Genomic DNA, 115,343 nt, shown 5'->3' on the forward strand with positions numbered 1-115,343 from the left:
CCTTTTGACTGGTTTCGAGTTACCAGGCTGCCGTCGAGTAAGCCTTCAAAACCATTAAACAAAATACCCCCCAACTCTAAACGCCCCTCACCCCTTCCCTGACGCAATCAATCAACGCTCTGGCCTGTTCCAGCTGCACACGCAGTTCATGCACGGCGTCATTATCGGGAATCAACACAATGCAGCCTTTCGAAATCTGCACCGTGACATGTACGCCGGTTTCAAAGCCTGTTTCGCGCAGCCATTTGCCTTTCAGTTGCAGGGCGGGTGTGCTGGTGTCGCCGCGGTTCGGGCGATAGCCGAGAATACAGTGGCGCTGGGTTTTGATAAAGAATTGGTTTTAACGGAACGAATAGACATAAGAGCGATCTCCACTAAGCGAGGTAATTTCGCCAGGCGAGAGGCTAATCGCGCGGGTGGCGGAACCGGAAGGGTTAGCCTTACCGGCCTTAGTGGCAACCGGCGCATCAAAGATGCTCCCGCCCGGCCCACCATTGAGATGCGCCGAACATACGACAAAGAATCCTGCCGTCACTAAGGTTTCCAGGAGGCTAATCCCGACGCCTGCTGTGGCAGGTGTGCCGGAACAATAAAAAGAAAATCCTACAGTCGACAAGGGAAAACCGCTCTACAGTAGCGCGTCGTTTCGAAACTGGAACCCTTCTCGCAAAACTTCAGGGAACCCGTCCGGCGTTACACTTCGTTCTCTTCGCTCCCCAGCAGCCGCTTAATATGCTCCAGCTTGGCCGTCATCCTGCGGATCTCCAACACTTTAATGAATTTAAGTATCTCCATTACTGTTGTCCTGTCCGGGTTATTCACTTCACCCAGATGGTCTCCTTTACCTAAAATCAACGGTATTACCTGTTTCTCTGCCAGTTTTGACATAGGCGTGTAGTAGGGATCACTGGCTCCCACCCAAAATAATTTAGGTGTGCTTCGGGTCAGTAAATCGCCATCATCGTTGCAGTGTTTACTGAGTTCATTAAAAAAGCACTCCGCACTTCTCTCATCCGCAGCTGACAGAGAATGGGTGAGCTCGGGTGCAGTCTCGCGAGCGAAGTCCATAAACATTTCAAAACTGAGTTTGCCGAAAGGTGTTTCCGGAATCCCGTTTAAGCAGTCCCAACCACCTAAAACAACGGAAGCCACCCGTTCAGGATACAAATCCAGCAGTCCCATTGCCAACCAGGCTCCGGCTGAGTAGCCGATCACATTCGCTTTGTCATAGCCCAGCGCATCCATTAGTTTCACAAGAGACAGAGCCTGATTTTCTCTTGTATAACCATCCTGTACCTCTGATTTGGCGCTAGCGCCGTGTCCAGGCAAATCTGGGGCTACCACTTTGAATGACGAGCTAAAAGCGGATACAAAACCGTTATCTACCCAGCACTGCCCGTCCATCAGAAGGCCATGAAGCATTATGACTAAGGGCCCGTTTCCTTCTTCACGATAGAACAGCTGTATGTTTCCAGACAGTGTGGGCATACCTTCTCCTCAAAATGAGCGCATTGGAAAAATGTTAACGTCACTGGCCGTACGCAGACTAGCGTGTTGAAGGAAGGTTACTCTACCCCTAATTTTTGGGTTGACGATAAAGGTTGCGTTAATCAGCCAGGGTTCGGGCACGATAAGCCATGGGTAAGATAAAAATATTTTGGTGTCAGCGAGCGCCAACGGACTGGATTTTTGCCGCGTCCCGGCGCGGTGGATCTCCAAACATCCGTTTGTATTCCCGACTGAACTGAGAAACACTTTCATATCCGACTTCAAACGCGACCGTTGCAGCCTTTGCATTCTCAGCCACAATGCGCCTTCGGGCTTCATGAAGGCGGGCATGCTTCTGATAAAGGAGAGGAGTCATTCCGGTAACGGCCTTAAAGCGCCGGTGAAAGGCCGATACGCTCATCCCTGCGACTTCCGCCATCTCCTCAATACTAAGATGAACTGCATAGCGCTTGCGGATCCATTCCATCGCCCGACGAATCTGCGTAAGACTCGAATCCACGGCAGCCATCTGCCTGAGAAGTCCCCCCTGTGTTCCTGTCAACAGCCTGTAGAGCAGCTCATATTCAATATGCGAGGCCAGAATGGGTATCTCATGCGGGCGATCCAGGAGTTCAACCAGTCGTCGCCATGCTTCAAGGAGGAGTGGTGAGGCCATCGCCAGGTTAAAGCCCGAAGGCATTGACGGTTCGGGGACCGCTGCCACGTCTACCATAAGAGAGGAGATAAGTGACGGGGAGAGAGACAGGTTCGCAACAAGAAAGGGCTTATCAGGGCTGGCTTCAGTGATCTGTCCCATCGCAGCCAATTCGGCTGCCACAATCAGGCAATCACCCGGGCCATATTCGAGTACTTCATTGCCGATGAGCGTTCTCTTCTTTCCCTGGAGAACAAGGCAGGCCACTGGCTTATAGACAAGCGGAATCATTTCCGTCGGAGCGTCCAACGAAGAGATCTTCAGTCCTGGGAGTGGTGACCAGGCCTCCCCGGCATGGTGGAGCGCCGTGGCGCAGAGAGCATCTAAGGGTGTCATTATGACATTCCACGCTGCTTGTGCATTACTGTCAAGCCTCAGGCAGGATCGGGCAATCTTTCGATATTATCAGGTATCGCGGGGATCGCTCTGGTGCCATACGCTTCATGCTTTAGAGCGAATGGAGTGACAAATGCAAAAGCGCAAACTGGGCAAACACGGCCCCGAAGTCTCTGCAATGGGTTACGGCGCCATGGGTATCACCCTCTGGTACGGGCCGAGTAATGAGCAACAGGGTATAGAAACGATCAGGCGCGCTTATGATCTTGGCGTGACCCTGTTCGACACTGCCGAAGTCTACGGATGGGGTGACAACGAAAAACTCGTGGGGCGTGCCCTCAGGGGGATCCGCGAAAATGTTGTCATCGCTACCAAATTCGGACTGACCCGCGAGTACACCATGAACAGCCGGCCGGAGCATATCCGTGAAGTGACTGAAAACAGCCTTCGCTATCTTGGTGTTGAATACATTGACGTCCTCTACCAGCACCGGGTCGACCCAAACGTTCCGATTGAGGATGTTGCTGGTGCGGTCAGGGACCTGATTCAGGAAGGAAAGGTGAAATATTTCGGCCTCAGTGAAGCCGGGCCCCAAACCATCCGCAAGGCGCATGCGGTCCAGCCAGTTGCCGCTCTGCAGACGGAATATTCGGTCTTTGAGCGTGATGTAGAGGCAATCCTGCCCGTAACGCGTGAACTCGGGATCGGATTGGTCGCCTACGCCCCCCTTGGCCGGGGGTTCCTGACTGCAGACGTCAGGCCTGCTGCAGAGTATGACGAGACTGACAGCCGACGCTTCGACCCACGCTGGCAACCGGGTAATTTCGAGAAAAACCGTGCCGCAGTAGAACAGTTGACGGTGCTTGCCAGACAGAAAGGGGCCTCGGTTTCCCAGTTCGCGTTGGCCTGGTTGCTTGCGCAGGGGAATGACATTGTGCCCATTCCCGGCACCCGTCGTCAGGATCGTCTCGTAGAAAATATCCGGGCCGCTGAGTTGTCTCTCACACAGGAAGATATTGACGAGATATCACGGATACTGCCTGACGGGGCATTCGGTGAACGCTATAGCGCTGGTACTCCAGAGTGGATCTGAGCCCGATACGGCGTAGGCAAGCCCTTGCGACATTGATTACAGCCTCTGATGGAGAACATGCAGCATCGGCAATCTTGATTTCTCGGGCTGGGAAGATGCCGGTCTGCTGCAATAATAAGGGATGATGCTTTGATATAAGCATGTAGATCGACAACGCTAAATAAATATTCATCATTACGGATCAGCACCGTAGCTTCCAATGGAGTGCGGGGGATATATCGTTATCAGAGATAGTGATGCTTGACTTTCCGCATCATTGGAGGCCTCTAAGCATCAACCCATATTACGTCTGAAAACAAACCTCTTACCAGGCGGATTTGGCTATACATTTTAGATTCCAGGTTGTAATTTAATGGCCTGGCTTATGAAGAGAAAACCAGGGCCGAAAAAAATTTTCCAAAAAGGGACTCGTAATGTTTAGTGAACGTTATTATAAAGAGTTGGTCAATGGTTTCAATCATATACTGGAATACAGAAACTATGAGGACGAGATTAGCAAGACTGTTCCTGATTTTTCGGGGGTGGTAAATAAAAATAATTTAAAAAAGTCCTCGTCGGTAATATAGCAGTCTGCAGTTTGTTCAAAGATGATGTTGTAATAAGTAACAGTTTCATTGCTGCCAGCATGAAATGTCGAGATGAGGTAAGAGAGAAGCAATTTAACTCATATTTTGACGGCTCAACTATTCCAGGCTATATTGCATCGCTGATCGGCAGTGGTGTTGAGAAAAGGTTTCGTCATAAATCTACAGATAAAATTTGTGTTTTTCCGCCGCCACCTTCAAATGATTGTTTGATAGTTACACCTTTTTACAGTGGTGAAAATAACCGCCTTCATGACTCTGAAAGGATTCTATTCAATGTACTACATCAGGTGATTACAGATAACCTATTTATTTTTGATACTGTCCTGATGATAACAGAACGGATCCCTTGTGAGAGCTGTACAAATATTCTTATTGATTTTGCAAAAAGTCATAAAGTGAACATAAATATTGTATACTGGATTGATACAGGGAAAAGTCAAGAGGTAAGGGATTTTGAAGAATTAAAAAATCAAATCATTGAAAATCCAAATGCGGATAAATACATTAAAGTGTTTGAAATATTTCTTAAAATAGAGGGTAAAATCCATCTTATCGAAAGAGAGTTCAAATGAATTATGCCCCCCTAAGATATTCTTTAGAGTCATGCCTTGAAAGGCGAAAATATATATTATTATCGCATTCATATACGCTTAAAAGCACCAATTATAAAGCGTCAATCGGCAAAGGGATATCTCGATGATTAACTTCAAAAAAGTAGTGCTTTTCTGTAATTTGCGTAGCTTTAAGGTATTTTTATCCCATTACTGCAAAATCGCTAATGAAACATCCGGATTAATAGCGCTTGGGATCTTACAGTCGGTCGTTATGGCTGGTGTTCTGAAGCAAGAGGAATTAAAAGGGCCCGACTGGAATCCGGTTATGTTCTGAAGCCTATTGGCGGCTTCATCGTTGGGAATGTTTGTGACAGCATTCAGTACGGGAAATGTCATCCTTTCCTATCCCGGGTTGAGGAAATGTGAAAGGTTAATGATTCTGACGCTCTTCGAACTGAGCTTCATTGGCATACTCCTGTCTGCCGGTATCACGGTAAAGTCTTTGTAGATCTTAATCTATGGCAGTTTTAAAAATCCCGTTCTTAACCCGTTCGGCACGATGTCGGTCTGCTGCACCTGTTTTACTGTTTCCACCCGATCAAGAACCCGGAGAGGCCTGGCTTTTAGTTTGGCCGTCATGCCACGCCTGCACAACAGACCAGACTGACCGCACGCTCTGTGCCAAACCGGACAAGGCTTTTTATGCTCACCAAGGACCGCCTGCTTGCGGTCTCCTCGTTTAAGCCGGACGAACTAGCTCTGGCAGAAGCGGAGCCGGTTGCCAAACGGATCATGGACTTCCATCACGTCTCCCCAATCCTGTTTAATTATTTCCGGGCGGCCATATCCATACTGTTTGCCGTGCAGTTCATCTCTGAATAACGCAATATTCGTCATTGGGATAAATATCGTTGCGCCTGGGCTGGCGTCGCCGTGATGTTCAGAAAGATGTAACTGCAAACCCCCGCGGGTAATGCCCATATATAAAGGTAAGTTGGGTTCAAACCTGTGTTCAAATTCAACGCTGAAGGACAGAAATTCAAGGTAGAACTCCTGTGCTTTTCGAACATCAAAAATCCGTAATATCGGTATGGATGTATTGAAGTGAATTTGAGAAGGGGAGATCTCTGGGGACAACGTGGCTGCAGCGGTATTCCAGTCTCTGAAGCCTAACTGGTGTGCAACCATTTCAAGCGCGATGGAATAAGAAATCTTATGCTCGCGCAACGCAAGCGAGGCTTTTAATTTTGCCGCCATTTGTTTGGCTTGCTCGATAGAAAACATATTTCCTCCTGGCGTCAGGCATTGAGGGCGCTCGCATTACCGCATCCCGACCATCAAGAGTGATAAAATTAATGAGGTTGAGAACAAACATGCTTTCACCTTTTCCCGGAAGGAAGCGAGCGGCGGGCAGCACGGGCCCTGAATGAGGGTACACAGGTCTGCAAAATTCCTCAAGTTACCAGGTTTGGGTGAGGAGGGCGGTAACCCGTACAGGATTATCCGAAAAGAAAAATGACAAAGGGGTGTTGGAATTTTCACCGCAGACAATAAACACGTAAACCGGTAACGACATGACTTGTCAGCGAAGGAGGAGTGTATGTAACCCATTTCGTCCGCCGCCTGCGCGTTTGCCCGCAGCGTCACCTCACACAGGCAGTCTGAGGCCAAAGATATGGTGTCCACTCTCGTGCCGGTAATACGCATCGCCGCCATGCAAGGTGGCGATGGCGCTCACCAGCGACAGCCCCAGCCCGCTTCCGGCCGTGTGGCGCACATTGTCGCCACGCCAGAACCGTTCGAAAACCTTATCCGGCTCGGCCAGAGCAGCGCCCTGGTTTGCTATCTCAATCACTACGCATTCAGTGTGATGACGCGTATTGACCGTTATCATCCCTGGGCCTTGCGAATAACGAATAGCATTGGTTAGCAGGTTAGTAATGGCTCGCTGGAATAGCATTTTGTCTGCGCTGAGGCTGCCTTCGGCATTAAGCGCTATTTGCATTTCCCGCTCTTCCGCCAGCGGTTCAAGAAAATCGATCAGCGTTTCCAGCGCGTCACAGAGTAAGAACGTCTCTTTATTGAGCTTGATATTGTAATGCGTGGCGCGGGCAAGAAAGAGAATGTTTTCCGTCAGCCTCGACAGCCCCTCCAGTTCTTCAATGTTCCCTTCCAGCAGGGTCTGGTATTCCGCAACGGAACGCGCATGGCCCAGCGCTACCTGATTCTGGCCTAACAGGACATTGATCGGCGTGCGGATCTCATGCGCCAGATCGTCTGCAAACTGGGTCAGACGGATAAAGTCCGTCGACAAACGTTGGCGCATGGTATTGAGTGCAGCTCCCAGCGGCAGCAGTTCCTTTGGTAGGGCGGGCAGCGGCACCGGCTGACTTAACCGATCGCTGCCGGTTTCCGCCATGATGTGGCTCAACCGGCTAATAGCGCGAAGCCCCCGGCGGATCAGTAACGGGCTGAGAACGGCACACAGCAAAAGGGCGGCCAGGGAAACCAGAATGCTTTGCTGGCGATAGCGCTCCAGCATTACGGCGCGTTCCCGCGCAACACGGGCAAGCGTAATGATCACCGGCCCTGTTGGTGAACGGGCCTGCAGGCTTAGCGCCGAGGCTTCTGTGCCGTCAGCATTGATCCAACGGTGTAGCTGTTTCTCATTCGGTGGGCTGCTTACCGGCACCGCGGCGAGAGGAGGTATCGTCACACCGGTGTGATTGATACTGACGTTTTGCACGTGCTGCGAACGGATGCTGAGAATATCCTGGCGGGTATCCACCATACGGTTGAAATAGAGCGGCAGATCGCCAGGTTGTGCGCCATCTTCAAGCAGTTGTCTTAATTGTGCGGCCCGGTTGATCAACGTTTGATCGTCGCGCCACACCAGCTCGCTGCGTAATGCGTTATACAGAAGCAGGCTAATGCCGCCGCAGGCCAGCGCCATAATCAGCGTAAAAATGGCCGTCAGGCGGAGCGTCAGTGAAGGGCTATACATCACCAGACCCCTTTTCAGACAAACAATAGCCCATACCTCTTACCGTCATGATGAGCTTATGCGAAAAGGGATCATCGACTTTACGGCGCAGTCGGCGGATAGCAACATCGACAATGTTAGTTTCACTGTCGAAATTAACCCCCCAAATTTCACTGGCCAACAGTGTTCGCGGCAGGATCTCACCGTGGCGGCTGGCGAGCAGCCACAGCAACATGAACTCTTTGCGCGTCAGTGCGATAGGCTTACCCTCTCGCGTCACCTGCAAGCGCGACGAGTCCATCACCAAATCGGCTACGCGCAGCGTGGTACCGTGTGGTGTCTGTTGCCGGAGCTGATTCCTGACCCGTGCCAGCAGTTCCGCAAAGGAGAAGGGTTTAACCAGATAATCATTCGCACCCAGTTCCAGCCCCTTAACCCTATCATCCACAGAGTCTCTGGCCGTCAGGCAAATGACCGGCGTATTGCTGGCGGTGCGCAGGGTTTGCAGTACCTGCCAGCCATCCATACCGGGCAGCATAATATCCAGGATCACAAGACTGTAAGGGTGCGACAGCGCCAGATGTAAGCCGTCCCGCCCGTCGGCAGTGTGATCAACAATATAGCCCGCTTCTTCAAGCCCTTTCCGCACCCAGGCGCTGGCTCTCTGGTTATCTTCAATCAGTAACAGTTTCATGGCGGCAGTGTGCCACGAAATTTCTGGCTGCCCCAGTGTTTCAGCGCCAGATGACAATATCGTCATCTTGCTGACAGGCAATACAGGTAACCGGGCAGGTATAACAGCGGGGTCATTAACACAGGAGAATCTAAGATGAAAAACACTGTTGCGGCTTTATCCCTTGCCACACTGCTTGCTGCCCCTGCCATTACGCTTGCCGCGGCAAAAAACCCGCTTAGCGTCCATGTACTGAACCAGCAAACAGGCACCCCGGCTGCAGGCGTTGCGGTAACGCTCGAGCAGAAGCAGGGGGAAAACTGGACGGTGCTGAATACGGCCAGCACAGATCAGGATGGCCGTGTTCAGGCGTTATGGCCGGAAAAACCTTTCGAAGCGGGGGATTACCGGGTAATTTTTAAAACCGGCAAATACTTCGCCGATCAAAAACAACCGAGTTTCTTCCCTGAAATTCCGGTTGAGTTCCATATCACCAGTACCTCGACGACCTATCACGTCCCGCTGTTGCTCAGCCAGTATGGTTATTCCACCTATCGCGGCAGCTGATACTGTCGTCAATATAAACGCGGGGAACAGGCCTTTCCCCGCCTTTTTTGCCCGTAGATCCTGATCTCTGTTCCTGGCAAACCACAGCAGGTTTCTCAACGGTTGCTGAGGCGCGATGACCACATTTTCACTGCCGGGGTTAAGGTGTTAGCCAAAAAAGAGGGGTTATCTGACCCGGCTGTGAGCGTATGCTTGTCTTATGTTTATCCATCAAAGGAATACCAACATGCATAATGCGATCACCATTGTTGCCACCATCACTGCACATCCCGGCACGCGTGAAAAGGTGTTACAGGCGCTGAAAACGGTTGAACGGGATGTTCAGGGGGAACCGGGTTGCGAGCAGTATCAGCTGCATCTCAATTGCGATAACGATCATCAGTTTGTGATGATTGAGCGCTGGGCCTCCACCAGCATGCTCGAAAACCACGCCCAGGCCGCGCCCTTTAAGGAACTGGTGCGCGCGCTTGAAGGTATCGCTGATTTGCAGGTTACCTCTCTGACCCGGTCGTTCTGATGCAATCCAGACTCACGATGATTTTCCTGTGAGTCTGGTATCTCTACATCCCGTGCTATGCCTTTCAGAAGCCTGGCAGGCGTTACGCCTTTAGTTTTGCCCGGCGGGAATGCGGGCAATCACCTTAATTTCAAAATCGAAACCGGCAAGCCAGGTGACGCCCACGGCGGTCCAGTTTGGATAAGGAGGCTGGGGAAAAAGGGACTGTTTCACGGCCATAATGGTAGGAAACTGCTGTTGCGGATCGGTGTGAAAGGTCGTGACATCAATCAAATCGTCAAACGTACACCCAGCGGCTGCCAGTGTCGCTTGCAGGTTATCGAAGGCCAGCCGCACCTGGGCGGCAAAGTCAGGCTCCGGTGAGCCATCGGCGCGGCTGCCGACCTGGCCGGAAACAAACAGCAAGTCGCCGGAACGGATTGCAGCAGAGTAACCATGTGCCTCATACAGCGCGTGACGGTTGGCAGGAAAAACGGGTTCGCGAGGGATCATAGGGCTTCCTTTGGTCAAATAGCGTTGAATTCGATAAGCGTGACGCCGCCAAATGATTTAACATACACGGCGTATGTTAAATAGCTATCACATACGCCGCGTATGTCAAATGAGCTGGCCCATTTTGCCCACAGGAGGACGTATGGCTGCTAAACGCCGCATTGAAACGATGGAAGCGAATCGCGCGAGAATGATCGCGGCAGCGCGAAAAGCCTTTGCCGAAAAAGGCTTTGCCGCAGCATCAATGGATGAACTGACCGCCAGCGTAGGGCTGACCCGGGGCGCGCTTTATCACAACTTTGGCGATAAAAAAGGGCTACTCGCTGCTGTGGTGGCTCAGGTCGACGGGGAAATGGCGCAACGTGCGAAAGCGGCAGCCGCCAGTGCGAGTGATGACTGGGCGCGTCTGCTGGCGGAGGGGATTGCCTACATCAAAATGGCGCTGGACCCGGAAGTGCAGCGTATCGTGTTGCTGGATGGCCCCGCGTTTCTGGGCGACCCCGCGCAGTGGCCCAGCCAGAATAGCTGCCTTGCGTCCACGCGTCAGACGCTGACAACATTGATTGAACGCCAGGAAATTAAAGCCGTGGACGCCAGTGTCGCGGCCCATCTGTTAAACAGTGCGGCGCTGAATGCGGCCCTTTGTATCGCCACCAGCGACGATCCGCAGCAAACGCTGCCAAAGGTGATTGAGGTCTTCACCCTGCTTGCTAGCGGGTTACGCCATCAAGCCGACAAGCCGCAATAACTGGCGCTACGCGGCTGTTCACCCGGCGTGCTACTTGATCAACGTCACCGAACGGATCTTCCATTTATGGTCTTCCTGCACCATGCAGTCGGCCACGATGTGATCTTTTTTCTCGCCAAAGGCAACGTAAACATGGATACAGGTCGGGTCAAAATCAGAGGATACAAAGCTCACCTGCTGCCAGTCCTCGCCAAAATCCTGCGATTTGGTAAACATATCCATATCCGGCATGTCTTTATCATTACTGTCGCCGGAATAGAGTGTTTTTATCGCCCGCAGCGTATCGCGTGTGACGTAGGGTTTCAGCGCAGCAGGATCAACCAGCGGTGAGTTATCTTGTTCAATCTGCCCGATATACCACTGATTAAATTTAAGCGCGGCAGTGACGGGTGCGGATAAGGTTTCATCAGCAAGCACCGCGGGCGAAAGCAGCAACAGTGTTAAGAGTAAACGTTTCATATATCGTCCCTGGAAAAAGCATAAGTGGCTGTCACTTTATGCTTCAGAGAGTGATTTAGCTACAGTAGCCGCAATCGATAAAACGCGGTTACCGCTTTGAACCTTATGAATAACGGGAAGAGGCTCATGCAGTACGCGATTAAACACGGCGAAAATATTATTGGTTACACCGCCCTTGAGTCCGGCGATCCGCCAATGGGCTTCGTGCATGGCGCCATGGAGCCGACGTCGTTTTATACGCCAGGTGCGTCTGATGCAGTGTATCGACTCTACACCTGCGACACCCATGTTGAGATCTCCTGCCAGGCCATAGCCGTCATCGATTACTCCGCCGAAATGGGCGAAACCTGCATTGAAGTCACGGCGTTAGTCCGCTCGGCGCAAATCTATGAAACCTTTTTTCGCCACCATTTGCAGGCCTATGAAAAAGACTTTCCGCCGCGTTAATGGTTACGGTATCTCGCGACGGGGCTGCAGCTGATAAATCCATGCCGTGATCTGCCGTTCATCGGCAGTCGTGACCTCAACCGCGACCCGATCGTAGCCCTCTTCAAACGCATCCAGCATGGCCCAGTGTTCCGAAAGTCTGGCTGACAGAAAAAGAAAGCCCGGTACTTTTGCACCGTCTTTATCCAGCACGATGCCAGGAAAATCCGCCGCAGCGCCCCAGCCGCGTTCGTAAAACGTACCGGTTACATAACCGGGTAGCCACTCGCCGCCGATGCTTTCCAGAATATGGGCATTTGACTGGCCCGGACGAAGCGTACCGTAGACAAATAAAGCGTCCATTTTTCCTCAATGTGTACAGCAAAAATCACCCAACGGGAGAGAAGAGGCATAACATACGGTTTCGTGATGCGGCTCGCAACTACCTGAACCAGGGCGTGAAGGGCGTGCAGAAAAGCAAAAAGCCTGCTCGAAAGCAGGCTTTTTAAATTTGGCTCCTCTGACTGGACTCGAACCAGTGACATACGGATTAACAGTCCGCCGTTCTACCGACTGAACTACAGAGGAATCGTGTGGAGGCTTATCTTAGCGGCGAAAAAACATTTGTCAAACCTCATTTTAGCCGCGCGCGCTTGACTGCCGATTCCGTCGACAGTTTGCCGCTATTGCCGCCAATTTTAAGGAAAAGCTTTGCACGATCAGGGTTTCTCCCCCATTATTTGAAATGTGGTTTCATCATTCACGGCTAAGGAAAATTTTGAACCTCGTCACATCCCTTCGCCAGGCCGCCATGCGTACCCCCTGGTATAAAAAACGTAACAGCTACCGCGTTCTGTTCTGGCGAGAAATCACCCCCCTTGCCGTACCTATTTTCCTGGAAAACACCTGCGTTCTGATGATGGGCGTGCTCAGCACCTTCCTCGTCAGTTGGCTCGGCAAAGAGGCGATGGCGGGCGTTGGCCTGGCAGACAGCTTCAATATGGTGGTGATGTCCTTTTTCGCGGCGATCGATCTCGGTACCACGGTGGTGGTAGCCTTCAGTCTTGGCAAGCTGGATCCGGAGCGGGCGAGGGCGGCAACGCGCCAGTCGCTGGTAATCATGACCCTGTTTGCCATTGTACTGGCGGCAGTGATCCACTATTTCGGCACGGAAATCATCGACTTTATTGCCGGTGCGGCATCGGCGGAAGTGAAAGCGCTCGCGCTCACCTACCTTGAGTTGACGGTCATCAGCTACCCGGCGGCCGCGATTGCGCTCATTGGCAGCGGGGCGCTGCGCGGTGCGGGAAACACTAAAATCCCGCTGTTGATTAACGGCGGCATGAATATCCTGAATATTTTGATCAGTAGCGTGTTGATCTACGGGTTGTTCGGCTGGCAAGGGATGGGGTTTGCCGGCGCCGGGCTGGGGCTGACCATCTCGCGTTATATTGGCGCGGTGGCGATTATCTGGGTGCTGATGATTGGCTTTAACCCGTCACTGCGTATTTCGCTGAAGAGCTATTTCGAAAAGCTCAACTTCGGCATCATCTGGGAAGTGATGGGGATTGGCATCCCGGCCAGTATCGAATCGGTGCTGTTTAACGGTGGTAAACTCCTGACCCAGATGTTCGTAGCCGGCATGGGCACCAACGTTATTGCCGGTAACTTTATTGCTTTTTCGGTCGCGGCGCTTATCAACCTGCCGGGCAACGCGCTGGGATCCGCGTCAACGATCATTACCGGCAAACGGCTGGGTAAAGGCCAAATCGCGCAGGCCGAACGGCAACTGCGGCATGTGTTCTGGCTGTCGACGCTTTTGCTGACTGCCATTGCCTGGGGCACCGCCCCCTTTGCCGGGCTGTTCGCTTCGTTTTACACCCAGGAAGAGGATGTAAAAGAGGTCGTTAAAGTGCTTCTGTGGCTGAATGCCGCGTTTATGCCAATATGGGCGGCATCATGGGTATTACCCGCCGGGCTGAAAGGCGCGCGCGACGCCCGTTTCGCCATGTGGGTGTCGATGATTGGCATGTGGGGTTGTCGCGTGGTGGCCGGTTACGTATTAGGCATCATGCTCGGCATGGGTGTGATTGGCGTCTGGCTGGGGATGTTCCTCGACTGGGCGGTACGCGGCGTGTTGTTCTACTGGCGTATGGTCAGCGGCCGCTGGTTGTGGAAGTACCCCAGGCCGCAGAAAACGCCACTGCAACGCGCTGGTTCTGCACAGAATGGAGAATAATTCGGCAAACGCGCTGAAATGTGAAATCAGGCTTTGACAAGGGCCTGGGGCGCCGCTAATATTCGCCCCGTTCACACGATTCCTCTGTAGTTCAGTCGGTAGAACGGCGGACTGTTAATCCGTATGTCACTGGTTCGAGTCCAGTCAGAGGAGCCAAATTTAAAAAGCCTGCTTTTGAGCAGGCTTTTTGCTTTTCTGCGGCCGGATAATCTTCTGCCCATCCACTTTCCCTGAGTGAAATTCCCCTTTCCTGCTTCCGTACCTGTAAAAGGGTTTTCAGCAGGCGGTTGTCGCTGTAGTCTCAGTTGCGGCTTTTATTTTGCCGCGCACGATGTGAGTAACCCTCTTCCAATATTAATAACTAAAAAATTCGGAATTTAAACGGACAGGACAACTATGGACTCCACGCTCGTTACACCCCGCCCTCATGAGGAGACACCTTCACTTCATCGCGCCCGACGTGCTGCCTGGGGCAGCTTCGCCGGAGCAGTCGTCGACTGGTACGATTTTTTACTCTACGGCATTACCGCCGCGCTGGTCTTTAACCGCGAATTTTTCCCGCAGATCGATCCGGCGATGGGCACGCTGGCGGCCTTTGCCACCTTTGGCGTGGGCTTCCTGTTCCGTCCGCTGGGCGGCATTATTTTCGGTCATTTTGGCGATCGGCTGGGCCGCAAGCGAATGTTGATGATGACCGTCTGGATGATGGGCATTGCCACTGCCTGCATCGGCATTCTGCCTGCCTTTACGACCATTGGCTGGTGGGCACCTGCGCTGTTGGTAATGCTGCGCGCCATTCAGGGCTTCGCCGTCGGCGGCGAATGGGGCGGGGCGGCGTTGCTGGCAGTGGAGAGTGCGCCTGCGGGCAAAAAAGCGTTTTACAGCAGCGGCGTGCAGGTGGGCTATGGCGTGGGATTGCTGCTCTCTACCGGGCTGGTGTCGTTAATCAGCTCGCTTACCACCGACGCGCAGTTCCTGAGCTGGGGCTGGCGTTTGCCGTTCCTGTTCAGCATTGTGCTGGTACTTGGCGCGCTGTGGGTGCGAAACGGCATGGAAGAGTCTGCTGAATTTGAAGAGGCGCAAGGCCAGCAGGTGCCGAAAGCGAAAAAACGCCTGCCGGTGTTTGAAGCGCTGGTGCGTCACCCCGGGGCATTTTTGAAGATCATTGCCCTGCGTCTGTGTGAGCTGCTCACGATGTATATCGTGACTGCCTTTGCGCTTAATTACTCCACTCAGAATCTCGGCATGCCGCGCGAACTGTTTCTCAATATTGGTTTATTGGTCGGCGGCATCAGTTGCCTGACCATCCCCCTGTTTGCCTGGATGGCAGACCGCTACGGGCGTCGGCGCATCTATATCACCGGTGCGTTGCTGGGGGCATTAAGCGCGTTTCCGTTTTTTATGGCGCTGGAAGCCCGTTCGATTCTGGGCGTGGTGATCTTCTCGCTCATGCTGGCTAATATCGCTCACGATATGGTGGTCTGTGTGCAGCAGCCAATGTTTACCGAAATGTTCGGCGCAGGTTACCGCTACAGCGGCGCAGGCGTGGGGTATCAGGTCGCCAGCGTAGTGGGCGGCGGGTTTACCCCGTTTATTGCCGCGGCCTTATTAACCTTCTCTGGCGGTGAGTGGCATTCGGTAGCAGTTTACCTGATGGTAGGGTGTTTGCTCTCCGCCCTGACGGCGATGTGGATGCGATCCTCACCGTCTAAGTAGCGGGCTAACCGGGAGCCGTGCCCAGGCCGGATCACTGCATCCGGCCTGGGGCCGTCAGGCCTGGTGGAGGATAGATAACACCGCGCGTAAATCGTCCACGGCGATCTGGCCCGGTGCAGAGGCTTTTTTCACTGCGCCAAACGTGGCAGCAGACCCAAACACTTCCCCTGCAAGGCGCGAAATCACCCCGGTTTTTGCCATCGACATCGTAATAATTGGCCGATCGGCGTATTGCTCCTGCATCGTCAGTGTGGCGCTAAGCAGCGTCAACACGTCGGTTTTGCTCTGGGGCATCACCGCGATTTTGGGGATATCCGCGCCCAGTTCCTGCATTTTGCACAGACGCACAACAATCTCTTCCGCAGGCGGCGTGGTCTGGAAATCATGGCTGGACATCACGACCCGCACGTTTTTCGCCTGGGCCTGTGCCACGGCAGGTTTAATCAGCGCATCACCGGTGAACAGTTCAAGATCGATCATATCTACCAGTCCGCTGTCGACCGCGGCGCGGTTGAGTGCAATATAATCTTCAGCCGCAAGCGCCTGCTCGCCACCCTCTTTAGCGCTACGGAAAGTAAACAGCAGCGGTTTGTCGGGGAATGCCGCCCGGATGATCGCTGCGGCCTCCAGTACTGCGTCAACGGAGGTCGCATGGGCAAAATGGTCGACGCGCCATTCAAGGATGTCGAAGTCGGCGTTTTGGTAAACCTGGGTTTCCGAACGGATACTGGCAAGATCGTTGCCCATCAGTGAGACGATGATTTTTGGCGCGCCTTCGCCAATCAGTAAATTTTTTACGCTTACGGTTTTCATTACGTACCTTTTCTTCACCCGCCTGTCGGGCTTCTTATCCTGTGGCCGGTTTTTTCTGTTCCGCAGGAGTGTTTTCGTTCTCTCCTCACACCATGCCGTAATCTGTCACGCTTTTGCAACCCGCATGCCGTCGGGTGAGAGTGTGTAAACCGTAAAATAGCCGCCACGCGAAAAGTGGCGGCGAGGGGCGCATTAGCTTGCGTGAACGCGCAGCGGTGCGGTTGCGGCGAACAGCCAGGGGCGAGCCTCACTGCTAACCAACGGCGACAGGGTGTCGCGTACCTGCTGGTGGTAATCATCCAGCCACTGCTGCTCCTGATCGCTGAGCAGGCTCCACTCCACCTGGCTGACATCGATAGGGATCAACGTCAGGGACGCAAAGCGACAAAAGCCTGGCTGGCTCTCCACCACTTCAACCTGATTTTCAATGCGAATGCCGTAACGATTCGCCAGGTAGTAACCCGGTTCGATGGTCATAATATTGCCCGCAGACAGCGGCCACGGATTCACTTTTTTCGCGATACGCTGCGGCTGCTCGTGGATCAGCAACTGGTGGCCGACGCCATGGCCGGTACCGTGATCGAAATCCAGACCTAAATCCCATAAGGCGCGGCGGGCAAAAGCATCCAGTTGATGACCGCACGTACCGCTGGGGAACTGCAGGGTGAACATCGACAAAAAGCCTTTCAGCACCGCCGTGTAGTGCAGGCGCTGCTGCGCATCCAGCGGGCCAAAGGAGAGGGTACGTGTGGCGTCGGTGGTGCCGTTCTGGTACTGGCCGCCAGAGTCGTTGAGATAGAAATTATCGCGGCTCAGCGCCTTATTGGTCTGCTCACTGCTGTGGTAATGGCACATTGCCGCATTGCTCGCTGCGGCGGAAATAGTGCTGAAACTCTGCTCAATAAACCCCGGTTGCTGCTGGCGGAATGCCAGTTGCTTTTGCTGGGCTTCCAGTTCGGTTACCGGGTTGCCTGCTGCCTCGCGCGCAGGGACTTCATGCGCCAGCCAGGCGAGGAAGTTCACCCAGGCTGCGCCATCCTGCTGGTGGCATTCGCGGTAACCGGCCAGTTCTGTCTCGTTTTTATGCGCTTTGATAAAGGTAATAGGATCCGCGCCCCACACTACGGTACCGCCGTGTTGCTCAATAGCAAAACGCAGTGCCACCGGCGCGAAGTCGCTGTCAAGAAGGAGCTTTTTCCCGGCAGCCCGTTGCTGGCAGCGGGGCAGAAAGGCGTCGAAATCGCTGAGCGTTAGCGATGAGCGCAGTTCCGCAGAGAGCGAAGCCGTTTTCTGTGGGTTAACAAACCACTCGACTGCGCCGTCGCGGCTGAGCAGCGCAAACGCGTGTGCCACCGGGTTCATTGCAACGTCGGCACCCCGAATATTCAATAGCCAGGCGATATTATCCGGCAGGGTGATGGCAAGATAATCCACCCCCTTTTCCGCCAGTACCTGTGCAATACGGGCGCGTTTGTCAGCGCTGCTTTCACCGCTTATCGCCACCGGCATTTCGCGGATCACCCCGCAGGGTGCCGCCGGGCGATCGTGCCAGATGGCTTCGAACGGATCGGCGTCGAGCGCGACCAGCTTGCAGTGCGTGGCACTTAAGGCCTGGTACTGACTGTTGACCATTAACAGCGGCTCAAAGCCAATACGGCTGCCCGCAGGCAGTGAAGTGTTGAGCCACTGATCCAGCGGTTCGTTATGCAAATGGTGAATAGCAAACGCGTTGAGATCCACTTCGTTGCGCACCTGAACCTGGTAACGCCCATCGACAAACAGCAGCGCGCTGTCGCGCAGCACCAGCGCCAGCCCGGCGGAGCCGGTAAAACCGGTCAGCCATTGCAACTTATTGTCGTGCGGGGCGCAATCTTCGCTCTGATGAGCATCGGCGCGCGGAACGATGATGCCGTCCAGATCCCGCGCAACCAGCTGGTCGCGCAAAGCCTGAAGCGGAGAGAAAGTGTGCATGTGAAATCCTTTTAGGGTTATCTGAACGGCGGTTCGTTAAAGGTGCGCAGTTTGCGGGAGTGCAGGCGGTCGCCTTCCGCACGCAGCAGAACAATCGCGCGAATGCCTATCTGTAAATGTTCAGAAATTGCCCCTTCATAAAAGCGGTTCGCCTGGCCGGGAAGTTTGATCTCGCCGTGTAAGGGCTTGTCAGACACACACAGCAGCGTGCCATAGGGCACGCGGAAGCGGTAGCCCTGGGCAGCAATGGTGGCGCTTTCCATATCAATCGCGACTGCACGACTCAGGTTAAAGCGTAGCGCTGAGGCGGAATAGCGCAGCTCCCAGTTGCGATCGTCGGTGGTGACAACGGTACCGGTACGCAAGCGTTGTTTTACTTCTTCGCCCGGCATATCGCTCACCTCTTTCGTAGCGTCATACAGCGCACGCTGCACTTCAGCAATGCTTGGAATGGGAATATCCGGTGGCAGAACGGCATCCAGCACGTGATCATCGCGCAGGTAAGCGTGCGCCAGTACATAATCGCCGATTGCCTGGCTCTCGCGCAGGCCGCCACAGTGACCAATCATCAGCCAGACATCAGGCCGCAGCACCGCCAGGTGGTCGCAAATGGTTTTCGCATTGGACGGCCCGACGCCGATGTTGATCAGCGTAATGCCCTGACCATCGGCGGTAATTAAGTGCCATGCCGGCATCTGGTGCTTCTTCCATGCCAGATCGGAAACGGCGGTTTCCGGTGCTTCGGTATCGGCAGTGATCCAGTTTCCGCCCGCGCAGGAGAGCGCCACGTAAGGGCTGTCCGGGTCGAGGATCTGGCTGCATCCCCAACGCACAAACTCATCGACGTAGCGGGTATAGTTGGTAAACAGCACAAACGGCTGGAAATGTTCGACCGGCGTACCGGTGTAATGGCGCAGGCGCGCCAGCGAGAAATCCACGCGACGCGCGTCGAAATGCGATAGCGGATAAAGCTCCGTGGGGTGAAACAGGCCATCCGCCGTTTCGTCACCAATTTGCGCCAGCTCCGTGGTCGGGAAGTGACGCGTCAGCCCTGCGCTCATCGAGCGGTCCAGCGTCAGGGCTGAACCGTCAATCACATACGGATAAGGAATTTCATGCGCGGACAGACCCACCTCAATGTGCGCGCCGTAGTCCTGGCACAGCAGCGTCAGTTGCTCAAGTAAATAGGGACGGAACAGCGACGGGCGGGTAACCGTGGTGGTGTAGCAACCGGAATGGGTAAAGCGTGCATAAGCACGGGTTTTCGGCGGGTTTGTTGCGCTGCCGTTCCAGCTTACCGACAGTTGCGGGTAGACGAACAACCCCCTGGCACGGGCTTCGACGTCGGGAAGCTGGCCGTTTTCAATATACAGGCCGATGGCATCACGCAGGGCGGTGACCGAGCGGTCGTACAGCGCCTCCAGTTGATCCAGTGCCTGTTGCGGGGTCAAATTTGTACCCTGATTATCCATCGTTATCTCCTTGTCTGCTCTACGGCTGTTCCCGATAGTATGTCACAGGATTGTGAAACAAAAGCCGCATGCCAGGGATTCAGAGAAAACGGGGAAAGCAAGAACCCGGCACGCCAGCGCACCGGGGCGGGGGTTAGTCGTTGATTTTCACCAGCGTGCGACCGTGGATCTTGTTTTGCAGGAAATCAGCCGCGGTGGCAGGGGCTTGTTCAAGGGAGATTTCCGTGGCTGCCTGCTGGTAGTAGCTCGCGGGCAGAATGTCCGCCAGACGCTGCCAGACGGCGCCGCGCTGGGCAGTAGGCACCATGACTGAGTCCACCCCTTGCAAACGGACATTGCGCAGGATAAACGGCATGACCGTGGTAGGCAGATCAAAACCGCCGGCCAGGCCGCAGGCCGCAACACAACCGCCGTAATTGGTCTGCGCCAGCACTTTGGCCAGCACATGGCTGCCCACCGTGTCGATGGCACCCGCCCAAAGCTGTTTTTCCAGCGGGCGGGTTTGTTCAAAATCACTGCGTGGCAGGATCTCATCAGCGCCTGCCTCGCGCAGGAAGTCATGGGTCGATTCACGGCCGGTCACCGCCGCCACGCGGTAGCCCAGCGCTTTCAGTAATACGACGGCAGTACAGCCGACGCCGCCGCTGGCGCCCGTCACGACGACCGTACCGTGCTGAGGCGTGACGCCTGCGTCTTGCAGCGCCATGACGCACAGCATTGCGGTAAACCCTGCCGTACCGATGATCATCGCCTCGCGGGCGCTTAAGCTTTCCGGCAATGGTACTAACCAGTCACCTTTGACGCAGGCTTGCGCGGCAAGGCCACCCCAGTGGTTTTCGCCCACGCCCCAGCCGGTGAGGATCACCGCCTGGCCTGGCGTAAAGCGCGGGTCACGGCTTTCGCTCACGCGCCCGGTAAAATCAATGCCAGGTACCATCGGGAACTGGCGGATGATTTTGCCTTTGCCCGTGATCGCCAGCGCGTCTTTGTAATTCAGGCTGGACCAGTCAATATCGACCCGGACATCACCGTCGGCAAGTGCGGGCAGGTCGACGTCTTTCACTTCCGCCAGGGTTTGATTTTCATTCTGTTCCAGAACTAATGCTTTCATGACTGCGTTTTCCTCGTCGGATGAGGTTGAGTTTCGGCGTGTCAGGCCGTCCTGTGCAGGTGCTTTATCCCTTGCTGGCGTGTGCGTCAGGGGATTTTTTTATGCTGTAGCAGTAAAACGCCCAGTACTGATTGAGCGGCTCTACGGAGCGGTAAAGCTTGGCGCGCATGACGGCACCCTCCCAGCCGGACCAGAAGATCCTCGCCAGCGCTTTGGTGGCGGTATCGGGCGCGAGTTCGCCCTGCTGGCAGGCGAGATCCAGGCAGCGCGCGACGCGGGTTTCCCAGTCACTGAGGATGGCTTTCAATTGCGCGGGGAAAGTTTCCGGCAGAAGCGGTGTTTCTTGCAGCAGGTTGCCAACCAGGCAACCCCGGCGAAAGTCGTATTTCGCCATGCCCTGCCCGGCATGGTGCACAAAGGCTTCCAGCCGTTGCAGAGGAGAGCGCTGCGTATCAAGTAAAAACTTATCGAGTTTGTGGGCAAAGAACGCGCCATACGCTTCCAGTACGGCAAGCCCAAAGGCCTCTTTACTCTTAAAACAGTGGTAGAACGATCCTTTGGGAACCGCGATGGTTTTGATCACCGCATCAATGCCCGCCGAGAGATAACCGGTTTCGGTGATCACTGCCAGCCCCGAGCGAATCAGCTCTTCGCGGGTGTCGGTGAACGCGCGTTCAACTTTCGGCGGCCGCCCACGCCGGGGTTTTTGCATTGCCTCTGTTACGCCATTCATCATTTAGACCGATCGGTTTTAATTCTGATAAGGGTACGATGAACCGGAATGCTAAGCAAGCGAAGGGAAATAAAAAGGCCCGCGCTAAGGCGGGCCTGGGCACTGTTTAACCGGATGACGCGATGTCGCGAAGCGCCAGCGGGCAAACCGGATTAGGCCGTGGTGTTAATGTTACGACCGATTGCCGGGTTCGATGGCAACTGCGGGATCTGCTGGATGAGATCGGTCGCTATCGATTTCTGACTATCCAGCGCTTTTTTCAGGACCAGCGTGTTGACCTGATTATCGAGCTGATAAGAGTCAAGGCTACTGGCTAATGAAGCGATTTGAATTGGATCCATTCAGTCATCCTTTAGTTATGGAACAAAACAAACTGATAGCAGCGTAAATCAGAGCTGCACCATCTTATCGGCATTTTTTGCACAAACTTTAAGCGCAAGCGCGGCGCGCGGGGCTTAGCCGGCGAAATTCACCAGCGCTTCGCCATCAAGACGGTAGCGTACCCACTCGCTTTGTGGCAGTGCGCCAGTACTGAGATAAAAGTCGATAGCGGGTTTGTTCCAGTCGAGGACGCTCCACTCCAGACGGCCGCATTTTCGTTGTACTGCACACTGCGCAATCCGCTTCAGCAGTGCCCGTCCAGCACCGTTACCGCGAAATTCTGGCGAAACATAGAGGTCCTCCAGGTAAATGCCATTACGCCCAAGCCAGGTGGAGTAGCTGGTGAAAAATACCGCATAGCCCGCGATCTGACCGTCAATTTCGCACATTAAGGCTTCGGTGTTGCTGTCTGCAGCAAACAGCGTTGCGCGAATTTCATCCGGGGTGGTGACCACTTCCTGTGGCGCTTTTTCATAGACCGCCAGTTCATAAATCATGTCGTAAATCGCGCTTGCGTCTTCCGGCTGCGCCTGGCGGAGGGTAATACTCATGGTTTCGTGCCTTCTGTTATGCGGGAGTCAATTGATGGCGACCAGCATAAGCGCTATCGTAAAAAGAATTAAGTGCAATGAAATCACCGGACGTTGAATATTATGCATTCTGCTTTACGACGCCTCGACCTCAATCTGCTGCTGGTATTTGATGCCGTATATCGCTATCGCTCGGTAAGCCAGGCGGCAGAGGAACTGGCAATGAGCACCTCGGCGTTAAGCCATGCTCTGTCCCGCTTACGCAGTGGGTTAAACGATCCACTGTTTTACCGCGAGGGGCACCGCATGTGCCCCAGCGTTTATGCTACGCAACTTGCGCCAGCTATCGCCTCGTCGTTGAAGTTTCTTAATCAGGAACTGGCGCCACAGGCGGAGTTCAACGCGGCCAGCAGCAGCGACTGTTTGCAGATTGCGATTACCGATTTCACCGCATTTACTATTTTCCCGGCGCTAATGCAGCAGTTACAGCATGATGCACCGGGGTTGCGCTTTGAGTTGCGTTATCTGCCGCACAGCCCGGCACTGACTGAATTACTGGCGGGGGAAGTCGATTTGGCGCTGGGGTTCAGCGCCGAAGAGGATGAACGGCACCCGGAACTTGATGAGATAAACTGGTGCGCCGATGAGTATGTCGCCATTAGCCATCTCGCCAGAAAAACCTTGACCCTTGCGGAATATCTGGCGGCCAGACACCTGGTGATCACACCATGGAACGAGGCGCAGGGCGTGCTTGATACGCAACTTGCGCGGATGGGTTACACACGGCAGATCGCCATAAAAACGCCCTCAATGCTCAGCGCGCCCTTTATGATTGCCGACAGCGACATGCTGATGGCGCTGCCGCGCTCTGCCGCGGAAAAGCTGGCGCAGGCGGCGAAAATTCGCATCTTCCCGTTGCCGTTTTACGTCCCGCCCTTTGAAGTGAAAATCTATTCACATAAACGCAGCGGTAAGCGGGGGGCCACCAACTGGCTCAAGACCCGGTTACACACGCTTGCATGCTTTGCAGATGCGCGAGGCAGTGAATCGAATTGAAGACGCCACCCGGTTATTGCAGGTGAAACCGCGGGCTGAGGCGCTAACCGTTGCGACGTTGCCCTCTTTCGCCAGCCATTGACGGGTTCCGGGGCTGGCCAGGTTTTGTGCGCGTCATCCACACATGACTGTGCGCCTGATGACCAGCCAGGCAGTGGTCAACTTTTATCAGGGGCTCGTGGATATTGCCATTCGTATGGGGAGGTGCGGCGTTCTCGGATTGAGGGTGCCATTGCCCGTGGAGAACGGGTACAGCTTATCGACTTCAGTACACATTATCCCTTGTCTTACTGGCAAGTGACGCCACTGCACGCAGAGAAAAAACCGGCAGTCAGTCGGTTTATCGCGTGGCTGGACGAGGAAGTTGTGGCCTGGGGCAGGGGTCAATAAAGCAAAAAGCCTGCTCGAAAGCAGGCTTTTTAAATTTGGCTCCTCTGACTGGGATCGCCTTCGCCAGCAAATGGCTGAAAAATAGGCTATGCTGGAAAACTCTTCCTGTCAAGACCACCAAAATGACCACCAATCGGCGCTGGTTCCATAAAACTGATTTGAGCGGTCTCGTGCATTTGGTGATCGTTACTATGGTCGTAACTACAAGGGCAATCTGCTCTGTGCCAAAACGGAGGTCGCCCATCTGCAAACCACTTAAAAAAGAGCACCATCACTTCTGTAATCTTACTATATTAATGTAAAGCTTCTCGATTAGTTCTTTCGCATTTTGACTGTAGTGCAAGGCCCTATGGCAATTTGGGCAAAGTGCGACACAGTTGCTTGTGGTATCAGCACCGGCTGAAGAGAGTGGTATCACGTGATGTACTTCCAAGTATGGGCTGCCATCATTTAGATAAAACGGTGCTTCTTCACTGCAGTTTTCACAAATGCCATTACTTTGCTGCAAGATCCAGGCTTTCACCGCAGGATCCCTAACATAGACCTTTTGAAGTCGCTCTACTATCCCAGGGGCTTCATATCCCTTGGGCTCGCTCAAAGGTTTTTTTATTAATTTACTAACCCTTTTATTCAGAACGCCCTCATCATCAGTAGGTTGCATGAGATCTGATGATTCGCCATGTATTATAGGTTCCCAAAATTCGTTATTAGTGACTTTAGGAACATTTATCATTATTCGTTTGGTCCTGTTACCTGAAGGAACTTCTTTTCTACCTGTACTACTGAAATGAGCCTGATAACTACACATTTCCTGGCGAATATCGCGAGGGTTATTCCCCACTAAAGAGAAATATTCACCAGGATGGATTTTTCTTTCAGCTATGGACGGCATATGATTTCTGGCTCCAGATGAGGCAAGATACACAACGACATTTTCAACATCGGAATCAATCAGTCGCTCAATGATACAATCCAGGGCAATATTGTAGTCTTTGTTTCTGTGTGCTGGCCCCCAAGACTCAAGGATTAGGCCATAAACCCCATCTTCTTCACCTACTGAGCACTCTGCGTTCAGTTCAATGCCATTTTTATTATATACATTCATTATATTGATCTTTTGTGAGTATTTTCTACAAAAATACTACCTACCTATATAAATAAGCAATGTTTTATTAAAAATAGCGCTGACCTGCTTCCCGTTGATTAAAACATAGGAATGTTAGTAATGGCTATCATTTGAGAACAATTACGAACTTCCGCTTCTCGTTCTTGGCTGTGACAAGAAATCACCGAATGTAAAAAGCCCGCCTTTGGAAGCTGAGGCGGGCTTTTTTGTAGAAATTTAGATGTACTTTCTGGGCTTGTCTTTGCAGTAACTTCCTAATTTAAAATATAAAAAATAACCTTGCCAAGAGCGTCAAGCTGAGCACCATTTTTAACACATGAAACAGCGTTTAAACCAACGCCATTCCCGATGCCTGTCCATCATTCTTTTAAAAACGTTTTCAATTTTTTCAGAAGGATATCCGTCTCTTTAAGTTCGCACTCCCACACTACCAATGCTCGCCAGCCCATTTCTCGTAGCTTTGATAAATGTTGAGAATCCCTGACTTTGTTTTTTTCCAACTTAGCAAACCAATATTCCTGATTTGATTTAGGTGTACGATTTCGTCGACATCCCTCATGACCATGCCAAAAGCAACCATGCACGAAGATAACTTTGCGCTTTCCCCAAAACACCAGATCGGGCTTGCCCGGCAGTCGCGGATCATATAAACGATAACGAAACCCGGCATGATAAACGAGGCGTCTGATGATTCGCTCAGGGCTGGTATCTTTACCCTTAACTCGGGACATAACATAGCTTCGTTTGGCCGGAGTCAGTGTATCCATGAGAAAACCTCGCTATGTTATGCCGTAGTTTAAAGGCGCTTTTGCATTGAAAGCGCCTTCGGGCTAAAAAATTAACCAGTAACAATAAACGCTACTGCTATATTTTAACTCTGTTAAGGTTCGCTAACGCACGCAGCGGTCGTCTTTCCAGCTCAAACGTATCAATGAATAGTAGCGGCGACTCCCCGTCAGTCAATCCAAAAGAGTCAATCAGGGCATCACGTTCGGCATCTCTCCATTGCCATAAGGGATGCGTTACGGCCGCTCGCCAAAGCTCTTTCCCATCCTGTATTTCAATAAGGACAGGTAATGAATGCTCTTTTGACAATTTGATTGTTGCTGGTCGTAGAGCCTCAACGTCTTCCGCTAACTGAAACGCTCTTTCTCGCCATCCTTTCATCTCTGGCTGATTCCAGTCTGCGGCATTCAGACCACATGCGAATTCGGGCATAACCATTGCCCGTAAATAGGCCATACCTAAACGCCAGTCGAGCAAGCCGTGATACTGGCGATTGCCATAGCGTTGTATGCACTTGTAACACGCGGTTTGGCATTGAATCGGGTGATCTTTGTTTAAAAAATCAACCATCGGCCAGTTGTCATTCTCTTCGAGAATCTCATGTAATAGCTTGACTATCAGAGGTAAGCCGTCAGCAGTTGCTGGTTCGGCAAGCCGTCTGCATAATCCTGAACCGTTGATTAACGCGTCGGCGATTTGCAATCTGGGTTTACCAAGATGCAGTCGGGGTTCAAGCATTTCAAATTCATCTGGCGAAACATCCAGATAGAGCGCTGCCTTATGCGTCAAGATCTGAGTCGCGCTGATAGCCGCCGCGCGTGTAGGCAAATTCATGTACTCGCCGTATCTGGCGACCATATCCAGATTAAGGCGAGTATCGAATTTCGTTATTTCAAGATGAAGAGACTCCGTCTCTTTGCTTGATACAAGCCCAAAACTTTTTTTCTCGCCACGAAACTGCCAGCGCGGGTTATTGTGCGATTTTAGCCAGTCTGAACCGATAGCCTGCTCGCCTTTAACTGACGGGCAATAAGTAGAAAAGGGCATTGGCGCTTTTTGATCGTTCACCAAGTCAACATTAAATCGTTCGCCTTCCTTATCTCCGTTAATGGGACCATCGTTGAGGCGTAGAATGGTCACTTCACCGCGTTGTACAGTGAAGGAATCGCATTTTGTTGGAACGCCTTCATGTAACACTGTTGCTGTGGTTTTCAACGACATGCGGATAAAATTATCAATATCGTCTTTGGGTTTGAAATCCGTACGAAAAGCGGCTGGCGTGATATAAAGCCTGAATTCGTCAGGACTGATCGGCGTGCAGCAATCCTCGCAATTAATATCGTTGTCAGGTTTATGTAGCTCTAGCTTTGCGGAACCACATGCCGGGCAAACTGCTACATGGCTGCATGACTCCTGCCACGAGCCTACCGTCGAGAGATCCGATATTCGGTTGTTCTGGACCTGTGGTTCTTGGTAATTACCTGTGAAGCCTATTACCTCATGCTTTTTCTTATCCTTGATTAATACTGAGCCTGGAGCATACTCGAAAACTGCGAGATCAAGATCGCGATCCATCGTCGACCATTCGTATTCTTCTTGCGCGTTTAGACCTTTTGTTTTACGCAATCCCAAATAAAGGTTGCGCACCCGAGTCGGCATTCCATACATCGGCAATTTACCGTGCTCGGCCAGGAAACGTGCAAGCCCCATATCCTCTTCAGGGACATAAATTTTCAGTTCAGCGATTTCATCAATTATTTTTTCCGCATTTAATATTGAATTAAGTCGTTGTTTTTGCTCTGGATCGAACGTTGCTGCTTTCATAAAGCGATCATGTATATTCTGAGTTGCTTTCAACGCTCCCAGCAATCGTTCAGCCCAATTAGTTTCATCGCTATGATAGTAATCATGCGTAGAAACATATTCGCCATGAATATCAGGCGGAACGAGTTTATCTCCAGGGAAAGTTGTTCCGTTTTTATGATCCTCTTCACGTAAAAGATTAAATGCAGCTCTAAGCCATACTTTCCGCATAAGTCTTAATGGAATGGCATCGTGATCTACCGCCAGAAAAGGCGGCGGCGGCGGATCTCCGGTGATCGCATGAGGATGAGCGAAATAGTAAGCGTCATGAGTACGTCCGCGACAAAATGTGATAACGAAAGAAAAGGCCTGACCACGTCGCCCAGCGCGACCGACGCGCTGCTGGTAGTTAAACCGTTGAGGCGGCATGTTGGCTTGATAAACCGACTGAAGTGAACCGATATCAATTCCGACTTCCATTGTCGTGGTAACGGCAAGCATATCGATTTCCGCATCTAATTTTTCGAGTTCACTCATTTCATCAACGAAAATGCCCTTGAATTTACGTAGGCGATCGGAGAAATCATCCGTCTGCCCCGTCAATTCTTCGACGTTCAGCCTGAAACGTTTAACTCCGTCTTGCTCTCCACGTACAATGCGTTTACCAAGAAAATTTTCCTTCCACAGCTTTTCTACAACTCCGCTGGGTTCAACGTCGAGTGGGGTTAAGCAGCGAGTACAATTCTTAAACCCTAAATGTAAGTGAATTCGCCCACATTTTCCGCATTGCCAATAATTATCGTCAGGCTTACTGATTTTGAGGAACAATTTACCGATCTTAATTCGTCCAGCCTTATGCTCAAGCTGAGAAAATTGATTTAAAATACGCGTCAAACCATCTTGATACCCGCTATCACCGAATAAGACTCTGGCAACGCGCTTAACTTTCTCTTTTTCGACATGACTTCCTTCATACCAATCACGAGTACGTGTAGAGTCAAAATATTTATTATCCGTAACGCGATAGGCCCCTGAAAATACCCTTAACCATGCATCTAACTCTGGTAAGTCATCTTTATCTGATATGCATGGATATGCCAGACCTGTCTCTTCTAGCGCGAAGAAGGTATTAGCAAAAATAACATCATCTATCAGCTCAAATTGATCGCCGGTGATTTTTGTTTTTATCTTCATTTTTTCATGAGAAGAAAGTCCTTCGCTATATTTAACAGCCGTATCTTCTTTAGTAAAATTAGCATGCCAAACATTGCTATCGTCCTCATCTGAACTGGAACGATACTTATATGGTGATATTCCCAACCCAACCAGCTCAGATGTAATTCTTCCGATTGAATCACCTTCAGACTCTAATAGCTTGTCTATTTTTATGCGTTTATACTTACAAAGATTAGCAATGCCCTCTTGATATTTTTTAATAGCATATAGCCGACCGTACTCATCATCATCACTAGCCAGCATGGCTTTGGTCATTTTATCTTTAAGAATATCTTCTGATATGTAATTGTTTTCTGCTTCTTTAAGCATCGTTCTGGCTGCTGCGACCAATATTTCCCTGCGCAGATCGCGCAAGTGCAAACGTTCAATTTCCAGCGCCATGGATGCCGCATCCTGCCGACTATCTGAAAAAACAATACTCTTGGCTTCCGCACCGATCGCATGCAGCAATTCAAATAATTCTGTCGCCACAAGCTGGGATGACTTAGTCACACCAGTACGAAATGCGCGAATGGGCGTTCTGGAACGATTACTGGCAGGTCGGCTGGAATAGTCAATGCCACAGTTAGGACAGCAGAAAGGCTGCGCGGAGGGTTTCTTTGTCGGCTCGCCTTTTTTACCCGGAATTGTTTTTTGGAAATAAAGATATCCGCGAACTGCGTCAGTATTTGTCGGAGATATTTGCTGCCCGATCGTCACAATGCCTGTAACAGGATTAAGCGTCGCCTTATCCCAGACATCCCAACCTTTTTCGCAGCCTGCTGGACTTGTATGAGCTGTATCGACAGGCCAGAAAACCGCAAATTCATCCCACGTCATATCGTCGTAATATTCAGCACCGGGGCGTTCTGGAAGATTTTCCAGATTGGTCGCCGAAGGTAATAATTCGATGGTGTTACCGCCATTCTGTCCCTTCTGACCGCCGATCAGTAACTCGCCGCATGCCTCGCAGTACAACATCTCGAATAAACGGCGACCTCGTTTCTCTCCCAGACCTGCTTGAGCGTGCGACAAACCACGTTCCAAACAAAAATCGGAGAATTTCGCTTTTTGCTCTCCCGGCGATACGGAGGCGAAGAAACCCTCAATATTTCTGACGAATGTATGCACGCGAAAAGCTGGTGTGACGTTGGCGGGTTTCTCGCAATCCATCCCGGATTCCGGCAGCGCGCGCACCAGCATTAACCCGCGTAATGCTAATTCCAATTCATCTTGATTACTTGGGTCTTCCTTCAGAAAAACCTTATCAATGATTAGTCCCGGCGGCATCGCTCGCGGCGACTCGCTGCCATCTTCTATACAAGCGTTGGTCAGCAGCGCAGCTGCTTTCTCCGCTGCTTGTTTAATGCCTTTAATGCCTTGCATGCCATTTTGCGCTTTCACGCCCAGAGCCAAGAAGACATTAGACAAAGCCTGACTAACCGCGTCCGTCATGTTCAGATTACGAACGACGTTTCCCTGCCCCTCAAGGGCAACACGCATCAATGCGGCGAAAGGCCGCACGGCGATTTTTCCTTCTGGTTTCGATGGTACATAAGGTTTTCCCTGAATGACACAGTTACGCCAGAAATCAGGCTCATCGCTACCGGGATCGAGAGAATCGCGGCAAGTGCCAAAGGGCGAAAAAAGATCGCGTAGGTATTTCCGTGATTGCTCTCCATCCACGCCATCCATCGGCAGCGATGCTGAAGACGCGAGTAAACGCAGTTTGTAGCGATGTTTCGGGTCGTCAAGCCCGAGTCTTACAATCAGCGACTTAATCAACATCGCGGTTTCGGTTCCAGCGGAACCACGTAATAAATGCAGCTCGTCGAATACCAGATAGAAGTATGCGTCATTGTTATTCATCAACCATTCGCGAGTAGCATCAAATATACCGTCTTCGACTTCGCGCGAAAGCATTGCCCCTAGCATTGAGGCGTTAGTGACGAGAACGTCAGGCGGGGCAGCCTGCATATCCCAGCGAGACATCATTTCCCCGCCGTCTGTCGAAGGAAATATATATCGGGTCTTTTCCGAAGGGTTTTCTTTTTCGTCGAATGCGCGCGCAGCATGCTGATCGCTATCAATTCGCTTCAACGCCTTACGTAATTTTTCAAGATTACGAGCATGGCGACTCTTTTCCGATTTGACTCCGGAAAGACGTGGATGGTTAGCATAGCCAGTAATCGGTGTTGCGCTAGTATATTGCCCAAAGAAAATTCGATTCCTAGCGAAGCGATGCTCCATCACCTGCCGCGCGTCATCTGAATCCAATGTTTTACGTAAACGCGCCATTTGATCTTCAACCAGAGCGTTCATCGGGTAAAGCACTAGCGCCCTGACTGCCGCCTGACGTTTTTCTCCTTCGCGACGAGAAACCCAGTTTGTTTTTTCATCGTTCCACCATCGATTTTGCAGATAACCGTCGCAAGGTGCGGCCCAGCTGACAGCTTCATTCGATAGTGCGGCCAGTATAGGCAACATAAAACTTTCCGTTTTTCCTGAACCTGTTCCCGATGTAACAATACTGGGACAACCAGGAGAAATACCACGCTCCAGCATTTGAGTCTGGTGGCTATATGGAGCGTGGACCGAACGACGCGGCCAGACTTCATCACCAGGTTTTGAATCGAACAGACCGGATAACGCTAATTCGGCGAACGCCTTACGACCTTTGCGAGACAAACTATTCAGAGGCCCACCTTCCATCTCGGCCAGAGCTTCAAGCGTTTTATCAGAAGACTCATATCGTAAAACAGGCTCAATGTAGGGCTCCGCAGCAAATTCTCCACTGCTATTCAAAAGATTGCGTCTTGAGGCCGAAACTAAAGGATCGGCAATTCGAAAGCTGGTTTCTATATATGAAATGAAGAAATCCTGAATACGGCGAAAACCGCCAATAGGGTCTAACATGATTTCCTTCTCCTGTAATTTATTGGGCGTACATCTCGTTATTCTTTAATATCGGCGTATAAATTGACTAAATGTTTCTGATACATCGATTTGTTTTCAGCATCAAGCAGCCCGACTTCATGCGCTGTTCTCATCGCCCGTAGTGTATTTGCCAGATCCAAACGTCCGGCTGACATTTCATCCGCGATAGCGAGTCTATCCGGGAGAGAACCTTGCGATGCCGGGCCGGGATCAAGCTCGCGATGATTTTCTATAGAAAGAAGTAAAGGGGACAGCGCAATCGCATTCCGGATGATGACGTTTTCCATCCGCAGGCGAAGATGTTGTTCCTTTATTTTCTCCGCCTCTTCACAATCTTCGTTTTCAATGGTGCCGCAAATCAGAAAGCGTCGAGGCAAATCGCTGCCGTGCAATCGGTCTTTCAGCGCTGGCAACCAGAAACGCGCGGCGGAACATTCGACACGTTCAATGACGGCGAGGATAGTTCGGGGACAAGAAGCCTCGCTCAACAATAATCCCTGATAAAGCGGCGTCGCGATATTATTTCCCGCACGAACCCAAAGATCTTCGCAGGAAATGATCGTTGGATCGGCGATCTGCCGGATAGAACGACCTGAAGAAATCAGCGATTCAGCAATAGCAAGGAAGTCCTGCGTTTCCGGGCCAGAGAGCAATGGACATTCTCCAGCCAGCATTAACGCCAGAAATTGCACCATCAACCTCTTTCCGTCAGGCGTTAGCAAATTGTTTTCACTGACGCTGCGACCGAACTCTTTGCAGGACACGGTTTTCGCTTCAGGCGGGAGTCTCACTTCCGGGATGGCTGAATACGCCATTCGGCGAGCTTTGTCAGCAATTACGGCGTTTATATGTTCGAGTTCGGCTTGCGCCTGAACAGTATGCTCTTTGACATCTGCAAGTGAAGCCAAAAACACTTCACGCTCGCTGGTCAGGGAAGCCAGCGTCTGACGTTGATGTTTGTTCTGAGCGCATAAATCCGCAATGGCGTCTTTCAGACGATCAATTTCGCTTTCGAGGCACGCTTTCTCATGTTTTAGCGTCTGCTCGATATTCGCTTGTTTCTCTACAAAATCAGCCTGTAATCTTTCTTCTTCACTTTGTCGTAATTGGGCAATTTGATATTCGATGTCATTCTTTTGGGCTGCCAGAAAAGAAGCCATTTCCGCATCAAGAGCATCTCGACGTTGCTGGCGCTCGGCAGTAAATGCGCTTTCGAGCGCTTTTTTTTGCTCAGTGCGCAACGTCGCTCGCTCTTCTTCAGCGATACTTTGTATTTGGCATTCGAGCAAGTCAGCGATTCTGCCATTGCTGAGTAGTGATTCAGTAAGCTGACGGGCCAGGCAATCTTCGTCTTCCAGTTTCTTTGCCAGTTCGCCTGAGCGGAGTGATTGAGCGGTAGCCAGAAGATCATCGACGCCGGAGTTTAATTTCCCGCTTTGCTCGTCCGAATGCACCCGAAGCCATGAAGCGATCGCCGTCGTCGACCCCGCATAAGAAAGAAGTTGAATGACGTTTTCAATGTACTGCTTATCCGGCGTCCAGTCATGGATTCGGGCGGGTGAAGCATCAGCATCTGGCATATAAAATGCTTTTCCGCTTTCAGATGTGTCGGATACTGTAATTACACCGTTATTGTTGAAAACATATTCATGAATGCTCTGGTTTCTGGACAGAAGCAGACAACCTGATTTCGACTCAGCCAGATTTGCAAGAATCAGACCATCCGTCCCGAAACGGATAGCCCATAGTCCCGGTTCGCCATCTGTTGTTATGCCATCGAAACTTAATCGACGACGCGCTTCCAGCAGCGACTTCGCGGATGATAAATTATAATAAGGGTAAATACGGCGGGAGCGTTTCGCCTGCGTCTTGTTGCGAATGCCGGGCCCCACCTGAAAAGCAGCCCATTCGCCTTTGCGAAGCGGTAAAGCGTCAGTTTCATTGAACTCCACTTCCCCTGTTCGAGGAAACAACCTCTTGGGGTTATCAATCGTACGCCAGCCATTCGGAGTCTCCTGCGCGACGGCTTTGAAGTAAGACTGATAATTTCTGCGATCGTATTGACCAAGAAACCAGGGGATTTCGCTCATCGTTATTTTCCTTATGATCCTGGCGTCAGCGTTAGCCGTCCGTTTCGCCATATTGGACGTTTTTTTCCGCCGGAATGACGAGCGGCGGAAACTAAATGGTTTGCGTCGCCCTCATCGCCCGGTGAGAGCAAACAAAAGCTTCCCGGAAGCAGCGATTTTAGCCAGAGAAAAGAAGCGTCGCCGATGGGATAAACATAACCAGAATCCATTGGACCTCCGTTTCTGAGCGCGCTGCGTCGGATTCCCGTCGCCAACGCGTCGGGCAAGCCGCAATCATGGATAAGGCATAGCAGATGATTTTGAGTCACGCGTTCGAATATCGGTTGTCGGTTTTTCGCGCCAGCATTGATAATAGCGGCGGTTCGGGAGAGAAAATGCCTCGTTTCCCGCCCAGAAACGACCCGATAGATATCATGATCCCGCCCGCCAGGATGAACATGGAGCGATAATGACGCCGCACTTTTACTCGGGGGGAGATACGTCTGGAAACTTCCTGAACGCCAGTTCCAGACAGCCGCTGGATTGTGCAGTTCAGCGGCGCGTTCCGCCGGGGCTAGTGAAAATGGCGTAGCATCGGATAACGACGACGCATCGATAAGCGGCCATCCCATGCGTTGGGATAACGTAACAGGATCCGCAAGCACGGCTCCGAATACGGGCGGTGACCAGACGCTTATGCCGCTGCGACGGAAACTTTTTCCTCCCAGTCCGGCGACCGCTTTTTGAAAATCATCCATTAGGATGGCGCAGACAGCGCCTTCTACGACAACCAGGCTGTTTTCTCCATTCCGAAGAAGAAGCAACGTAGGTTTAACCAGCGTCCATACCCGACCTTTCCACTCGGGACGCAGACGCGGTTCGATCAGACCTGCATGATGCAGACAGCGAATCAGATGCCATACGCTGATATCGTCGGTAACACGTTTCATTATCGCGACTAATTCGACTTCCTCCCAGCCGCTGGTGCCGCTGGCATAAATCGCCTCCATGAGATGTTCGCAATTTACGTGACTATTTTCCCATTGAAACGGTTCTTCAAAACTAATCGTTGGCACCTTTAGCGAAGATGTCGACCAGTCGGAAAGGGGCGTAAACCGGTACCTTGCGCTTTCTCCTAACGTCGGGTGCGGTAGGGCGCGGGAAAAAAAACGCGTGCGACGTCGCCAAGGCGTTGTTTTTTCTCCAACTTCAGGGGCCGGTTCGATAAAAAATTCGCCGTTGAGTGGCGATGAAGAAATCAGGCGTCCATCGGCGACATAAATGTCTACTGCGGCATCATCATTCCGGGGTGAATATATTTTATAGCGCTGCGTATCCGACTCGATAGAAGGTAAAAACGCAGGTAATCCCAGCCATCCGCCGGGGACGCGTATTCCACCGTATAGCTGAGGGCGCGTAACTTCATCATCTCCTGAAGAGGATTTTACTGCCCGAAAAATATCTATTGCCGAAACCCGCTTTAGCGGCTGCGTCGTTAAAATCCACTCGCCTTCGTCAACATAGCTTTCAAGGCGCTCGCTCATTCGTACAGAATGGCTACTAGATAAAGCAATATGAAATTGCAGCGAATATTCATCAGGGGACGGCTTCGCTTTCCAACGTCCGTGTCCTGTTTGATGAAAGAAAATTAAACCGGCCTTCATCGCTTTCGCCAGATTGTCGCTGCTTTCGGTAGATGCAGCCTTAAGCGCTTCAGAAAGCGTCTTATGAAAAATGGATTCGCCATTTTCATCATCCGCGCTGAAATAGCACCGCGAACCATCGAAATCGATGCACATATCAATAATTGCCCGATGCGTCGCTATAGAGGAAGACAATTCAACAGCCCGCTGGCGAAGACGCCAGAACGGCATATCGAAGAGCGCGCGACGCCCCAATATCCAGGCGTCTCTGAACTCGGTGAAGGCCTGCCTCAGCGCATGAGAAACCTTTTCTCTCTGGATAACGATCTGAAAGTATTCGATCATCTGCCGCGGACCGGCGGCAGCTTGCGAATGACTCTCAAGGAACCCGCTCATCAGACGCAGATCGGCTTTATTCGGGAATGCCAGTCGCAGGGTGTGACCGATCTGGACCCAGCCATCCCGTGGCGGCAAGATAAGACGCCTATAGGGTTCGCCTTCCTGAATACGTTGCCTAAGCCATTCGGCCAATGCCTCCCACATCTTGTTGATGCCGGATAAGTTTTGAAAACTATGAGTGACCTGCAGCCAGTTCTGTAGTTTCAGGCGAAAATCATTACGTTCGTCCTGCGCGTCGAATTGACTACTGATAAGCAGCGTCATGATAAGATAAGTAAAATATCCGGGCGATCGACGAGTCGACTTTTCCATCATACCGCTTTCCAGGCGCTGCGGCAGATCCCGTATTTTCGACATACAGGTTCGAAACGCTTCTTCAGCTTCATCCGCGCTAACCCCGCTATCGGCGAATGCCGCCGCGAGCGTCGTCGGCGTAGCTTCAAACCAGCGAATATCCTGCGCGTCGCCGTCAGCGCGGAACCGGAGAAAATAATCAATCAGTTTACTTTCCCAACAATCAGGCGTAACGGGCGACGTCCAGTTCATTCGCGAATATCCTCCGTCCGATGGGTATTAGTTCGGACGGCCATAGCCAGTGGCTCCAGAATACGTTCGGCCAGAAAACGGACAGAAGGAACGGCGAGGCCGTCGCCGATCACTTTAAACGCCGATTGATACGCCGCCGGAAGAATAAAATCATCCGGCAAACCCATTAACGCCGCCGCTTCTTTGACCGATAACAAGCGCGTTTTTACCTGGTTGCCCTTAACAACGATAATACGCGGACGAGAAGCCCCGCCTTTTGGTGTTCTAAGACAACCAAGAACGGACGAGAACGTAATTTCGGTCCGTTGCCTGTTGATGCCTTTTTCTTTGCGCATGCGTAAATAAAGGCTGCCTGTAATTGCCGCGCCAGATGCCTGCGCGTTCGCCAGACGCGACAGGTTCGCCGGTGCCATCATACTGATTAGCCGTTGTGTTTCATCGAAAGAATGCCAAAGCGCGTTTTCGTCTTCAAAATTGATTAAGTCATCCAGCTCTTTCGTTCTGGCGTCTGGCATATTGCCAGGTGACCACCAGATCCAGTCATTACGGTCATCCTTCATCAGCGCTTCGCAGGCTCGAAGGAGCGAAGACGAATGCCATTGCGACAAAGGTTCTTCTGAAACCAAACATTCGGGAATGGAAACATGGCGACTAATCGCCACAAGAAATACGCGGGGCCTGGACTGTGGAAGAAAATGCTTCGCATCAATGATCATTGCGCCATATCGGTAGCCCGTTTTACTTAACTGATGGCATATAGCAGCGAAATGGCTCCCTTGATTCAGCGTCAGCAACCCAAGAACATTTTCTAGAACAAGAATCGGCGGCTTACGGTTTTCCTCGCTGAGCCTGCTAATTAAATCGAGGAACGGCCATACTGCGCCGGAACGCGTGGTTTCATCCGCGGTGGAATTTCTTTCGCCAATTCCCAGGCCATTGCCGGCCAGCGATAAATCCTGGCAGGGAAAAGAGGCCCAGCTTAAATCAGCTTGGAGCGGTAGTTTATCGGGGGTAACTTCGCGTACATCGCGTATATCGAAATGTTCGTCGCCCCAGTTGTCGATGTAGGTAGAGGCTTTTATCGGATCCATGTCATTGGCGAACAGGCATCGCCACTGTTTTCCCAGGCCAGCCCGGGCCATCCCGCCGCCCGCGAAAAACTCATAGAAACTGAATTCCGCCTCGTGCGGTTCTGTTAAATGATTATCGTCCGGGACTACTTCAACGCTCATGACCTGACCATAAAATAATATTGATGAATCGGGGGCATCGTTCGATTTCCTGAAAATAATTTTCTTACTTGGATAGTCTATAAAATCATGAAAATAATATCTATATTGATAAATGGCCGGGTTGTGCCCCCTAAATGGTTTTCATAATTGAAAACAAAGATAATTTTCGTTTTCAGCGCAGGAGGTTGTTGAAATTGTTATTAAAAAACGCGAACAGTTAGCACCTTCGCTTTAAAATGTTTTTTATTTAAACTAATGGAAAAAATCACTACTGGAGCGGAAAACTAAAATGTCGTTTACCATTCGACCTTGGTCTGAACTAGCGCAACGATACGATGGAGCTATTTTACTGGGCAACGGCGCAAGCATCGCCGTCAGCCCTCGTTTTGCATATGGATCTCTGCTTGAACACGTCACGCAAAGAGAGTGTCTGGCGGAAGATGTCCGTAAGCTATTTGACTTTTTTAAAACCAAAGATTTCGAACTTATTCTGCGTATCGTCTGGCAGGCGTCTAACGTCAATAAGTCTTTAGAAATTGAGGATGCCCGTACCCATGAGGCCTACCTCCGAATCCGAGAATGCCTTATTCAGGCAGTACGCGATGTGCATCCTGAACATGATGAAGTGGATGAACAACTGCCATATATTTACGAGTTTTTAAAAAGATTCAACACGGTTATTTCGCTTAACTATGACCTGATCGTTTATTGGACAATGACATATGGTCTGGGGATCAACGATCATCATCGATTTAAGGACTGCTTTCTTGTTAGAGGTCTTTTTGAGCAGGATTGGCAACGATTAAGAGGGATGCTTGGAAATGAACAATCTAATACGCTTGTTTTCTATCCACATGGCAGCCTCATATTGTGTCGAGATCGTGTCGAACAAGAGAGTAAAATTCATATTCAGAACGCTGGCTTGCTTGAATCGATTCTAAAACGTTGGCAAAGCGAGGAAGTCGTTCCACTGTTTGTAAGCGAAGGAACGCATGAACAGAAGGTTAACTCTATTCTAAGCAGTTTCTATCTTTCAACGATTTATCGGGAAGTTCTCGCCGAACAGCGTGAAAATCTGGTGATTTTAGGCTGGGGTATGGGCGAGCATGATGTACATCTGCTTAAACGAATGGCGGGAGCGGGCATAAAGCGAGTCGCCGTATCGGTTTTCAGAAAAGATCAGGCGTATTGCAATAGAGCCAACCAATTAATCAAAGATTTTCTTGGGCAAAATATTCTGATAGAGTTTTTTGATAGTGAAAGTCCGGGCTGCTGGAATCAGCCATCAGAAAATATGATGTAGGGGTTCTAACTGGTAGAGGTGTAAAAGCATGGCTAAAGCGGCGCGTTACCAGACTCTGCCCCGCCGTAGATTTAAGTAAAATAAAATTCGTATTTTTCAAGTGAATACTTCGATTATTCGTTATGAGCATCCCGATACTGTATGGGAGCTAATTTCACCTTTGCTTATTTCTGAACGCTCGCAAAAAGTTAGTCGCCCTTATGCTCAACATCATAAGGTCTTTAAGGGAATGCTTTGAATATCTACTCATGGAAAGCTATTTACAACAGATTCAGCCGTGGTCCGCAATCGGGAATTATTCATATTATTGTCAGCAACAATAATATAAAAAGTAGCTCCGGTTAAGGTGAAAGCAATTAGTATTGATTAGGGCAGCACCGTATTACCAATGGCGATCTTGATATGATATATACTCTGTAAAATCTGACTACCATCGGAGTCACTGTGCCAAACAGAAAATACAGTATGGAAAAAGGGATAATCAGCTTTCCCATAACAGGGCTTCTGTTGTCCGTCGTTTTTAATCGACACAAAAAATAGGATCGCCAGTCCCAGTAATAATGCCAGCATGCGTTGATTCTGTTGCTTAAAAGCAAGCAGTGCCAACTCCCTTCATTATTGGTGAAAGCAAAACGACCAGCTTATTTAAAACCATGATGCCTCTGTTGGTAGCTTCTCGCCTCATGAGATCGCCCCATGTTTTCGCCTCATGGTATGGGTCGATCTCATGAGGCGAAAGCATGGGGCGAACAGAGTGAACGCGTTGCGCCCATGTATCGAGAAGTATACTTCCCGATACAAAACGACATGCGCCTGTTCATGCGGGCTGGACACCCTCATTCCATCTCGCATGGGGTAATGTCGTGGCTGAACGCCACGCCAAAATCCCCAGGGTCAAAGGCGGCACACCGTCGCGCGCTACGCGCGACCAACCCCTTTAAGACGCGCGTTTTAGCCTGTTATTTCTGCTCCTGGTAAACTCGGCGCGAAATAACGGGAAACGTCGCTTTAAATGGGTTGGTCGCGCCACGTTACCGGCTTTTTGCCGGAGACTTAGCCCCGACGGTGTGCGGGGCTTACGCCCCCCAAATAAACCGACGCGTGGGCGCGTCTTTTTGCTCGCTGGGGCGGCAAAATTTATTCGGCTCCCCCGGCCTGCAAAATCCGCGTGGGCGCGGCTGTTTGCAGGTGGGTCTGGCGACGCAAATTAACAGTTTCCCTGAAACTGAATTTACTCGCCGCACTCCACTTTTAAATTTTTGCCGGGAACAAAAATTTAAAAGCCTCTTAATCCGTTATGCTCGGAGCTGGATTTAGCCGCTACGTGATTATCAGGCGTTTATTATTCTGGTCCTGGAAATGATCGATGGCTCTGAACTTTAATTATGTTCTTACTGATGAGGGCTGATAAGAAAACTACTGACTGGCAATTGATATGTTGAAGGCAATGAAAATTTTAGTACGAATCTTCCCGGTATAATCATCATTTATCACCAGCGAAGCCTGCTGACAGGCCTCGCTGGAACAGTACATGAGCCTGAAAAGGTAGTGGTGTTCATTAAAGCGTTTCAGGTCTTGCAGGTGAGTTTGTACCAGAAATTAAATTGCATGCATTATTTGCAGCTTCCTCGTTTGTTCCGCAAAGGCTGCCCGGTAGTGGCTTTCTGATTTTGTGTCTTCTGTCATCATTACGATAGCGGTCGGGCCAGATAACAGCAGGATGAACATCCAGCGCGATGGCGATCAGCCATTCGCCTCTCGGCCAGGGACGCGTCAGGGCATTAGCCAGTGTTGGAGAGGCCAGTCCTGCTTCGCGTGAAACCTTAGCGAGGCTGGTGCCGCGCTTATGCAGGGCGGCAATGATATCGGCCTTATGCCAGTCTTTTTCAGTCATTCTGTTTTCCTCCATGGTTAACAAAGCAATTCAATTATCCTGTTTTGGGATAATTTTGTAAATGACTGATATTCGATTTTAGGATAATTATCGAGTCGTACTTATGTCATCCATTTATTCAGAGCAATATCAGTTAATTATCAAAAAATTGCGCGAAGCCAGACGCGGGCAGGGCCTGACACAGGCCGTCGTTGCGGAGCGCTTGGGTAAGCCGCAGTCGTTCCTGGCGAAAGTGGAGAACGGTGAACGCAGGCTGGATGTGGTCGAGTTTATCCATCTCGCGCAGCTTCTTTCACTGGATCCGGCAGGCGTTATAAAAACCATTATGGATGAAATGTGATTGATACAGTGAATAACTGGGAAGGATTTATTAATCATTGTAATCCTATTTTGGGATAATTAAAGCGTTCAAAGATATTGGCTTCAATATTTTGTTGGGGCATAAAAATGAGTTCGGTTTACTCCGCTGAATACCAGATGGTAATAAAAGCGTTACGGGAAGCAAGGATCGCCAGCCATATTACTCAGGACGAGCTTGCCAGAGCGGTTGGCCGTCCTCAGTCATTTATTGCCAAAGTGGAAAGTGGCGAAAGACGACTGGATGTTGTGGAGTTTGTAAAATTGTGCCGTCTGGTGCGTATCCACCCTGACACTATTTTGCGCAAGATAAAATAAATCTCTTCACTGCCATGTTAAAACACCTGCTTATTTCTGCGTTTCATTACGACGACACAGCGCAACGAGGCAGCTCCTTTTGCTGAAGCTGCCTAAGTCAGAACTTATCCTGCCTGGTTGTTACTGCCGCGCGTATATATAAGGCGCGACATACTCCTGCCGGTTCTTATCCAGATAATCTGACCACCACTGCATCATCACTTTGCGGGCGTCGAGGTATTCCGCTTTATGGATATACGCCGCCCGCACACTGTTACGCTCCTGATGGCTCATCTGGCGTTCAACCGCATCCTGCGACCATAGCCCGGACTCCATCAGTGCGCTACAGGCCATAGTGCGAAATCCGTGGCCGCATATCTCTTTTTTCGTGTCGTAGCCCATCAAGCGCAGCGCCTTATTGACGGTATTTTCACACATCGGTTTATAAGGGTTATGGTCTCCGGGGAATACCAGCTCCTGACCGCCGGATATGTCCTTTATTCGTTTCAGAATATCGATAGCCTGACGGGAGAGGGGCACGATATGCTGCGTGCGCATTTTCGCGCCGCGCCCTGAATAACGAACGCCAGCAATTGCTTCGCGGGTGGCAGGTAGAGTCCAGAGCTTGTTTCTGAAATCTATTTCTGACCAGCGGGCAAAGCGCAGCTCGCTGGAACGAATAAACAGATGAAGGGTAAGCAAAACAGCAAGCCGGGTCAGCTCCCGTCCCTGCTGATAACCGTCAATACGCGCCAGAAGCTCAGGTAAGCGTTCCAGCGGCAGGGCAGGATAGTGGCGTGTCACAGGCGGTGCAGTGACGCCTTCCAGATTCGCCGCCGGGTTATTTTCAAGCAGATCCTGATGCACGGCGTAGCGCATGATGTTGCACAGATGCTGGCGGGTACGGGACGCGACTTCCAGCAGGCCTTTTTTCTCAATGCCTTTTAGCAGATCGATTAAATGCCGGGTCTTCAGTTCACTCACAGAAAGATGGCCAATGACCGGGAATACATGGTTATTCAGGCTGGCAAGCAGACGGGCGGCGTGATTCTCCGACCATGTGCGGTTGCTTTTATGCCAGCTTAGCGCCACAAACTTGAAGGATTTTTCTGGAGTATGGCTGGCTCGCTCGGTGAGGCGTTGCAGCGCCGGGTTGATATTTTGCGCCAGCATTTTACGGATACCGTCACGCTGTTGTCGGGCATCGGCGAGGGAAATAACGGGCCAGGCACCTAAACCGAGGCGTGACTCTTTGCCATTAAAGCGATATTTGAGATACCAGAGACGTGAACCGCAGGGATTAATGAGCAGATAGAGGCCGTGCGAATCGGTGACTTTAAAGGGTTTTACTGAGGATTTGAGACTGCGGATTTTCGTGTCGTTAAGAGACATAGGGTGGTCACTCCATAATCGAACTGAAATGACCCCAGATCAGACCACCAATGTTTCCCGATGCGGAGGGAAAAATCAAAATGCGCCGGGAAGAGTTTTCACGCTAACTTTTTGAATCTGCATCACATAGAGATTCGCGAAGATGCATGAGAACGAAGATTTGGCTCCTCTGACTGGACTCGAACCAGTGACATACGGATTAACAGTCCGCCGTTCTACCGACTGAACTACAGAGGAATCGTGTGAACGGGGCGCATATTAACGGCGGGCACCGGGCTTGTCAAAGGCTGGATTGCCCTAACCCGATCGTTTGCTGACAATTTCGGCAATCTGTTGCGCCAATAAGCACTTACGCCAGTATTTGCACTGTTATGGTGCAAATTACCCCTTATGGGGCAGATCCCAAACCACTGTTTCAGTAATAATTACCGCAGGTGTAATTAGAAACTCTTATTATCCAGCCTGTTAGGCAGGATTTATTGCGTCGTAAAAAACTGGCAAGCATATTGCAACTCCTCCGACGACATAACATCCGGTGTTGGCCCGGTAATCCGTAACAGGAGGCAAAATGAACTTAAGGCGACTGAAATACTTCGTAAAAATCGTCGATATTGGCAGCCTGACCCAGGCAGCTGAAGTCCTGCATATTGCACAGCCGGCGCTGAGCCAGCAAGTTGCCACGTTGGAAGGTGAGCTGGATCAACAATTATTGATCCGGACCAAACGGGGCGTGACGCCCACCGAAGCCGGGAAAATTCTCTATACCCATGCGCGCATGATCCTGCGCCAGTGCGAACAGGCTCAAATGGCGGTAAATAACGTCGGGCAGTCGTTGCGCGGTCAGGTTTCCATCGGTCTTGCGCCCGGTACGGCGGCCTCGTCGATTACCATGCCGCTGCTGCAGGCGGTGCGTAATGAATTGCCGGACGTAACAGTCTATCTCCACGAGAACAGCGGTGCGGTGCTGAATGATAAACTGCTGAGCGGCCAGCTTGATATGGCCGTGCTCTATGAACGTGCGCCCGGTGCGGGGATCAACAGCCTGCCGCTGTTAAAAGAAGATCTCTATCTGGTAGGGACGCGCGACTGCCCTGGGCAGAGCGTGGATCTGGCGGCGGTGGCGGAGATGAACCTGTTTTTGCCGCGTGATTACAGCGCTGTGCGCCTGCGCGTGGATGAAGCTTTCTCGCTGCGCCGACTGACCGCAAAAATCATCGGCGAAATCGAATCTATCGCCACCTTAACCGCGGCCATTGCCAGCGGCATGGGGGGAACCGTGTTGCCGGAGTCCGCCGCACGCTCGCTGTGCAGCGCGACCAACGGCTGGATGTCGCGCATTACTACCCCGTCAATGAACCTGCCGCTGTCGCTCAACGTCTCAGCACGCGGTTCGCTGTCGCCGCAAGCGCAGGCCGTGAAAGATATTTTGCTGTCGCTGGTGAGCAGACCGGCAATGGAAAGCCACGAATTGCAACTGGTAAGCTAAGGATTATTCCTTAATGGAATAAGATGCTGGTTTTTATTATTTGTTCTGCCAGACCACAGACTTTAACAATAGCGTCATGTCTGATGGGTCTGGAGGGAAGGGTGAATTTCCAGCAATTAAAAATTATCCGCGAGGCGGCGCGGCGGGATTACAACCTGACCGAAGTCGCCAATATGCTTTACACCTCGCAATCCGGTGTAAGTCGTCATATCCGCGAGCTTGAGGAAGAGCTGGGGATAGAGATCTTTATCCGTCGCGGCAAGCGGCTGCTCGGCATGACGGAACCCGGCAAAGCACTGCTGGTGATTGCCGAGCGCATTCTCAATGAGGCGAGTAACGTTCGCCGGCTCGCTGACCTCTTCACTAACGACACCTCAGGTGTGCTGACCATTGCCACCACCCACACCCAGGCGCGATATAGCCTGCCATCGGTGATCAAAGCGTTTCGCGCATTGTTCCCGGAAGTGCGTCTTGAGTTAATCCAGGGCACGCCGCAGGAAATAGAGTCGCTGTTGCATAATGGTGGCGCGGATATTGGCATCGCCAGTGAACGGCTAAGCAATGACAGCGCGCTGGCGGCATTCCCGTGGTTCCGCTGGCATCACAGTTTACTGGTGCCCAGCGATCACCCGCTGGCGCAAAGTTCGCCGCTGACGCTGGAAGAGATCAGCCGCTGGCCGTTAATTACTTACCGGCAGGGCATCACCGGACGCTCGCGCATTGATGAGGCGTTTGGCCGTAAGGGGCTGACCCCGGATGTGGTGTTAAGCGCGCAGGATTCGGATGTGATAAAAACCTACGTTGAGCTGGGGCTGGGGGTCGGGCTGGTAGCGGAACAATCCAGCGGTGAAAACGAAGAAGGGAAACTGGTTCGACTGGATACGCAACACCTGTTTGATGCCAATACCGTCTGGCTCGGCCTCAAGCGTGGCCAGTTGCAGCGCAATTATGTCTGGCGCTTTATCGAACTGTGCAACGCCGGGCTGTCGGTTGACGATATTAAACGGCAGGTGATGGAGCCGGATGAAACGGTGATTGATTATCAAATTTAAACTGCATGCCAGGCAAGCCATAATATTGCTGACGGATAGCTAACGGGAATTTTCGCCACGATTTGTTTTCCTGTCTGAAGGGGGGCAGTGCTGCAGTTTGCTATAGCCAAAATATAAAATTGCGGGTGATGTTATTGCACACAGGTTGATTTTAGGCTGGCGATAAAAATAAGCGAAACCCTGCCGTGTGTCTTGTTTCTCAAATGGCGTGCGCATTCTCAAATAATGAAGGGGTGGCGGGATCCCACCCCATACTGGTTAGTTCACTTTCTCTTTGCCTGCCACGGAGTAGGTAACTTGTTGATTTCGCGTCTTCATAAATTCTTCAAGGGAAACGCCCCGCATTGCAGCATAAATATCCAGATTAGAGCCGCCAATCACCGCGCCTAATTTTTCCAGCAGGAAAAAGCTGGCACCATATTGAATCAGCTTACGCCATTCCCGGTTGCGTACCATGGCGCACTCCTCTTCGGTCAGGCTGGCTTCGGCAAACATGGCCTCCTGATCCTGGCGGAAACGTTCGCGAGGCCCGGGCTGAATTAGCTGATGTAAAAAACGGTTCAGGCGCAGCGCATGGAGGCTTCGCGCCTGCGTAAAAGGATAAGAACCGCTCAGCTTTTCAATGCCTGCCAGTTGGCTGTCCATCTTATGCTGGTGACGTTTTACTGTATTGACCGGCAATGTCCCCGCCTGATTTTCGAGGATCAGCGTGGCGATACCCGTCATTGAAGGCAAATAGTAAGCCTGATGTTTTTTTACCACGTTCGACGATAATGCGCCGCGCATGACCAGCCACATGATCTCTTCTGCTCCCTCTACGCCGCTGTGTTCGGCATATTCCGCAATGGTCATTTCCGTCAGTTTTTGCGGATCGTTCACGAGCAGTTCCATAAATTGCTGGTCCCACTCTACGTTATTAAAACCGCAGCGTTCACCATGCACCTGATGCGATAATCCCCCGGTCGCGATAATCGCCACGTTAATATCTTCAGGGTAACTTTCAATTGCGCGACGCAACGCCTGGCCCAGTTTATAACAACGTCGCGCTGACGGAATAGGAAACTGCAACACCCCTACCTGCAACGGAATTACGCGTGTCGGCCACTCTGGTTTACACGGCATTAATGCTGAGAGTGGCGAAAACAAGCCGTGATCGAGCGGCTTATCCATGAAGAATGACATGTCGAACTCATCACTCATCAGGCTTGTGCCAATATGACGTGAGAGCGCGGCATCGCCTTTTACCGGGGGCAAATCACGCGCGCCACCGCCTTCATCAGCCACGGGGTACTGGTGATCGATCCCCAGTGAGAAGGCCGAATAGTGATCGAAAAAAAACGATGTCACATGATCGTTGAAGATATAGACGACTGCGTCGGGTTTATTCTCGGCAAGCCAGCGTTGCATGGGGGCAAAACTCTCGAAAATCGGCGCCCAGGCGCTTTCATGTTGTTTGTTGTGATCGACGGCAAAGCCGATGGTTGGGGTATGAGAAACGGCCAGGCCGCCAATGATCTTCGCCATAACGCTAGCTCCACTTATCGGTTATTTAAGGTGTGCGACAGTGCAGGCATGTCGCCGTGCCCTGCGCTTTTTATGGTCTGGGTGAGTTGATGGTTACGATGTAAAACAATGCACACTGCAGCGAACAGCGCCGGCAGGGCAAGGATAAAGAAGATGGACGACTGCCCCGGAAACGCGCCCATCAGGACTCCGCCAAGGGTTGAACTCAGAATAGCGCCGGTGCGGCCAATGCCGTGCATCCAGCTTACGCCTGTGGCGCGAATGGCCGTCGGATAATACGCAGGCGAATACACCTGCAGGCCGTTTTGTGCACCATTAATGCACATACCGGTAATAAATATAACCACGCCGAGCGCCACGCCGGTAAGGGTAAAGAACCCCTGCATCACCAGGCAGGCGCAGCCAAGAGAATAGACTACGCCAATCACCCATTTGGCATGCAGCTTATCCATCAACGCGCCGACGATGATACCGCCCAACGGCCCGCCTAATTGAAACATCCCGGCAATGATGGCGGCTTGTTCCAGTGAAATGCCCCCGGAACGCATGATAGTGGGTAGCCAGCCATTCAGCAGATAAATGACGAACAGGCCCATAAAATAGGTCAACCACAAAATGACAGTACCGCGGGCGAAGCCATGACGAAACAGCTCAGTAATGGTGCCGTGGTGTTTTACTGCGGGAGAGTGAAGGGTAAAGAGGGTTGTGGCAGTGAATGTCCCCCCCATGCGATTAAGCAGGGTGGCGATTTGTTCACCCGGCGCGTTGCGAACCACCAGATTTAGCGTGGACTCCGGTAACAGCCAGGTCATCAGAGGCAGCAACAGAAGCGGTAATGCGCCGCCAAAAACCAGAACAGCAGGCCAGTGATAATGTGACAGCAACGCAGCAGCGATAAATCCACCGAGCCCTGAGCCGATGTTGAAACCGCTGAACATCAGGGTGATCATGACGCCTTTTCGGCGCTCCGGCATATATTCCGACAGCAGGGTGACACAGTTGGGCATCACCGCGCCCAGGCCTAGTCCGGCTATAAAACGTAGCAGCGCCATTTGCGTGGGAGTGGCCGCAAATGCACAGGCAAGACTGAAAGCGGAAAAGAGTAATACCGACAATAAAATCACTCGTTTGCGGCCGTAACGGTCAGAAATCGGGCCGGCGATGAGTGCACCCAGCGCCACGCCAAACATGGCTGCGCCAAGAATCGATCCCATGGCGGCACGACTGATACCCCATTGTTCTATTAACGCGGGGGCAATAAAGCCCATGACAGCAGCGTCATAGCCATCAAACATAATGATAATCAGGCACAGCGCCAGTACACGCCATTGAAAGGGCGAGATGGGACGAGCATCAATCCACTCTTTAATGTTAACCATATTGTTTACTGTCATCGGGTACGCTCTCTTCTGTCTTTTATGCCATAAGCGGCAGCTATCGTTGTGGTGAGAGGAAGGTAACAATCCAGTAACAAGTTAAGCGGGGTGGAAAGCAGTGTCTGTCAAAAAAGGCTTTTAGAGGTATGAGTTAGCTTTATATTGTGATGCGTTTAACAATGTTATGACGTGTAAAAAAGAGCGTCAGAGTGCCTTTGCCAGACGTTCTGACGCTATATAAATGAAGACTTTATATGAATTTTTTTTAGGTGAGGGTGGATATGCTTTCACTGATACAGCGCAACAGCGCTTTCGCAGCCGGTGAATGTAGCGCACCCTGGCGAAAGGTTAATCCAATTTCTCGCCGCGTATCTGGCAAGGTAAACCTGAGTGGTGTAATGGCTCCGGTGCACAATTCGTAATCAAGCTGATGGGAAGAAACTGCTGCAACCATATCCGAATTCAGTAGTAGACCACGTACTATTGCTAAATCGCCGCTTTCCACGACCGGCTGGGGAGGCAGCATTCCCAGGGCGTGAAAAGCACGATCGAGCAGATGGCGCGCAGGGGTATTATCGCGTGGCAATATCCATTGTGTGTGCGCCAACTCGTCAGGCACCAGCTCCCGTCCGGCAAGGGGATGTTGCGGGCGTGCCAGTAAGATAAGCTCCTCCTCAAACAACACCTGGTTATGTATGTCCGGCACGGCATCGTTTTGACGCAGTGCACCAAGAATAAAATCAATATCCCCAGCGCGTAACTCCGTCACCAGTGCGTTAAATGCGCTTTCGTTGGTTACCACTTTAACGCCGGGATGGCGCGCTACCAGTTGCGCGATAGCCCTGGGCAGCAAACTGCTGCGACACAGCGGGAGTGCCCCAACATGCACAGTACCGGTCAACACCCCACGCTGTGCGGCAAGATCTTCAGGTATATGGCGAATTTCATTCAGCGCACGACTGATGAACGGGGCCATTTCGCGTCCTATAGGGGTCGGCATCATGCCTTTTGGCGTGCGCTGAAAGAGCGCGCCATTGGCACCTTTTTCCAGGACTTTCAGTGCAGCGCTGACTGCCGGTTGGCTGATGCCGAGTGAATTCGCCACGCTTTGGGTGTGATGCAACCGGTAAAGGGCGAGGAAAATTTGCAGGCGACGCAGGTTGAACAACCAGACTGGCTCAACCTCATTGTGCATGGAGTGTCGTTTTAATTTACCCAGCAGGGGCGGGATCTGATGGAGCTCATGAATGGCGCGTTGCGCACGCGGCAGAACGCATTTTCCCATTTCCGTTAGCATCATGCCGCTGGCATGACGTTCGAACAGCGGCGTGGCTAAAGTGTGTTCAAGATCACGTATGGAGCGGGTGATTGCCGACTGGGTACGAAATAATTTGTTTGCCGCTTCTGAAACTGTGCCGCGTTCTGCAATCATGCAAAATGACCTTATTTGCATGATTTTTATTGAATTTTCTTCTTCATTATTTTTCATAATTTCGATGAACAGGATGAGCGCAAAATCACAACATAAATAAAATGCATAGCTAACGCAATGAAAGGCATTATTCCAGGTTTGCTCCCCGTGTCAGGATGAAAAAAACAGCAAAACGCAGGATGAGATGATGAAAGAGAACACAAAAAAAAGTGCTTTGGTCGTTAGCGCCCACTCCGCTGATTTTGTCTGGCGTGCCGGTGGCGCAATCGCTTTACATACTGCGCAGGGTTACAACATGCATGTGGTGTGCCTCTCCTTCGGCGAGCGTGGTGAATCAGCCAGGTTATGGCGCAAAGGCAACATGACGGAAGCTGTCGTCAAGCAGACCCGGCAGCAAGAAGCGGAAGCTGCAGCTGAAATTCTCGGTGCCAGCATTGAGTTCTTTGATTTGGGGGACTATCCGCTACGTGCCGATAAAGAGACGCTCTTTCGCCTTGCCGACGTATTTCGCAAAATACAGCCGCACTTTGTGCTGACGCATTCGGTTCAGGATCCGTATAACTACGATCATCCTCTGGCGGCCAACCTGACACAGGAAGCACGCATTATTGCGCAGGCAGAAGGTTACCGTCCGGGGGAGCCCATTATTGGCGCACCACCTGTTTACTGTTTTGAACCGCACCAACCGGAACAGTGCAACTGGAAACCCGACGTGTTGTTGGATATTACGGCCGTTTGGGAGAAAAAATATGCCGCAATTCAGTGCATGGCGGGTCAGGAACATCTTTGGGAATACTACTCCCGCGTGGCCTTACAGCGCGGTGTGCAGGCCAAGCGTAATGTCGGCATCGCCTCGCCAAACGTCATCACCCACGGCGAAGGTTACCAGAGCCTGTTTCCACGCGTGACGGAGGATTTGTCATGAGTCTGGTCAATAAAAAAGGCCTGGTCGTGCGAAACATTTCCCGGGCCGATCGCCAGCTGGTGGAGCGTTTTGCCGGATATGGCGTGGCAACAGTCCATGAAGCGCAGGGGCGTTGCGGTTTGCTTGATGTACGAGTACGACCGGTGCAACAAAATCGCGCCATTGCCGGTAGCGCGGTAACCGTGCTGGTCACGCCTGGCGATAACTGGATGTTTCACGTTGCGGTGGAGCAGTGCCAGCCAGGCGATATCTTACTGGTGGCCCCCACGTCTGATTGCCACGACGGTTTTTTTGGCGATTTACTGGCGACCTCTTTGCAGGCACGCGGTGTGATTGGGCTTGTCGGCGATATCGGGATCCGCGATAGCCAGACACTGCGTGAGATAGATTTTCCTGTCTGGTCGCGCGCGGTTTATGCCCAGGGCACCATTAAAGAGACGCCTGGTTCGGTCAATGTGCCAGTGATCTGCGCCGGGCAATTGGTGAACCCTGGCGATATCGTTGTGGCTGATGACGATGGCGTGGTGATTGTGCCGCGAGAGCAGGCTGCAACGGTAGATGCGGCGGCACAAAAACGCATTGCTGCCGAAGAGGGTAAACGGCAACGACTCGCCGCCGGGGAATTGGGGCTGGATATCTATCAGATGCGGGCAGCGCTGGCGGCAAAAGGATTGCGCTACGTTGACTCTCTGGATGAACTCAAGACACTTTGATCATGAAACAGACGTTAATTCCCTGTGTACTCATGCGTGGCGGTACGTCGAAAGCTGCCTGTTTTCTCGCGTCAGATCTGCCTGTGGATCACGATACCCGGGACCGCGTGTTGTTGGCGGTAATGGGGTCGCCAGACGCCCGACAAATTGATGGTATCGGTGGCGGCGATCCACTGACCAGTAAAGTGGCGATAGTTTCCGTCTCCACCCGACCGGATGCCGATGTGGATTACCTGTTCGCGCAGGTCGATGTTCATAATGCACGGGTCGACTACGGACAAAATTGCGGCAACATCCTTGCCGCCGTTGCTCCCTTCGCGATCGAGAAAGGCCTTGTCGCCGTGCAGGGTCCCGTAACCCGGGTACGAATTTTTATGGTCAACACCGGGCAAATCGCAGAAGCGCAAATAGCCACCCCTGACGGCGCGGTGGAGTATGAAGGCGATGCGCGCATTGATGGCGTGCCGGGTTGTGCGGCCGAACAAATACTGACGTTTGAGGACATTGCCGGATCAAGTTGCGGTGCATTACTGCCGACCGGCAATGCGCGAGACAACTTTGATGGCGTGGATGTCACCTGCATTGATAACGGTATGCCGGTCGTGTTGATCAGGGCTGCCGACTTGCAACGCAGCGGTCTGGAGTCACGCGAGCAACTGGATAACGACGTTACGCTGAAAGCGCGGTTGGAATCAATACGTCTTCAGGCGGGACCACGTATGCAGCTCGGTGATGTGCAACAGCGCACGGTGCCGAAAATGACCCTGATTGCCCCGCCGACGCAACACGGTGCCATTACAACCCGTACTTTTATTCCTCACCGCTGCCATGCGTCGATTGGCGTCCTGGGCGCGGTCAGCGTCGCCACCGCTTGTCTAATCCCCGGCACAGTCGCCGAAGGACTGGCAAAGATTGGTAACGAGCGGCAACAGCGGCTGGCAGTGGAACATCCGGGAGGTGAATTTAGCGTCATGCTGACTCGTGACGCTGCAGGCAACGTGGTTAAGAGTGGGCTGATACGCACCGCACGTCTGTTGTTTGACGGGCGCGTGGCGATTGCGGGTTCGCTATGGGGCGGCAACTAAGGAGAAGACAACAATGCGTATTGCGATTATCGGTTTTGGCGAGGCCGGAACAATCTATGCCAGCGAGTTAGCGCAAAAGGCAGACATTCGCGTATGGGATACGAAGTTTCTTCTTGAGCAGGCTAATCCTTTGCGTGAGCACGCTGTTCGTGTGGGGGTACATCCTGCCGGTTCACTGGCTGAGGCACTGGATGGCGCCACGCTAATATTGTCGCTGGTGACCGCGTCCAGCGCACTCTCCGTTGCTCAACAGGCGGCGGTGCTGCTGGAAAAAGACCAGACCTTGCTTGACTTTAATTCGGTGGCGCCTGAAACCAAACGCGCAGCGGCCAGCGCGATAGAGGCGGGTGCCGGGAGTTATCTTGATGTGGCCGTCATGGCGCCTGTTCCTCCCCAGCGGCTCGGCACGCCGTTGTTGCTAGGCGGCGCGGCCGCTCACATAGTCGCACCGACATTGTGTGCATTGGGCTGTAATGCCCGCGCTGCCAGTAAAAACATTGGCGATGTTTCGGCAATAAAAATGTGTCGCAGCGTGATGATCAAAGGGCTGGAGGCATTAACCACCGAATGTCTGAGCGCGGCGCGGCACTATGGTGTCGAAGAGGCTGTTTTGGCCTCATTACATGCGAGTTTTCCTTCGCTGGGGTGGAACGACGCATTGCCGCACTATCTGATTAGCCGGGTTGCCGAGCATGGCGTGAGACGCGCAGAGGAAATGGCTGAGGTTGTTAAAACCTTAGAAGATGCCGGTATAACAGCGCGCATGAGCCAGGCAACGCAATATGTTCAGGCGGCACTGCCGGCAAAAATGGCTGAACACGGCTTGCGCTATAGCGATTTGATCCCTTTTTACTGGCCGCACGCGTTTGACCGTTTGCAGTAAACAGTACCTGTAAAACCTCACGCCTTGCGGGCACGTAAATGCCGTCGTGCCCGCAATCCTTCATCCCACGCTGTCAGCGTTCGTCGTGGAATATACGCACCGTTTAATACCGCGCATGGCTAAATAAATGATGCTGCCAGAAACGATGCCTCACTTTTATTGCTGATCACGATTCGCAGGTAAGAACATGAAAACAGGATGGTATAGTGAACTGACCGGAAAAGAAAAAAAGACCTGGTGGGCATGCCTTGGGGGATTTGCCCTCGATTCAATGGACAGCACGATTTTTTCCTTAGTGATGCCAATATTATTAAGCCTGGCCATTATTACAAAATCAGAAGCCGGCATTTTAGGTTCGGTGTCATTAATAGGGAGTGCGCTGGGAGGCTGGAGCGCAGGTATGCTGGCAGATCGATGGGGGCGCATACGGGTTATGCAGCTGACCGTTTTGTGGGTAGCCTGTTTTACCGCGCTGACGGCGTTGTGTGGCGAATTCTGGCAGTTTTTAGTTGTGCGTTTTTTGCAGGGCCTTGGTTATGGTGGCGAGGTGGTAGTAGGCGGGGTATTGATCAGCGAAGTTATTCGTGCCAGCTATCGTGGTCGCGTAGGGGCCTCCATTCAGAGTGGATACGCCATTGGGTATGCCATTTCCCTGAGCGTTTTGCCGATTTTGTTGCATTATTTCGCCCCGGCACTGGCATGGAAAGTATTCTTTTTTATTGGCATTATTCCAGCCATTCTTGTGTGGTTTATCCGTCGTCTGGTTCCGGAATCCGAGGTATTTGCCACACATTCTTTAAATAAAAGGAGCGGTGGTTTAACGACCATATTTCAGGTTAAGCACCGACGAATTACCGTAACCGCAACATTATTGGCCAGCGGTATATTTGGTGGTGCGTATATTATGATCACCTGGCTACCCACTTATTTGCGTATGGAATTAGGGCTGCCTGTGGTTTCTATGTCTGGCTACCTGGCGATAAATATTGTGGGCTCTCTGCTTGGCCCGTTTATTTATGGCAGGCTAAGTGACAAATTGGGGCGCTGGAAAACCATCATTCTGTTTTTGCTGTGTCAAATAACGGTAGTCGGCATTTATATGTTTGCGCATGTCAGCCTGGCTGTCACGCTTGGGCTGGGAGGCATACTCGGTATATTTCAGGGTGGTCTGGCGTCTGGTCTTACCCCCGCATTTTCTGAACTTTATCCTACCCATATCCGGGGCAACGGGGCAGGTTTTTGCGCCAGTTTTGGTCGTGGTTTTGGCTCGCTAATGCCTGCATTGGTGGGGATCGCATCGTCCTGGTTCCCCCTGGGGTATGCGATGGGGACGCTTGCCATTGTCGCCTATTGCCTGGGGATTGCTGCTGCATTGTGCCTGCCGAATGCGACAGGTATCGATCTGCAGACCATAAAATAACGCACATGTCGCCTGCCGGAAGTGGCGCAATGTGATGAAACAGATGCCGCTAAGTAGCAAGGATTGCCTTGCATTAACAGACAAGTAAAGCCGTCAGATGACGGCTTTACCCGTTCAGCCTGTTATAGCCGTGCTTTGTTCATCTCGGCGCTGTAGGCTTTGCGTTTTTGCGCCCGGCGCTGCCCCTCCGGGCTGTTATCCAGCCAGTCGTGCAAATAGTGTTCAATCTGTTCAAGGCTGCGATTGCGGGTTTCCGGTACGCATTTGATGACAAAAGTCGCACCCACCAGCCCGACCGCCGCGAAGATAAAGAACGTGCCGGAGAGCCCCACCCAGGCGAGCAGGATCGGGAAGAAAAGCGAAATCAGGAAGTTGGCAATCCACATAGCGAAGACCGCACCGCCCATAAAAATACCGCGCAGACGGGTGGGGAAAATCTCAGAGAGCAGCAACCAGGTCACCGGTGACAGCGCGCCCTGCTGGAAGCAGAGAAACATTAGCATGCCAGCCAGCACCATATAACCGCGCAACGCGTCCGGCTGACCGTTGACTGTTTCCGGCAAAATATAACTGATGGCGCCGATAAAAATCAGGCAGGCCGTACAACCAAACTGGCCAATCATTGTCATCGGACGGCGGCCAATTTTGCCCAGCATCCAGATGCCGACAAACGTCATGACGACGGAAACTACCCCGTTGGCAACGGTAGCGACCAGCGCGCCGTTGTCCGACATACCGACGGCAGTCAGCACCGTGGGCGCGTAATACATAATGGTGTTAACGCCGGTCATCTGCTGGATAACCGCAATACCAATGCCAATCAGGAAGAGTTTAAATAACCACGGTGTCAGCAGTTCACGCAGGCGCGGTGTCCCCTGGGCGCGTTGCTCCTCCAGCGTCTCTTCAATCTCCATTAATTCCCAGTCCACATCCTCCGGGCGGCGTGTGCGCTCCAGTACCCGACGGGCTTCAGCAAGACGGCCTTTCATGGCGTACCAGCGCGGGCTGTCAGGCATAAACATCATACCGAACCGCAGCAGCACCGCCGGTACCGTTGCCACTGCCAGCATCCAGCGCCAGGTCGATTCCCCACCCCACAGTTCATGAAATGCGGCGTTAGAGATATAGGCCAGTAATTGCCCGGAGACAATCATCAGTTCCTGTAGTGTCACTAACTGTCCGCGTTTGTGTGCTGGTGCGATTTCGGCGATATAGACCGGAACCGTCGCTGCAGCACCGCCCACCGCTACGCCAAGCACCAGGCGAAAGAAAATCATCCACGACACGTCCGGTGCCATCGCGGTGCCAATGGCGCCGATTGCGAAGATGACCGCCAGGTAAATGATGATTTTCTTTCGTCCCGCAGCGTTCGCCATATGCCCGGACAGCAGCGCGCCAAAGGCAGCGCCAAACAGCAGTGAGCTGGTCACAAGGCCGGTAGTGAGCGGGGTGAGATGCAATTCGTGGCCCATAAACAGCAGCGCGCCGGAGATAACGCCGGTGTCGTAACCAAACAGCAGACCGCCGAGCGTGGCGATCAGTGCAATCACTTTGACAAACGGCGACGTCGGCGCGTTGCTGTTAGGCCCTGATGCTCTGTTAAGGGTGAGATATTGTTCTTTAGTCATAAAAGACTCCAGTAACCTGCCGTTCAGGGAAATAAGAGGGCGCTCTTCATGAGTGCCGGACTCTGTTGGTGATATATTCACCTTGTTTAATTTAGATCAAATATTTCATTTGCATAAACAATGAAATTTAAGTTTTGAGTGATGTGTCATGTTTTGTTATCGATTTGTGATAACCGGCACGCAGGAATGCATTCTTTGGTCAGTCTGCGATCATGAAAGAAAAAGAATTAATAGTTAATTGTTTGATTTAAAAATAAATTAATAAAAAAGCCGGAATGCAAATGTAAAGCGGGCAGGGCAGTGATGCCCGTAGCGCAGACTGCACCAAAGGCATATGGAATGAAACATTGTTTTCATTTTTTCTCTGCGTGAAAGAGCAGAGCTGTGGCATGATCACCTGTGCAGACGGCACCATCGTACCGCCTGCATACGCGGTTAATCGTCAGATACCGGCGGTTTCGCGCAGGTAATGACGCGCTTTAACAGCGTATTCGAAGGGGTTAGCCAACGCAGGATCCTGCTCTGCTTCCACCACCATCCAGCCACGGTAACCTGCCTTATCCAGCATTTCGAAAACCGGCTGGAAATCGATCGTGCCGTCGCCGGGCACGGTAAAGGTGCCTTTTCTGACGCCCGCCAGGAAAGAGAGTCCTTCACGTTGGACCTCAGCGATCACGTCCGGTCGAACATCCTTCAGGTGGACGTGATTCACGCGTGGCAGGTGTTTTTCCAGAATAGCCAGCATCGCCGCTTCGGTTCCCTCGGAATACCAGGCATGCCCGGTATCGAATAACAGGAATACCGAATCATCGACCAGCGACATAAATTTATCGATCTCCGCCGCAGTCTGGATACCGGTGCCCATATGGTGATGCAAACAGACCTGCATCCCTTTTTCAGCTGCGAGACGCCCGAGCGTATTGTAGCCCTCTGCCACGCGCGCCCATTCTTCCTCGGTAAAGCAGGGCTTATCCGGCCCCATAACCGGCAGCGTAGTGCACTGGATGCTGCCGCTCTGTTCTGAACAGCCGATCACCTTCGCACCCATCGCGTGCAGGAAGTTCATATGATTGACAAAGCTATCGAGCGTTTTTTCCCGCTCGCCCGCCGCAAAAAAGGTGCTGAACCAGGCATTGCAAATTTCAATGCCGCGGATCGCCAGCATCGGTTTAAGGATTTCAGGGTCGCGTGGGTATTTGCTGCCAACCTCGCTGCCGGTGAAGCCCGCTAATGCCATTTCGCTGACCGTTTGCTGAAAGGTGTTTTCGCTGCCGAGTTCCGGCATATCATCGTTTGTCCAGCCAATCGGTGCGATGGCCAGCCTGACATGTTGCTTATTCATAGTGCGCCTCTGTGGTCGCAAGCGGCTGCGGCTTAATGGCCGAGCAGCTCACGTTCAATCAGTTCACGGGTTTCAACTGCCTGATATTTCATTTTTTCCGGGTAGCCAAACAGCGATGCCGCCACAATGGGTTCGCCGCCAACCTTAAAGGTCTGGCGGGCGAAGCCCATCTCGCGCAGGGTGCTGAACAGCGCCGGGAAGTCCACCTCACCTTCGCCCACGCCAACGTGCTGGTGGATGGCAGCATCCACGCCGGGAGGGTTCATAATGTAGCGGCAGTGTTTGGTGTGATTCATCGTGTCGGCAATGAGGACGTGGGATAAATCGTCCCCGGCATAGCGCAGCATTTTTTCCACTTCGCCTTTGCCTTTGTCATAGAAAAAGGTGTGCGGCACGCTGTAAACGTATTTCACGTTATCGCTGCGAAATGACTTCACGATATCTACGGTTTCGTTGTTCTCTTCGCAGAAATCCCACGGGTGGGCCTGGATCTCCACGCGGATCCCTTCGCGCTCAAATATCGGTAACAGCTCTTCCATGGATCGGTAGAACATCTCTTCGCAAATTTCGGGCTGGTTCGGGTCGCCAGAAAGCTCGGTATTGATCACCTGCACATCCATTTCCAGCATGATTTCGATTAACCGCTTCCAGTTTTTCACCGCCGCCTGGCGGCGCAGTTCATCCGGGCCGGACCAGCGGTAAACGCAAATAAACGACGAGATCTCAACACCCGTTTCACGTAGCGCCTTTTTATACTCCGCCATTACTTCACGGCTTGCTTTAGGATGTTTATAGAACGGATTGATTTGTGGGTGCGGCGACTGTTCGATGTACTTATATCCCCAATCGGCGACCTGGTGGACCATGCGGCTGATACCGAGATCCTTGATAACATCGACGTCAAAAGCGATTTTCATGGTAAAACTCCGTCGGATTCGTGGGTACAGCGCCACGTTTAGCGCAGGTAAAAGGCCGGGCGTTCTGGCAGACTGATCGGCTCCAGCGCGCCGCTTTCCTGCGCTTTCAGGCAGGCATCTGCCGCCACTGATGCGGCATAACCGTCCCAGGCCGACGGGCCGCGCAGTTCACCTGCTTGTACATCACGAATAAACGCCTGCAACTCAACGTCGTAGGCTTTAATAAAACGATCCTTCCAGTCTGTCAGGATGGTGGTGGAGAGTTTTGCGGTATGGCGCATCTGCACAGATGACGGCTCAGGCAGGCGGGCAACGCCGTTTTCGCCCACCACTTCGCATTGAATGTCGTAGCCATAACGGCAGTTCACGAAGATCTCGACGTCAATGAGTGTGCCTTTACGGGTTTCCAGCATCACGATTTGCGGGTCTTTAAGCTGGGCATGGGTATGCGATGTGGCGCGCGGGAAGCGAACCTGCACGGAACGGTAATCATCGTTAAGCAGCCAGCGCAGTACGTCCAGTTCGTGGATAAGCGTGCTGGTGATCGCCATGTCGGTGGTGTAATTCTCGCCGACTTCCGGGTTGCGGTGTGCGCAATGCAGCATTAACGGAGCACCGATTTCGCCACTGTCGATAACCCCTTTCAGCGCCTGATAACCTTCATCGTAAGGGCGCATAAAGCCTACCTGTACCAGTCGGCGACCCGCTTTCATCTCCGCGTCGACCACGCGGCGGCAGCCTTCAGCGGTCATCGCCAGCGGCTTTTCACAAAATACCGGTTTACCCGCTTCGATAGCCGCCAGCGTAAAGGCTTCATGGGTCGGATCCCAGGAGGTGACAATCAGCGCTTCAACGTCCGGCGCGTTAATCACATCCTGCCCGTCGGCGTAGACTTCGGCTTCCAGTCCTAACGCACGGACCACGGCGTGAGCGTTATCCAGATTAATATCAGACACGGCGACCACGCGTGCTCCCTGCAAAACCTGGGTGCAACGGCGGATATGTTCTTTGCCAATGGCGCCTGCGCCAATAACGCCTAATTTAAGCGACATAGTAATAATCTCCGGAATATCAGGGTTGAGGTAAAAGTGTGTTGGCATTGCCCGGCTTCAGTAATTGCGCGCCTGGGCGCGTTTTTCGTTAATGTGCTGCGCAACCCGCTGAATGCGTGCGGACAGCGCCTGTTGTGCGACACCCACGTTCCACCAGCTGCCATATTTGTGCACCATGGTTTTGGGCAAGACTTTAATGTCGATAAGGGTGCTCACCGTTGCGTGCTGCGAGGCTTCCAGCGCCTGTTTGAGTTCATCAAGGGTGGTCACGCGCCAGGTTTTGCAGCCGTAACCGGCCGCGATGGCGGCAAAATCCACCGGCACCAGCCCGCCTTGTAGTTGCCCGTTTTCAGACGAGCGGAAGCGGAATTCGGTGCCGAAACTGTTCATGCCGTGCTCCATTTGCAGGTTGTTAATACAGCCGTTAGCCATATTGTCGAGCAGCACCACGTTGATTTTTGCCCCCTCCTGCAGGGAGGTCACCAGTTCGGAATGGAGCATCATGAAAGCGCCATCGCCCACCAGCGCGTAGACATCACGTTGCGGTTCGGCAAGCTTGACGCCCAGCGCGGCGTTCACCTCGTAGCCCATGCAGGAGTACCCGTATTCAACGTGATACGCATTGGTGGAACGGGTACGCCAGACACGTTGCAGGTCGCCTGGCAGGCTACCGGCCGCCGCAACGATCACTGCATTCTCTGGTAGCCGCTCGTTGAGCACGCCCAGCACGCTGCTCTGGGTCAGGGTTGAGTCCGTCAGCTGGCGAAACTCGCGATAGACCGATTCCCGGTCGAGGTGATCATCGATTTCAGGGATAAAGGCTTTTTCCTGCCACGTGGCCTGATATACCCGCTGCGTCTCTTTCAACTGGCTATCCTGTACGCAGGCAATTTGTTCGCCCCAGCCTGCCAGCCAGCCTTTATGACTGAGCGCAGCATCCAGCGACGTCAGCGCTTCGCGCGCATCGGACAGCAGCGGAATGCCGTCCAGTTTCCATGCATCAAAGTTGCTGACATTAATGTTGAGGAAGCGCACCGACGGGTGCTGAAAAATCCATTTCGATGCGGTGGTGAAATCCGTGAAACGGGTTCCGACGCCAATCACCAAATCGGCCTCTTTCGCCAGCAGGTTCGCCGCCAGGCAGCCGGTTTCACCCACGCCGCCCACATTAAACGGGTGCGAGGAGAGCAGGGTGCCTTTGCCAGCCTGGGTTTCAGCAAACGGGATCTGGTAGTGTTCGGCAAACCGGGCGAGCGCTTCACCCGCGGCGGCATATTTCACGCCACCGCCGCAGATAATTAGCGGCTTGCGGCTTGCCAGAATGGCAGCAACGGCATCATCCAGCTGCGAAGCGGAAGGCGGGCGGCGATCAAGACGGTGCACGCGTCTGGCAAAGAAGGCGTCCGGATAGTCCCACGCTTCGCCCTGCACATCCTGCGGTAACGCCAGCGTGACCGCGCCTGTTTCGGCCGGATCGGTCAGGACGCGCATGGCGTTAATGCAGGCGCTCATGAGTTGCTCCGGCCGGGTGATGCGATCCCAGTATTTACTGACGGCGCGAAATGCGTCGTTTGTGCTGATACTTAAATCGTGGCTCTGTTCAATTTGTTGCAGCACCGGATCGGGCTGACGGGTGGCGAACACATCACCGGGCAGCAGCAACAGGGGAATACGGTTTGCCGTGGCGGTGGCGGCTGCGGTGATCATATTGGCTGCGCCAGGGCCGACAGAAGAGGTACAGGCGAGGATCTGTCTGCGCAGCGATTGCCGGGCAAAACCGGTAGCGGCATGCGCCATACCTTGTTCGTTGCGCCCCTGGAAGAGGCGCAATTCGCCACTGTTCTCTTCCAGTGCCTGGCCGATCCCCAGTACGTTGCCATGCCCGAAAATGGCGAAAATGCCTTTGACGAATTTCACGGTTTCGCCATCCACTTCCAGATACTGGTTATCAAGAAACTTCACCAGCGCCTGCGCCATTGTCAGTCTCTGCTTGCCCATCTTTCTCTTCCTTTATCAGCCAATGTCATGCAGGCGTGCACTGAACGGTCTGTCTTCAGGCCTCTCGCCTACCGGAATCTGTCTGGATTATAGGCAAACATATTTTCCATAAAAGCGGAATACAGATGAAATGTTTCATTTTGTGAGGGCAATCATACTCTGTTTCATCCTGGCGGGTTTTCTGTGGAGGGGATCGCGAAACGGTAAAAACCGGCAACACGGTATCGTCAGATAACCCTTTAACTACTATGCTTTTCTTCTATCGGAGGCAGGTGTACAGGCAAGGTAAAGTACGGATATGAGCGCGGCGTTTTGACGAACACAGAGTGGAATAGCCTTCACATTTTTGGTTTTTAAATTTCATATAAATTTGTAAATGAAATATTTATTTCTCATACTACGTTCAACCGTTCACCCTCAGGCTGCTTGCGGGCGTGCTGCCGGCGTACCGGCCCTCTCGTGAAGCAGGCATGCAAAAGGAAACCGTAGCGATGAATGCAGCAGTTAAGCGGCTCGATGTAATTTGTATTGGCCGGGTTGCCGTGGATCTCTATGCCAGGCAGATCGGCGCCCGACTCGAAGATGTCTCCAGTTTCGCCAAATATCTCGGCGGCTCCTCGGGCAACGTAGCTTTTGGTACCGCCATCCAGGGGCTGAAGTCGGCGATGCTGGCCCGCGTGGGCGACGAACATAACGGGCGTTTTCTGCGTGAAACGCTCCAGCGGGCCGGGGTGGATACCGAGTATTTGATCACCGATAAGCAACGTCTGACAGCGCTGGTGATGCTCGGCATTAAAGATCAGGAGACGTTCCCGCTGATTTTCTACCGCGATAACTGCGCTGACATGGCGCTCACGCCTGATGACATCAACGAGGACTATATTGCCTCCTCGCGTGCGGTGGCCGTTACCGGGACGCACCTTTCCCATCCGGACACGCGCGCCGCCGTACTAAAAGCGCTGGAGTATGCGCGCCGTCATGGGCTGCGCACCGCGCTGGATATTGACTATCGACCGGTGCTGTGGGGACTGACCTCCCCCGGCGATGGCGAAACGCGTTACGTCGAGTCGGAGCAGGTGACGCGCCAGTTGCAGGAGGTGTTGCACCTTTTCGATCTGGTGGTGGGCACAGAGGAAGAGTTTCACATTGCCGGTGGGAGCACCGATACCCTGACGGCGCTAAAAAATGTGCGCAATGCTACCAACGCCACGCTGGTGTGCAAACGGGGGCCGATTGGCTGTGTGGTGGTTGAAGGTGCAGTGCCGGATAGCTGGGAAGCGATGCCGCTTTATCAGGGCGTACGTGTTGACGTGCTCAATGTGCTGGGGGCGGGCGACGCGTTTATGTCCGGTCTGTTACGCGGCTGGCTGAATGATGAAGGCTGGGAACAGGCCTGCCGTTACGCCAATGCCTGCGGAGCGCTGGTGGTGTCGCGGCACGGTTGCGCTCCGGCCATGCCGACCCGAACAGAGCTGGATGACTACCTGAGCCGTGCCGCCTCGGTGCCCCGGCCGGATCTTGATGAACGTTTAAATCACCTGCATCGCGTTACGTCGCGACGCCAGGCATGGCCGGAATTGTGCATTTTTGCTTTCGATCACCGTAAACAACTGGCCGATCTGGCGCAGGAAACGGGCTGCGATGAAACACGCATTCCGCGACTGAAACAGTTGCTGTTGCAGGCGGCGAAAGAAGCGGCGCAAGAAGCAGGGCTGGAAGGGCGTAGCGGCATACTGGCGGACAGCACCTATGGCCAGCGCGCGCTTAACGCCATTACCGGTCAGGGATGGTGGATAGGTCGCCCGATTGAACTGCCCGGTTCGCTGCCGCTTCGGCTGGAACATGGCGATATCGGCTCACAACTGGCGAGCTGGCCGCTGGAGCATGTTGTCAAATGCCTCGTCTTTTATCATCCGCACGATCCGGCGTCGCTGCGCGAAGAGCAGGATGCGTTGCTGCTTGAAGTGTGGCGAGCCTGTAACCAGTCGGGCCATGAGCTGCTGCTGGAAGTGATCCAGCCGGAGAACGGGCCGCTGAAAGATCCGCAGCATTATCATGATATGCTGGCTCATTTTTACCGGCTTGGTATCAAACCGGACTGGTGGAAGTTGCCGCCGCTAACTAGCCTACACTGGCAGAATATCGGCGAGCTGATTGCCCGCGAAGATCCCTGGTGTCGCGGTATTTTGTTACTGGGCCTCGACGCGCCGCAGGCGCAACTGCGCGAAGGCTTTGCCGAAGCAGCGATGCACCCTATCATCAAAGGCTTTGCGGTGGGGCGGACGATTTTCGGCCAGCCTTCGCGCCGCTGGATGCAGGGGGAACTCGATGATAATGCACTTATCAGTGAGGTGAAGACTAATTACCTGACCCTTATCGGTTTCTGGCGCGAAGCCCGCCGCTAATCACCGCGCAGGATGGCTGTGCCATCCTGCGTCTTTTTGCTTCGTGAAATGAATCGCGTATTTCATTGCGAAAAATGAAAAATTCGCTTCATTTGATACACTGACATCCGTTTCCTTTTTTTCTCCATTTTTCAGGCGCGATACATGGCAAATAACCCAACCCAGCTCTCCATTCTGCAGGATGACATTCGTCGCCGTTATGATGAACTTAGCAAACGCCTGAAACAGGTGGCGCGCTACATTCTGGATAATAGCAACAGCGTAGCGTTCGATACTGTTGCCTCGATTGCCAAGCAGGCGGATGTACCGCCTTCAACGCTGATTCGTTTCGCTAACGCGTTCGGATTCAGTGGCTTTAACGAAATGAAACAGATGTTCAGGCAGCATCTGATGGAGGAAACCGCGAACTATACCGAACGCGCACGCCTGTTCCGCCAGACCGCCAGCGAAGAGGCTACAGCGCCGGAAACGCCGGGCGAAATCCTCAGCATGTTTACCATGGTCAATACCCAGGCACTGCAGCAACTGGCGGTGCAGATTGCGCCAGAGGACCTGGACAGGGCAGTGGCCTTGCTGGCAGAGGCGGAAAATATCTATGTTATCGGGCTGCGTCGTTCCTTCAGTGTCGCCTCATACCTGACTTATGCGCTGCGCCATCTCGATCGTAAAGCGTTCCTGATTGACGGGCTGGGCGGCATGTTCACTGAGCAACTCAGTCTGGTGGGGCCGAAGGATTTGGTGGTGGCCGTCAGTTTCTCGCCTTATTCGCGCGAAGTGGTGGAGCTGGTGGAGCTGGGCGCGCAGCGCAAAGCGCGACAGATTGCGATCACCGACAGCCAGGTCAGCCCGCTTGCTGCCTTCAGCGATGTTTGCTTTGTGGTGCGCGAAGCACAGGTGGATGGTTTCCGTTCTCAGGTGGCGTCGCTCTGCCTGGCCCAGACGCTGGCCGTCTCACTGGCGCTCGGCAACACCAAAACCCCACAGTAGTTATTCAACGCAATAAAAAACGGCCCGCAAGGGCCGTTTTTTTGCTCAGGATTAACGTCGCGGATAGTCGTCGCTGTTGATCCAGGCGTGATCCGCTTCCCAGCTAAACAGCCATTTGCGCTCCGGCCCGGCCATCACATTGAGGTAATAGCTGTTGTAACCGGCTATAGCAGCCACCGGGTGATAACCCCGTGGAACCATCACCACATCCTGATTGTAGGGCGCCATGGAGACGTCCAGACTGCGATCGTCGGTATAGACACGCTGGAATGCGAAGCCCTGCGGCGGATCGAAACGGTGATAGTAGGTTTCTTCAAGCTGCGTCTCTTTGCCCGGCACGGGCGTATCATGCTTGTGGGCGGGCCACGAACTGGTGGCCCCTTCGTCGGTGTAAACCTCAACGACAAGCAGCGATTCCGCCGGATGGGTGTCCGGCAGAATGTTGTGCACCTGACGCTGGTTACGCCCTTTACCGCGATGCTCAACGCCAACATCCTCAGGGGCAATCACCCGGGCGGGCAGCGCACCGCTGCCCGGCGCACTGCATAACGCCAGTTCGAGATCGGAATCCGCCGTTACGCGAACGGTCTCACCCGGCGGAATGTAGACGGACCACGGCGGCGTACGTTCAAACGGTGACATTCGCCCGCCCAACCCTGGGAAATCCGCAGTACGGGTTTTTACCGAGGCAAAACCCGCCACCAGCACCAGGCAGAACTCGCGATCGACGCTGTCAAAGTCTACCGTTTCGCCTTTTTTCAACATCCAGACATCAAAGCCGATATAGCGCCATCCGGCGCTTTCCGGTGTGATGTGTTGTATCTGGCGCGCATTGTGCTGCGCCTTTGCCAGTAACGACATGGCTCCTCCTGGAATAAAGATTAACCTAACGTCGGCATGCTGAATTCAGAGACGGTTTGTTGTCCCTGCGGCCAGCGTACCGTGGCGGTTTTCATGCGGGTGTAGAAGCGCACGCCATCTGGACCGTGAACATTCAGCGCCCCGAACACGGAACGCTTCCAGCCGCCGAAACTGTGGAACGCCATCGGTACCGGTACCGGCACGTTTACCCCTACCATGCCGGCTTGCACATCATGCACGAATTCGCGTGCCGCATGGCCATTGCTGGTGAAAATGGCGCTGCCATTGCCAAACTCATGGCTGTTGATGAGTTCCAGCGCACTGGCGTAATCCGGCGCGCGAACAATGCCCAGCACCGGCCCGAAGATCTCTTCCCGCCAGATGACCATTTCCGGAGTGACGTTGTCGAACAGCGTACCGCCGACATAATAGCCTGCTTCATAGTTGGGGAGGGTGAAGCGGCGGCCATCGACCACCAGTTTCGCGCCCTCATTGATCCCTTTTTCAATATAGCCCAGCACTTTTTGCTGATGGACGTCGGACACCACCGGACCCATTTCATTTTCTTCCGAGCGGCGCATACACCCCGGCCCGATACGCAATGCTTCAATGCGAGGCGTCAGCCGTGCGATGAGCTTATCGGCTGTTTCATCACCCACCGCGACCACAATCGGCAACGCCATGCAGCGCTCGCCCGCTGAACCAAAGGCACCGCCCATAATGGCATTCACTGTTGCGTCGAGGTCGGCGTCTGGCATGACAATGGCGTGGTTTTTCGCCGCGCCAAATGCCTGCACGCGTTTGCCGTAGGCGCTGGCCGTTTTGTAAATGTGCTCAGCCACACCGGAAGAGCCAACAAAGCTAACTGCTGCGATACGGGGATCGGTGTAGAGCTGTTCCGCATCTTCGTTGCTGCAATGCACCACGTTGAATACACCGTCTGGCAATCCGGCCTCTTTGAGAAGCTCAGCAAGACGTACCGCCGCGGTCGGTGCCAGCGCCGGGGGCTTCAGCACAAAACTGTTGCCGCAGGCAAGCGCAATCGGGAACATCCACATCGGCACCATCGCCGGGAAGTTAAATGGCGTGATCCCCGCGACCACGCCAAGCGGCTGCATGAGTGAAAAACTATCGACGCCGGTACCGACATCCGAAGAGTATTCCCCTTTGATCAGGTGCGGAATGCCGCAGGCGAACTCCACGACTTCGGTGCCACGGGTCAGTTCACCCAGCGCGTCCGACCAGACCTTACCATGCTCGCTGACGATAATTGCCGCCAGTTCTTCCGCATGTTTCTCGAGCAACATTTTGAAATTAAACAGCACGCGTGCACGGCGCAGTGGCGTCGTGTTTGCCCAGCCGGTAAATGCCTCGTGTGCGACCTGAATCGCATCCGAGACTTCCGCGGACGTGGATTGCGTGAGTTCGCGCACCGCTTTCCCTGTCGCCGGGTCATAGATGGCCTGGGTCTGGTTGCTGTTACTGAGACAGATTTTCCCGCCGATAAAGTTTCCTGTGATATTCATGCTTAGCCTCGTCGTCTGGAGGGGGTCAATGCCGGAGCCGTGACGGCTCACGAAGAAAGTGCCTGTCATCATCCTGGTTAAATGAAATGAATATTTCAATAAATCATTTAATGAAATTTTATTTTAGTGAGCAGCGTCGCATTTACGCGCACCGCCTGGGCAGAACATCCCGACGGGTACTTTCTGTTGCCTTGTTTTCGCAAGGGAATGTGATGATTTTTGAGCGTGGAACCTTTAGCGCCGCGTTTTTTTGCGAGCTTGATCAAAGAAGTGCATTTTCGAATATTGCTAATTATGAAATAAATGTTTTGATTAAAAGCAGGCTGGCTATTTCATTTCGTTGCTTTCAGGAGAGTAAGATGACCATTGCACTGCACCGCTTCTGCGTTAACCGTAAAATCGCCCCCGGGTTGGATATTCCTTCATTTTTTAAACTGGTGAACCGCTTAGGGCTCACGAAAGTTGAGCTGCGCAATGATATGCCCGGCGGAAAAGTAACCGATGCGTTGAGTCACCAGCAGGTACGCGATCTTGCGGAGCGTTATGGCTTAGAGATCGTCACCATTAACGCGGTGTATCCCTTTAACCGACCTACGTCGGCGGTTTGTTCCTTAACGGAATCCCTGTTAAAAGAGGCGCAAGCGGTGGGGGCGGGGGCGCTGGTGCTTTGCCCGTTGAATGACGGAACGGTTATTGATAACGAAAAAACGATGACCGCACTTCAAACGCTTTCCCCGCTGTTTGAGCGCTACGGCATTCAGGGGCTGGTTGAGCCGCTCGGCTTCCCGCAAAGCTCGTTGCGATCCGCCGCGCTGGCGCAAACCCTGATCCGCGATGCCGGTGTTCCGTTTAAGCTGCTTATTGACACGTTCCACCATGCGCTTTATCCCGCAGCCGCTAGCGAGTTTGACGGGGTCGATATCAACATGATTGGGCTGGTGCATCTTTCCGGTGTAGAAGCCACAGGCCCAATCGATGCGCTTACCGATGAGGAGCGCATCATGCTGACGCCGGGCGATCGTCTGGATACCCTTGGGCAGATTGCAGCGCTTGAATCGCGCGGTTATCAGGGGGTTTATGCTTTCGAACCGTTCTCATCTGAACTGGCCTCGTGGCAAGAAGCAGACATTGAACAGGCGCTCCGCAGCAGTATTGAACGCGTCCAGCAGCACGTTGCCTGACCGCGAATACGTCCCTGCGACAAGTGAAACAGGGACGTTACCGCCATCGCGACGGTATTTTCGCCGTCACTTTCACCGCGTAAACAGAGAGCTAGCCGCTTCCCTTGCCAGGGGGCGGCTATTTTTTATGCTGCACGTCTGGTGCGTTGCATTACGCCTCGTCGACCCAGATTCGCATTTCCCCCTCGCCACGGTTAGCCCAGCTAAACCACGGAATAAACGTCAGGGTTTTGCGCATCTGCGTTGCCGGTTTGCGATCATACTGCCAGAGCGGCTGCGTTTCAGAATCGCTTGCAGCGTGCTGATATCCCTCGGCCTGGATCAGCACTTTGTGGGCAAACAGACCTTTCCCCTCAAACGTGCGGAATGTGCTCTGCTCGCACAAGCTCAGGTTATGCAGATTGGTGCCGTTGTCTGCCTCTTCCAGGCAGTACACCAGTGGGCCACGCTGGATCGCCACTTTCCCGGCTTGCTGGCGCACCCGTGGGTTGCCATAGACCCGACGTACCGGCATTGGCAGGCGTAACCGCAGCACATCCCCCTCCTGCCAGCGGCGGGCTAAATGAAAATAGCCGCGTTTTGTTTCGCCCTCTGCCGCTTCACCATTGAGTGTGACCTGCGGGTTTTCGCACCAGTCAGGCAATCGCAGTGCCAGCGTATGTTCTACCGCAACGGGGGAGGTGATACGGATTTCAACCTCTTCCTGCCACGGATAATTGCCGCTGATAGTGAGTTGCAGTGTCTCCTCGCCGACCTGTTGTTGCACGCTGTTACCGACGTAGAGATGGATAAACAGGGCCTCAGATCGCGCGGTGTAAATGTAATGCCCGAGCGACGTGAGCACGCGGGCAATATTGGGCGGGCAACAGGCGCAGCCGAACCAGCGCTGACGCACCGGCTTAACGTGGTCGTAGATATGATTGAAGGGCAGACTTTTCGGGTGCACTTCGAGTGGATTCACGTAAAAGAAATGCTTTCCGTCAAGCGCCATCCCGCCCAGCACCGTGTTATAGAGCGCGCGTTCCATTACGTCGGCGTAGTGACTGTCGGTTTCCATTTCCAGCATCCGGCGTGCGAACATCATCAGACCAATGGACGCGCAGCTTTCAGCGTAAACGGTATCATTGGGCAGATCATAATCGCTGCTGAACGCTTCACCACTGCTTTGTGAACCAATGCCACCGGTAATATAGAGCTGCCGCTGCGCCATATTGCGCCATAGCCGCAGGCAGTCCTGGCGTTTGCTTTCGTCAGCGCTTAAACGCGCAAGGTGCGCCACGCCTGCCATCAGGTAGACAAATCGCACTGCGTGGCCTGTCGCAACGGATTGCTCGGACAGCGGCAGATGAGCCTGACTGTAGGCCTTATCGTTAACCATCCATGCCGGGCCGTAAGTGTGCCAGTAAGAGGTTCTGCCGCGCTTTTGGTACTCAATGTCGTAAAAGTGCGGCTGTTTGCCACGCTCCTCAACAAAATATTGTACCAGCGCCAGATAGCGTGGTTCTGCAGTGACTTCATACAGGCGCATCAAAGCCAGCTCAATTTCAGGATGGCCGGGATAGCCATGAAGCTGGTTTTCCCCTGCGCCGAATACACTATCGATATGATCAGCCAGTTTGCAGACCACCTCCAGCAGGCGGCGTTTGCCGGTGCCCTGGAAGTAGGCTACCCCGGCCTCAATCATATGCCCGGCGCAGTAAAGCTCATGGCATTCCGCCAGGTTCGTCCAGCGTTCACCGGGGGCTTTCATGGTGAAATAGGTATTCAGATAGCCGTCTGCACACTGGGCGGCGGCGATCAGGTCAATCACCTCATCGGCGGTCTTTTCCAGTTCAGCGTCCGGTTTCTGGCACAGCGACCAGGCCACGGCTTCGAGCCATTTCGCCACATCGCTGTCCTGAAAAACCATGCCGTAAAACGCCCCCTCTTGCAGACCGGCCGCAATACGGAAGTTGGCAATGGCATGGCTCGGCTCCGCTTCGGCAATGCGATCGTTCAGTGCCTCCCATTGGTAGGGGATCACGACGTCACGTACCAGTTGCTGGTACTGGCCAAGAAACGGATCGCTAATTTTCAGTGTATGCAGGTCGGGTTCCATAACAGACATCTTTCTCTCCTCAGGACTGAACATGGCGCTGGCGCAGGTCGGTGGCAATGCGCGCCATCATGGGGTTGCTAAGTTTGCACCAGCGAATGGTCATCGCCAGCAACAGGTGGAACAGGGCTGGCAACAGGGTTTCCATCGTCGTGATCCCGTGCAATGAGGCCGGTGTCTGATGACCCGTGCCAGGGTGGTAGGCGACAAAAATAAACACCAGGCTGATAATGCCCGCGCTGGAGGCCCAGGCCAGCTTGATAAAGAACAGATTGAACGCGAAATTCATTCCGGATGAACGCACGCCGGTTTTCCACTCACCGTAATCGTCGGCAAAGGCCATCAATGAGAAATGCAGGGGCAGGGTAAAACCGAGCACAATGCCATTGCTGAGAATAACGATCAGCCACAACGTTTGATGTAGCGGGCCAGTCGGTAAAAACCACATTCCCAGCGCCAGCACGGCGAGGAGCAAATTGGTGTAGTAATAAAGCTTAACTGTGTCGATCCGCCGCGATAGCGGATTGACGATGACGGCACCCAGAATGGCGGCGAAGGTCACCATGGTGAAAAACAGCGAGATGTAGGCGGTGCTCCCCTCCAGCACATAGGTAATAAAATACATATAGCCGCCGCCGCGAATATTAAAGACGTTGATCAGCAGGAACGACATCGCCAGCATCAGCAACAACTGGTCGTTGTTACGCAGCCCGGTCAGGTGTTCACGCAGGGTGAATTTCCCCATCAGCGCCAGCGGTACACGTTCACGTACCCAGAAGAAACAACACAGGAACATCATGACCGCCAGGGTACAAAGTACACCGACACCCCACTGGTACCCCTGTGCCGTGTTGCCCTTGCCGAGGATGGCGACCAGCCACGGCAGGCCGACTGACACCAGAAAACCGGCCACCCCGCACAGCACGAAGCGCCAGGACTGGCAGGAGAGCACTTCGTGATGCCGGGTTGTCATGGTATTGATGAGCGCGCAGTAAGGCACATTGATGGCGGTATAGCCTACCGAAAGCAGCAAATAGGTGCCAAAAGCCCAGGCCATTTTTACCCCCATCCCGGCATCTGGCACGGTAAAGGTGAGTACGCCAATGATCCCTATCGGCAGCGCTACCCACAATTGCCACGGACGAAAACGTCCCCAGCGGCTTTGGGTGCGATCGGCAATCACCCCCATCACCGGGTCGGAAATGGCGTCAAAGACACGCAGCACTAAAAACAGCGTGCCGACCAGCGCCGGGGTCAGGCCAAAGACATCGGTATAGAAGAATGTCAGAAAATTCATGATCAGGCAGGTGATCACTGTCCCGCCCGCATCGCCCAGGCCGTAGCCTATTTTTTCGCGCACAGAAAGGCGGTCATTCACCGTCTGCTGCGCGAGCTCACGTTGTGTAATCGGAGTGGAAGTCATTGAGTAACGCCTCATTAATTGAATTTTTATAAGGTCTGAGCAAGGTACCCAATTTATTCTGCACTGAAAGAAAGGCGCGACAAGGGAAGGGAAAAGTATAAAAAGGTGAGGATTCCGACCTGGTTATGAAAATGTGATTTAGATCCGGATGATTTGTATTATTTCATTAATAATCAAAATCTAAATCGATTATTTCGCAGTAACAGAGCGAGAAAATACATATTTATGCTTGAATTATCCATGGCGCTTCCGATTAAGGTACAAAATGGCGGGTTATTTATTTCTCGCGGGGTGGGGAGGCATCCGGCGCGAAAGCTACACTCCTGGGAGATCATTTATGTTGAAAAAGGGACATTAACGATAGAAGAAGAGGGCATTCCGTTTGTGGTAAATGCGGGCGAAACGTTGCTGCTCTGGCCGCAGCGACGGCATGTGGGCACGCTGGACTTTCCGCCGGATTTAACCTTTTACTGGCTACACTTTGAACGTCAGAAAACACTAGTAACGACAGAAAATATAGCGCCGCTTTTAATACCCCAGCATAGCAAGGTGGGGGATCCTCAGTACCTTATTTCTTTGTTCAGGCAATTCTTAAACGAGCAGGAAAAATTGCAGCGAACTGTCGCGCTGGAATTAATCGTCCTGCTTATTCTTCAACAAATATCCGAAGCGGGAAGGCACGACGAACAGCCAACAGAAATGGGCGAAGCTATTGCCTGGAAAGCACAACAGTTGATTCGTAGCCGTTTTCATTTACCGCTTTCCACTTCGCTGCTGGCGAAGGAATTGCACTGTAATGCAGATTATTTAGGGCGCGTCTTTCGGCGGGTTTTTCATTTAACGCTGACTGAGGCCATCCACCGCCAGCGCATCCGCGCCGCAGAGAAGTTACTGCTCAGTCATACGGTTTCGCTCACCGAGGTTGCCACGCAGTGCGGATTTAATGATGTCGGCTACTTTCGGCAACGCTTTCGCAAGCACACCGGGCTGACCCCCACTGTCTGGAAGCGGCGTTACTGCAAAGTGCATATTAATACCTGAAAAGGTTGGCAGACGCAGGGTGGAGAGAAAGGCGGCATTATGCAGGAGACAGAAAAGCAAAAAGCCTGCTTGAAAGCAGGCTTCTTAAATTTGGCTCCTCTGACTGGACTCGAACCAGTGACATACGGATTAACAGTCCGCCGTTCTACCGACTGAACTACAGAGGAATCGTGTGAACGGGGCGCATACTACTGGCCCCGTACTTTTGTGTCAACACTAAAATTAACGTACTGATTCAAATGGCGAATTAAAGCGCAACAGTACGTTAATGCAGTGAGTTGGCGCGCTCGCCATAGCTGCCCGCCTGGTTGCGCAGGCGGCTTAACGGATCCTGCATGTAGAACTGGCAGAAACGCTGCCACAGCGCCGGGAAACGTGGCGCAAACAGCTCCGGCGCGCTGAAGAAATACTCTGACAGCACGGCAAAGCACTCTGCCGGATCGGTTGCGGCGTAAGCATCAATGCTGGCGGCGCTTTCACCGACCAGATCGATCTCATCCTGGATGTTATCCATCGCGGCGTGCAGGTCATGCTCCCAGCCAGCCACTTCCCGAAGGGGGATCAGCGGTATTCCGCTGGCGCGATCGCCGTTACGCGTGTCGAGCTTGTGCGCCACTTCGTGGATAATCAGGTTAAAACCGGAGGCGTCAAACGAATCCTGGATATCCAGCCAGTTCAACACAATCGGACCTTGCTGCCAGCTCTGACCAGACTGCACCACGCGGTGGTTATGCACCAGTCCGATATCGTCTTCCCACTCATCGTCCACCACAAACGGGGCGGGGTAGATCAGCACTTCATGGAAACCGTCCAGCCACTCCAGGCCTAATTCCAGGACCGGAAGGCAGAACAACAGGCTGATGCGCGCGCTTTTCAGCGCGTCTAAATCAAATCCCTGTAGCGGAACCAGCCGTTTTTGCTGCAAAAAACGGTCTGCAAGTTGAACCAGTTTGATCTGTTCATCCGCAGAAAGATTCGCCAGTACAGGGGCGTTCAACGCGTCTTCCCAGGGGAAAGCTGCGTCATCCAGGGAGTCCTTTGTTTTCCAGGGCCACTTAATCATCGCTTTGCTCGCAAACTCGCCACTTGAACCAAATTAGCGGGACAGGGTCTGTTAAAATGCCAAATAACCTGGCATCATGGCAACTGTCTGAACGGAGAGATGCCAGAGCGGCTGAATGGACCGGTCTCGAAAACCGGAGTAGGGGCAACTCTACCGGGGGTTCAAATCCCCCTCTCTCCGCCACTTCTTTTATCTCATCGTAATACTGCTTTCACGTTATCCTTACGTTGCTGCGCAAACTAACCGTCTGACTTTTTTCGAAAAGTACAGCTCGTTACGGGGATTTCTGCACGCGATACGTTATCACCAGCACGGTAGATCAGGGTAGTCCTTTGCGATGATGTCCTCCGTTTTGTGAACTGAGTCTTAACGTTGGCCGCACCCGTTACGCTGTTGCCCCGCTTTCTGTGAGTAAAAGGTGTGCTGCGCATCTGCTCTGCTACCCCGCGCGGGCACATTTATTTAGGGGTTATTGCCGTTAAGAATATTCATTCAGTCGGGTATGCGCCTGAGGTGGAATGAATGGGATTTTTCACGGCTTTTTATATCTGCTTGAATATACAAAGATTCATATTCCGCCAGCAGCATTTATTGGTATTCTGAATTCGCCTGTTTTTAAAAATCATTGTCGTACTGTTTTTTGTTTTTTCTAATTAATACAAACAGGTGACGTCTCAATAATACACTCTCTATCCGCTAAAAAACCAAAGAATTAGGTTGCAATATCGCAACGCCAGTCGGTTTGTAATTTTTATCGGTAAAGCCTAGCTTTTGATTAATGAGCGTCCTTTATTGTGAAAACATGAAATTCTCTGATTTCTAAATAACGCAGGGAGGGCGGCAGCCTGTCTTTTACATTTATTTTTCTGTTGACCGCTAATGCACGGGCCAAATGATCGGTTGTGTCTAAATTAACGCGCTTCTTATTTCAGAGAGCAACAGTGAATATGACAGAAGAAATTGCCGATGTACTTTTGAATACCCACGAAGAGGACTGGCACTATAACGTGCTACATCAACAAGTTGAGCGGATCGAAGAGATGCTCAAACGTTATCTCCGTGTGGTGCGCCAGCGGGTACAGGAGTATTCGCAGCAGAGCCAGCAACCAGAAACAGACGCCGCCTTGTTGCAAATGGATATGCTTGCCCGTTTTCAAACCAAAATTCCGGCTTGCGATATTGCCCTGTGCCGTCAGAGTTTTCGTGAAGCTGACCGGGCGAATATTCCCGCCGACAGCCGCCTCGGCATGTTGATTGCGCGTTTTGGTCTGGATCCGTTCGAACGCGACGCGCTGTTGCTGACACTTATGCCACTCGCTAACAGCAACGCCGGGTTGTTATTTGCTTGCCTGCAACACGATGCCCAGGATAACGGGATAAAGCCGGAGCTGATACTGAATCTGCTGTGTCGGAACAACATCGACAGGCTGGAAATGGAGGTCCGTTTGTCGGGTGCCGCCCCGTTGGTTCAGCATGCATTAGTTCAAACCTCTGGGCCCGATCGCAGCCAAAACGGATGGTCTTACTCTCTGCATGGCAGCCCGCATATCTTTCGCTATCTGTGCGGGAGGGACTCCTCGCTTGGGCAGGCTTCGTGCCGCTGGCTGGAGGCGCCTGCACAGGGGGATCTGTTTCCTGAGTTAACGCAGCAATTACTGATGAGCATGCGTAACCCCTGTTCAGGATTGTTGGTTTCACTGAGCGGAGGGACCGAAGGCGTACGGAAAATGGCACTGGCGCATGCGGCCAGTACCGCAGGCTGTAAGTTGCTGGTGTTTGACATGGCGCAAGCGCCGGAAGAGGAATATCCATTTCGTCTCTGTTTTGTGGAGGCGTTGAGGGAGGCGACGCTGTACGCATCATGCCTGGTCCTGCCGGGTTTGCATGACGCCTGGGAACGCTATCCGACATTGCAAAATTGGATCAATGACCGTCTGGTTGCACATACATTCCCTCTGTTTGGGCTGATTCAGCCCGATACGCCATTAACGCCGTTAGTCGGTATTTCTCAGGTTACCCTTGAGATGCCAAAAAGCACTCCCCAGGACGATACCCGGTTGCTCATCAGTTTGTTGAAACCTTATCAACTGGAGCCCGATGTCGACCCGTCCATGCTGGTGCGTCGCTTCAGGCCCGCTTCTGACACGCTTTTACAATCCTTAAGCGATGCGGATGCCTATCGACGGCTAAGGGGGGCGGCGGGGCTTTCTGCGGAGGATTTGAATAAGGCGTTTCGTCAGCGTTCGCAACAGGCTTTCGGCGGGCTTGCTACCCGCATTGAACCTAAACGGACTTTTGCTGATTTGATCATTTCTGAGGGACTGGGCAGACAACTGGAAGAGGTGCTGGTCGCGGCGCGTTTTCGTGAAGAGGTTCTGGCGCGTGGTTTTGAGCAAAAAATCGCATATGGAACCGGAATCAGTGCGTTATTTCACGGTGATTCCGGTACCGGTAAAACGCTGGTGGCTGAAGTGCTGGCGGCGACGCTGGGCGTGGACATGATCAAAATCGATCTCGCGACGGTGGTAGACAAATATATCGGTGAAACAGAAAAGCATCTGGCACGGGTGTTTGATGCCGCTGAGCGGGATTCCGGTCTGCTTTTTTTTGATGAAGCCGATGCGTTGTTCGGTAAACGGAGTGAAACCCGCGATTCTCACGATCGTTACGCCAATATTGAGATTTCCTATTTGTTACAGCGCCTGGAAAGTTATTCAGGGCTGGTCATTCTCGCCACCAACAACCGCTCGCATCTGGATGATGCATTTACCCGCAGGATCAATTTTATTATTCGCTTTCCTTTCCCGGATGCCGCCCTGCGTGAGCGGATGTGGCAGGCAATTTGGCCTGCAGAGGTGACGGTGGCCGAAGAGGTGGACTTTTCTGCGCTCGCACGACGCGCCGAGATTACCGGCGCGAACATCCGCAATATCGCGTTACTGGCGAGCTGGCTTGCCGCGGAGCAGCAGGCACCGTACGTCGGGCAGAAACATATCGATCGCGCGCTGCAACGCGAGTTGGCCAAGATGGGGCGTGTGGTTTGATGATTTTCACTTTCGTAATGGAGATTGAACATGACTGATTCAACTGCTGATGATGAAATTCCAACGGCGCCCGCCGTTGCCTCTGATACCACGCTCATCAATCTGAACGTGGCCATTGAAGCGGCACTGCGCGAGTATCTGCCTTCTGACGTGGCTATTCGTTTTGATCTTCCGCCGAAAGACTCCACGCCGGATGTCCCGACGGTATGCATCTTTTTATATGACATCCAGGAGGATTTGCAGTTACGCGTAGGCGAGGGGAGAAAATTTAATTCGACCACGGGCGTCTTCGCGCCCGGCTATGTGAACATACGGTGTTGTTATCTGGTGACCTATTTTGAGGTCACACAAAGCAGCAGTAGCGATTCTCCCCTAAGCCAGGCAAACAGCCAGTCGCTGATCATTATTAATAATGTGCTGAATGCGCTGGTGAATAACCGTTCGTTCTCCACGTTGCCAGGCACTTATTTGCGCGTCATTCCGCCCTCTGAGCAACTCAATAGTCTGGGGAATTTCTGGCAGGCGGTCGGTAATACACCGCGTTTGTGCCTCAGTTATATGGTGACTGTGCCGTTGAAACTGACCGACCTGCAAACGACTTACACGCCAGTCAATACCACCAGCGTTCTGTCCGCGCATATTTCAAATGATGATACGACGGAAACCAGTGAGAGCTAATCCGTGGCTGTCAGGCAGTACGGCTGCCTTAGGCATATTCGTGTCCCACGTTAAAGGCGAGCGAGGCAAACTGACCCCCGCTGTTCCTGTTTCATTGCAGTGCGTGCGTCACTGAAGGAGTGAAATGATGCCCAGGCATTCGCCTCCCTACGAAAAAGTCAGAAGAGCGAAATATGCCCACCAGAAGAAGCGCGGTGAGCGGAGCCATAAACGAGGCCGAAGGGCGGGGGCGGAAAGGCCTGTGGGGATCCCCGGCTTCGATTCAGTGGAGGAGTGGATCCGCTATGAACTTGATGCACGCGACGCCCGTCTGGCTTATGAAGCCGCAGCGCAGCCTCTGCCGCCACTGCCCGTTTTCAGGGCGAGGAATCTGGCTGAGCGCGTTACGCTGATGTTGTATGCTCAGCATGTCTTCGGGATGGAGTTTCAGCCAGCGGTGGGCAACTATGCGTTGTTCCGGCGTGTATACGATGACAATGATGCTTATGAAGACAACGAGGCGCACGAAAGCAATGAGATGACGGTGCCGCCCGGCCGTGGGCTGCTTCTGCCGGAGGAGGTTGCCACCGGGCTGGTGTCCGGAGCCAGCTCCTCCGGCGGTGAGCTGCTTCTGCCGGAGGACGTTGCCACCGGGCTGGTGTCCGGAGCCACCTCCTACGGCGGTGAGCTGCTTCTGCCGAAACCCGTCACCGCCTGGCAGGCGTCCGGAGTCACCTCCTCCGGTGGTGAGCTGGTTCTGTCGGAGGACGCCACTACCGCGCAGGAGTCCGACGTCACCTCCGCTGGAGACCGTCCAAACTATGACTATATTGCCCTGACGATGTTGGGCGGCGGCGCGGCGGCGGCGCAGGCAGGGCCACAGGGCATTACTGACCGTCTTTCTGCGATCGCGCGCACAGGTGGTTTGCTAATGGCCGGGGCCTCAGCGCTGATGACACGAAGAGGCGCGGGGATTGCAACAGGCGCTTCGGCACTACTAGGAAGCCTGGCATATGCCAGCTACTTACTCTTTGGCAACAGGGGCGGGGAACAGAACGAAACCCCGCTGACGCTGGATGAGCTTGCTGAGTTGACTGGTGCGCTGACAGAGGACGAACGCGCACTGGTGGAAGAGCTCTACCTTTTACATGAAACTCACATCAGCCAGCCTGAAGAAGAGACTTACCCCTTCAGTGAGAGCGAGATTGCCGAAATTGAGCAGATAGCGGCTGAGCTGGAAGCAGAATTTGCCGCGTCTGTTGAGACGCCAGTGGCCCATAGCCGATCGAAACGGTGGGCGATTGGTGGTCTCGCTGTGTATAACCCCAAGAAAACGAATACCGTAACCACTACACGTGCCCCGGTCAAAGCAAGACCGGTCAGGGCGACAACGACCACAACGACTGCGAAACCAACAACGGTAACGACCCCGTCTACGACGCCCTCAACAGAAGACCAGGAAACCCGGCAAGAATACTGGTCTCGTCGCTATGAAGAAACGGCAGAACAGTCACCGGAGAAATTTTATCTGAATTTACTGCGTAATGGCGGGGGGAAAAATACCTGGTCTTATTTGGTGGCACCGAGAGAGAGCTTTCCACTGAATGACACCTGGGTCACCCGGATGGATGCGCTGAAACTGGAGAGTCTGCCACAGGAGTTTAGCGCCAAAATCGCGCTAGCCTCTCAGGATGCGGCCAAAGAACCGAATGTCAAAGCCGGGATAGCGCAGCTTCCTGACGACAAATGGTTGCATCTGGGGAAATATTATCTGCTGTTTTATCAGAAAGTGATGTCTCTGTGGGCCAATTTTATTCTTAACCTGGAAGTGAATGATGCCAACCGATGCGGTACTGAGGTAGATCGACTGCAGAACCTGACTGGTACGCTAAATAAAGAGTTCGATGGCGCAGCAATTGATGCCCCTGCTTTGAAGAAGCTTTCCAACCAGGGTAAGCAACTGAAAAAGAGAAATGAGCAATTGCGCGTATTCAGCACGCATAAGTCGCTGTCTGATTCATTGAAAAATGACACATTGATATTCAGCCCATTAATACCGAAGTCCGAAGCCTTTTGGAAAAAGTACAGCCTTGCCTATATCGACAAGATCGATCCGTCAAAATTTACCGCCGATTTTCGCTCAACGCTCTTCACTTTTGTGACAGACCTTGTTGATCAAACCAAGGCGAGCCGGGGAGAAAGGATAGTATTAGGTGACTTGTATTCTAATTTAAGCATCCTGACACTGGAGCGTCTGAAAAATGCGCTGCAGGAGAAGCGTGGAAAGGATGCCTATAACTATGCGGTGCTTGATGAACAAGTGGTGCGCATTATTCGTGAAAATATCGTGAAGTTTTGGCACACCCATGAGATGAAATTCTGGCTCGGCAGATACAACACCATCAGGAAAGAGATTAAACCGTTACTGGATGTATGGCTGGGGAAAGTGGCACCGGACAAGTCTACCACACCAACGAAATCGCCTACGAAAATATTGGTTAAGGTGGAAGATGACACTGCTGATACAGGAGCCAGAAGTGTGTCAGCTGAAGAGACAACGGCCCCCACCAGTGATGAAGTTGACGACAGTTTTAACTGGGCAGAAATCGGCAGACAAGCAGAAGCCATGGCACCATTGCCTGAACCTTTTAGCGTCCGTCAGTATGCGCTCAATAAGTTAGAAGGAAAGCTGGATACATTCCTCGGGGAACTGACCGGTTTCCTGAGTGAGAATATTTTCAGTCCGGACCGCTATATTGATACGTTTATTCGTGATTCACTCAATATCCACCGCCAGGATGAAGAATGGTCGCCAGACAGTCAAATCACCGTCAATGAAATTATTTATCATCTTTCCGACGGGCGAGCTGCGGGAGTCCACGAGACTATCCCCCACAGTTATTCCCTTCGCGATATTGCTCGTGGGAAGCCCCGCAAAGATCTTGGAACGTCTTATTCCGACAGTAATATCCAGTGGCCCGCCTCGTTTAGTGAACAACTGCGCCATCGTCTCCTGAATATAGACCTATCCGTCGACCTGAAATTGGATGCGCTGTTTGGGGCGGACAATCCCGAGGTCAAAAACGTCTATAAGGTGATGACGACGCGTGCTGCAATGGCTTATCTCGACAAAAAAAGAGCAACGCCAGGCGGAACAGGGGGAGAGTATCATCAACATTATATCGATGCGGTCAAACAGTTTCTTAAGGGGGAAACGCAGGCTGAAACTGTGGAATGGCACGGTAGCACGCTCACAAGCCTGATATTTATTCCGGTGCCTTCATCTAAAGTGCTGGGTGATAAAAAAATTGGTGTGTTGCTCTCGCTGTGGGATAACGATTACTTCGACGTGCCCTGGCCGGGCCTGGCGGAATTAGAAAAAAAAGAAGGAGAAGAGCGAAAGATTCCTCCCTCGCTCACTGTTGAATCCAGCCCTGAATTCAGAACCTTTATTGAAAGGTACCGGACAGTAGGGACCGGCAAAGCACTGAAAGAAGTGCCTGATAGCTTTGGTTTCTTGCCTCACCATCATGATGCACCGGAACAGCACCCTGATTTTACCTTTCAGACGAGTTATACCGTTTATAACCCGCCCTTTACCACGACAGCAAAAAGCCGAGATGCACTGATAGATAAACTGATCCAGCGGCAGAGGAACGACCTGTCTGATCTGTATGACGAACTGATTAATTCAGCCGCTGAGCATCAGCGTGCCGTGATACACGAATTGGTGAACACCCTGGCGGTGATGTCCGGGTTGTTGTTGATGGCGGGGGGCATTGTGGTTGGCGGGCCTGCGCTGCCCTGGATTGCGGCTTCGATGGCAACCACCTTGTTGCTCGAAGTGGTGCCCAATATTGTGCTCTATTCCCAGGCGGATGATGACGAAGAGCGCAAAGTGTATATGCGTTCCATGATTATGGCAGTGGCGTTTGAATTAGGGGGATCGCTAGCCGGCGTTGCGATGGAACAAATGCTTAGAGGTGTTTCGCGTCTTACGCGTCTTGCCGTTACTGCGCTGCCAGATACGCTACCCGGTATGTACAAACTGCTTAAAAATAAAGTGTTGAGGGTTATCGCCAAAACGGGTGTACGGCGTCTACGCCTGAAGAAGGACGTAGCCACAGCGATCAGTCAGGAAGGACTCGACGATCTGGATCAGATAGTGAGGGCGCTGAAGAAACCTGCGCCACCGCCAGTACCCAAAGAGATCCCTGTCGAGGCGGTTCCTGATGATCCTGGATTTAATTATCCTCCCGGGGCCAGGGGCGGCGCGCCCGCCGAGGCTGAACCTGTCGCGGGGCCTTCAGGCCGGCTCAGCCCCTCTGTCGGTATAAAAGCCGATTTGTCCCTGGAAGGGCGAATTCACGCGCTATCCGATGTTATTAGCGAAATGGACAAAATGCGTTTCGAGTCGAATGTGCGTATCGTTACTGCGTGGAAAAAAGGCAGTACCACGCATGAAATCACCAACTCCTATTATATCCGTGGCCTGCGCCGACAGGACCACGTAGTGGTTCAACTTTTCTCTGATAATGGCGAATTTTCATACGTCTATTTTGATGAGGATGAGTGGTTACAAATTATGGCCAATAAGGCGCAGCAGTCAGATGACTGGCTGCTGGCCTATTACGACCTGGCCAGCGAGGCTGATCTCACCGGAGTGAAAAGTGAATTAAAACCGCTGACGCAAATGAGTGGTTCGTTACCTTTAGAGGATTACCCGAAGGACGGCGTTCTGCTTTATGCCTCGAAAGCGTATAAAGACATGGTCGCTAAACAAGGCGTGAGTTTTGATGCCATACAGAAATTTCTTGATCAGCTGCATATTCGGGAATCAAGCCCAACAGAAGAGAGTAGCCTGTCGACGATAATCAAAAATGCCATTGAAGGGAGCGACGAACTTCAGTCTTCGCTTCGCCAGGTCTCATTGTTTGACGAAATACCGAAAGCATGGAAAGCCGCCGATGCCGACAGTGCGAAATTGATGAAACGGATCGAGGAAATAAAAGATCTTGGACCTGACATCACCCATTTCAGACCCTTAGTGAAGGACTTACCTTTCAGGCAAAATAATCCTCAGTTGAGTGAGGCACTTAAAAAGCTCTATACCAAAACGCTACATTCCGATCCGAGTTTTAAAGTGCTTTCGACGGATTTTTCTCGCCTTAAGGCGAAACAAGGTGGCGGCATGGTATCGATGACACAGCTCAACGTCATTGAGCAGGGGTTTAATCGCGTTTTTGATATTGCAGAGAAAGTACAGGCACTCATGGTTGAAGCGAAAAGTAATTCTGCGGTGCATGAGCGGATCCTGGTATTGCTGGCGAAATTCCTCAATACCACCGACAGTAAAATTCTCGGCGAGGCCTTTGAGCGGCTGACTATTATGGCGGAAAGGCTGCGGGATTTTGCCCGGTATCATGTGCAGGAAACAAAACTCGGGCGCGTTGTGGTGATGAAAAAAGTCGATGCTTCAGAGCCGGAGGTTTTTGCTTACGTTTATCAAAGAGATCCCACGGCCCGCATTATGGTGGTCCTGCCGGATATCCTGGAAGATAAAGCGGTTCATGACACGATCATTCATGAGATATCTCATCAGGCAATAGGTACCGATGATTTTATGTATTTAACGGAATTTCCGAAAAAATACTCCGCTTTCCAGGCGCATCACATCTCCTTCGGCACATACCCTTTTGAGCCAGATAGCGCCCATGTGCCGTTGGGGCGTGCCGCGCAGTCTTATGGAACCACCGGCGTGGAACGCCTTAAACCGTTATCGGATTACGATCTCGCATTAGCGCAAGCCAGGGTCCGATTTCTTCCCATGGAAAGGGCAAATGCGAAAATGGGCAACGCAGATTCGCAGGTGATCCTGTTGTCGGCACTTATCAATAATTTCGACTTTGAAAAAGTGATGTTTGCCGGAACCGGGTCCTATACCTGGCGTTTTAAAGTTATTGAGGATGCAGTTGCGCGGGCAAAACGTGACGTAGCGGCGCAGGGGGATATTCATGAGCAGGTTAATTTACCGGAGCACACTACAATGACAGAGCAAAGTGATATACCTGAACAAAGCACGACACCGGAGGCAGCGACTGCCACAGTGAGTGATCCAGCGCCTTTGTCGTTCAATGAAGAGCTGCTTGTGCGGGAATACAGTGAACATCTCCTTGCCGCTATGCTTGCACAGGCAAATGATTTTGAAGCGGGAGATGCGCTGACTGAAGAGGAAATCGAAAAATTAGGTCTTCTGCTCACAGAGATCGGTACAACAACGCCGGCTACGCCTGGCGGCGAGGTGACTGATGATTAATATTCACCTCACGCACAAGGTATTTGCATAGCACGACATTACCTTTCAGTCAACTGGAGAGCAACTACACTGGCAGGTATATCCTGTTGGCAACCTTAATACACGGGGAAATAAATACCGGAACAAGTACGTTTATCTGATAAATAGGAACAGGAAGGGTGTTTTCTAAAATTATTAATTGTTCTGATAAAAAGAAAATATCCTGGCGGTTAACGCCAGGATACGCGTTGTCAAATACCGACAAAAAAGCTAATGCTAGAGAGGTTACTAATAAGACGCCGAAATCATCGCATATTTGCGGTAGCAAAGAAATAGTTGTCAAATCAGAACGGGTAATATTTATTTTATTACTGTAGTATCAAATATGTTTTTTTTATAATAATAACCCAGCTTTATGGCTGCATCTTTTTTTCGGTGAAAAAGTGGCCGCTGAACGGGTAAGATAGCAGGGTGACGGTTTGAGCTTAGGAGCAAAGATGGATTTGAACGACTGGCAGCGCCGCTTTGATGAGTGGGTTTCACAACATATTGATCATGCAGACGCCGCCCATGATGTATCGCATTTTCGCCGGGTGTGGAAGACCGCACAAACGCTGATGCAGGGGCAGCAGGTGGATGCACTGGTGATCCTGACGGCATGCTACTTCCATGACATTGTCAGCCTGCCGAAGAACCATCCGCTGCGCCATGAATCCTCGGTACGCGCAGCGCAAAAAACTGCCGATATTCTCGTTAACGATTTTCCTGATTTCCCGACGCAGGCGCTACCCGCAGTGCGCCATGCGATTGAAGCCCACAGTTTTAGCGCCGGGATCGCGCCGCAAACATGGGAGGCGAAAATTGTGCAGGATGCCGACAGGCTGGAATCGTTAGGTGCAATTGGCCTGGCGCGGGTGTTTGCGGTGTCTGGTTCGTTGGGAATGGCCTTGTTCAACGGTGACGATCCATTTGCCGCCGATCGTGAACTGAATGACCGACTTTATGCCCTCGATCACTTCCGCTGTAAGCTGTTAAAACTGCCCTCATCTATGCAAACGGAAAAAGGACGCGAGCTGGCACACTATAATGCTGATTTTCTGGTGCAGTATATGGCCAAGCTCAGCGCCGAGTTGCAGGGAGATTTTGAGCGTCTTGATAACGCTATACTGGACAGATTCAGCACGCGACTCTCCTGAGGAAACCTGAGGAAACCTGAGGAAACAGCATGGCGGATGTGCACGATAAAGAGACGCGCAGTAAAAATATGCGCGCCATTGGCACGCGGGACACGGCCATTGAAAAGCGGCTGGCAGCCTGCCTGCACGCCCTCGGGCTCGATTTTCGCGTCCAGGAGGCTGACTTACCCGGGCGGCCTGATTTTGTAGTGGATCACTACCGCTGCGTTATCTTTACCCATGGCTGTTTCTGGCATCGGCATCACTGTCATCTGTTTAAAATCCCTGCTACGCGTACCGACTTTTGGCTGGAAAAGATTGGTAAAAACGTGGCGCGAGATGCCCGCGATCGTGCCCGGCTGGCAGAATTCGGCTGGCGTGTGTTGATCGTCTGGGAGTGTGCGCTACGCGGAAAACGGCGTTTGAGCGAAGATGCACTGCGTGAACGGCTGGAGGAGTGGATTTGCAGCGGAGATAACAGTGCGCAGATTGATACGTTGGGCATCCATGCCATGCCCGATAAGGTCAACTCGCTGCCGTCAAAAGGCAGCGAGTAAGCCGCCCTTATTTTTCTGCTTCACAAGGGGTAATGACCGGGCGCGCAGGCAACAGGTATTTGCCTAATGTTACCAGCACCACGGCCATAATGATGATCCCCAGCGCCAGCCACTCCGTGGGCGACAGGTGTTCGCCGCCGAAGCCGGTGCCGAGCAGAACCGCCACCACCGGATTCACATAGGCATAGCTGGTGGCGACTGCCGGAGAGACATTACGGATCAGGTACATATAGGCGTTGATGGCAATAATCGAGCCGAACAGTGCCAGGTAACCCACTGCGAGAAAACCTGACAACGGTGGCATGGCCGTCAGCTGTTCGCCGCTCAGCGCCGAGGCAACCAGCAGCACAATACCGGCGGTCAGCATTTCAATGGCGCCTGCCATCATGCCGCTGGGTAACGCAACGCGTGAACCGTAGACAGAACCGAATGCCCAGCTCATCGAGCCGACCAGAATCATCAGAGCGCCCCATGGGTTGCCGCTTAAATTGCCACCACTATTGAGTAAAATTATTCCTGCCAGGCCAATCGCGATGCCAAACCACTCAAGTTTCTGCGTTGCAATGCCGAAAAAATGACTGAAGCACAACGTAAAAAGCGGCACGGTGGCGACGACCACGGCAGCGATGCCGGACGGCACATTCTGGTGCTCTGCAACGGTGACAAAGCCGTTGCCTACCGCCAACAGCAGCACGCCGAGTAACGCGGCATTGAGCGCCTGGCGCAGCGGAGGCAGTTTGTGCCCGGTAAGAAGTAAACCGGCGGTCAACAGCACGCCTGCGGATAAAAAGCGGATCCCGGCCATCATAAACGGCGGCCAGCTCTCGACACCAATGCGGATAACAAAGTACGTGGAACCCCAAATAATATAGAGCGCAAACAGTGCGCCAATAAGCGGTAAAACCCGGCTGAAACGCATAACCCACCAGTACAAAAGATACGAGGCTTATAGTAAACGTCAAAACTATCCGCCTGGCGAGGGGTTAATTGCAGAGAAAGTGTTAAATTTTTGTTGACACAAAGCAGCGATTTCCGCGAACGCATTTTTACATCATACTGTGAGTCAGGCTGTACGTTTTTAGGCAACATAATCAATAAGGAAGGATATTTTGGCAGGAAGTAGTTTATTAACCTTACTGGATGACATCGCCACCTTGCTGGATGATATTTCGGTGATGGGGAAGCTGGCGGCGAAAAAGACCGCTGGCGTGCTGGGGGATGACTTATCACTGAATGCGCAGCAAGTAACCGGCGTGCGCGCGAACCGTGAATTGCCGGTCGTGTGGAGCGTGGCGAAAGGCTCATTGCTTAATAAAGTTATTCTTGTGCCGCTTGCGTTGTTGATCAGCGCCTTTATCCCCTGGGCTATCACGCCGCTGTTGATGCTCGGCGGTGCGTTTTTGTGTTTCGAAGGTGTGGAGAAAGTGCTGCACACGCTTGAAGCGCGTAAGCACAAAGAGGGGCCGGAGGCGCGGCAGCAACGCCTGACCGCACTGGCCGCGCAGGATCCGCAGCAGTTCGAAAAAGACAAAATCAAAGGTGCGGTACGCACTGACTTTATCCTGTCGGCGGAAATTGTCGCCATCACGCTGGGGATTGTTGCCGACGCACCGTTACTTAATCAGGTACTTATTCTGTCCGGGATTGCGGTACTGGTGACGATCGGCGTGTATGGCCTGGTCGGCGTGATCGTTAAACTGGATGATATGGGCTACTGGCTGGTTGAAAAACGGGGCGTACTGGCGCAGTGCGTCGGTAAAGGATTGCTGGTGGCGGCTCCCTGGCTGATGAAAATCCTTTCCGTTGTGGGCACACTGGCCATGTTCCTTGTGGGGGGCGGCATTGTGGTCCACGGGATTACGCCGTTGCACCATGCGATTGAACATTTTGCTGCAGAGCAGAATGCGATCCTCACAATGCTGGTACCGATGGTGGCAAACCTGGTGCTGGGTTTTATTCTCGGTGCTGTGGTTGTTGCCATTATGAAAGCAATGACGCATTTGCGAGGGAGCAAGAAATAAAAACTTGCGTGGGCGATTACGCAAGATAAACAAACTTCGTCTAAGGTGAAAAAGTTTCGCCCTGATACAGGAGGCAGTAATGGTCTTTTTGATCAGCGATGAAGTTCAATCCAAAAATGGTGGTCCATGCATGATCGTTACCGGCTATGCCAGCGGTATGGTGGAGTGCCGGTGGTACGATGGCTACGGGGTCAAACGTGAAGCCTTTCGTGAAGATGAACTGATGCCTGGCGACAGGCAAAGGGTGCACGAAGAGGTCTGACCCTATCAAACGCCTGGCTTTGCCGGGCGTTTTTCTTGCCTGACCCCCACCCACTACGCCGATTGCAGGATCGAGAACACAGCGAAACAGAGCATATCGGACCCCGCATATGCGGCAGGAAAATGTCGTGAAAGAGAGTAGGCGGCTTGGAAATCTAAAGAAGTATTTCTACCCTGCGCGGGTGGTTAACCTCTGTTTTGTTGTTGTGATGGTCTGTTCAACCATTCTCACCTGGCGTGAGGTGATGGTGTTGCAGGGAGCCTATGTCACCAGCCAGCGTAGCGCGCTGGAAAATGTCAGCAATGCGCTGGATATGCAGATGCAAACGGGCGTAGACCGCCTGATATTCTTTCGCAACGGTATGCAGGCTGCCATGGAGACACCGCTCGGTTTTAAGGTACTGAACAACGTTCAGGACGAATTCGAGCGTGTGCGTCAACAGCCGCAATGGCGCATCGGCCTCAACAGTACCCGGACGTTACCGATTTACGGCGTATCTGACTATTTTGTCGACCAAAGCCCGTTACTCAATCGCGATAATGAACAACTCCATAACGAGCTTATCGCAGCTATGGAGTTAGGCTACCTGTTTCGCTTGTCCACGCACGCCTCGTTGCTACCGCGTCAGGCCTATTATGTCTCGCGCGCAGGGTTTTACCTTTCTACTACCCCGGTTGAAAACGAGCAACGTATTATTCCGACCTATTACAAGTTACTGATGCGCCCCTGGTTTCGCGGCCAGCAAGAGCAGGTGAACCGTGGCCGCGGTGTGCAGTGGTTTACTGACCTGGCGCACCAGAGAAGCGAGGAAGACAGCTTCGTGGCCGCCAGTTTGCCGCTCGATTTTCAACACACCTGGTATGGGGTGCTGGTGTTGAGTTTCCCGGTGAACGCTATTAATCGCTTACTGGTTGATGCACAAAAAGATCAAGAGGGCGGTGAGTACCAGCTCTACGATAACCAATTCAGGCTGGTGACCAGCACGCAGACACATCCTGAGGCGCTGGCGGCATTCAGCGAAAAAGAGCGCGCGACGCTCCAGGCGGATATGGCGCAGGATACCGTTGGGGGTGTACATCTGGGTACCCGCTATGTGAGCTGGCAAAAGCTCCGGCTGTTTGGTGGTGTTCTGCTGAGGGTACATAACCTCCAGGAGGGCATTGTCGGTGATTTTGGCCGTATTAGCGTCGCGCTGGCGCTGCTTTGGGTGTTATTTACCGCGATGCTGATCTTTGCATGGATAGTGATCCGGCGCATGGTCAGCAACATGTACAGCATGCAACACACATTGCAATGGCAGGCGTGGTATGACCCGCTGACGCGGTTGTGTAACCGCGGAGCGCTGTTCGAAAGAGCGAAAGTCTTAACCGAGGAGTGCCGCCAACACCAGCTGCCGTTTGCAGTGATTCAAATCGATCTCGACCATTTTAAAAGCGTAAATGACCGATACGGGCACCAGGCCGGGGATTTAGTCTTGTCGCATGCGGCTAGCTTGATTAGTAGTTCAATCGGCGGTGAGGATGTTGCCGGGCGCGTGGGTGGCGAAGAGTTTTGTATTCTGCTCCCTGGCAGCACACTGGCACAAGCTGCACAGGTCGCAGAACATATTCGATCACGTATCGGGACCAAAGAGATTTTGATCCAGAAGCATAAAACCCTGCGTATCAGCGCGTCGCTCGGTGTGAGCGGCGCGCAGGAGAGTGAGGGTTACGATTTCGAATATTTACAATCGGTGGCGGACAGCCGTTTATACCGGGCGAAGAATAGCGGCCGCAATCAGGTTTGCTCGGAAGATGCCGCCCCTGCGCCGAACAGATGATCAAGGCCCTCCCGCCAGCCGGCAGCGCCTTCATGCTGCGAGTGATAGACCCTGTCTGGTGTATCCTTGCGTAGCTGAACGCCCTGGCGGTTAAGGCCTTTCACCACAATGGCATAATCAACGCTGTCCAGTAGCGGGGCATCGTTAGGGCCATCACCAAGCCCCAGGGTAAAGGCGTGCTTGCCCGTGTAGTGATGGTACTGGCGCGTCAGCCAGTTTACGGCCTGATCTTTGCCACCGCGTTCATCCAAAACATGCCAGAAACGGGCGCCCTGCACAAAACGTAGCCCCAGTTGCCCCAGCATTGTGTCGAAGGCTGCCATTTCTTCATCACTGTCGCGCCAGATCAGCGTTTCCGAGGCTTCCTGCAGGCGCGCCAGACTGGCTTGCGCGGGCGGCATACCGGTGAGCTCGCTCAGGACGTGTTCATCCAGTTCATCAAACATCGTGAATTTCCAGCCATGTTTCTGCCGCAGTTTTTGCAGTACGCTGGCGATTTCCTCATGCGGGGAGCCCGTAATAATGCGCGGGTAAGTTTCATGATCCTGCCAGTGCTCATCTAGCTGGATCACGGCGCCATTCTCGGCAATAAAGGGCAGACCCTGTAGCCCCATGGTTTTTTGCAGGGCCATCATTTCGGCGGCAGTTTTACTGCTGCACAGAATAACGGGAACATGATGCTCGCTTAGCGTAGCGAGCCAGTCGGCGGCAGCCTGCCAGTCACCGGTATGGTTATCGCACAGCGTACCGTCTACATCGGTAAAGACCAGTAAGGGTGAATCCAGACTCGGCATGTTGTCTCCTTTCATGTCCCGACAATGGCGGATCGTGTTCATTGAGTCGTAGGGATAGGGCACTGACTTCGGCGTAAAATTGCCCGCTTTATGAGCAATTCCTGTCGCGCATTGTATCCAATAGAATACACATGTTTACGCTAATTAATTGTTTTCTTAATAGTTCTTGTCATCACCCGGGTTTGTCGTTAGAGTTTTGCTTACATCAGATTCCCTGGTGTACGAATTTTTTAAGTGCTTCTTGCGTGAGCAAGTTTCATCCCGGCGGCAATCACCGCCGGGACTTTTCTTCAGCGATTCACCTCAGTGATGCTGAAATCATGTACATCCAGTTCGAATGCTTCTGCCAGTTCCCGCCAGGTGTGATATTCCCGACCATCGACGCTGACGCGCTGGCCATCTTCATCATCGACGCGATGAACTTCACTCTCACTAATTTCATTTATCGCCGCCAGCAGGGCATCGACATCGATGTTGACATCCCGCTTTGCGGTTTCGCTGTACTCTTTCACCGTTTTCATACAGTCACCTCTTTCGCAGTCCCACTGCTTAGTATAGACGGTAGAAAAAATCGCCAGCTAAACGCAGTGACGCTGTCAGGCTGCGTATTTTGTTCTACACTGGCGTAAATGTGACAGGAGGGTAATTATGAAGGTTAACGATCGGGTTACGGTCAAAACGGACGGAGGTCCACGCCGTCCGGGGGTGGTATTGGCTGTCGAGGCGTTTAATGAAGGTACAATGTACCTTGTCTCACTGGAAGATTACCCGCTCGGTATCTGGTTCTTTAATGAAAAAGATCACGCGGACGGGATTTTCGTCGAAAAAGCCGATTAATTTTCGCCCTCCTGCCAGGGAGGGTGAAGAGATAACCATTCCCTCAACGCATATTAACAAATATACCCGACGTGACGTTGTCCGTCAGCCGAACGACATGGTAAATCACTTGTTTATTATGCGTTTTAATTTTTCTTTTTATATTCCCCTTATGTGATGATACCGTCTTGGCTTTAATATTCATCTGGTCGGAAATTTGAATCGTATCCTGCCCGGACATCCACATTTTTAGCATGCTGGACTCGGTGCGACTCAATGAAAGCGTGGGTAAATTAATTGTCCCGACACTTTTTTTCTCTTTGCTAAGATAATCTCCAAGGATATTATCCAGCGACTCAGGCTTAATCGATTTAGAACTGATCAATAAGTTCTTACGAACCAATAGATATTCATCAAAGTGGATGTTGGCAATGGCCATAAATACAATAAATAGCGTTCGGGGATGTTGATTAATGACTTGCTTAATATGTTGACTGCTGCTTGGGTCATGAATAAAGCAGTCTTCATTAATAAACACCACGGATGGCTGGAATGTGGCGCAAGCTGATTCGAGTTCATCAACGGTTTTTATGTCGTTGATTTCTCGTTTTTTAACCCCCCGACTTGTCAGATACCCTGTTAATCCCAACCGGGTATAACTGCATAAATCCATAATAATCGTTGACATGGCATACCCTCACTCAATGCGTAACGATAATTCACCACCGCCAGAAGCTTCAGAAGCTGTACAGGAAAGAAACTGATATTACTGAAATGCAACCTGACCCTCAGGCGAAACCCACTATCCCGTAAAGTTAGGTATAATTTGCCAGGAATCATCTTAAAGTAAAGTAAATGTTGCGTTCTGTGAGGACGTTAAAAACAAATAAACCGCGCCAGATATAAGGTGGAAGATGTTTTGCGAATTTAACTTTAGGATTATCCTCAAAGAGGCAGCCTGAAAATCAGGGATTTGGACTTTTCGGCAATTCTCTGACGATCTCAGCTAACAGATTGAAAATCTCGCTGAATAACCGTTCGCAGAAGGGGGCTACCAGCGGCATCATCGCCGCCATCAGCAAAATACCGACGCTCAGCGTCACAGGGAAACCGATCACAAACACCGATAATTGCGGTGCCATACGGTTTAGCAGACCAAGGGAGAGGTTGATGGTTAGCAGCAGGGTAATAATCGGCAATGCCAGCATGAGCCCATTGAGGAAGATGAGGCCCGCGCCGCGCGTTAACGCCAGGAAAGCGTTACTGTTTACCGGGTCACCGCCAATCGGCAGCGTGTGAAAGGTATCGACCAGCATTGATATAAGCCATAAATGCCCGTTGAAAGTCAGGAACAATAACAGCGCGAGCATATCAAGAATGCGTGCCAGCACCGGCATATTTAAATGACTGGTTGGATCGACAAAGGTGGCGAACGAGAGGCCCATCTGTAAGCCGATCAGTTCACCTGCGGTACGAATGGTGGCAAAAGCAAACTGCATGGTAAAGCCGAGCGCGATGCCAATCAGCATCTGCTGCATCGCCAGCCATAATCCGGTGACGGAAAAGATCGGTACATTCGGTACCTGCGGCAACGTCGGGGCGATCACCACCGTAATGAGGATCCCCAGCCCCAGTTTTACCCGGCGGGGAATACGAGACTCACTCAAAATCGGGGCGGTCATGATCAGCGCCAGCACGCGCACCAGCGGCCAGAAATACATATTCAGCCACTCGAGCCACTGATCGCTGGTGATGTTCAGCATACGCTGTGTTACCCGATGATATAGGGGATGTTACTGAACAGACCGCGCATATAATCGAGCAGTAAATTCAGCATCCACGGCCCGGCAACCACAATCGTAACGAACACGGCAATGATTTTCGGGATAAAGGAGAGTGTCATTTCGTTAATTTGCGTTGCTGCCTGCAAAATACTGATCACCAGACCGGTAACCAGCGCGACCAGCAGTAGTGGGGCAGCGAGAGCGAGTGCAACTTTCATTGCCTCGGTGCCCATCATCATGACCGATTCTGGCGTCATGCTTTATCCTCAACTGTAGAAACTTTGCGCCAGCGAACCGACCAGCAACTGCCAGCCATCCACCAGTACAAACAGCATCAGCTTGAAAGGCAGGGCGATAGTCGCCGGAGGTACCATCATCATCCCCAACGCCATCAACACGCTGGCGATAACCAGGTCGATAATCAGAAACGGAATAAAAATCGTAAAACCAATCTGGAATGCGGTTTTCAGCTCGCTGGTCACATAGGCTGGCAGCAGAATACGCATCGGCACGGCTTCCGGCCCCTGAATAGGCGCGGTATTTGCCAGACGGGCAAACAGCGCCAGATCGGATTCACGGGTCTGGCGTAGCATGAACTCGCGCAGCGGCTGCGCCCCACGGTCCAGCGCCACGTCAACGGAGATCTTATTTTCGCTAAACGGCTGATAGGCGTCGGTGTAAATCTTATCGATCACCGGCGACATAATAAAAAAGGTTAAAAATAGCGCCAGGCCAAGCAATACCTGGTTTGGCGGCGCAGAGGGCGTACCCAGCGCGTTTCGCAGCAGGCCAAAGACGATAATGATGCGGGTAAAACTCGTCATCATCAGCAGCACGGCAGGCAGGAAGGTGAGGGAAGTAATAAATACCAGGGTCTGCACTGGCAGTGACCAGCTCTGACCACCGTTCGCCAGTGGCTGGCTTACCAGACCGGGAAGTTGAGCGAACGCGGCTGGCGCAAACAAAAATAGCCCCGCCAGCGCAAAAGATAACAAACGGCGCATCAGGATCTCCCGGAACGCTTAAGCAAATTCTTCATCACGGACTGGAAGTCCGCATTTTTTTCGTTCACGACTTCACTTTCAGCTGGCGCGGGAGGAAGTTTGTGCAACAGATTAATCTGGGTAGGGGTGACGCCCAATACCAGTCGCGCGTCTTCAACATCCACGATGACCACACGTTCACGCGGGCCAACCGTGGTGCTGGCGCTGACTTTTAAACCCCGGCCGCCAGCGGTTCTTCCGCCAACGCCCAGCCGTTTGGCCAGCCATGCGGCTATCAGGATCACGGCAATAATGCCAAACAGTGCGCCACTGACTTGCAGCAGTGGCGAACCGGGAACGGCAGAAGGTTGACTGACCGTAGCCTGCGTTTTCATAAGGGCCTCAACGGCTCAGGCGGCGCATACGCTCGGAAGGCGTAATGATATCGGTGATACGCACGCCGTATTTATCGGCCACGACCACAACTTCACCTTGCGCAATCAGATAACCGTTGATCAGGATATCCAGCGGTTCGCCCGCCAGCCCGTCCAGCGCCACCACAGAACCCTGCGTCAGACGCAGCAGTTCTTTAATGGTCATACGGGTACGGCCCAGTTCTACCGTCAGTTTGACCGGGATATCCATAATCAGGTCGATATCCTGGAGCGTGCCGGCAACATCGCCACCACCGAGTTGCTGGAACACAGCATCAGCTGCGCTCTTGCCGCCACCGGTTGTGGTTTTTTGTTCGTTTAACGCGTCAGCCCACAGATCGTCCAGTGCTCCGTTGTTCTCATCGGACGGATTGTTCATATCACTCATTTGGGCTGTTCCTCATTCAGCGAATTCAAAATCGGGTTTATCAAGTGCTCTACACGTAATGCATATTGTCCGTTGACCGTGCCGTACTGGCTGGTCAGCACCGGTACGCCGTCTACATGAGCGATGATACGATCGGGTTTATCAATCGGCAGTACATCGCCGGGTTGCAACTTCAGTATTTGCGACAAACGCAGAGGGATATCCGCAAAATTAGCAATCAAATTCAGTTCAGAGTGTTGAACCTGGCGGACCAGGTTATCACGCCAGTTCTGGTCCTCACTGCGTGAGTTTTCCAGCGGCGGGTTCACCAACATTTCGCGCAGCGGCTCAATCATGCTAAACGGCAGACAGATATTGAACTCACCCGTCAGGTTGCCGATTTCCACATGGAAAGGCGTGTTAACAACGATATCGTTCGGCGATGTAGTAATGTTCGTAAACTTAACCTGCATTTCGGAACGGACATATTCCACGTCCAGCGGGTTAATGGCCTTCCACGCGTCGCTGTAAGCTTCAAGCGCCAGCTTCAGCATGCGGTTAATCACGCGCTGTTCAGTATGCGTGAATTCACGGCCTTCCACTTTAGTCGGAAAACGTCCGTCACCCCCGAACAAGTTATCCACGGCGATGAACACCAGGCTTGGCGAGAAGACGAACAAGCCTGTACCGCGCAATGGCTTCAGGTGAATCAGGTTAAGGTTGGTCGGAACAGGTAAGTTACGCGCAAACTCGTGGTATGGCTGAATGCGGATCGCGCCTACGGTAATATCCGGGCTACGACGCAGCAGGTTAAACAGCCCCATACGGAACTGGCGCGCAAAACGTTCGTTGATGATCTCCAGCGCCTGCAGACGTTCACGTACCACGCGGCGCTGGGTATTGGGATCATAGGGGCGAATTTCACTGTCGCCACCCATGCCCGGTTGCGGATCATCACTCTTATCGCTGTCTCCGTTGAGCAGCGCATCGATTTCGGCCTGAGAAAGAATACTATCGCCCATGTCTTTACCGCAAAATGAAAGCTGTATAAAGAACGTCAGTGACTTCCTGCTTAGGTTGTCCTGGCACTAACGGCGCTGCGAGTGCTTCTTTGATCGCGGTGGCAAGTTTCTGTTTGCCCTCGTCGGTAGCAAGCTGCGTAGCGTCCTGACGTGAGAACAGCAACAGCAGACGGCTGCGGACTTCTGGCAAATATTCGCTCAGGCGGGCGCGCGTTGCGTCGTCTTTCAGACGCAGCGTGATGCCCACATACAGCACACGGTCGGCATCGCCCAGGTTCACGGTAAAAGTGTCCAGAGCGAAAAAGACCGGTGCAGGCGGTGGCGGAGGTGGTTCCGCTTTAGCGCTTGCCGCAGGTTTCTGTTGCATACGCCAGTAACTATAGCCAGCAGTGGCGCATGCCGCGAGGGTGATTAACACCAACAGCGGGATCCAGATGGAGCGCTTACGTTTTTTAGAGATAGCGGAGTCAGTCATCGGTTACGGGCTTCCTGTTAGTACTGCTTATGCAATGATTATCCCGTGTCCTGCTGCCAACAAAGCGCGGAAAAGACGGGGATAATCATGCTACCTCTGGCGTTTAGGCGAAAATGTCGACTGCGCCGTTACCGCGAGCGGCAGACTGCAAGGACGCCGGGGCCACTAACGCGTCGCCCTCATCCGCGCCAAACAGATCGCCGGAGCCCGAACGAGAAGATTGCTGTTGCTGCGAAGACTGTTGCTGCTGCTGTTGGCTGGCAAAGTTTTCGCTGCTGATATTGCTCTGGCCAAGTTGAATGCCACTTTCAGCCAGCGATGTACGCAGCATGGGCAGCGCGGCTTCGAGCGCCTGACGAACATGGCTATGAGCGGACACCATTTGCAACTGCGCCTGGTTGTCTTCCAGTTTGATAGAGATCTGCACCTGACCCAAATCTTCCGGATGTAAGCGCAGTTCCGCACTCTGCTGACCCTGACGGGTAAACAGCGTTACATGCTGGCTCACATTCTGCTGCCACTCATGACTGCCCAGCGGAGCGCTGATCACCGGGGCGGCGATGGGCGCACTGGCCTGCGCCGCACTGGCAGTTGTTGTCACGGGCGCCATGCTCACGGTGGTGCTGGTGGTCTGCTGGGCGGCGTGATCGGTCTCTTTACGCGAAGCCAGCGCTGCAGCAAAGGTGGCTGATTGTGAGGCATCATCGGTACCTTGCGCGTTAACGGCTACGCCATCATGCAAACCTTTGCCCGTTGCGCGTGGTAAATCGCCCGCGGCATCGGTGGTCAGCGCGCTGCTATTCAGGGCACGGTTTGCGGCTGCGCCTACATCACTGGCACGGGTTGCCGCAGTGGTTGTACTCGCTGTTTGCGCCGTGGACAGTTGCTGTGATTGCTGGTGCGGCAGCATCGCCATCAACGCACTGAGATTCGCGAGATCTTCATCGCTTAATTCACTTTTTTCATCGGCGGCCTTCGCTGTTTTTGTCAGCGCGGCCAGCACATCACTTTTGCTGGCAGGAGACAGACCCGACAGTAAATTCTGCATCTCTGCGTTGCTTTCTGCGGTCGCGGTCACATCCGCTTTTGTGCTTTGGCGCGCCAGCAAGTCAGCCAGTTTTTGCGCCGGGGTTTGTGCTTCTTCACCAGAGGCCGCTGCGAGTTTACCTTTCGCCAGCTTGCCACTTAACGCGGCAGCCTGCAGGTCAGCGAGGGTAAGGGGGGCATCGCCCTCCAGGCCTTGCGCACCCGTGCCGGACATCGCGCCGGTGAGCAGAGCGAGGAAGTCCTGAGCGGAATCGCCGCCGGCCTTGCTCGTTTGCGCGCCGGTGGTTGCATCTGATTCTGTAACTAGCAGTTTTTGCAACGTAATCATTCTGTTTTCCTCAGGGACGCTCGCTGTGCAAACTCATCCATCTTTTTCTGATCGAGGCGGTTTTCCGCCAGTAATGCTGCGGCGCTTTGCCTGTCCTGCAGAGTTTGCCAGGCCTGTAAGCGCTGTTTTTTCTCGCGCCAGCAACCGAGTGCGACATCCACTTTCTGGGTCCACTGCGTTAACTGGTGGCGATGTTGTTCTATGGCTTTTTCCAGGGTCTGAATAAACTGCTGATAGTTCTGCCAGCGCTGGTTATCAATGCCCTGACTCATATCATTGTTCAGACTGCTACGGTACTCATGCTGATAATCAATCAGCATTTTTAACTGCTCTTCGGCTTGCTGGCAGCCGCGACGCATTTCGCCCAGCTTCAGCGCTGCGTCTTCAACTTCTTTCTCTGCCAGATCTTTAAGCGTCGTCAATGCGCTGTTTTGCGTCATGAAGTCAGCCTCCACTACATTATGCTGTCGGGAAGATCAGCTCTAACGCCTGCATAGAATCTTCCCACCCGGCACGTTCGAAGATGCCCTGTTGCAAGAAAGCTTCGAGTTGCGGCCACAATGCAATGGCTTTATCCAGCATTGGGTCGCTGCCTCGCGCATATGCGCCAACGCTCACCAGATCGCGGTTACGCTGGAAACTCGACAGCAACTGTTTGAAATTTCGAACTCTTGCGTAATGTTTTTCAGTAATCAATGCGGTCATAGCACGGCTGATTGAGGCTTCGATGTCGATGGCGGGGTAGTGACCTGCTTCCGCCAGACGGCGCGACAATACAATGTGACCATCAAGAATAGCGCGTGCTGAGTCAGCAATGGGATCCTGCTGATCATCGCCTTCTGTAAGTACAGTATAGAACGCGGTGATAGAGCCTCCGCCGTGAATACCGTTCCCTGCACGTTCCACTAACGCCGGTAATTTGGCGAAGACAGACGGCGGATAACCTTTCGTTGCTGGCGGCTCGCCAATAGCCAGCGCAATTTCACGCTGCGCCATGGCATAGCGCGTCAGGGAATCCATAATCAACAGCACATGCTGACCGCGATCGCGGAAATCTTCAGCAATGCGCGTCGCGTACGCAGCGCCCTGCATACGCAATAACGGAGAAACATCCGCTGGCGCAGCGATGACCACCGAACGAGCGCGGCCTTCTGCGCCGAGGATGTTCTCAATAAAATCTTTGACTTCACGGCCACGTTCGCCAATCAAACCGACGACGATCACATCGGCCTGGGTATAACGGGCCATCATGCCTAACAGCACGCTCTTACCAACGCCGGAACCGGCGAACAACCCCATACGCTGACCGCGACCGACGGTCAGCAGGGCATTGATAGCGCGTACACCCGTGTCCAGCACATGTTCGATCGGCGTACGTTGTAACGGGTTAAACGGCTGAGTGATCAGCGCGCCGGTTTCACCGGTGTCCGGTGACGGAAGCCCGTCAAGAGGTTTACCACCACCGTCGAGGACGCGGCCAAGCAGGGCAGGGCCGAGCGGCAACTGTTTTCCGCTGTGTAAATTGTCGCCTGTTACGCTGCGGGCATAGACGCGCGCGCCAGGCAAAATACCTTCTACTTCTTCAAGCGGCATCAGGAACAGACGTTGACCGTTAAAGCCCACCACTTCGCTTTCGACTTCGCGCATTTCCAGGCCATCCTGACGCTCAATAATGCAGGTCGCACCCAGCGGCAGTTGCAGGCCGGTGGCTTCCAGCACCAGCCCGGTGGCACGGGTCAGGCGGCCGTAACGGCGTACAGACGGCAGTTGCGCCATCTTCACTTCAAAGTTATCCAGCGTGGTCAGCCAGCGGGTCAAACGTGCAGTCATCAAACAACTCCCGGCGCCGCCAGACGGCACAGTTCCTGCCAGCGTGTTGCCACACTGGCGTCGAGATCGCCTTCATCGGCGGACACTTTGCACCCACCTGGATGCAGGGTCGGGTCACCGCGCAAACGCCAGCCGTGCAGACTCAGCGTCGCGCCCAGCATCTCTTCAACGCGCTGCAAATCGTCCGGATGGACGCGCAGCTGCGGTTTACCGCTAAACAGCGGCTCTTGCTGCAACAGCAACTGGATCTGTTTAATCAGCGCGCTGTTATCAACAATGGGTACCTGGCCAAGCACTTGACGCGCGGCTTCGAGCGCCATCTGCATCAGGCGGGAGGCGATCACACTGTCCAGCGCATCCAGTGTGTACTGGAATTCGCTGACCAGTTGCTGCATGCGTGCATGCAGCGGTGCCTGTTGCTGGCGCGCCTGGTTTAGCCCCTGCTCGTGACCGGCGGCCAGACCTTCCTGATAGCCCACGTCATGACCAGCCTTGCGACCTTCCGCCAGACCGGCGTTATAACCTGCCTCGTGCGCCTGCATCTGGATTTGCGCCAGTTGCTGTTGTTGCTTCTGCTCCGCAGATAATGCGTCCTCTTCCTCGTCTACAGCCGGCTCGTCATTCTGCTTGTGCAGGGGCGCAAACTCGGCGCTAACAGGAAGGGCAAGGTCATCGGGCTTCCAGACCTTCCACGGCATTTCATTAGACATAGGTATCCTCGCCGCTGCCAATCACCATCTCGCCGGTTTCTGCCAGGCGACGAACAATAAGCAGGATTGCCTTCTGCTCGTTTTCCACCTGAGACAAACGAACCGGGCCGCGGTTGGCAAGGTCGTCGCGCAGGATATCTGCCGCACGCTGCGACATGTTGCGCAGGAATTTGTCGCGCAATGGTGGTTCGGCACCTTTGAGGGCCACCAGCAGGGATTCGGAGTCCACTTCCTGCAGGAGGCGCTGGATGCTGCGGTCGTCCACGTCCACCAGGTTTTCGAACAGGAACATCTCGTCGATAATTTTCTGTGCCAGCTCGCCGTCGAACTCGCGAACTGCCGTAATAACCGCTTCTTCCTGCTGCGTTTTCATCAGGTTGATGATTTCCGCCGCCGTTCTCACGCCGCCCATTTTGCTGCGCTTGAGGTTGGTGCCGTCGAGCAGGTTGTTCAGCACTTCGGTCAGTTCCGCCAGCGCTGCCGGCTGTACGCCGCCGAAGGTGGCGATACGCAGCATTACGTCATGACGCATACGTTCGTCAAACAGCGCAAGGATATCTGCCGCCTGTGCACGTTTGAGGTGCACAAGGATGGTGGCGATGATCTGCGGATGCTCGTCGCGAATAAGGTCTGCGGCGCTCTGCGGCTCCATAAAGTTGAGCGTTTCGATGCCGCTGGTGGTATCGCGGGTTTCGAGAATATCTTCCAGCAAGCTGGAGGCACGCTCTTCGCCAAGGGCTTTTACCAGAACCGTGCGCAGGTAGTCGTTGGCGTTGATGTTCAGCGCCGCGAACTGTTCCGCTTCGTTCTCGAACTCCTGCAACACATCCATCAGCTGCTTGTTGGAAATCTGGCGCACGCTGGCCATCGCGGTACTCAGGTGCTGGACTTCCCGGGCAGAGAGGTGCTTAAACACCTCCGCTGCACGGTCTTCGCCAATGGTCATCAGCAGGATGACGCTCTTGTCCGTTCCGGTAAGATTATTGCTCATGTTCGTTACTCATCCACTGGCGGATGACCAGCGCGACGACGCGCGGATCGTTATCTGACATTTCGCGAATACGTTGGCTCATTACCTCAGCGTTCATGCGCTGGTTAGAACGACGCTGCTGTTGCTGCTCGTCTTTGCTGAGGCGAACTTCCACGGACTCTTCGATTTCTGCACGCGCCTGTGCGGCTTCCTGAAGCGCTTTCGCTTCTTCCTGACGACGTACCAGCTGCGGACGTACAGCTTTACGCCACAGGATGAACGCGACAATCAACACCAGCAGCCAGCGACCGGCGGACATTAACTGATCGATAAACGCTTGCTGTTTCCAGAAGGGGAGTTGACCGCCCACATCATCGGTGGTGTTAAACGGAGAGTTCACCACGTTCAGCGTATCGCCACGTTTTTCGGTAAAGCCCATCGCTTCGCGGGTCAAATCTTCAATCTGTTTCAGTTGGTCGGCAGTCAGCGCTGCGGTTTTGCCATCGGCCAGGGTACGGTAGTTAACGACAACAGCAACCGAAAGACGCTGCACATCGCCCACATTCATTTTGGTGTGGCGAATAGTGCGATCAACTTCGAAGTTGGTCGTTTCGTTATGTGTTGTGTTACGCGGTCCGGTGGTGGTTGTGCTGGTCGACGTGGTCTGACCGTTCTGCTGCCCCTGCGCATTTTGATTCTGCTGGCCGTTCTGCTGTTGGTTCGCATTCGGCGTCGTGATCGGCGCGCTATTCGCTGGCGCAGGCTGGTTGGAGAGTGCACCCGGCACGCCACCCTGATTCTGGCCGCCAATCTGTTCGCTGCTGTTAACCTGGCGCGAACGCATTACTGCCTGCGACGGATCACCGTTCGGGCTGTACTGCTCTTCGGTCTGCTCTTTGTTAGCGAAATCGAGCTGCGCGGTTACCTGCGCGTGCACGTTGCCGTTACCGACGATTGGGCCGAGGATGGCTTCAATACGACGCTGGATACGCCCTTCAACATCGGCTGTGTATTTCAGTTGTGCATCGTTCAGATCGCGACCGGCAGTACCGGATTGGGTCAGCAGGCGACCGCTCTGGTCGACAACGGTGACGTTGCCCGCGGGCAGGCCAGCGACGGCGCTGGATACCAAATGCACAATAGCGCTGATTTGACCATCATCCAGTGCACGGCCTGGTTCGAGGTTCACGGTGATAGAGGCAGAAGGCGATTTCTGCTCACGCACAAACAGAGACGGTTTTGGCATGGCGAGGTGTACGCGCGCGCCTTTTACCGGCCCCAGCGTTTCGATAGTGCGGGCCAGTTCGCCTTCCAGCGCGCGCTGGTAGTTAACCTGCTCGCTGAACTGGCTGATACCGAATTTTTCCTGATCCAGCAGTTCAAAACCCACCGCGCCGCCTTTCGGCAAGCCCTGCTGGGCGAGACGCAGACGCAGCTCGTGCACTTTATCTGCTGGCACTTCAATAGCCCCACCGGCGTCAGAGAAACGGTAGGGAATATTCATCTGGGTTAACTGTGTAACGATAGCGCCACCGTCCTGATCGGACAGGTTGCTATAAAGCGTGCGATAGTCAGGACTTTTCGCCCACAGGACCATCGCCACAATGATGGCAACGGCCGCAGCCCCGGCCACCATTAAAGGGATTTTGGGGTTCGCGCGTAAGCGGTTAATCCACTCAAGAGATTTATTCTGCGGTGCAGTTGTAGCAGTCGCACTCATTGTTGCGCACCTCTTAACTCTGGGCGGATGTTGTTATTTGAGTTGAGAAACAAAACTGACTCCCGGGTCGGCAAACTCGACATTGGTCCATTAACATGGCCCTGCCATTATTTGATGAATCCGAATTTTCTATGCCTCAAATAACCTGGTTTTTTATCGCTATTTACCGCCATTATCTCATTGACAAGCTGTTAACCTTGTCTGGTACCAAACCATCCGGGGAAAAAACATGGCTATACAGGGCATTGAAAGCGTCGTCAGCCAGCTGCAGGCCACTGCAGGGGTTGCGCGTAATCAGAGCGTGGAGAGCGAACCGACAATCAGCTTTGCCGGGCAACTGCATGCTGCGCTGGATCGCATTAGCGACACACAGAATGCGGCACGTGTTCAGGCGGAAAAATTCACACTCGGTGAGCCGGGCGTGGCGCTGAATGACGTGATGACCGATCTGCAAAAATCCTCTATCTCGTTGCAGATGGGGATTCAGGTACGTAACAAACTGGTCTCTGCCTACCAGGACGTTATGAACATGCAACTCTAGTTCGGCGTAAGCCTGCGAAGAGATTGTGCGTTGGGCGTACAGTGCGCGGTAACACTCCTGCGTGCTGAGCGCCCTGCTTTTATTTTGTCCATTCGTCAATAACGTAATTCTGCGCGTTCGCTTCCTTTTCCCTGTATTAATTATATTTACGTATCCATACTTTTTGTTTTTTACACTTCCGGCCGTCCATTATTACAGTGTGAGGGCTGATGATGTTCAGAGAAACATGCCAAATTGATACAGCACTTGCGAGTCTGGATAAAGCCATCGATACGCACTACACATGGCTGGTAAATATCATGGTGGAAATTGCTTCTGCGAAGACTTCGGCAGCTGAAATTATCCCTGCGTCTTCTCATGAATCCTGCCCAGTAGGCCGCTGGTTGCAGTCAAAACCCCGTGCAGAGCATGGAGAAGGGCTCTGCATACAGGCGATCGATCATGCGCATTCACGTTTACATGAAAGTGGCCATCAATTATTACTGGCCGTTTCTCAGGGGCGTGTCTCTGAGCACGAATTTACGGATTTTAAATCATGCCTGCAGTTATTTTCTTCGGCGACTAATGACTACCGAAAATACCTGTTAAATATGCGTAATGGTATTGATGCCTTAACCGGTTTACCCGGCCGAAGGGCGCTCGACGAAACATTTTCTCAGGTGTTACAGGCAGCACAAGGGCGAGCTGTCTATATGCTGATGCTGGATATCGATCGCTTTAAAAATATCAATGATAGTTGGGGGCACCTGGTTGGCGATGCGGTTTTACGCGCGCTGGCCCGGCAATTGCGCGAGTGGGCGCAGGGCTGCGATACGGCTTACCGCTACGGTGGTGAAGAGTTTATTCTTTTACTGTGTGCGGCGGGTGATGAGGAAGCCTGTAAAATCGCGTTGCGCCTGTGCAACGCCATTGCCGATCGCACTATCTATCATGACGATTTGGCGCTCAGGATCACTGCAACCCTCGGCGTGACGCGTGTTCGCACAGGCGAAACGCTAACCCGGGCGCAGGAACGCGCCGATGCGGCGATGTACCGCGGCAAACAGACCGGGCGTAATCGCTGCATGTTTATGGATGCACAGGGGGAGATACGCCATTTCGTCGGGTAAATTCCCCCTCTCTGGTGGGAGAGGGGGGGAGGGTTATTTCTGAATCAAATAACGGATGGTCGGCCCATCCTGCTGAATATCCAGCACGGTGTAACCGTGGTTACGCGCATCAAGCGGGATATTATTAATCGACTGTGGGCAGTCGCTGACCACTTCCAGAATTTCCCCTTTTTTAAGCTGCGGCATCGCTTCTAAAGTTGCCACTGCCGGGTAGGGGCACGGTTCGCCGGTCATATCCAGCCGATAGTCAGGCACAATACTCATGCGGTCTCCTTAACAGGTGAAGTGGCAGGGGTTTTCCGGCGGAAAAAACGCTTTTCCCAGCCAATCACAAACAGCAGCGCGGCCAGCAGCAGAAGGTAGGTCACCAGCAAACCGCCGAGTGGTCCGAAGGTCTTCAGCAAATTGACTTTGTCCCAATGGGTAGCCAGCGCGGGGGAGAGATCATCCCAAAAGTAAGCCAGCAGGGTAGAGCCGATCACATTACCCAGGCCCACCCACCAGTAATGCACCTGGCCTTCTACCGCGCGGTACATCCAGCCCGTTTCGCAACCGCCGGCCAGAACAATACCGAAACCAAACAGCAAACCGCCGATGACGGCATTCGGGCCGGCCCACATGATTTTGGCTTCAACACCCAACTGGACGTAGCTGAAAATGCCAATCGCGCTGGCCGCCATGCCAAAGATAATGGCTTTGGCCATCATAGTGCGACCGGTGATCCACATATCACGGAACGCAGAGGTGAAGCAGATCTGCGCCCGTTCAATCAGTAAACCAAAGCCGACACCGAACAACATCGCCAGCCCCAGTTTCGGCTGGTTCATGGCAGTGAATAGCGCCCAGCCAAGCATGCCTGCAAAAACCAGCACCCCGAGGCGAAAGCGGCGTTTTGCCTGTGCGGGCTTTTGCGTCAGTGGCGAGGCAGCGGAGACTTTCTGCATTTTCACGGGAATGCGGAAAAGCGGCAGCAGAGTAAAACGGGCGCCGAACCAGGAGCCGATGGCTGTTGCTACGGCGAAAAACCAGGCATGCAGCGAAAACTGTGGGATGCCGGTAAAAAATGCCGCAAGGTTGCACCCCATCGCCAACCGTGCGCCAAAGCCGGCAATAATGCCGCCAGCAATTGCTTGTGCAATTCGAATTCGGCTGTGAGGAAAGCGAATTTTAACGTTGTTGGCCCATAACGCCGCTGCAAAACAGCCGCCAAACATGCCAATGATCATCATGCCGTCAATGCGGGTCAACGGTGTGCCATCAAGATGGATTAATTTAAAATAGCCCCACTCTTCAGTATGGACGCCAGCCAGTTGTAACAGCTGGCCGCCCCAGCGGGTGAATTCGCCGGTCACCGCCCAGAACGTGCCTGTGATACCAAAATAGTAGGTAGAAAGGATACCCGCAGCGATAACCGCCGGGACAGGGGACCAGAACTTTATTAAGAAACGGTCCTTAAATTGTTGCCATGACATAATCAAAAAACCTCTGAACTCAGAAGGGTCGGTGGGGAAGAGAAAAAGAACCCGGATAATACACGGGCACCCGTCAAACCGGATGCAAAAAACGGTGAAAACCTGGTACAGATCAAACTTACCTGCACCGGGGAAAGGCTGGCGGCGATAACGCTTTAATGCCACAATATTTTTTTCTTCGCGAGCAGGGCAAAAGATGAAAAAGCGAGTGATCCTTGGCGCAGTTATGCTGCTAAGCGGCTGTATGCAGGTCGATAATTATCAGGCAGTGGTGAAACAACCTGCGCCTGCAGGGTTAGTAGGGTACTGGCAGTCTGCCGGGCCGCAAAGCAAGCTGGTCAGTCCGCAGGCGGTGGCCAGCCTCATTGTGACTGCCAGCGGCAACACCCTGGATTGCCGGCAGTGGCAGCGGGTTATCGCTGTGCCTGGTAAGTTAATGCGTAACGATGGCAAGCTCTATAACGTGACGCAGAATCTTGACGTGTATCGCATTGAGCAGGAAGGGGCGTCGCTGGAAGTTGACGGCTTAACGCTGAAAAAAGTCGATAAACCGACAGCAGAGTGTGAGCAGGCGCGGGTGGCCGCAGGTCTGGATATCGCACGATAAACGCCAGGCCGGGTAGGTGCACTACCCGGCATCACGCTACAGCACTTCTTCCATCACCCATACGCTAACGCTGCCACCGTTACAGGTAAACACGCCAACGCCTTTTTCGTCTGTGCTGACGCTCTCCTCACGGTTGCCGAGGAAATCCCGCCACTTTTTGTTGCCGTAATTTTCACCCAGCGCCAGTTGTTTTTCTCCCGCGTCACCGTTGGACATCACCACTACGCAACCGGGATCGTCGGCGGTTCCGCTGCGGCTAAAGGCGATACAGTTCGGATGGTCAAACCATAATGTCTGTACCCCGTGCGCGTAGCGCTGGCGAGCCAGAATCAACTGGTCGAGTTTGTCGATGATCGGCATATCAACGTGATAATTTTCGCCGTCACCGCCGGTGTCGTCATAGCTTGCGCCGTACAGATCCGGGTAAAACACAGACGGCACGCCGTTTTCCCGCAGCAGGATCAACGCATAGGCCAGGGGTTTAAACCAGGCTTCAACCGGCGCTTCCAGCGCCTGCAATGGCTGCGTATCGTGATTGGCGACCAGCGTGACGGCATGAAACGGATCGGCTTCGACCAGCGTACCCGTAAAAATCTCACGCATGTCGTAATCGCTCCCCTGTTTCGACGCTTCGTGGAATTTCATATGCAACGGGGCATCAAACAGCAGGGTTTTACCCTCGACCTGGGCAATATATTGCTGCAGTTTTTCCACTTCATGCGACCAGTACTCTGCAACAATAAAGAGGGGCTTTGGCGCCACTTCCTGCACATGCTCAATCCACTCTTTGTAGAACCATGCGGGAATATGTTTAACCGCATCAAGGCGAAAACCGTCGCAGTGGGTCTGTTCCATTACCCAGCGCGCCCAGTATTTAATCTCTTCGGTTACGGCATGATTGCGAAAATCGATATTCGCGCCCATCAGATAATCAAAGTTGCCCAGTTCATCATCGACCTGATCGTTCCAGCCCTCGCCGGTGTAATCATTGACAATTTTAAACACCCCGTCTTCATCCGGGTTTTCAATATGGTCGATACCACTGAAGCATTTAAAATCCCAGATGAATCGGGAATATTGCCCGGCGCGGGCAGGAAAGGTGTAACGAGTCCAGGCCTCGCACTCGATAACCTGCTCGTCAATTTGCGTGCGATCGAGCGCATTAACCCGGTTGACGTGGACGGACTCTTTTTCATCAGCGCCCATTTTATGATTCACCACGACATCCAGCAGAACGGCAATGTTGTTCTGTTTCAGCGCGTCGATGGCGGCGAGCAACTGGGCTTTATCGCCGTATTTGGTGGCGATCGAACCGTGCTGATCGAATTCGCCTAAGTCAAACAGATCGTAACTGTCATAACCCACAGAATAACCGCCGGAGGCCCCTTTATACGCGGGGGGAAGCCAGACCATGTTAATGCCAATATCGTTGAAACCCGCGGCGCGCTCACGCAGTTCCGGCCACAGCTTGCCGCCGTCGGGATAATACCAATGAAAGGTTTGTAACAGGGTGGGGTTCTTCATGTTTGCACGCTCCAGAATGTGACTCTGGAAGTATGGATGAGATTTTAAAAAAGCTGACAGAGATCGCATTTTTCATCCCAGCGCAACGGGGCACTGATGATGACTGAGGGAGGAATAGTGGGAGAGAGCGGTGAGTAAGAACAAACCTGGCGGGTGAATGATATTACAGGCTCACCCGCCGGGCATGAGGGTTAAATCTCATTGGGAAAGAGAATGTTTCCGGAAAGACGTCCATATGTCGAATGCAAGTTATGTTGTCGGGATGTTTGTCCAACCAATGTCCGTAATTCGTCCATCCGCTGGCTCAATAGTTCTTTCAGAATGACTTCGTTATCCAGAACTTGTTGCAGCACAGGGCGAATTTGCGCCTGCAACTGAGGCGCAATTTCACTGGCATTCTGGAATTTGGTCAGCTTTTCTACTGCTTTGATATAGCCGACTTCGTGTTCAATAAGCTCGTCCCAACGCCCTTCCTTTGCGAGGATAAGCATGGTACGGCTGACGACCAACAGCTGCTGATAGTGGTGGAGCAACCCGAGATTTGCATCCATTAGTAAGTGTCCCGCGCGGATTGATGAGTGGGGCCAATCTCTTTCCAGGCATCAGCGATGTTGTTCAGCAACGTTGAAACTTCATCAATGGCTGAGAGGTCATTGTGGAGGTTTGCCTGTAAAAGACGTCGTGTCATATAGTCATAAAGACTGTCCAGATTAGCGGAGAGCTCGCCACCAACTTCGTGGTCGAGCCCGGCCCGCAAACCATTGGTAATGATATTTATCGCTTTTGAAAGCGCCTGTCCTTTACCGGGAATGTCTCCCTGCTCAATCAGTATCGCAGCCTTTTTCATGGCGCTTAACGCCCCGTCAAAAAGTAATACCACGAGTTGATGCGGGCTGGCGCTCAGGACGGCGCTTTCCACGCCGACCTGAGCATAGGCCTGAGTTCCCGATTTCGTATACATGTCAAACCTCAACTAACTGGTTTATGCGTTCATTGCATTAAATTGCTGAGTCAAATAGTTACCAGTGGATGTCAGAGAAGAAACCAATGAACTCAAACTGGTGAACTGTGTTTTGTAACGCGCCATCGTCGCGGTAATTTGCGCGTTGGTGCGGTCATATTGATCGGACAAACGTTTCAGCGTTTTGTTGATACCATCAGTCGCATTCTGCACGGAGCCTGACGTCCCTAAAAAGCCGGACAGCAGGTTACTGGCCTGGGTCGCAAAACCGGTGGTTTTACCGTCCCCGGAAAGGAAACTGATCACATCGGCTGATTTTTCGTTCAGCGCTTTATCAAGTTTGGTGCTGTCAACGGTCAGTTTACCGGAAGTATCCTGAGTAATGCCCAGTTGCGACAGGATAGAAACGCTGCTCCCGGTTGCGCCCTGGCTTGCGGACAATACTGAACGCAGGCGCGTCTGGATATTACGCAGTGTACCATCGCCTAACAAGTCGCCGTTGGCGGTGCTTTGTGCATCGCTGCCTTTATCTACCGCGGTGTATTTCGTCTGGTTAGCGATAGTGGTTTGCAGGGAGTTGTAAGCATCCACGTACGCCTGGATTGCAGCCGTCATCGGCGCGTTATCTTTTGTGACCGACAACGTTTCTGGCGAGCCAGACGTGGTCAGTTTATTCAGCGTCAGTGTTACGCCTTCAGGCGCATCGGTAATCGTATTGCTGCTACGGGTAATTTCGATCCCGTTAATTTTAACTTTTGCATCAGAGGCAGCGACCTGTTGGGTCATCTTGTTGCTGGTGCTGCTGGGATTCGTTGAATCGTAGCTAATGTACTGCGCCAGTTGCGCATCATCCGTGGTGATGGTCATCTGGTTTTTAAGGCCGCTATCGCGTGAGGTCAGCGCCAGGTAGTAGCTGCTGTCGTCCGCTTTGATCACACTTGCGGTCACGCTACCTTGCTGTTTGTTGATCGCATCGCGAATGTCTGCAAGGCTGGTTTTATCACTCGACAGCGTCACCGTCATCGGGTTAGTTTGCCCCGGCTGAGAAATGGTGATGGTGCGCGAGCTCATGCTGCTATCACCTAAGTCAGTATCTTTGCTGGCCACTTTCGGGCTGAGCAGAGACTGTGACGCAGCCAGTGAAGTTACGTCGATAGAATAAGTACCCGCCGCCGCCGTGTTAGCGAGCGTCGCGCTAAACGCGGTGTTGGTGCTGGAGACTTTTGTTGCCGCAATGTTCGAGGTGTTTTTCAATGCATTAGCGGCAGTTTGCAGCTTGGTCAGTGACGTTTGTACCACGCCCCAGGCTGTCAGTTTTGCCTTATACGAAGTCTGTTGCGTCGTAATCGGTGTAAGTTTGGTCTCTTCCGCTGTTTGCAAGTTAGCGTACAGCGTGTTGAGGTCAAGGCTGGTGCCTGCGCCGAGCGAACTAATACTTGACATATCTTCATCCTTCCAGTTTTGGACAATCACTGAGGGGATTATCGGCAGCGACTGCGAAAAGATTAGAGGGTTTTTTATAAAACAATGGCGAAATAAAGCTAATGAATAGCGGGCAGTTTAACGCTTTAAAAAAATGATGTTTTCTCCTAAAGGTTACAGAAACACGGTCGATAACGAGGTTGACGGTGAGTAAACCGTAGGCAGATGCCTGAATCTGATAACTTTTTTTTCGAAGGAATTACATCATGGCTGTTATTAATACTAACACCCTGTCTCTGATGACTCAGAACAACCTGACCAAATCCCAGTCTTCTCTGGGGACGGCGATTGAGCGTCTGTCTTCCGGTCTGCGTATCAACAGTGCAAAAGATGACGCAGCGGGTCAGGCCATTGCTAACCGTTTTACTTCCAACATCAACGGTCTGACCGTTGCTGCCCGTAACGCCAACGACGGTATCTCTCTGGCGCAGACTGCTGAAGGCGCGCTGAGCGAAGTCAACAACAACCTGCAGCGTATCCGTGACCTGACCGTTCAGGCGCAGAACAGCTCCAACTCTGCTTCCGACATCGACTCCATCCAGGCTGAAGTTAACCAGCGTATGGAAGAGATCAACCGTGTGACCACGCAGACCGACTTCAACGGCATCAAAGTCCTGAACACCGGTACCGGCTCCAGCAGCTACAGCTTCCAGGTTGGCGCGAAAGACAGCGAAACCATCTCCATCAGCCTGAGCCAGTCTGACACTTATAACCTGTTCAGCAGCTCTTCTGCGACCGGTGCGACCGGCGGTATGGTAAACGGTACTGCTCGCGCCACTTCTGCAGAAGGCTTCGACGTACTGAGCGGCACCGTGACCACTGGCGGCACCACCAACGGCAGCCCGCTGGCAGACATCGATGCGGCCATCAAAGCGGTTGACGATCAGCGCAGCCTGCTGGGTGCGTCTCAGAACCGTTTCGAGTCCACCATCACCAACCTGAACAACACCGTGAACAACCTGTCTGCAGCGCGCAGCCGTATTCAGGACTCCGACTACGCGACCGAAGTATCGAACATGTCGCGAGCGCAGATCCTGCAACAGGCCGGTTCTTCCGTACTGGCGCAGGCCAACCAGGTTCCGCAGACCATGCTGTCCCTGCTGCGTTAATTATAGTTTACGCAAATATGCTTGTGAAAAAGCGCCGCATGTCGGCGCTTTTTTTATGGGCGGCGAGCGAATAAAAGCGACGAAAAATAGCAAAAAATAGCTAAAGAGTTTTATCACCCCGTCGATAACTATTATGACGGTGATGAAGCCGCTGGCGCTTACCGGAATATAAATTTCTCAATGAAGGATAAATATCATGGCTGTTATTAATACTAACACCCTGTCGCTGATGACTCAGAACAACCTGACTAAATCTCAGTCTTCTCTGGGTACTGCGATCGAGCGTCTCTCTTCCGGTCTGCGTATCAACAGTGCAAAAGATGATGCTGCTGGCCAGGCGATTGCTAACCGCTTTACTTCCAACATCAACGGCCTGACCGTTGCTGCCCGTAACGCCAACGACGGTATCTCTCTGGCGCAGACTGCTGAAGGCGCGCTGAGCGAAGTCAACAACAACCTGCAGCGTATCCGTGACCTGACCGTTCAGGCGCAGAACAGCTCCAACTCTGCTTCCGACATCGACTCCATCCAGGCTGAAGTTAACCAGCGTATGGAAGAGATCAACCGTGTGACCACCCAGACCGACTTTAACGGCATCAAAGTGCTGAACACCGGTACCGGCTCCAGCAGCTACAACTTCCAGGTTGGCGCGAAAGACAGCGAAACCATCTCCATCAGCCTGAGCAAGTCTGATTCTTACAACCTGTACAACGCTACCGGTGCAACGGCTGTTACTACTGGCCAGACCATCAACGGGACTGCACGTTCTACTTCTGCTGAAGGTTTCGACGTACTGAGCGGTACTGTGAACTCCACCGGTGGTACTGATGGCAGCCCGCTGGCAGACATCGATGCGGCCATCAAAGCGGTTGACGATCAGCGCAGCCTGCTGGGTGCGTCTCAGAACCGTTTCGAGTCCACCATCACCAACCTGAACAACACCGTGAACAACCTGTCTGCAGCGCGCAGCCGTATTCAGGACTCCGACTACGCGACCGAAGTATCAAACATGTCGCGAGCGCAGATCCTGCAACAGGCCGGTTCTTCTGTACTGGCTCAGGCCAACCAGGTTCCGCAGACCATGCTGTCCCTGCTGCGTTAATCGCAAATTATTTAGTACGCAAAAGCGCCGCTCGTCGGCGCTTTTTTTTTAATGTTTTCCGTAAGATATTTTTCTGCCAAATAAGCTAAAGAGTTTTGTAATCCCGTCGATAACTATTATGACGGTGATGAAGCCGCTGGCGCTTACCGGAATATAAACTTAACCAAGGATAACTATTATGGCTGTTATTAATACTAACACCCTGTCGCTGATGACTCAGAACAACCTGAGCAAATCCCAGTCTTCTCTGGGCACGGCGATTGAGCGCCTCTCTTCCGGTCTGCGTATCAACAGTGCAAAAGACGATGCTGCTGGCCAGGCGATTGCTAACCGCTTTACTTCCAACATCAACGGCCTGACCGTTGCTGCCCGTAACGCCAACGACGGTATCTCTCTGGCGCAGACTGCTGAAGGCGCGCTGAGCGAAGTCAACAACAACCTGCAGCGTATCCGTGACCTGACCGTTCAGGCGCAGAACAGCTCCAACTCTGCTTCCGACATCGACTCCATTCAGGCTGAAGTTAACCAGCGTATGGAAGAGATCAACCGTGTGACCACGCAGACCGACTTCAACGGCATCAAAGTCCTGAACACCGGTACCGGCTCCAGCAGCTACAGCTTCCAGGTTGGCGCGAAAGACAGCGAAACCATCTCCATCAGCCTGAGCAAGTCTGATTCTTACAACCTGTTCAGCACTTCTTCTGCAACCGGCGCAACTGGCGGCCTGGTGAATGGCACTGCGCGTTCTACTTCTGCAGAAGGTTTCGACGTACTGAGCGGTACTGTGACCACCGGCGGTGCCACTGACGGCAGCCCGCTGGCAGATATCGATGCGGCCATCAAAGCGGTTGACGATCAGCGCAGCCTGCTGGGTGCGTCTCAGAACCGTTTCGAGTCCACCATCACCAACCTGAACAATACCGTGAACAACCTGTCTGCAGCGCGCAGCCGTATTCAGGACTCCGACTACGCGACCGAAGTATCAAACATGTCGCGAGCGCAGATCCTGCAGCAGGCCGGTTCTTCCGTACTGGCGCAGGCCAACCAGGTTCCGCAGACCATGCTGTCCCTGCTGCGTTAATCGCAAATTTTGTAGTACGCAAAAAGCGCCGCTTGTCGGCGCTTTTTTATTATGGTTATGGTTTGTTTTTTAGACAAAAATCGCTCAAAAAATATAAAAATAGCTAAAGAGTTCGTCAGTCACGTCGATAACTATTATGACGGTGATGAAGCCGCTGGCCCATGCCGGAATATAAATTTCTCAATGAAGGATAACTATCATGGCTGTTATTAATACTAACACCCTGTCGCTGATGACTCAGAACAACCTGACTAAATCTCAGTCTTCTCTGGGTACTGCGATCGAGCGTCTCTCTTCCGGTCTGCGTATCAACAGTGCAAAAGATGATGCTGCTGGCCAGGCGATTGCTAACCGCTTTACTTCCAACATCAACGGCCTGACCGTTGCTGCCCGTAACGCCAACGACGGTATCTCTCTGGCGCAGACTGCTGAAGGCGCGCTGAGCGAAGTCAACAACAACCTGCAGCGTATCCGTGACCTGACCGTTCAGGCGCAGAACAGCTCCAACTCTGCTTCCGACATCGACTCCATCCAGGCTGAAGTTAACCAGCGTATGGAAGAGATCAACCGTGTGACCACCCAGACCGACTTTAACGGCATCAAAGTCCTGAACACCGGTACCGGCTCCAGCAGCTACAACTTCCAGGTTGGCTCTAAAGATAACGAAACTATCTCTATCAGCCTGAGCTCTTCAGACTCTTACAACCTGTACAGTGCAACGGGCAATACCTTCCAGACTACTGGCCAGACCATCAACGGGACTGCACGTTCCACCGCCGCT

At 52.7% G+C, this 115,343-nt stretch carries 100 protein-coding genes, 5 tRNA genes and 1 pseudogene (1 of these 106 running past the window's edge); 42 read left to right on the forward strand and 64 right to left on the reverse strand.

Annotation, left to right across the window (positions count from 1 at the left end; all coding sequences use genetic code 11):
* Positions 1 to 76: 76 nt before the first annotated feature.
* The 4 genes from ACUY4S_RS09070 to ACUY4S_RS09085 form a co-directional block, all read right to left on the reverse strand.
* Positions 77 to 328: a SymE family type I addiction module toxin gene (locus ACUY4S_RS09070; RefSeq protein WP_458024267.1), complete on the reverse strand. Its 252-nt coding sequence runs from the start codon at positions 326 to 328 to the stop codon at positions 77 to 79.
* Between the two features lie 12 nt (positions 329 to 340).
* Positions 341 to 535 carry a hypothetical protein gene (locus ACUY4S_RS09075; protein WP_458022572.1) on the reverse strand — a complete coding sequence of 65 codons (195 nt, stop codon included), beginning with the start codon at positions 533 to 535 and terminating at the stop codon, positions 341 to 343.
* Positions 536 to 693: 158 nt separating this feature from the next.
* Positions 694 to 1,488, reverse strand: coding sequence for an alpha/beta fold hydrolase (locus tag ACUY4S_RS09080; protein WP_458022571.1), 795 nt, complete (start codon positions 1,486 to 1,488; stop codon positions 694 to 696).
* Positions 1,489 to 1,663: 175 nt separating this feature from the next.
* A complete protein-coding gene (locus ACUY4S_RS09085; protein ID WP_312692421.1) occupies positions 1,664 to 2,539 on the reverse strand; it encodes an AraC family transcriptional regulator in 876 nt (291 codons plus the stop codon).
* Between the two features lie 133 nt (positions 2,540 to 2,672).
* Here ACUY4S_RS09085 and ACUY4S_RS09090 point away from each other — a divergent pair, with 133 nt between their 5' ends.
* Positions 2,673 to 3,632, forward strand: coding sequence for an aldo/keto reductase (locus tag ACUY4S_RS09090; RefSeq protein WP_458022570.1), 960 nt, complete (start codon positions 2,673 to 2,675; stop codon positions 3,630 to 3,632).
* A 625-nt stretch (positions 3,633 to 4,257) separates the two neighbouring features.
* A complete protein-coding gene (locus ACUY4S_RS09095) occupies positions 4,258 to 4,791 on the forward strand; it encodes a deaminase domain-containing protein (protein ID WP_458022569.1) in 534 nt (177 codons plus the stop codon).
* A 735-nt stretch (positions 4,792 to 5,526) separates the two neighbouring features.
* On the opposite strand, the gene ACUY4S_RS09100 is transcribed toward ACUY4S_RS09095, so the two are convergent.
* The 3 genes from ACUY4S_RS09100 to hprR form a co-directional block, all read right to left on the reverse strand.
* Entirely contained in the window at positions 5,527 to 6,057 is a 531-nt protein-coding gene (locus ACUY4S_RS09100; RefSeq protein ID WP_312692427.1) for a glyoxalase superfamily protein, read from the reverse strand.
* 364 nt (positions 6,058 to 6,421) lie between these two features.
* Positions 6,422 to 7,777 (reverse strand): heavy metal sensor histidine kinase, encoded by a 1,356-nt coding sequence (locus ACUY4S_RS09105; RefSeq protein WP_312692429.1) that lies wholly within the window; start codon positions 7,775 to 7,777, stop codon positions 6,422 to 6,424.
* On the reverse strand, positions 7,770 to 8,450 hold the full coding sequence (gene hprR / locus ACUY4S_RS09110; protein WP_312692431.1) for a response regulator transcription factor HprR: 681 nt from the start codon (positions 8,448 to 8,450) through the stop codon (positions 7,770 to 7,772). The genes ACUY4S_RS09105 and hprR overlap by 8 nt, the downstream gene beginning before the upstream one ends.
* A gap of 135 nt (positions 8,451 to 8,585) precedes the next feature.
* Here hprR and uraH point away from each other — a divergent pair, with 135 nt between their 5' ends.
* Complete coding sequence (gene uraH / locus ACUY4S_RS09115; protein WP_312692433.1) at positions 8,586 to 8,996, forward strand: hydroxyisourate hydrolase; 411 nt, start codon at positions 8,586 to 8,588, stop codon at positions 8,994 to 8,996.
* Positions 8,997 to 9,222: 226 nt separating this feature from the next.
* Positions 9,223 to 9,513 carry a putative quinol monooxygenase gene (locus ACUY4S_RS09120; protein WP_458022568.1) on the forward strand — a complete coding sequence of 97 codons (291 nt, stop codon included), beginning with the start codon at positions 9,223 to 9,225 and terminating at the stop codon, positions 9,511 to 9,513.
* A gap of 90 nt (positions 9,514 to 9,603) precedes the next feature.
* Here the strand turns inward: ACUY4S_RS09120 and ACUY4S_RS09125 are convergent, their stop codons facing one another.
* Positions 9,604 to 10,005: a RidA family protein gene (locus ACUY4S_RS09125; RefSeq protein ID WP_312692437.1), complete on the reverse strand. Its 402-nt coding sequence runs from the start codon at positions 10,003 to 10,005 to the stop codon at positions 9,604 to 9,606.
* Between the two features lie 142 nt (positions 10,006 to 10,147).
* Here ACUY4S_RS09125 and ACUY4S_RS09130 point away from each other — a divergent pair, with 142 nt between their 5' ends.
* On the forward strand, positions 10,148 to 10,753 hold the full coding sequence (locus ACUY4S_RS09130) for a TetR/AcrR family transcriptional regulator (protein ID WP_312692439.1): 606 nt from the start codon (positions 10,148 to 10,150) through the stop codon (positions 10,751 to 10,753).
* Positions 10,754 to 10,783: 30 nt separating this feature from the next.
* On the opposite strand, the gene ACUY4S_RS09135 is transcribed toward ACUY4S_RS09130, so the two are convergent.
* On the reverse strand, positions 10,784 to 11,212 hold the full coding sequence (locus ACUY4S_RS09135) for a DUF3828 domain-containing protein (RefSeq protein ID WP_458022567.1): 429 nt from the start codon (positions 11,210 to 11,212) through the stop codon (positions 10,784 to 10,786).
* Between the two features lie 126 nt (positions 11,213 to 11,338).
* Between ACUY4S_RS09135 and ACUY4S_RS09140 the strand changes: the two genes are divergently transcribed.
* Positions 11,339 to 11,659 carry a hypothetical protein gene (locus ACUY4S_RS09140; RefSeq protein WP_458022566.1) on the forward strand — a complete coding sequence of 107 codons (321 nt, stop codon included), beginning with the start codon at positions 11,339 to 11,341 and terminating at the stop codon, positions 11,657 to 11,659.
* A 3-nt stretch (positions 11,660 to 11,662) separates the two neighbouring features.
* Here ACUY4S_RS09140 and ACUY4S_RS09145 read toward each other — a convergent pair whose 3' ends face one another.
* Both ACUY4S_RS09145 and ACUY4S_RS09150 read right to left on the reverse strand, forming a co-directional pair.
* The gene (locus tag ACUY4S_RS09145; protein ID WP_312692445.1) at positions 11,663 to 12,001 is read right to left on the reverse strand and encodes a gamma-glutamylcyclotransferase family protein; all 339 of its coding nucleotides are present in this window, start codon (positions 11,999 to 12,001) and stop codon (positions 11,663 to 11,665) included.
* A 149-nt stretch (positions 12,002 to 12,150) separates the two neighbouring features.
* Positions 12,151 to 12,226: transfer RNA gene (locus ACUY4S_RS09150), tRNA-Asn, on the reverse strand.
* 5 nt (positions 12,227 to 12,231) lie between these two features.
* On the opposite strand from ACUY4S_RS09150, the gene ACUY4S_RS09155 reads away from it, so the two are divergent.
* The 4 genes from ACUY4S_RS09155 to shiA all read left to right on the forward strand — a co-directional run bounded on the left by ACUY4S_RS09155 (position 12,232) and on the right by shiA (position 15,593).
* Positions 12,232 to 12,408 (forward strand): DUF5951 family protein, encoded by a 177-nt coding sequence (locus tag ACUY4S_RS09155; RefSeq protein WP_409429838.1) that lies wholly within the window; start codon positions 12,232 to 12,234, stop codon positions 12,406 to 12,408.
* On the forward strand, positions 12,384 to 13,877 hold the full coding sequence (locus ACUY4S_RS09160) for an EmmdR/YeeO family multidrug/toxin efflux MATE transporter (RefSeq protein WP_312692447.1): 1,494 nt from the start codon (positions 12,384 to 12,386) through the stop codon (positions 13,875 to 13,877). The genes ACUY4S_RS09155 and ACUY4S_RS09160 overlap by 25 nt, the downstream gene beginning before the upstream one ends.
* Before the next feature lie 80 nt (positions 13,878 to 13,957).
* A tRNA-Asn gene (locus ACUY4S_RS09165) sits at positions 13,958 to 14,033 on the forward strand.
* 240 nt (positions 14,034 to 14,273) lie between these two features.
* Positions 14,274 to 15,593: a shikimate transporter gene (gene shiA, locus ACUY4S_RS09170; protein ID WP_458022565.1), complete on the forward strand. Its 1,320-nt coding sequence runs from the start codon at positions 14,274 to 14,276 to the stop codon at positions 15,591 to 15,593.
* 54 nt (positions 15,594 to 15,647) lie between these two features.
* Here the strand turns inward: shiA and aroD are convergent, their stop codons facing one another.
* The 7 genes and pseudogenes from aroD to ACUY4S_RS09205 form a co-directional block, all read right to left on the reverse strand.
* Positions 15,648 to 16,406 carry a type I 3-dehydroquinate dehydratase gene (aroD, locus tag ACUY4S_RS09175; protein ID WP_312692451.1) on the reverse strand — a complete coding sequence of 253 codons (759 nt, stop codon included), beginning with the start codon at positions 16,404 to 16,406 and terminating at the stop codon, positions 15,648 to 15,650.
* A gap of 192 nt (positions 16,407 to 16,598) precedes the next feature.
* A complete protein-coding gene (locus tag ACUY4S_RS09180; protein WP_458024256.1) occupies positions 16,599 to 18,377 on the reverse strand; it encodes an aminopeptidase P family protein in 1,779 nt (592 codons plus the stop codon).
* Between the two features lie 17 nt (positions 18,378 to 18,394).
* Entirely contained in the window at positions 18,395 to 19,849 is a 1,455-nt protein-coding gene (locus ACUY4S_RS09185) for an AMP nucleosidase (protein ID WP_458024257.1), read from the reverse strand.
* A gap of 133 nt (positions 19,850 to 19,982) precedes the next feature.
* Positions 19,983 to 20,960 carry an acrylyl-CoA reductase (NADPH) gene (gene acuI / locus ACUY4S_RS09190; RefSeq protein WP_458023444.1) on the reverse strand — a complete coding sequence of 326 codons (978 nt, stop codon included), beginning with the start codon at positions 20,958 to 20,960 and terminating at the stop codon, positions 19,983 to 19,985.
* A 21-nt stretch (positions 20,961 to 20,981) separates the two neighbouring features.
* Positions 20,982 to 21,693, reverse strand: a pseudogene (gene acuR, locus ACUY4S_RS09195) (acrylate utilization transcriptional regulator AcuR); the annotation flags it as partial.
* A 152-nt stretch (positions 21,694 to 21,845) separates the two neighbouring features.
* Positions 21,846 to 22,034 carry a YjfB family protein gene (locus ACUY4S_RS09200; RefSeq protein WP_312692457.1) on the reverse strand — a complete coding sequence of 63 codons (189 nt, stop codon included), beginning with the start codon at positions 22,032 to 22,034 and terminating at the stop codon, positions 21,846 to 21,848.
* A gap of 114 nt (positions 22,035 to 22,148) precedes the next feature.
* A complete protein-coding gene (locus ACUY4S_RS09205; RefSeq protein WP_458023440.1) occupies positions 22,149 to 22,625 on the reverse strand; it encodes a GNAT family N-acetyltransferase in 477 nt (158 codons plus the stop codon).
* A 102-nt stretch (positions 22,626 to 22,727) separates the two neighbouring features.
* On the opposite strand from ACUY4S_RS09205, the gene ACUY4S_RS09210 reads away from it, so the two are divergent.
* Positions 22,728 to 23,660 carry a LysR family transcriptional regulator gene (locus ACUY4S_RS09210; RefSeq protein WP_458023439.1) on the forward strand — a complete coding sequence of 311 codons (933 nt, stop codon included), beginning with the start codon at positions 22,728 to 22,730 and terminating at the stop codon, positions 23,658 to 23,660.
* 661 nt (positions 23,661 to 24,321) lie between these two features.
* Here ACUY4S_RS09210 and ACUY4S_RS09215 read toward each other — a convergent pair.
* The 6 genes from ACUY4S_RS09215 to ACUY4S_RS09240 form a co-directional block, all read right to left on the reverse strand.
* A complete protein-coding gene (locus ACUY4S_RS09215; RefSeq protein WP_458023438.1) occupies positions 24,322 to 25,155 on the reverse strand; it encodes an HNH endonuclease in 834 nt (277 codons plus the stop codon).
* 380 nt (positions 25,156 to 25,535) lie between these two features.
* Positions 25,536 to 25,943, reverse strand: a complete 408-nt coding sequence (locus ACUY4S_RS09220) for a very short patch repair endonuclease (RefSeq protein WP_458023437.1) — start codon at positions 25,941 to 25,943, stop codon at positions 25,536 to 25,538.
* A 97-nt stretch (positions 25,944 to 26,040) separates the two neighbouring features.
* Positions 26,041 to 31,896 (reverse strand): DEAD/DEAH box helicase, encoded by a 5,856-nt coding sequence (locus ACUY4S_RS09225; RefSeq protein ID WP_458023436.1) that lies wholly within the window; start codon positions 31,894 to 31,896, stop codon positions 26,041 to 26,043.
* 38 nt (positions 31,897 to 31,934) lie between these two features.
* The gene (locus ACUY4S_RS09230) at positions 31,935 to 34,007 is read right to left on the reverse strand and encodes a hypothetical protein (RefSeq protein ID WP_458023435.1); all 2,073 of its coding nucleotides are present in this window, start codon (positions 34,005 to 34,007) and stop codon (positions 31,935 to 31,937) included.
* An 11-nt stretch (positions 34,008 to 34,018) separates the two neighbouring features.
* Positions 34,019 to 36,574, reverse strand: coding sequence for a hypothetical protein (locus ACUY4S_RS09235; RefSeq protein WP_458023434.1), 2,556 nt, complete (start codon positions 36,572 to 36,574; stop codon positions 34,019 to 34,021).
* Positions 36,571 to 37,806 (reverse strand): DNA cytosine methyltransferase, encoded by a 1,236-nt coding sequence (locus ACUY4S_RS09240; RefSeq protein WP_458023433.1) that lies wholly within the window; start codon positions 37,804 to 37,806, stop codon positions 36,571 to 36,573. Before ACUY4S_RS09240 ends, ACUY4S_RS09235 begins: the two co-directional genes overlap by 4 nt.
* 289 nt (positions 37,807 to 38,095) lie before the next feature.
* On the opposite strand from ACUY4S_RS09240, the gene ACUY4S_RS09245 reads away from it, so the two are divergent.
* Positions 38,096 to 39,109: a DUF4917 family protein gene (locus tag ACUY4S_RS09245; RefSeq protein ID WP_458023432.1), complete on the forward strand. Its 1,014-nt coding sequence runs from the start codon at positions 38,096 to 38,098 to the stop codon at positions 39,107 to 39,109.
* Positions 39,110 to 40,667: 1,558 nt separating this feature from the next.
* Here the strand turns inward: ACUY4S_RS09245 and ACUY4S_RS09250 are convergent.
* Positions 40,668 to 41,003, reverse strand: a complete 336-nt coding sequence (locus ACUY4S_RS09250; RefSeq protein WP_458023431.1) for a helix-turn-helix domain-containing protein — start codon at positions 41,001 to 41,003, stop codon at positions 40,668 to 40,670.
* 103 nt (positions 41,004 to 41,106) lie between these two features.
* Between ACUY4S_RS09250 and ACUY4S_RS09255 the strand changes: the two genes are divergently transcribed.
* Together ACUY4S_RS09255 and ACUY4S_RS09260 are read left to right on the forward strand one after the other, a co-directional pair.
* Positions 41,107 to 41,343 (forward strand): helix-turn-helix domain-containing protein, encoded by a 237-nt coding sequence (locus ACUY4S_RS09255; protein WP_458023430.1) that lies wholly within the window; start codon positions 41,107 to 41,109, stop codon positions 41,341 to 41,343.
* Between the two features lie 107 nt (positions 41,344 to 41,450).
* Positions 41,451 to 41,678, forward strand: a complete 228-nt coding sequence (locus ACUY4S_RS09260; RefSeq protein ID WP_458023429.1) for a helix-turn-helix domain-containing protein — start codon at positions 41,451 to 41,453, stop codon at positions 41,676 to 41,678.
* A 120-nt stretch (positions 41,679 to 41,798) separates the two neighbouring features.
* On the opposite strand, the gene ACUY4S_RS09265 is transcribed toward ACUY4S_RS09260, so the two are convergent.
* Together ACUY4S_RS09265 and ACUY4S_RS09270 are read right to left on the reverse strand one after the other, a co-directional pair.
* Positions 41,799 to 43,049 (reverse strand): tyrosine-type recombinase/integrase, encoded by a 1,251-nt coding sequence (locus ACUY4S_RS09265; protein WP_458023428.1) that lies wholly within the window; start codon positions 43,047 to 43,049, stop codon positions 41,799 to 41,801.
* A 161-nt stretch (positions 43,050 to 43,210) separates the two neighbouring features.
* Positions 43,211 to 43,286, reverse strand: a tRNA-Asn gene (locus ACUY4S_RS09270).
* Positions 43,287 to 43,617: 331 nt separating this feature from the next.
* Between ACUY4S_RS09270 and nac the strand changes: the two genes are divergently transcribed.
* Together nac and cbl are read left to right on the forward strand one after the other, a co-directional pair.
* A complete protein-coding gene (gene nac / locus ACUY4S_RS09275; protein WP_312692463.1) occupies positions 43,618 to 44,535 on the forward strand; it encodes a nitrogen assimilation transcriptional regulator NAC in 918 nt (305 codons plus the stop codon).
* Between the two features lie 101 nt (positions 44,536 to 44,636).
* On the forward strand, positions 44,637 to 45,587 hold the full coding sequence (gene cbl / locus ACUY4S_RS09280) for an HTH-type transcriptional regulator Cbl (protein ID WP_458023427.1): 951 nt from the start codon (positions 44,637 to 44,639) through the stop codon (positions 45,585 to 45,587).
* Between the two features lie 258 nt (positions 45,588 to 45,845).
* Here the strand turns inward: cbl and ACUY4S_RS09285 are convergent, their stop codons facing one another.
* From ACUY4S_RS09285 to ACUY4S_RS09295, 3 genes are all read right to left on the reverse strand, one after another.
* Positions 45,846 to 47,111, reverse strand: coding sequence for a gallate dioxygenase (locus ACUY4S_RS09285; protein ID WP_458023426.1), 1,266 nt, complete (start codon positions 47,109 to 47,111; stop codon positions 45,846 to 45,848).
* A gap of 14 nt (positions 47,112 to 47,125) precedes the next feature.
* Positions 47,126 to 48,505, reverse strand: coding sequence for an MFS transporter (locus tag ACUY4S_RS09290; protein ID WP_458023425.1), 1,380 nt, complete (start codon positions 48,503 to 48,505; stop codon positions 47,126 to 47,128).
* Positions 48,506 to 48,752: 247 nt separating this feature from the next.
* Positions 48,753 to 49,976: a LysR family transcriptional regulator gene (locus ACUY4S_RS09295; protein ID WP_312692471.1), complete on the reverse strand. Its 1,224-nt coding sequence runs from the start codon at positions 49,974 to 49,976 to the stop codon at positions 48,753 to 48,755.
* A 130-nt stretch (positions 49,977 to 50,106) separates the two neighbouring features.
* Here ACUY4S_RS09295 and galB point away from each other — a divergent pair, with 130 nt between their 5' ends.
* From galB to ACUY4S_RS09320, 5 genes are all read left to right on the forward strand, one after another.
* Positions 50,107 to 50,844, forward strand: coding sequence for a 4-oxalmesaconate hydratase (gene galB, locus ACUY4S_RS09300; RefSeq protein ID WP_458023424.1), 738 nt, complete (start codon positions 50,107 to 50,109; stop codon positions 50,842 to 50,844).
* Entirely contained in the window at positions 50,841 to 51,557 is a 717-nt protein-coding gene (locus ACUY4S_RS09305) for a 4-carboxy-4-hydroxy-2-oxoadipate aldolase/oxaloacetate decarboxylase (protein ID WP_312692475.1), read from the forward strand. The genes galB and ACUY4S_RS09305 overlap by 4 nt, the downstream gene beginning before the upstream one ends.
* A gap of 2 nt (positions 51,558 to 51,559) precedes the next feature.
* On the forward strand, positions 51,560 to 52,642 hold the full coding sequence (locus ACUY4S_RS09310) for a 4-oxalomesaconate tautomerase (protein WP_458023423.1): 1,083 nt from the start codon (positions 51,560 to 51,562) through the stop codon (positions 52,640 to 52,642).
* 13 nt (positions 52,643 to 52,655) lie between these two features.
* Positions 52,656 to 53,525: a DUF1932 domain-containing protein gene (locus ACUY4S_RS09315; protein WP_312692479.1), complete on the forward strand. Its 870-nt coding sequence runs from the start codon at positions 52,656 to 52,658 to the stop codon at positions 53,523 to 53,525.
* Positions 53,526 to 53,823: 298 nt separating this feature from the next.
* Complete coding sequence (locus tag ACUY4S_RS09320; protein WP_458024268.1) at positions 53,824 to 54,945, forward strand: MFS transporter; 1,122 nt, start codon at positions 53,824 to 53,826, stop codon at positions 54,943 to 54,945.
* A 122-nt stretch (positions 54,946 to 55,067) separates the two neighbouring features.
* Here the strand turns inward: ACUY4S_RS09320 and ACUY4S_RS09325 are convergent, their stop codons facing one another.
* From ACUY4S_RS09325 to iolD, 5 genes are all read right to left on the reverse strand, one after another.
* Positions 55,068 to 56,573 carry a sugar porter family MFS transporter gene (locus ACUY4S_RS09325; protein WP_458023422.1) on the reverse strand — a complete coding sequence of 502 codons (1,506 nt, stop codon included), beginning with the start codon at positions 56,571 to 56,573 and terminating at the stop codon, positions 55,068 to 55,070.
* A gap of 442 nt (positions 56,574 to 57,015) precedes the next feature.
* Positions 57,016 to 57,915 (reverse strand): myo-inosose-2 dehydratase, encoded by a 900-nt coding sequence (gene iolE / locus ACUY4S_RS09330; protein WP_312692485.1) that lies wholly within the window; start codon positions 57,913 to 57,915, stop codon positions 57,016 to 57,018.
* Positions 57,916 to 57,947: 32 nt separating this feature from the next.
* Complete coding sequence (locus tag ACUY4S_RS09335) at positions 57,948 to 58,832, reverse strand: sugar phosphate isomerase/epimerase family protein (protein WP_312692487.1); 885 nt, start codon at positions 58,830 to 58,832, stop codon at positions 57,948 to 57,950.
* Positions 58,833 to 58,870: 38 nt separating this feature from the next.
* Positions 58,871 to 59,884 (reverse strand): bifunctional inositol 2-dehydrogenase/D-chiro-inositol 1-dehydrogenase, encoded by a 1,014-nt coding sequence (gene iolG, locus ACUY4S_RS09340; protein ID WP_312692489.1) that lies wholly within the window; start codon positions 59,882 to 59,884, stop codon positions 58,871 to 58,873.
* Positions 59,885 to 59,941: 57 nt separating this feature from the next.
* A complete protein-coding gene (gene iolD, locus ACUY4S_RS09345) occupies positions 59,942 to 61,882 on the reverse strand; it encodes a 3D-(3,5/4)-trihydroxycyclohexane-1,2-dione acylhydrolase (decyclizing) (protein WP_312692491.1) in 1,941 nt (646 codons plus the stop codon).
* A 491-nt stretch (positions 61,883 to 62,373) separates the two neighbouring features.
* Here iolD and ACUY4S_RS09350 point away from each other — a divergent pair, with 491 nt between their 5' ends.
* Together ACUY4S_RS09350 and ACUY4S_RS09355 are read left to right on the forward strand one after the other, a co-directional pair.
* Positions 62,374 to 64,287, forward strand: a complete 1,914-nt coding sequence (locus ACUY4S_RS09350) for a bifunctional 5-dehydro-2-deoxygluconokinase/5-dehydro-2-deoxyphosphogluconate aldolase (RefSeq protein WP_458023443.1) — start codon at positions 62,374 to 62,376, stop codon at positions 64,285 to 64,287.
* A gap of 144 nt (positions 64,288 to 64,431) precedes the next feature.
* A complete protein-coding gene (locus ACUY4S_RS09355; RefSeq protein ID WP_312692493.1) occupies positions 64,432 to 65,274 on the forward strand; it encodes a MurR/RpiR family transcriptional regulator in 843 nt (280 codons plus the stop codon).
* A gap of 51 nt (positions 65,275 to 65,325) precedes the next feature.
* Here ACUY4S_RS09355 and iolB read toward each other — a convergent pair whose 3' ends face one another.
* Together iolB and ACUY4S_RS09365 are read right to left on the reverse strand one after the other, a co-directional pair.
* On the reverse strand, positions 65,326 to 66,135 hold the full coding sequence (iolB, locus tag ACUY4S_RS09360) for a 5-deoxy-glucuronate isomerase (protein WP_312692495.1): 810 nt from the start codon (positions 66,133 to 66,135) through the stop codon (positions 65,326 to 65,328).
* Between the two features lie 20 nt (positions 66,136 to 66,155).
* The gene (locus ACUY4S_RS09365; RefSeq protein WP_312692497.1) at positions 66,156 to 67,661 is read right to left on the reverse strand and encodes a CoA-acylating methylmalonate-semialdehyde dehydrogenase; all 1,506 of its coding nucleotides are present in this window, start codon (positions 67,659 to 67,661) and stop codon (positions 66,156 to 66,158) included.
* Between the two features lie 359 nt (positions 67,662 to 68,020).
* On the opposite strand from ACUY4S_RS09365, the gene ACUY4S_RS09370 reads away from it, so the two are divergent.
* On the forward strand, positions 68,021 to 68,842 hold the full coding sequence (locus ACUY4S_RS09370) for a TIM barrel protein (protein ID WP_312692498.1): 822 nt from the start codon (positions 68,021 to 68,023) through the stop codon (positions 68,840 to 68,842).
* A gap of 151 nt (positions 68,843 to 68,993) precedes the next feature.
* Here the strand turns inward: ACUY4S_RS09370 and ACUY4S_RS09375 are convergent, their stop codons facing one another.
* Positions 68,994 to 70,949, reverse strand: a complete 1,956-nt coding sequence (locus ACUY4S_RS09375) for a glycoside hydrolase family 127 protein (RefSeq protein ID WP_458023421.1) — start codon at positions 70,947 to 70,949, stop codon at positions 68,994 to 68,996.
* A 10-nt stretch (positions 70,950 to 70,959) separates the two neighbouring features.
* On the reverse strand, positions 70,960 to 72,360 hold the full coding sequence (locus ACUY4S_RS09380; RefSeq protein WP_312692502.1) for an MFS transporter: 1,401 nt from the start codon (positions 72,358 to 72,360) through the stop codon (positions 70,960 to 70,962).
* Between the two features lie 225 nt (positions 72,361 to 72,585).
* Here ACUY4S_RS09380 and ACUY4S_RS09385 point away from each other — a divergent pair, with 225 nt between their 5' ends.
* A complete protein-coding gene (locus tag ACUY4S_RS09385) occupies positions 72,586 to 73,401 on the forward strand; it encodes an AraC family transcriptional regulator (RefSeq protein WP_458023442.1) in 816 nt (271 codons plus the stop codon).
* 91 nt (positions 73,402 to 73,492) lie between these two features.
* On the opposite strand, the gene ACUY4S_RS09390 is transcribed toward ACUY4S_RS09385, so the two are convergent.
* Both ACUY4S_RS09390 and mtfA read right to left on the reverse strand, forming a co-directional pair.
* A tRNA-Asn gene (locus ACUY4S_RS09390) sits at positions 73,493 to 73,568 on the reverse strand.
* Positions 73,569 to 73,666: 98 nt separating this feature from the next.
* Complete coding sequence (gene mtfA, locus ACUY4S_RS09395) at positions 73,667 to 74,464, reverse strand: DgsA anti-repressor MtfA (RefSeq protein WP_312692504.1); 798 nt, start codon at positions 74,462 to 74,464, stop codon at positions 73,667 to 73,669.
* A gap of 93 nt (positions 74,465 to 74,557) precedes the next feature.
* On the opposite strand from mtfA, the gene ACUY4S_RS09400 reads away from it, so the two are divergent.
* The 6 genes from ACUY4S_RS09400 to ACUY4S_RS09425 all read left to right on the forward strand — a co-directional run bounded on the left by ACUY4S_RS09400 (position 74,558) and on the right by ACUY4S_RS09425 (position 86,192).
* Positions 74,558 to 74,647 (forward strand) — tRNA-Ser (locus ACUY4S_RS09400).
* 764 nt (positions 74,648 to 75,411) lie between these two features.
* Entirely contained in the window at positions 75,412 to 77,508 is a 2,097-nt protein-coding gene (locus ACUY4S_RS09405) for an ATP-binding protein (protein WP_458023441.1), read from the forward strand.
* Positions 77,509 to 77,538: 30 nt separating this feature from the next.
* Positions 77,539 to 78,186, forward strand: a complete 648-nt coding sequence (locus tag ACUY4S_RS09410; protein WP_312692507.1) for a Pvc16 family protein — start codon at positions 77,539 to 77,541, stop codon at positions 78,184 to 78,186.
* A 124-nt stretch (positions 78,187 to 78,310) separates the two neighbouring features.
* Positions 78,311 to 84,481 (forward strand): hypothetical protein, encoded by a 6,171-nt coding sequence (locus ACUY4S_RS09415; protein WP_458024258.1) that lies wholly within the window; start codon positions 78,311 to 78,313, stop codon positions 84,479 to 84,481.
* A gap of 476 nt (positions 84,482 to 84,957) precedes the next feature.
* Complete coding sequence (locus ACUY4S_RS09420; protein WP_312692867.1) at positions 84,958 to 85,656, forward strand: phosphohydrolase; 699 nt, start codon at positions 84,958 to 84,960, stop codon at positions 85,654 to 85,656.
* A 29-nt stretch (positions 85,657 to 85,685) separates the two neighbouring features.
* The gene (locus ACUY4S_RS09425; RefSeq protein WP_312692869.1) at positions 85,686 to 86,192 is read left to right on the forward strand and encodes a very short patch repair endonuclease; all 507 of its coding nucleotides are present in this window, start codon (positions 85,686 to 85,688) and stop codon (positions 86,190 to 86,192) included.
* A gap of 7 nt (positions 86,193 to 86,199) precedes the next feature.
* Here the strand turns inward: ACUY4S_RS09425 and yedA are convergent, their stop codons facing one another.
* Positions 86,200 to 87,111, reverse strand: a complete 912-nt coding sequence (gene yedA / locus ACUY4S_RS09430; RefSeq protein WP_458023535.1) for a drug/metabolite exporter YedA — start codon at positions 87,109 to 87,111, stop codon at positions 86,200 to 86,202.
* A gap of 190 nt (positions 87,112 to 87,301) precedes the next feature.
* Between yedA and ACUY4S_RS09435 the strand changes: the two genes are divergently transcribed.
* The 3 genes from ACUY4S_RS09435 to dgcQ all read left to right on the forward strand — a co-directional run bounded on the left by ACUY4S_RS09435 (position 87,302) and on the right by dgcQ (position 90,294).
* The gene (locus ACUY4S_RS09435) at positions 87,302 to 88,213 is read left to right on the forward strand and encodes a DUF808 domain-containing protein (RefSeq protein WP_312692873.1); all 912 of its coding nucleotides are present in this window, start codon (positions 87,302 to 87,304) and stop codon (positions 88,211 to 88,213) included.
* 79 nt (positions 88,214 to 88,292) lie between these two features.
* A complete protein-coding gene (locus ACUY4S_RS09440) occupies positions 88,293 to 88,475 on the forward strand; it encodes a YodC family protein (RefSeq protein ID WP_312692875.1) in 183 nt (60 codons plus the stop codon).
* Positions 88,476 to 88,584: 109 nt separating this feature from the next.
* Positions 88,585 to 90,294 (forward strand): cellulose biosynthesis regulator diguanylate cyclase DgcQ, encoded by a 1,710-nt coding sequence (gene dgcQ / locus ACUY4S_RS09445; RefSeq protein ID WP_458023534.1) that lies wholly within the window; start codon positions 88,585 to 88,587, stop codon positions 90,292 to 90,294.
* On the opposite strand, the gene ACUY4S_RS09450 is transcribed toward dgcQ, so the two are convergent.
* Together ACUY4S_RS09450 and yodD are read right to left on the reverse strand one after the other, a co-directional pair.
* Positions 90,252 to 91,088, reverse strand: a complete 837-nt coding sequence (locus ACUY4S_RS09450) for a mannosyl-3-phosphoglycerate phosphatase-related protein (protein WP_458023533.1) — start codon at positions 91,086 to 91,088, stop codon at positions 90,252 to 90,254. The two genes, dgcQ and ACUY4S_RS09450, sit on opposite strands and share 43 nt — an antisense overlap.
* 290 nt (positions 91,089 to 91,378) lie before the next feature.
* Complete coding sequence (gene yodD / locus ACUY4S_RS09455) at positions 91,379 to 91,609, reverse strand: YodD family peroxide/acid resistance protein (RefSeq protein ID WP_312692884.1); 231 nt, start codon at positions 91,607 to 91,609, stop codon at positions 91,379 to 91,381.
* 127 nt (positions 91,610 to 91,736) lie between these two features.
* On the opposite strand from yodD, the gene dsrB reads away from it, so the two are divergent.
* Positions 91,737 to 91,925, forward strand: a complete 189-nt coding sequence (gene dsrB, locus ACUY4S_RS09460; RefSeq protein ID WP_312692886.1) for a protein DsrB — start codon at positions 91,737 to 91,739, stop codon at positions 91,923 to 91,925.
* 43 nt (positions 91,926 to 91,968) lie between these two features.
* Here the strand turns inward: dsrB and rcsA are convergent, their stop codons facing one another.
* The 14 genes from rcsA to fliF all read right to left on the reverse strand — a co-directional run bounded on the left by rcsA (position 91,969) and on the right by fliF (position 103,574).
* Positions 91,969 to 92,592: a transcriptional regulator RcsA gene (gene rcsA / locus ACUY4S_RS09465; RefSeq protein ID WP_312692888.1), complete on the reverse strand. Its 624-nt coding sequence runs from the start codon at positions 92,590 to 92,592 to the stop codon at positions 91,969 to 91,971.
* Between the two features lie 277 nt (positions 92,593 to 92,869).
* The gene (fliR, locus tag ACUY4S_RS09470; protein WP_312692890.1) at positions 92,870 to 93,667 is read right to left on the reverse strand and encodes a flagellar biosynthetic protein FliR; all 798 of its coding nucleotides are present in this window, start codon (positions 93,665 to 93,667) and stop codon (positions 92,870 to 92,872) included.
* Positions 93,668 to 93,675: 8 nt separating this feature from the next.
* Entirely contained in the window at positions 93,676 to 93,945 is a 270-nt protein-coding gene (gene fliQ, locus ACUY4S_RS09475) for a flagellar biosynthesis protein FliQ (RefSeq protein ID WP_312692892.1), read from the reverse strand.
* A 9-nt stretch (positions 93,946 to 93,954) separates the two neighbouring features.
* Positions 93,955 to 94,692, reverse strand: coding sequence for a flagellar type III secretion system pore protein FliP (fliP, locus tag ACUY4S_RS09480; protein ID WP_312692894.1), 738 nt, complete (start codon positions 94,690 to 94,692; stop codon positions 93,955 to 93,957).
* Entirely contained in the window at positions 94,692 to 95,066 is a 375-nt protein-coding gene (gene fliO, locus ACUY4S_RS09485) for a flagellar biosynthetic protein FliO (RefSeq protein ID WP_312692896.1), read from the reverse strand. The genes fliP and fliO overlap by 1 nt, the downstream gene beginning before the upstream one ends.
* Before the next feature lie 7 nt (positions 95,067 to 95,073).
* A complete protein-coding gene (gene fliN / locus ACUY4S_RS09490; protein WP_312692898.1) occupies positions 95,074 to 95,493 on the reverse strand; it encodes a flagellar motor switch protein FliN in 420 nt (139 codons plus the stop codon).
* Positions 95,490 to 96,494 (reverse strand): flagellar motor switch protein FliM, encoded by a 1,005-nt coding sequence (fliM, locus tag ACUY4S_RS09495; RefSeq protein ID WP_312692900.1) that lies wholly within the window; start codon positions 96,492 to 96,494, stop codon positions 95,490 to 95,492. The genes fliN and fliM overlap by 4 nt, the downstream gene beginning before the upstream one ends.
* 4 nt (positions 96,495 to 96,498) lie before the next feature.
* Positions 96,499 to 96,969: a flagellar basal body-associated protein FliL gene (gene fliL / locus ACUY4S_RS09500; protein WP_312692902.1), complete on the reverse strand. Its 471-nt coding sequence runs from the start codon at positions 96,967 to 96,969 to the stop codon at positions 96,499 to 96,501.
* A 103-nt stretch (positions 96,970 to 97,072) separates the two neighbouring features.
* A complete protein-coding gene (fliK, locus tag ACUY4S_RS09505; RefSeq protein ID WP_458023532.1) occupies positions 97,073 to 98,344 on the reverse strand; it encodes a flagellar hook length control protein FliK in 1,272 nt (423 codons plus the stop codon).
* Complete coding sequence (gene fliJ / locus ACUY4S_RS09510; protein ID WP_312692906.1) at positions 98,341 to 98,784, reverse strand: flagellar export protein FliJ; 444 nt, start codon at positions 98,782 to 98,784, stop codon at positions 98,341 to 98,343. Before fliJ ends, fliK begins: the two co-directional genes overlap by 4 nt.
* 19 nt (positions 98,785 to 98,803) lie before the next feature.
* On the reverse strand, positions 98,804 to 100,174 hold the full coding sequence (gene fliI, locus ACUY4S_RS09515; RefSeq protein ID WP_312692908.1) for a flagellar protein export ATPase FliI: 1,371 nt from the start codon (positions 100,172 to 100,174) through the stop codon (positions 98,804 to 98,806).
* Positions 100,174 to 100,884 (reverse strand): flagellar assembly protein FliH, encoded by a 711-nt coding sequence (gene fliH, locus ACUY4S_RS09520; protein ID WP_312692910.1) that lies wholly within the window; start codon positions 100,882 to 100,884, stop codon positions 100,174 to 100,176. Before fliH ends, fliI begins: the two co-directional genes overlap by 1 nt.
* On the reverse strand, positions 100,877 to 101,875 hold the full coding sequence (gene fliG, locus ACUY4S_RS09525; protein ID WP_312692912.1) for a flagellar motor switch protein FliG: 999 nt from the start codon (positions 101,873 to 101,875) through the stop codon (positions 100,877 to 100,879). Before fliG ends, fliH begins: the two co-directional genes overlap by 8 nt.
* Positions 101,865 to 103,574 (reverse strand): flagellar basal-body MS-ring/collar protein FliF, encoded by a 1,710-nt coding sequence (fliF, locus tag ACUY4S_RS09530; protein WP_458023531.1) that lies wholly within the window; start codon positions 103,572 to 103,574, stop codon positions 101,865 to 101,867. Before fliF ends, fliG begins: the two co-directional genes overlap by 11 nt.
* Before the next feature lie 229 nt (positions 103,575 to 103,803).
* Here fliF and fliE point away from each other — a divergent pair, with 229 nt between their 5' ends.
* Together fliE and ACUY4S_RS09540 are read left to right on the forward strand one after the other, a co-directional pair.
* The gene (gene fliE, locus ACUY4S_RS09535; protein ID WP_312692916.1) at positions 103,804 to 104,115 is read left to right on the forward strand and encodes a flagellar hook-basal body complex protein FliE; all 312 of its coding nucleotides are present in this window, start codon (positions 103,804 to 103,806) and stop codon (positions 104,113 to 104,115) included.
* Positions 104,116 to 104,324: 209 nt separating this feature from the next.
* A complete protein-coding gene (locus ACUY4S_RS09540) occupies positions 104,325 to 105,224 on the forward strand; it encodes a diguanylate cyclase (protein ID WP_458023530.1) in 900 nt (299 codons plus the stop codon).
* A gap of 33 nt (positions 105,225 to 105,257) precedes the next feature.
* On the opposite strand, the gene yedF is transcribed toward ACUY4S_RS09540, so the two are convergent.
* Complete coding sequence (gene yedF / locus ACUY4S_RS09545) at positions 105,258 to 105,488, reverse strand: sulfurtransferase-like selenium metabolism protein YedF (protein WP_312692918.1); 231 nt, start codon at positions 105,486 to 105,488, stop codon at positions 105,258 to 105,260.
* Entirely contained in the window at positions 105,485 to 106,696 is a 1,212-nt protein-coding gene (gene yedE / locus ACUY4S_RS09550; protein ID WP_458023529.1) for a selenium metabolism membrane protein YedE/FdhT, read from the reverse strand. Before yedE ends, yedF begins: the two co-directional genes overlap by 4 nt.
* 196 nt (positions 106,697 to 106,892) lie before the next feature.
* Between yedE and yedD the strand changes: the two genes are divergently transcribed.
* On the forward strand, positions 106,893 to 107,303 hold the full coding sequence (gene yedD / locus ACUY4S_RS09555) for a lipoprotein YedD (RefSeq protein WP_312692922.1): 411 nt from the start codon (positions 106,893 to 106,895) through the stop codon (positions 107,301 to 107,303).
* Between the two features lie 36 nt (positions 107,304 to 107,339).
* Here yedD and amyA read toward each other — a convergent pair whose 3' ends face one another.
* The 4 genes from amyA to fliD form a co-directional block, all read right to left on the reverse strand.
* Positions 107,340 to 108,827 carry an alpha-amylase gene (gene amyA / locus ACUY4S_RS09560; protein ID WP_458023528.1) on the reverse strand — a complete coding sequence of 496 codons (1,488 nt, stop codon included), beginning with the start codon at positions 108,825 to 108,827 and terminating at the stop codon, positions 107,340 to 107,342.
* Between the two features lie 191 nt (positions 108,828 to 109,018).
* The gene (gene fliT / locus ACUY4S_RS09565; protein WP_312692926.1) at positions 109,019 to 109,378 is read right to left on the reverse strand and encodes a flagella biosynthesis regulatory protein FliT; all 360 of its coding nucleotides are present in this window, start codon (positions 109,376 to 109,378) and stop codon (positions 109,019 to 109,021) included.
* Positions 109,378 to 109,788, reverse strand: a complete 411-nt coding sequence (gene fliS, locus ACUY4S_RS09570) for a flagellar export chaperone FliS (RefSeq protein WP_312692928.1) — start codon at positions 109,786 to 109,788, stop codon at positions 109,378 to 109,380. The genes fliT and fliS overlap by 1 nt, the downstream gene beginning before the upstream one ends.
* 21 nt (positions 109,789 to 109,809) lie before the next feature.
* Complete coding sequence (fliD, locus tag ACUY4S_RS09575; RefSeq protein WP_312692930.1) at positions 109,810 to 111,231, reverse strand: flagellar filament capping protein FliD; 1,422 nt, start codon at positions 111,229 to 111,231, stop codon at positions 109,810 to 109,812.
* 245 nt (positions 111,232 to 111,476) lie between these two features.
* Between fliD and ACUY4S_RS09580 the strand changes: the two genes are divergently transcribed.
* The 4 genes from ACUY4S_RS09580 to ACUY4S_RS09595 form a co-directional block, all read left to right on the forward strand.
* On the forward strand, positions 111,477 to 112,379 hold the full coding sequence (locus ACUY4S_RS09580; RefSeq protein ID WP_458024259.1) for a flagellin N-terminal helical domain-containing protein: 903 nt from the start codon (positions 111,477 to 111,479) through the stop codon (positions 112,377 to 112,379).
* A gap of 196 nt (positions 112,380 to 112,575) precedes the next feature.
* Entirely contained in the window at positions 112,576 to 113,481 is a 906-nt protein-coding gene (locus tag ACUY4S_RS09585) for a flagellin N-terminal helical domain-containing protein (protein WP_458024260.1), read from the forward strand.
* 178 nt (positions 113,482 to 113,659) lie between these two features.
* Positions 113,660 to 114,562: a flagellin N-terminal helical domain-containing protein gene (locus tag ACUY4S_RS09590; protein ID WP_312691568.1), complete on the forward strand. Its 903-nt coding sequence runs from the start codon at positions 113,660 to 113,662 to the stop codon at positions 114,560 to 114,562.
* Positions 114,563 to 114,761: 199 nt separating this feature from the next.
* Positions 114,762 to 115,343 carry the 5' portion of a flagellin N-terminal helical domain-containing protein gene (locus ACUY4S_RS09595; RefSeq protein WP_458024261.1) on the forward strand. It continues 324 nt past the right edge of the window, so 582 of the gene's 906 nt are visible here — the first part of the coding sequence; its start codon is at positions 114,762 to 114,764; the stop codon falls past the right edge of the window.

The sequence above is a fragment of the Kosakonia beeri genome (assembly GCF_054165705.1).

Excerpts from the sequence above, each read along its gene's own strand:
- ACUY4S_RS09080 (WP_458022571.1), bottom strand. The coding sequence starts at position 1,488 with ATGCCCACACTGTCTGGAAACATACAGCTGTTCTATCGTGAAGAAGGA.
- ACUY4S_RS09085 (WP_312692421.1), bottom strand. The coding sequence starts at position 2,539 with ATGACACCCTTAGATGCTCTCTGCGCCACGGCGCTCCACCATGCCGGG.
- ACUY4S_RS09090 (WP_458022570.1), top strand. The coding sequence starts at position 2,673 with ATGCAAAAGCGCAAACTGGGCAAACACGGCCCCGAAGTCTCTGCAATG.
- ACUY4S_RS09095 (WP_458022569.1), top strand. The coding sequence starts at position 4,258 with ATGAAATGTCGAGATGAGGTAAGAGAGAAGCAATTTAACTCATATTTT.
- ACUY4S_RS09100 (WP_312692427.1), bottom strand. The coding sequence starts at position 6,057 with ATGTTTTCTATCGAGCAAGCCAAACAAATGGCGGCAAAATTAAAAGCC.
- ACUY4S_RS09105 (WP_312692429.1), bottom strand. The coding sequence starts at position 7,777 with ATGTATAGCCCTTCACTGACGCTCCGCCTGACGGCCATTTTTACGCTG.
- hprR (WP_312692431.1), bottom strand. The coding sequence starts at position 8,450 with ATGAAACTGTTACTGATTGAAGATAACCAGAGAGCCAGCGCCTGGGTG.
- uraH (WP_312692433.1), top strand. The coding sequence starts at position 8,586 with ATGAAAAACACTGTTGCGGCTTTATCCCTTGCCACACTGCTTGCTGCC.
- ACUY4S_RS09120 (WP_458022568.1), top strand. The coding sequence starts at position 9,223 with ATGCATAATGCGATCACCATTGTTGCCACCATCACTGCACATCCCGGC.
- ACUY4S_RS09125 (WP_312692437.1), bottom strand. The coding sequence starts at position 10,005 with ATGATCCCTCGCGAACCCGTTTTTCCTGCCAACCGTCACGCGCTGTAT.
- ACUY4S_RS09130 (WP_312692439.1), top strand. The coding sequence starts at position 10,148 with ATGGCTGCTAAACGCCGCATTGAAACGATGGAAGCGAATCGCGCGAGA.
- ACUY4S_RS09135 (WP_458022567.1), bottom strand. The coding sequence starts at position 11,212 with ATGAAACGTTTACTCTTAACACTGTTGCTGCTTTCGCCCGCGGTGCTT.
- ACUY4S_RS09140 (WP_458022566.1), top strand. The coding sequence starts at position 11,339 with ATGCAGTACGCGATTAAACACGGCGAAAATATTATTGGTTACACCGCC.
- ACUY4S_RS09145 (WP_312692445.1), bottom strand. The coding sequence starts at position 12,001 with ATGGACGCTTTATTTGTCTACGGTACGCTTCGTCCGGGCCAGTCAAAT.
- ACUY4S_RS09160 (WP_312692447.1), top strand. The coding sequence starts at position 12,384 with ATGTGGTTTCATCATTCACGGCTAAGGAAAATTTTGAACCTCGTCACA.
- shiA (WP_458022565.1), top strand. The coding sequence starts at position 14,274 with ATGGACTCCACGCTCGTTACACCCCGCCCTCATGAGGAGACACCTTCA.
- aroD (WP_312692451.1), bottom strand. The coding sequence starts at position 16,406 with ATGAAAACCGTAAGCGTAAAAAATTTACTGATTGGCGAAGGCGCGCCA.
- ACUY4S_RS09180 (WP_458024256.1), bottom strand. The coding sequence starts at position 18,377 with ATGCACACTTTCTCTCCGCTTCAGGCTTTGCGCGACCAGCTGGTTGCG.
- ACUY4S_RS09185 (WP_458024257.1), bottom strand. The coding sequence starts at position 19,849 with ATGGATAATCAGGGTACAAATTTGACCCCGCAACAGGCACTGGATCAA.
- acuI (WP_458023444.1), bottom strand. The coding sequence starts at position 20,960 with ATGAAAGCATTAGTTCTGGAACAGAATGAAAATCAAACCCTGGCGGAA.
- ACUY4S_RS09200 (WP_312692457.1), bottom strand. The coding sequence starts at position 22,034 with ATGGATCCAATTCAAATCGCTTCATTAGCCAGTAGCCTTGACTCTTAT.
- ACUY4S_RS09205 (WP_458023440.1), bottom strand. The coding sequence starts at position 22,625 with ATGAGTATTACCCTCCGCCAGGCGCAGCCGGAAGACGCAAGCGCGATT.
- ACUY4S_RS09210 (WP_458023439.1), top strand. The coding sequence starts at position 22,728 with ATGCATTCTGCTTTACGACGCCTCGACCTCAATCTGCTGCTGGTATTT.
- ACUY4S_RS09215 (WP_458023438.1), bottom strand. The coding sequence starts at position 25,155 with ATGAATGTATATAATAAAAATGGCATTGAACTGAACGCAGAGTGCTCA.
- ACUY4S_RS09220 (WP_458023437.1), bottom strand. The coding sequence starts at position 25,943 with ATGGATACACTGACTCCGGCCAAACGAAGCTATGTTATGTCCCGAGTT.
- ACUY4S_RS09225 (WP_458023436.1), bottom strand. The coding sequence starts at position 31,896 with ATGTTAGACCCTATTGGCGGTTTTCGCCGTATTCAGGATTTCTTCATT.
- ACUY4S_RS09230 (WP_458023435.1), bottom strand. The coding sequence starts at position 34,007 with ATGAGCGAAATCCCCTGGTTTCTTGGTCAATACGATCGCAGAAATTAT.
- ACUY4S_RS09235 (WP_458023434.1), bottom strand. The coding sequence starts at position 36,574 with ATGAACTGGACGTCGCCCGTTACGCCTGATTGTTGGGAAAGTAAACTG.
- ACUY4S_RS09240 (WP_458023433.1), bottom strand. The coding sequence starts at position 37,806 with ATGAGCGTTGAAGTAGTCCCGGACGATAATCATTTAACAGAACCGCAC.
- ACUY4S_RS09245 (WP_458023432.1), top strand. The coding sequence starts at position 38,096 with ATGTCGTTTACCATTCGACCTTGGTCTGAACTAGCGCAACGATACGAT.
- ACUY4S_RS09250 (WP_458023431.1), bottom strand. The coding sequence starts at position 41,003 with ATGACTGAAAAAGACTGGCATAAGGCCGATATCATTGCCGCCCTGCAT.
- ACUY4S_RS09255 (WP_458023430.1), top strand. The coding sequence starts at position 41,107 with ATGTCATCCATTTATTCAGAGCAATATCAGTTAATTATCAAAAAATTG.
- ACUY4S_RS09260 (WP_458023429.1), top strand. The coding sequence starts at position 41,451 with ATGAGTTCGGTTTACTCCGCTGAATACCAGATGGTAATAAAAGCGTTA.
- ACUY4S_RS09265 (WP_458023428.1), bottom strand. The coding sequence starts at position 43,049 with ATGTCTCTTAACGACACGAAAATCCGCAGTCTCAAATCCTCAGTAAAA.
- nac (WP_312692463.1), top strand. The coding sequence starts at position 43,618 with ATGAACTTAAGGCGACTGAAATACTTCGTAAAAATCGTCGATATTGGC.
- ACUY4S_RS09285 (WP_458023426.1), bottom strand. The coding sequence starts at position 47,111 with ATGGCGAAGATCATTGGCGGCCTGGCCGTTTCTCATACCCCAACCATC.
- ACUY4S_RS09290 (WP_458023425.1), bottom strand. The coding sequence starts at position 48,505 with ATGACAGTAAACAATATGGTTAACATTAAAGAGTGGATTGATGCTCGT.
- ACUY4S_RS09295 (WP_312692471.1), bottom strand. The coding sequence starts at position 49,976 with ATGAAAAATAATGAAGAAGAAAATTCAATAAAAATCATGCAAATAAGG.
- galB (WP_458023424.1), top strand. The coding sequence starts at position 50,107 with ATGAAAGAGAACACAAAAAAAAGTGCTTTGGTCGTTAGCGCCCACTCC.
- ACUY4S_RS09305 (WP_312692475.1), top strand. The coding sequence starts at position 50,841 with ATGAGTCTGGTCAATAAAAAAGGCCTGGTCGTGCGAAACATTTCCCGG.
- ACUY4S_RS09310 (WP_458023423.1), top strand. The coding sequence starts at position 51,560 with ATGAAACAGACGTTAATTCCCTGTGTACTCATGCGTGGCGGTACGTCG.
- ACUY4S_RS09315 (WP_312692479.1), top strand. The coding sequence starts at position 52,656 with ATGCGTATTGCGATTATCGGTTTTGGCGAGGCCGGAACAATCTATGCC.
- ACUY4S_RS09320 (WP_458024268.1), top strand. The coding sequence starts at position 53,824 with ATGCCAATATTATTAAGCCTGGCCATTATTACAAAATCAGAAGCCGGC.
- ACUY4S_RS09325 (WP_458023422.1), bottom strand. The coding sequence starts at position 56,573 with ATGACTAAAGAACAATATCTCACCCTTAACAGAGCATCAGGGCCTAAC.
- iolE (WP_312692485.1), bottom strand. The coding sequence starts at position 57,915 with ATGAATAAGCAACATGTCAGGCTGGCCATCGCACCGATTGGCTGGACA.
- ACUY4S_RS09335 (WP_312692487.1), bottom strand. The coding sequence starts at position 58,832 with ATGAAAATCGCTTTTGACGTCGATGTTATCAAGGATCTCGGTATCAGC.
- iolG (WP_312692489.1), bottom strand. The coding sequence starts at position 59,884 with ATGTCGCTTAAATTAGGCGTTATTGGCGCAGGCGCCATTGGCAAAGAA.
- iolD (WP_312692491.1), bottom strand. The coding sequence starts at position 61,882 with ATGGGCAAGCAGAGACTGACAATGGCGCAGGCGCTGGTGAAGTTTCTT.
- ACUY4S_RS09350 (WP_458023443.1), top strand. The coding sequence starts at position 62,374 with ATGAATGCAGCAGTTAAGCGGCTCGATGTAATTTGTATTGGCCGGGTT.
- ACUY4S_RS09355 (WP_312692493.1), top strand. The coding sequence starts at position 64,432 with ATGGCAAATAACCCAACCCAGCTCTCCATTCTGCAGGATGACATTCGT.
- iolB (WP_312692495.1), bottom strand. The coding sequence starts at position 66,135 with ATGTCGTTACTGGCAAAGGCGCAGCACAATGCGCGCCAGATACAACAC.
- ACUY4S_RS09365 (WP_312692497.1), bottom strand. The coding sequence starts at position 67,661 with ATGAATATCACAGGAAACTTTATCGGCGGGAAAATCTGTCTCAGTAAC.
- ACUY4S_RS09370 (WP_312692498.1), top strand. The coding sequence starts at position 68,021 with ATGACCATTGCACTGCACCGCTTCTGCGTTAACCGTAAAATCGCCCCC.
- ACUY4S_RS09375 (WP_458023421.1), bottom strand. The coding sequence starts at position 70,949 with ATGTCTGTTATGGAACCCGACCTGCATACACTGAAAATTAGCGATCCG.
- ACUY4S_RS09380 (WP_312692502.1), bottom strand. The coding sequence starts at position 72,360 with ATGACTTCCACTCCGATTACACAACGTGAGCTCGCGCAGCAGACGGTG.
- ACUY4S_RS09385 (WP_458023442.1), top strand. The coding sequence starts at position 72,586 with ATGCTTGAATTATCCATGGCGCTTCCGATTAAGGTACAAAATGGCGGG.
- mtfA (WP_312692504.1), bottom strand. The coding sequence starts at position 74,464 with ATGATTAAGTGGCCCTGGAAAACAAAGGACTCCCTGGATGACGCAGCT.
- ACUY4S_RS09405 (WP_458023441.1), top strand. The coding sequence starts at position 75,412 with ATGACAGAAGAAATTGCCGATGTACTTTTGAATACCCACGAAGAGGAC.
- ACUY4S_RS09410 (WP_312692507.1), top strand. The coding sequence starts at position 77,539 with ATGACTGATTCAACTGCTGATGATGAAATTCCAACGGCGCCCGCCGTT.
- ACUY4S_RS09415 (WP_458024258.1), top strand. The coding sequence starts at position 78,311 with ATGATGCCCAGGCATTCGCCTCCCTACGAAAAAGTCAGAAGAGCGAAA.
- ACUY4S_RS09420 (WP_312692867.1), top strand. The coding sequence starts at position 84,958 with ATGGATTTGAACGACTGGCAGCGCCGCTTTGATGAGTGGGTTTCACAA.
- ACUY4S_RS09425 (WP_312692869.1), top strand. The coding sequence starts at position 85,686 with ATGGCGGATGTGCACGATAAAGAGACGCGCAGTAAAAATATGCGCGCC.
- yedA (WP_458023535.1), bottom strand. The coding sequence starts at position 87,111 with ATGCGTTTCAGCCGGGTTTTACCGCTTATTGGCGCACTGTTTGCGCTC.
- ACUY4S_RS09440 (WP_312692875.1), top strand. The coding sequence starts at position 88,293 with ATGGTCTTTTTGATCAGCGATGAAGTTCAATCCAAAAATGGTGGTCCA.
- dgcQ (WP_458023534.1), top strand. The coding sequence starts at position 88,585 with ATGCGGCAGGAAAATGTCGTGAAAGAGAGTAGGCGGCTTGGAAATCTA.
- ACUY4S_RS09450 (WP_458023533.1), bottom strand. The coding sequence starts at position 91,088 with ATGCCGAGTCTGGATTCACCCTTACTGGTCTTTACCGATGTAGACGGT.
- yodD (WP_312692884.1), bottom strand. The coding sequence starts at position 91,609 with ATGAAAACGGTGAAAGAGTACAGCGAAACCGCAAAGCGGGATGTCAAC.
- dsrB (WP_312692886.1), top strand. The coding sequence starts at position 91,737 with ATGAAGGTTAACGATCGGGTTACGGTCAAAACGGACGGAGGTCCACGC.
- rcsA (WP_312692888.1), bottom strand. The coding sequence starts at position 92,592 with ATGTCAACGATTATTATGGATTTATGCAGTTATACCCGGTTGGGATTA.
- fliR (WP_312692890.1), bottom strand. The coding sequence starts at position 93,667 with ATGCTGAACATCACCAGCGATCAGTGGCTCGAGTGGCTGAATATGTAT.
- fliQ (WP_312692892.1), bottom strand. The coding sequence starts at position 93,945 with ATGACGCCAGAATCGGTCATGATGATGGGCACCGAGGCAATGAAAGTT.
- fliP (WP_312692894.1), bottom strand. The coding sequence starts at position 94,692 with ATGCGCCGTTTGTTATCTTTTGCGCTGGCGGGGCTATTTTTGTTTGCG.
- fliO (WP_312692896.1), bottom strand. The coding sequence starts at position 95,066 with ATGAAAACGCAGGCTACGGTCAGTCAACCTTCTGCCGTTCCCGGTTCG.
- fliN (WP_312692898.1), bottom strand. The coding sequence starts at position 95,493 with ATGAGTGATATGAACAATCCGTCCGATGAGAACAACGGAGCACTGGAC.
- fliM (WP_312692900.1), bottom strand. The coding sequence starts at position 96,494 with ATGGGCGATAGTATTCTTTCTCAGGCCGAAATCGATGCGCTGCTCAAC.
- fliL (WP_312692902.1), bottom strand. The coding sequence starts at position 96,969 with ATGACTGACTCCGCTATCTCTAAAAAACGTAAGCGCTCCATCTGGATC.
- fliK (WP_458023532.1), bottom strand. The coding sequence starts at position 98,344 with ATGATTACGTTGCAAAAACTGCTAGTTACAGAATCAGATGCAACCACC.
- fliJ (WP_312692906.1), bottom strand. The coding sequence starts at position 98,784 with ATGACGCAAAACAGCGCATTGACGACGCTTAAAGATCTGGCAGAGAAA.
- fliI (WP_312692908.1), bottom strand. The coding sequence starts at position 100,174 with ATGACTGCACGTTTGACCCGCTGGCTGACCACGCTGGATAACTTTGAA.
- fliH (WP_312692910.1), bottom strand. The coding sequence starts at position 100,884 with ATGTCTAATGAAATGCCGTGGAAGGTCTGGAAGCCCGATGACCTTGCC.
- fliG (WP_312692912.1), bottom strand. The coding sequence starts at position 101,875 with ATGAGCAATAATCTTACCGGAACGGACAAGAGCGTCATCCTGCTGATG.
- fliF (WP_458023531.1), bottom strand. The coding sequence starts at position 103,574 with ATGAGTGCGACTGCTACAACTGCACCGCAGAATAAATCTCTTGAGTGG.
- fliE (WP_312692916.1), top strand. The coding sequence starts at position 103,804 with ATGGCTATACAGGGCATTGAAAGCGTCGTCAGCCAGCTGCAGGCCACT.
- ACUY4S_RS09540 (WP_458023530.1), top strand. The coding sequence starts at position 104,325 with ATGATGTTCAGAGAAACATGCCAAATTGATACAGCACTTGCGAGTCTG.
- yedF (WP_312692918.1), bottom strand. The coding sequence starts at position 105,488 with ATGAGTATTGTGCCTGACTATCGGCTGGATATGACCGGCGAACCGTGC.
- yedE (WP_458023529.1), bottom strand. The coding sequence starts at position 106,696 with ATGTCATGGCAACAATTTAAGGACCGTTTCTTAATAAAGTTCTGGTCC.
- yedD (WP_312692922.1), top strand. The coding sequence starts at position 106,893 with ATGAAAAAGCGAGTGATCCTTGGCGCAGTTATGCTGCTAAGCGGCTGT.
- amyA (WP_458023528.1), bottom strand. The coding sequence starts at position 108,827 with ATGAAGAACCCCACCCTGTTACAAACCTTTCATTGGTATTATCCCGAC.
- fliT (WP_312692926.1), bottom strand. The coding sequence starts at position 109,378 with ATGGATGCAAATCTCGGGTTGCTCCACCACTATCAGCAGCTGTTGGTC.
- fliS (WP_312692928.1), bottom strand. The coding sequence starts at position 109,788 with ATGTATACGAAATCGGGAACTCAGGCCTATGCTCAGGTCGGCGTGGAA.
- fliD (WP_312692930.1), bottom strand. The coding sequence starts at position 111,231 with ATGTCAAGTATTAGTTCGCTCGGCGCAGGCACCAGCCTTGACCTCAAC.
- ACUY4S_RS09580 (WP_458024259.1), top strand. The coding sequence starts at position 111,477 with ATGGCTGTTATTAATACTAACACCCTGTCTCTGATGACTCAGAACAAC.
- ACUY4S_RS09585 (WP_458024260.1), top strand. The coding sequence starts at position 112,576 with ATGGCTGTTATTAATACTAACACCCTGTCGCTGATGACTCAGAACAAC.
- ACUY4S_RS09590 (WP_312691568.1), top strand. The coding sequence starts at position 113,660 with ATGGCTGTTATTAATACTAACACCCTGTCGCTGATGACTCAGAACAAC.